Origin of the sequence: Enterobacter sp. R-25 (genome assembly GCF_049913205.1) — a bacterium.
In the GTDB taxonomy this organism is placed as follows: domain Bacteria; phylum Pseudomonadota; class Gammaproteobacteria; order Enterobacterales; family Enterobacteriaceae; genus Enterobacter; species Enterobacter ludwigii.
This window is the reverse complement of sequence record NZ_CP183982.1, coordinates 4,070,858-4,184,501: the sequence shown is the minus strand read 5'-3', so window position 1 is coordinate 4,184,501 and position 113,644 is coordinate 4,070,858. Positions and strand designations below refer to the sequence as shown.

Sequence of the window (113,644 nt, the reverse complement as noted above, 5' to 3'; positions counted from 1 at the left end):
TTTTGTTGTGAAGGTGTTTCAGGGCGAAGGTTTCGAGGAGTATCTTAAGGAAATTCGCTCCCTGTTTGCGAAGGTTAAAGTTCGTAAGCCGGACTCTTCCCGGGCCCGTTCCCGAGAAGTGTATATTGTAGCGACCGGGCGAAAATGATAACCCGCGTCTTTCAGACGAAAGTTTGAATGACACGGGATATAGAGTATCCTGACGCTGTTTTTAACACAGTTGTAATATGAGGTTAATCCCTTGAGTGACATGGCGAAAAACCTAATACTCTGGCTGGTCATTGCCGTTGTGCTGATGTCAGTATTCCAGAGCTTTGGGCCCAGCGAGTCGAATGGCCGCAAGGTGGATTATTCTACCTTCCTGCAGGAGGTCAATCAGGACCAGGTTCGCGAAGCGCGTATCAACGGACGTGAGATCAACGTTACCAAGAAAGATAGTAACCGTTACACGACTTACATCCCGGTGAACGATCCTAAGCTGCTTGATAACCTTCTGACCAAAAACGTCAAGGTGGTAGGCGAGCCGCCAGAAGAACCAAGCCTGCTGGCTTCTATCTTCATCTCCTGGTTCCCGATGCTGCTTCTTATTGGCGTCTGGATCTTCTTTATGCGCCAGATGCAGGGCGGCGGTGGCAAAGGTGCCATGTCGTTCGGTAAGAGCAAGGCGCGTATGCTAACGGAAGATCAGATCAAGACCACGTTTGCCGACGTTGCAGGTTGCGACGAAGCAAAAGAAGAAGTGGGCGAACTGGTTGAATACCTGCGCGAACCGAGCCGTTTCCAGAAACTGGGCGGTAAGATCCCGAAAGGCGTTCTGATGGTAGGGCCCCCGGGTACCGGTAAAACCCTGCTGGCGAAAGCCATCGCGGGTGAAGCGAAGGTGCCGTTCTTTACTATTTCAGGTTCTGACTTCGTTGAAATGTTCGTGGGTGTTGGTGCATCTCGTGTGCGTGACATGTTCGAGCAGGCCAAAAAGGCAGCACCGTGCATTATCTTCATCGATGAAATCGACGCCGTAGGCCGCCAGCGTGGCGCAGGCCTGGGCGGTGGTCACGATGAACGTGAACAGACGCTGAACCAGATGCTGGTTGAGATGGATGGCTTCGAAGGTAACGAAGGTATTATCGTTATCGCGGCGACTAACCGTCCGGACGTTCTTGACCCTGCGCTGCTGCGTCCAGGCCGTTTCGACCGTCAGGTTGTGGTTGGTCTGCCGGATGTACGCGGTCGTGAACAGATTCTGAAAGTTCACATGCGTCGCGTACCGCTGGCACCGGATGTCGACGCGGCAATCATCGCGCGTGGTACGCCGGGCTTCTCCGGTGCTGACCTGGCAAACCTGGTCAACGAAGCTGCACTGTTCGCTGCTCGCGGTAACAAACGCGTTGTGTCGATGGTGGAGTTCGAGAAAGCGAAAGACAAAATCATGATGGGTGCGGAACGTCGCTCCATGGTGATGACGGAAGCGCAAAAAGAGTCCACGGCTTACCACGAAGCCGGTCACGCGATTATCGGTCGCCTGGTGCCGGAACACGATCCGGTGCATAAAGTGACGATTATTCCGCGCGGTCGTGCGCTGGGTGTGACGTTCTTCCTGCCGGAAGGCGATGCCATCAGCGCCAGTCGTCAGAAGCTGGAAAGTCAGATTTCAACCCTTTACGGCGGTCGTCTGGCAGAAGAGATTATTTACGGTGCGGAACATGTTTCGACCGGTGCGTCCAACGACATTAAAGTCGCGACCAACCTGGCGCGTAACATGGTGACCCAATGGGGCTTCTCCGAGAAGCTGGGTCCCCTGCTGTATGCGGAAGAAGAAGGCGAAGTGTTCCTGGGCCGCTCCGTGGCGAAAGCGAAACACATGTCCGATGAAACCGCACGTATTATTGACCAGGAAGTGAAGCTGCTGATCGAGCGTAACTACAATCGCGCCCGTCAGATCCTGAACGATAACCTGGACATTCTGCATTCGATGAAAGATGCGCTCATGAAATATGAGACCATCGATGCTCCGCAGATTGACGACTTGATGGCTCGCCGCGAAGTGCGTCCGCCAGCGGGTTGGGAAGACCCAGGCGCTTCCAACAATTCTGACAACAATGGCACACCGCGTGCGCCGCGTCCGGTCGATGAACCGCGTACGCCGAACCCGGGCAACACCATGTCAGAACAGTTGGGCGACAAGTAAGTCACTGCTGTTGAAATCTATGTTTGCACCTCAAACCCTGGAGCTTGCTCCGGGGTTTTTCTTTTCTGTAAAACCATATTGATACCAGGGATTTGACCATGAAACTATTCGCCCAGGACTCGCATCTCGATCTCTCACATCCGCATGTGATGGGTATCCTGAATGTCACGCCTGACTCCTTCTCTGACGGCGGCACGCATAACACGCTTATCGAGGCTGTGAAGCACGCAAATTTGATGATTAACGCGGGCGCCACCATCATTGACGTAGGCGGGGAATCGACGCGCCCTGGGGCGGCAGACGTTTCGGTGGAAGAAGAACTGGCGCGCGTGGTGCCTGTGGTTGAAGCTATCGCACAGCGGTTCGAGGTGTGGATCTCCGTCGATACGTCTAAACCTGAAGTGATCCGTGAAGTCGCGAGAGTGGGTGCTCACATCATCAATGATATTCGCTCGCTGACGGAGCCTGGCGCACTGGAGGCGGCCGCGGAGACCGGGCTACCGGTTTGCCTGATGCACATGCAAGGACAGCCGAAAACCATGCAGGAAGCGCCAAAGTATGACGATGTTTATGCCGACGTAAATCGCTTCTTTATTGAGCATATTGCACGTTGTGAACGTGCGGGTATCGCAAAAGAGAAATTGCTGCTCGACCCGGGGTTCGGTTTCGGTAAAAATCTCTCTCACAATTATGAGCTGCTTGCGCGCTTATCGGAATTCCATCATTTCGACCTGCCATTGCTGGTTGGTATGTCGAGAAAGTCGATGATTGGTCAGTTACTGAATGTAGGGCCGAGCGAACGTCTGAGCGGAAGTCTGGCCTGCGCTGTAATTGCGGCGATGCAGGGCGCGCACATTATTCGTGTCCATGACGTTAAAGAAACAGTAGAAGCCATGCGTGTAGTGGAAGCTACACTGGCAGCGAAGGAAAACAAACGCTATGAGTAATCGTAAATATTTTGGTACCGATGGTATTCGTGGGCGCGTGGGTGATGCGCCAATCACCCCTGATTTTGTACTGAAACTGGGCTGGGCGGCGGGTAAAGTCCTTGCGCGTCATGGCTCCCGTAAAATCATCATTGGTAAAGATACCCGTATCTCCGGGTATATGCTGGAGTCAGCGCTGGAGGCCGGTCTGGCTGCCGCGGGGCTTTCCGCTTCCTTCACTGGCCCAATGCCAACGCCTGCTGTGGCATATCTGACGCGTACTTTCCGTGCTGAAGCAGGGATTGTGATTTCGGCCTCGCATAACCCGTTTTATGACAACGGCATTAAATTCTTCTCCATCGACGGCACTAAGCTGCCGGATGAAGTGGAAGAGGCGATCGAAGCGGAGATGGAAAAAGAGATTACCTGTGTCGACTCCGCCGAGCTGGGTAAAGCGAATCGCATTGTCGATGCTGCGGGTCGTTACATCGAATTCTGCAAAGGTACTTTCCCGAACGAACTGAGCCTGGCCCATCTTAAAATTGTGGTGGACTGCGCCAACGGTGCGACCTATCACATTGCGCCGAATGTTTTCCGCGAACTGGGTGCGAACGTGATTACCATCGGCTGTGAGCCCGATGGACTGAATATTAACGAACAGGTGGGGGCGACTGACGTTCGTGCTCTGCAGGCGCGCGTTCTGGCGGAAAAAGCCGATCTGGGCATCGCACTGGATGGCGACGGCGATCGCGTGATCATGGTCGATCACGAAGGTAATAAGGTCGACGGCGACCAGATCCTCTATATCATTGCGCGTGAAGGTCTGCGTCAGGGCCAGCTGCGCGGCGGTGCAGTAGGCACGCTGATGAGCAACATGGGTCTGGAGCTGGCGCTGAAACAGCTGGGTATTCCGTTTGTCCGTGCAAAAGTGGGCGACCGCTATGTGCTGGAAAAACTGCAGGAAAAAGGCTGGCGCATCGGGGCTGAAAACTCAGGCCACGTGATCCTGCTTGATAAAACCACCACCGGAGACGGTATCGTCGCTGCGCTGCAGGTTGTTGCCGCCATGGCGCGCAACCATATGAGCCTGCACGATCTCTGCAGCGGCATGAAAATGTTCCCGCAGATCCTGGTGAATGTGCGTTTCACCGCCGGTAAAGGCGACCCGCTGGAAAATGAAAATGTGAAAGCGGTGATGGCTGACGTTGAAGCCGCGCTGGGCAACCGTGGGCGTGTTCTGCTGCGTAAGTCTGGAACCGAACCGCTGATCCGCGTAATGGTGGAAGGCGAAGACGAGGCGCAGGTGAATGAATTTGCGCACCGTATTGCGGATGCCGTAAAAGCTGCATAGTTTTTCACGTTAAGTGATTAAAAAGGCGGCGCTTGCCGCCTTTGTTTTGAGCAATTGATGGCTTTTTGCTGTTTTTTTCCGCAGTTGATACAATGCGTCAAAATTGCCCTTGCGAAGCACATTCGCTTTGGTTAGTATTCACACCCGCTTCAGTGGGAAACAAAAATCCTGCTAATTGGTCGAAGCATTGGTATGCGGCAAATCCGCAAGGAACAGGTTGATTATGTACGAAGCTCTTTTAGTTATTTTCCTTATTGTAGCCATCGCTCTCGTAGCGCTGATCATGCTGCAGCAAGGTAAAGGCGCTGATATGGGAGCCTCCTTCGGAGCAGGCGCTTCCGGTACGCTGTTCGGTTCAAGTGGTTCTGCGAACTTCATGACCCGCACAACGGCGATTCTGGCTACGCTGTTCTTCATCATCAGTCTGGCGCTTGGCAATATCAACAGCAACAAGACCAGCAAAGGAAGCGAGTGGGAAAATCTGAGCGCGCCAGCGAAAACTGAGCAGACTCAGCCAGCTGCACCGGCTAAGCCGACCAGCGATATCCCGCACTAAGTATTCAGTACCGAGGTGGTGGAATTGGTAGACACGCTACCTTGAGGTGGTAGTGCCCTAACGGGCTTGTGGGTTCGAGTCCCATCCTCGGTACCAATATTCCAGAAGAAAGACGTCGAAAGACGTCTTTTTTTTCGTCTGTAGATTTCGTCTGTAGAAGGAGCGTTTTCGTCGGCAGGTACGTTCGTGCCAGCGGGACCGGTTCTGCAGCGATCGTAAAAAAGGCGCCCACTGGGCGCCTTTTGCATTTCTGCGTAAGCCTTACTTCTTAACGCTGTGCTCCAGGTTTTCAACCTGCGGCAGGCCATTACCGGCGCTTGCGGAGAGCAGGCCATTCTCAACGTAGTTGAACAGCTTCTCACGGGTATCGGTGATGTCCAGGTTACGCATGGTCAGCTGGCCAATACGATCGTCCGGAGAGAACACGGATTCACCTTTCTCCATGGTCAGACGTTCTGCTTTATAAGTCAGGTTGTCGGACATGGTGTTCAGAATAGAGTAGTCATTCCCGCGACGCAGCTCCAGCGTCACTTCACCGGTGATCGCGCTTGCCACCCAACGTTGCAGTGCATCACGCAGCATTAGGGCCTGTGGGTCGAACCAACGGCCCTGGTACAGCAGTTTACCCAGCTGACGACCATGAGAGTGATACTGCTCGATGGTGTCTTCGTTGTGAATACCGGTCAGCAGACGCTCATAAGCGATGTGCAGCAGCGCCATCCCAGGGGCTTCATAGATGCCACGGCTTTTTGCTTCGATAATACGGTTTTCAATTTGATCGCTCATGCCCAGACCGTGACGGCCACCGATACGGTTAGCTTCCAGCATCAGTTCCACATCGTCAGAGAAGGTCTTGCCGTTCAGGGCAACCGGATGGCCGCGCTCGAAACGCACGGTAACTTCTTCCGCCTGGATTTTGACGTTTTCGTCCCAGAACTTCACACCCATGATCGGGTTAACGATCTTCACGCTGGAGTTCAGGAATTCCAGGTCCTTCGCTTCGTGCGTCGCACCCAGCATATTGGAATCGGTAGAGTAGGCTTTCTCAACGGACATCTTATAGTCGAAGCCACAGGCGATCATAAACTCGGACATTTCATGACGGCCGCCCAGCTCGTCGATAAAGTCGGTATCGAGCCACGGTTTATAAATCTGCAGCTCGGCGTTGGTCAGCAGGCCATAACGATAGAAACGTTCGATATCGTTTCCTTTATACGTACTGCCATCACCCCAGATGTTTACGCCATCTTCTTTCATGGCGGCAACCAGCATGGTACCGGTCACTGCACGGCCCAGCGGGGTGGTATTGAAATAGGTCAGGCCGCCGGTGGTATTATGGAAAGCACCACACTGAATAGCAGCAATACCTTCAGCGACCAGTTGCTTACGGCAGTCAATCAGGCGCGCGTTCTCTGCGCCATACTCTTTAGCGCGACGAGGGATTGCATCATAATCGTCCTCATCCGGCTGACCCAGGTTCGCAGTATATGCATACGGAACCGCTCCCTTCTGGCGCATCCACAGCAGTGCAGCGCTGGTATCCAGGCCGCCTGAAAAAGCGATGCCAATACGTTGTCCTACCGGAAGATGCTTGAGAATCGTCGTCATAAAATAAAACCCTGCTTGATTGACTGATTAAGAGACCGCTTTCGCTCTCGATGCATGTTTATGCAAAATAAGTGAGTATTCATTTAATCATCTTTTGTCGATGACCGGAAGAGACTCGTGCGTTTTTTGTAAAATTTTCCCTTTGTTTGACCTGGCGGAAACTGGCTTGACAGGTGGGGTTCACTATCAATATACTAAACGCCGATTTTACGTCCCGTCTTCGGTACCAAATCCCAGCATTATTTGCAAATTCTCTCCAAAACGCGTAGAATTTGCCACGTTTCAGGCGCGGGGTGGAGCAGCCTGGTAGCTCGTCGGGCTCATAACCCGAAGGTCGTCGGTTCAAATCCGGCCCCCGCAACCACTTTCCCATAAAGTTCTTTTTCAAATATACTGTGAAGACTTAGAGCCTTCGTAGCTGGATTTGAAAAAATTCTTTCGGAGAGTGCTCCAGGCCGCAGTTGCGGCTATAGGGTTCAGTTATCTAAAGCCCCGATTTATCGGGGTTTTTTGTTATCTGACTACAGAATAACTGGGCTTTACGCCCTTTTTTTATGTCTTGGGGGTGGGCTTGTCCACATTAGAGCAAAAATTAACAGAGATGATTACTGCACCGGTCGAAGCACTGGGCTACGAACTGGTCGGCATCGAATTCGTTCGCGGCCGTACATCGACGCTGCGCATCTATATTGATAGTGAAGATGGCATCAATGTTGATGATTGTGCTGATGTTAGCCACCAGGTGAGTGCGGTTCTTGATGTTGAAGACCCGATTACCGTTGCGTACAACCTGGAAGTTTCCTCACCCGGCCTCGATCGCCCGATGTTCACGGCCGAGCACTATGTGCGCTTTACCGGTGAAGAAGTGGCTCTCGTTCTGCGTATGGCCGTACAGAACCGCCGTAAATGGCAGGGAATTATCAAAGCCGTTGATGGTGAAATGATCACGGTTACAGTCGAAGGCAAAGATGAAGTGTTCGCGCTGAGTAATATCCAGAAGGCGAACCTGGTTCCCCACTTTTAACAGTCTGGATTGAGGTGAAAAGCCCGCGATGAACAAAGAAATTTTGGCTGTTGTTGAAGCCGTCTCCAACGAGAAATCACTGCCGCGTGAGAAGATTTTCGAAGCGCTGGAAAGTGCACTGGCTACAGCAACCAAGAAAAAATACGAACAAGAGATCGATGTTCGCGTAGAAATCGATCGTAAAAGCGGTGACTTCGATACATTCCGTCGTTGGGTAATCGTTGAAGAGGTGACCCAGCCGACGAAAGAGATCACCCTGGAAGCGGCGCGTTTTGAAGACGAAAGCCTGAACGTGGGTGACTATGTTGAAGATCAGATTGAATCTGTCACCTTCGACCGTATCACCACGCAAACCGCAAAACAGGTTATCGTCCAGAAAGTCCGTGAAGCTGAGCGTGCGCTGGTTGTCGATCAGTTCCGCGATCAGGAAGGTGAGATCATTACCGGCGTGGTGAAGAAAGTAAACCGCGACAACATCTCTCTGGAAATCAAATCTGAAGGGCTGCCAGGTAACGCTGAAGCCGTTATCCTGCGTGAAGACATGCTGCCGCGTGAAAACTTCCGCCCGGGTGACCGTATTCGTGGCGTTCTGTATGCCGTACGCCCTGAAGCGCGTGGTGCACAGCTGTTTGTGACCCGTTCCAAGCCAGAGATGCTGATTGAACTGTTCCGTATCGAAGTACCGGAAATCGGCGAAGAAGTTATCGAGATTAAAGCGGCTGCCCGCGATCCGGGTTCACGCGCGAAAATCGCGGTGAAAACCAACGACAAGCGTATCGACCCGGTCGGTGCTTGCGTAGGTATGCGCGGTGCGCGTGTTCAGGCGGTTTCTACCGAACTGGGCGGCGAGCGTATCGATATCGTCCTGTGGGACGACAACCCGGCGCAATTCGTGATTAACGCAATGGCTCCGGCAGATGTGGCGTCTATCGTTGTTGACGAAGACAAACACACCATGGATATCGCTGTTGAAGCGGGCAACCTGGCGCAGGCAATCGGCCGTAACGGTCAGAACGTACGCCTGGCGTCACAGCTGAGCGGCTGGGAACTCAACGTGATGACCGTTGATGACCTGCAGGCTAAGCATCAGGCTGAAGCCCATGCGGCGATCGATACCTTCACGAAATACCTGGATATTGACGAAGATTTCGCCACTGTTCTGGTTGAAGAAGGTTTCTCTACCCTTGAAGAACTGGCCTATGTGCCAATGAAAGAGCTGCTGGAAATCGACGGTCTTGATGAAGCCACCGTTGAAGCCCTGCGTGAACGCGCTAAAAACGCACTGACCACCCTGGCACTGGCTCAGGAAGAAAGCCTTGGCGATAAGAAGCCGGCTGATGACCTGCTGAATCTGGAAGGTCTTGATCGTGCGATTGCGTTCAAGCTGGCTGCCCGTGGTGTTTGTACGCTGGAAGATCTCGCTGAGCAAGGCGTTGATGACCTGGCTGATATCGAAGGTTTAACCGACGAGAAAGCCGGCGAACTCATCATGGCCGCACGTAATATTTGCTGGTTCGGCGACGAAGCGTAATAAACTGTAGCAGGAAGGAACAGCATGACTGATGTAACTGTAAAATCGCTGGCTGCCGAGATTCAGACCTCCGTGGACCGCCTGGTACAGCAATTTGCTGATGCAGGGATCCCGAAGTCCGCTGATGACTCGGTGAACGCGCAAGAAAAACAAACCTTGTTAGCGCACCTGAACCGTGAACACGGTTCGACGCCTGACAAGCTGACGCTGCAGCGCAAAACGCGTAGCACGTTGAATATCCCTGGTACCGGTGGTAAAAGCAAATCGGTACAAATTGAAGTCCGCAAGACACGCACCTTTGTAAAACGTGATCCGCAAGAGGCAGAACGCCTTGCTGCGGAAGAGCAGGCACAGCGTGAAGCGGAAGAACAAGCTCAGCGTGAGGCAGAAGCGACTGCCAAGCGTGAAGCAGAATTAAAAGCTGAACGTGAGGCCGCAGAAAAAGCGAAACGCGACGCAAGTGATAAAGTGAAGCGTGAAGCTGCGGAAAAAGACAAAGTGAGCAATCAACAGACCGACGAAATGACAAAAACCGCCCAGGCTGAAAAAGCCCGCCGTGAAAATGAAGCTGCCGAGCTGAAGCGTAAAGCGGAAGAAGAAGCCCGCCGCAAGCTTGAAGAAGAAGCTCGCCGTGTAGCTGAAGAAGCGCGCCGTATGGCTGAAGAAAACGAGAAGAACGGTGTGAACCCTGCTGAAGCGTCTGAAGACACCAGCGATTATCACGTCACCACTTCTCAGCATGCGCGCCAGGCAGAAGACGATAACGACCGTGAAGTTGAAGGTGGTCGTGGCCGTACTCGCAGCACCAAAGCTGCTCGCCCAGCCAAAAAAGGCAACAAGCACGCTGAATCTAAAGCTGACCGTGAAGAAGCACGTGCAGCGATCCGCGGTGGTAAAGGCGGCAAGCGTAAAGGTTCCGCACTGCAGCAGGGCTTCCAGAAGCCAGCTCAGGCTGTTAACCGTGACGTAGTGATTGGTGAAACCATCACCGTTGGCGATCTGGCCAACAAAATGGCGGTTAAAGGCTCTCAGGTCATCAAAGCGATGATGAAACTGGGCGCAATGGCCACCATCAACCAGGTTATCGACCAGGAAACTGCGCAACTGGTAGCCGAAGAGATGGGCCACAAAGTTATCCTGCGTCGTGAAAACGAGCTGGAAGAAGCAGTAATGAGCGACCGTGACACCGGCGCAGCGGCAGAACCGCGCGCGCCTGTAGTGACCATCATGGGTCACGTTGACCACGGTAAAACCTCTCTGCTCGACTACATTCGTTCGACGAAAGTGGCCTCCGGTGAAGCGGGTGGTATTACCCAGCACATCGGTGCGTACCACGTAGAAACCGACAACGGCATGATCACCTTCCTGGATACCCCGGGCCACGCAGCGTTTACCTCTATGCGTGCTCGTGGTGCTCAGGCAACGGATATCGTTGTACTGGTTGTTGCTGCAGACGACGGCGTGATGCCACAGACCATTGAAGCTATCCAGCACGCGAAAGCGGCACAGGTGCCTCTGGTGGTTGCAGTGAACAAGATCGATAAGCCAGAAGCTGACATGGATCGCGTTAAAAACGAACTCTCCCAGTACGGTGTTATGCCGGAAGAGTGGGGCGGTGAAGCGCAGTTCATCCCAGTATCTGCGAAAGCCGGTACCGGTATCGACGACCTGCTGAACGCTATCCTGCTGCAGGCTGAAGTTCTGGAGCTGAAAGCGGTTCGTAAAGGTATGGCGAGCGGCGCGGTTATCGAATCCTTCCTGGATAAAGGTCGTGGTCCGGTTGCAACCGTTCTGGTTCGTGAAGGTACGCTGCATAAAGGCGATATCGTTCTGTGTGGTTTCGAATACGGTCGTGTTCGTGCGATGCGTAACGAACTGGGTCAGGAAGTTCTGGAAGCAGGTCCGTCCATTCCAGTGGAAATCCTGGGCCTGTCCGGTGTGCCGGCTGCGGGCGATGAAGTGACCGTCGTACGTGACGAGAAGAAAGCGCGTGAAGTTGCACTGTATCGTCAGGGCAAATTCCGTGAAGTTAAACTGGCTCGTCAGCAGAAATCTAAACTCGAGAACATGTTTGCGAACATGACCGAAGGCGAAGTTCACGAAGTGAACATCGTTCTGAAAGCCGACGTTCAGGGTTCTGTGGAAGCGATCTCCGACTCCTTGCTGAAACTGTCTACTGACGAAGTTAAAGTGAAGATCATCGGTTCTGGCGTAGGGGGTATCACCGAAACCGACGCCACCCTGGCTGCTGCATCCAATGCAATCCTGGTCGGCTTCAACGTACGTGCTGACGCGTCTGCACGTAAAGTGATTGATGCTGAAAGCCTGGATCTGCGTTACTACTCCGTCATCTATAACCTGATCGACGAAGTGAAAGCAGCGATGAGCGGCATGCTGTCTCCAGAGCTGAAACAGCAGATCATCGGTCTGGCTGAAGTGCGTGACGTGTTCAAATCACCGAAATTTGGTGCCATCGCGGGCTGTATGGTTACCGAAGGTATCATCAAACGTCACAACCCGATCCGCGTACTGCGTGACAACGTGGTTATCTACGAAGGCGAGCTGGAATCCCTGCGCCGCTTCAAAGATGACGTTAACGAAGTCCGTAACGGCATGGAATGTGGTATCGGCGTGAAGAACTACAACGACGTTCGCGTTGGCGACATGATCGAAGTGTTCGAGATCATCGAAATTCAGCGTACGATTGCTTAATCATCGATGCAGGCCGGGTAAGCAAAGCGCCACCCGGTAATAATTTTAAAAGGGGCTTTTTGCCCCTTTTTTGTCTGGAGAATTTATTATGGCGAAAGAATTTGGTCGCCCGCAGCGCGTAGCGCAAGAAATGCAGAAAGAGATCGCCCTCATCCTGCAACGTGAAATTAAAGATCCACGCGTGGGTGTGATGACCACCGTGTCCGGCGTGGAAATGTCCCGCGACCTGGCGTATGCCAAAGTGTTCGTGACCTTCCTGAACGATCAGGACGAAGCCGCGGTTAAAAACGGCATTAAAGCGCTGCAGGAAGCCTCTGGTTACATCCGCTCCCTGCTCGGCAAAGCGATGCGTCTGCGTATCGTGCCTGAGCTGACCTTCTTCTACGACAACTCTCTGGTCGAAGGTATGCGCATGTCTAACCTGGTGACCAGCGTGGTGAAACATGACGACGAACGTCGTGTTAACCCAACGGACGACAGCAAGGAGGACTAATGAGTCGTCCTCGTCGTCGCGGTCGCGACGTGCATGGTGTGCTGCTGCTGGATAAACCCCAGGGCGCTTCCAGCAACGACGTGCTGCAAAAAGTTAAGCGTATTTTTAACGCCAACCGTGCGGGCCACACGGGCGCGCTCGATCCGCTGGCGACCGGCATGCTGCCGATCTGCCTGGGGGAAGCGACAAAGTTTTCCCAGTACCTGCTGGACTCCGATAAGCGCTATCGGGTCATTGCCCGATTAGGCCAGCGCACGGACACCTCCGATGCCGATGGTCAGGTGGTAGAAGAGCGTCCGGTGACCTTCAGCGCGGAGCAACTTGATGCCGCGCTGGAAAGTTTCCGTGGCGACACGCTGCAGGTACCGTCAATGTATTCGGCGCTGAAGTACCAGGGTAAAAAACTGTACGAATATGCACGCCAGGGCATTGACGTTCCTCGCGAACCCCGTCCGATTACCGTGTACGAACTGCTCTTTATTCGTCACGAAGGCGATGAGCTGGAGCTGGAAGTTCACTGTTCGAAAGGCACCTATATTCGTACCATCATTGACGACCTGGGTGAAAAGCTGGGTTGCGGTGCGCACGTGATTTACCTGCGTCGCCTGGCTGTCAGCACGTACCCGGTTGAGCGAATGGTGACCCTTGAACATCTGCGCGATTTGGTTGAGCAGGCGGAAGCGCAGGAGATTGCGCCGGCCGATTTGCTCGATCCGCTGCTGATGCCAATGGACAGCCCGGCGGCCGATTTCCCGGTTGTTAATCTTCCTTTAACATCCTCCGTTTACTTTAAGAACGGAAACCCGGTTCGTACCACCAGTGCTCCTTCTGAAGGTCTGGTACGCGTGACCGAGGGGGATGAAGGTAAGTTTATCGGCATGGGTGAAATGGATGGCGAAGGCCGCGTCGCGCCGCGTCGCCTGGTCGTTGAGTATCCGGTTGAAGCCTGATAGCGATAACGGCTCGCCTTGCGATAAGCAGGGGAGACGAGTAGAATATCGCGGCTTAACGTTCGGCAAATTGTTTAACATATTGCGGGACGTATACTGGGATTGCTGAATTAGAGATCGGCATCCTTACATTCTTTATATTGTGGAGTTTGAAAATGTCTCTAAGCGTTGAAGCTAAAGCTAAAATCGTTTCTGAGTTTGGTCGTGGTACTAACGACAGCGGTTCTACCGAAGTTCAGGTTGCACTGCTGACTGCACAGATTAACCACCTGCAGGGTCACTTTGCAGAGCACAAAAAAGATCACCACAGCCGTCGTGGTCTGCTGCGTATGGTTTCTCAGCGTCGTAAACTGCTCGACTACCTGAAACGTAAAGATGTTGCACGTTACTCCGCGCTGATCGAGCGTCTGGGTCTGCGTCGCTAAGTCTTGCGAGTTTCAGAAAAGGGGGCCTGATGGCCCCTTTTTTCAACCAGACGGCAGCAATTCACTGGAAACTATTGTATTGTTGCTATAAATGATCTTCATTGCAGAGGTTCGCGCGGCTAATGAGAGGCTTCACCCATGGGGGTGTTGGTTGTCATTAGTCGCGAGGATGCGAAGAAGGTCGGGTTAAATCGTCAGCACACCGGTGGTGTGCTGTCATACATTTAAGAAAGGACAGAACTTTGCTGAATCCGATCGTTCGTAAATTCCAGTATGGTCAACACACCGTCACGCTGGAAACCGGCATGATGGCACGTCAGGCTACTGCTGCCGTTATGGTAAGCATGGATGACACTGCGGTATTCGTAACCGTAGTTGGCCAGAAAAAAGCAAAACCAGGTCAGGACTTCTTCCCACTGACCGTTAACTACCAGGAGCGTACCTACGCTGCCGGTAAAATTCCGGGTGGCTTCTTCCGTCGTGAAGGCCGTCCAAGCGAAGGCGAAACCCTGATTGCGCGTCTGATTGACCGCCCGGTTCGTCCGCTGTTCCCGGAAGGCTTCGTGAACGAAGTGCAGGTTATCGCGACCGTTGTTTCCGTTAACCCACAGGTTAACCCGGATATCGTTGCGATGATCGGTGCTTCTGCAGCCCTGTCACTGTCTGGTATTCCATTCAATGGCCCAATCGGTGCTGCACGCGTTGGTTACATCAACGACCAGTACGTGCTGAACCCAACGCAGGAAGAACTGAAAGAAAGTAAGCTGGACCTGGTTGTTGCTGGTACTGAAGCGGCTGTGCTGATGGTTGAATCCGAAGCGGAACTGCTGAGCGAAGACCAGATGCTGGGCGCGGTGGTCTTTGGCCACGATCAGCAGCAGATCGTTATTCAGAACATCAACGATCTGGTTAAAGAAGCGGGCAAACCACGTTGGGACTGGCAGCCTGAAGCCGTCAACGACGCGCTGAATGCACGCGTTGCTGCGCTGGCTGAATCTCGTCTGAGCGATGCTTATCGCATCACCGACAAACAGGAGCGTTATGCTCAGGTTGACGTGATCAAAGACGAAACTATCGCAACGCTGATTGCTGAAGACGAAACGCTGGATGCTAACGAGCTGAGCGAAATTCTGCATGCTATCGAGAAAAACGTGGTTCGTAGCCGCGTCCTGGCGGGTGAGCCGCGTATCGATGGCCGCGAAAAAGACATGATCCGTGGTCTGGACGTGCGTACTGGCGTTCTGCCACGTACTCACGGTTCTGCACTGTTCACCCGTGGCGAAACGCAGGCGCTGGTTACCGCGACCCTGGGTACAGCACGTGACGCGCAGAACATCGACGAACTGATGGGCGAGCGTACTGACAGCTTCCTGTTCCACTACAACTTCCCTCCATACTCCGTAGGTGAAACCGGTATGGTGGGTTCGCCTAAGCGTCGTGAAATTGGTCACGGTCGTCTGGCAAAGCGTGGTGTGCTGGCAGTGATGCCGGATGCTGACAAATTCCCGTACACCGTTCGTGTGGTTTCTGAAATCACCGAATCTAACGGTTCTTCTTCCATGGCTTCCGTGTGTGGCGCATCTCTGGCGCTGATGGATGCAGGCGTGCCAATCAAAGCCGCCGTTGCGGGTATCGCAATGGGCCTGGTGAAAGAGGGCGAGAACTTTGTTGTTCTGTCTGACATTCTGGGCGACGAAGACCACCTGGGCGATATGGACTTCAAAGTTGCGGGTTCCCGCGACGGTATCTCTGCGCTGCAGATGGATATCAAAATTGAAGGTATCACCAAAGAGATCATGCAGGTTGCGCTGAACCAGGCTAAAGGTGCTCGTCTGCACATCCTGGGCGTGATGGAACAGGCGATCAACGCACCACGCGGTGACATTTCTCAGTTCGCTCCGCGTATCCACACCATCAAGATCAATCCAGACAAGATCAAAGATGTTATCGGTAAGGGCGGTTCCGTTATCCGTGCTCTGACCGAAGAGACTGGCACCACTATCGAAATCGAAGATGACGGTACGGTGAAAATTGCAGCGACCGACGGCGAGAAAGCGAAATTCGCTATTCGTCGCATCGAAGAAATTACTGCAGAAATCGAAGTGGGCCGTATCTACAATGGTAAAGTGACCCGTATCGTTGACTTTGGCGCGTTCGTTGCCATCGGTGGCGGTAAAGAAGGTCTGGTTCACATCTCTCAAATCGCTGACAAGCGCGTTGAGAAAGTGACCGATTACCTGCAGATGGGTCAGGAAGTCCCGGTTAAAGTTCTGGAAGTTGACCGCCAGGGCCGTATCCGTCTGAGCATTAAAGAAGCAACCGAGCAGTCTCAGCCGGCTGCTGCGCCAGAAGCATCGGCAGCAGAACAGCAAGGCGAGTAAGTTGCATTTGCCCTCCGCTTTGGCGGAGGGCCTATTATCAGGCAGGACGCCTTGTTAAGCCGCCGGGGGACAGGACGTTCATCCAATAGTTGTCTTCGGGAGTGGGAAATGAAGCCTTTTTTGCGCTGGTGTTTCGTTGCGACAGCTTTAACGCTGGCAGGATGCAGCAACTCTGCCTGGCGTAAGAGCGAAGTCCTCGCAGTGCCATTGCAACCGACTTTGCAGCAGGAAGTGATTCTGGCACGCATGGAACAAATTCTTGCCAGTCGGGCTTTAACCGATGACGAACGCGCACAGCTTTTATATGAGCGCGGAGTGTTGTATGATAGTCTCGGTCTGAGGGCATTAGCGCGGAATGATTTCTCACAAGCGCTGGCAATCCGACCTGATATGCCTGAAGTATTCAATTACTTAGGCATTTATTTAACGCAGGCAGGCAATTTTGATGCTGCCTATGAAGCGTTTGATTCTGTACTTGAGCTTGATCCAACTTACAACTACGCGCACTTGAATCGCGGTATCGCCCTGTATTACGGCGGTCGTGATAAGTTAGCGCAAGATGATCTGCTGGCGTTTTATCAAGACGATCCTAATGATCCTTTCCGCAGTCTGTGGTTATACATCGTTGAGCAGAAGCTCGATGAGAAGCAGGCAAAAGAAGCACTGAAACAGCGCTTCGATAAATCGGACAAGGAACAGTGGGGATGGAACATTGTCGAGTTCTACCTGGGCAACATTAGCGAAGCAACGCTGATGGAACGCCTCAAGGCGGACGCAACGGATAACACCTCGCTCGCTGAGCATCTCAGTGAAACCAACTTCTATTTAGGTAAGTACTACCTAAGTCTGGGGGATAAGGACAGCGCTACGGCACTGTTCAAATTAGCGGTTGCTAACAACGTACACAACTTCGTTGAGCACCGTTATGCATTGTTGGAATTATCGCTCTTGGGCCAGGAGCAAGACGACCTGGCAGAATCGGACCAGCAATAGCTGACGACATAAACATCAGCCCGTAATCTTTTGATTGCCATCACCTTAACTGGTGAGGGCGTTGTTGTTCGTCAATACATCTACTTTGAGCCGGTTCACACTTTTCAATGAAAATTGCTAATCATTTTCACGATGAGCTAAGTAGACTGGCCGCCATTGACATTGAGGCACTCGTACTACATGGCTGAATTCGAAACCACTTTTGCAGATCTGGGCCTGAAGGCTCCTATCCTTGAAGCCCTTACCGATCTGGGTTACGAAAAACCATCTCCGATCCAGGCAGAATGTATCCCACATCTGTTGTCTGGTCGTGACGTGCTGGGCATGGCCCAGACTGGTAGCGGCAAAACCGCAGCGTTCTCGCTGCCGCTGCTGCACAACATCGATCCGGAACTGCGCGCACCGCAGATCCTCGTCCTGGCTCCAACCCGTGAACTGGCTGTTCAGGTTGCAGAAGCTATGACTGATTTCTCTAAACATATGCGCGGCGTAAACGTGGTGGCCCTTTACGGTGGCCAGCGTTATGACGTGCAGTTACGTGCCCTGCGCCAGGGTCCACAGATTGTTGTCGGTACGCCGGGCCGTCTGCTGGATCACCTGAAGCGCGGTACTCTTGACCTCTCTAAACTGAGCGGTCTGGTACTGGATGAAGCAGATGAAATGCTGCGTATGGGCTTCATCGAAGACGTAGAAACGATTATGGCGCAGATCCCGGAAGGTCATCAGACCGCTCTGTTCTCTGCAACCATGCCAGAAGCGATTCGTCGCATTACCCGCCGCTTCATGAAAGAGCCGCAGGAAGTGCGCATTCAGTCCAGCGTGACCACTCGCCCGGACATCAGCCAGAGCTACTGGTCTGTATACGGTATGCGTAAAAACGAAGCGCTGGTTCGTTTCCTGGAAGCGGAAGATTTTGATGCGGCGATTATCTTCGTTCGTACCAAAAACGCGACCCTGGAAGTGGCTGAAGCGCTGGAGCGTAGCGGCTACAACAGCGCAGCGCTGAACGGTGACATGAACCAGGCTCTGCGTGAGCAGACGCTGGAGCGCCTGAAAGACGGTCGTCTGGATATCCTGATTGCAACCGACGTGGCAGCACGTGGTCTGGACGTTGAGCGTATCAGCCTGGTTGTGAACTACGATATTCCAATGGACTCCGAGTCCTACGTTCACCGTATCGGTCGTACCGGTCGTGCGGGTCGTGCAGGTCGTGCTCTGCTGTTTGTTGAGAACCGCGAGCGTCGTCTGCTGCGTAACATTGAACGCACCATGAAGCTGACCATTCCAGAAGCGGATCTGCCAAATGCAGAACTGCTGGGCAAACGCCGTCTGGAAAAATTCGCCGCGAAAGTCCAGCAGCAGCTGGAAAGCAGCGACCTGGACCAGTATCGTGCGCTGCTGGCACAGATTCAGCCTACCGCTGAAGGCGAAGAGCTGGATATGGAAACGCTGGCCGCAGCACTGCTGAAAATGGCACAGGGCGAACGTACCCTGATCGTGCCACCAGATGCACCGATGCGTCCTAAGCGTGAGTTCCGTGATCGTGACGAGCGTTTCGAACGTCGTGGCGACCGTAACGATCGTGGTCCACGTGCTGACCGTCCAGAGCGCAGTGGCGAAGAGCGTCCACGTCGTGAGCGTCGTGACGCTGGCGAAATGGAACTGTACCGCATTGAAGTGGGCCGTGATGATGGTGTTGAAGTTCGTCATATCGTTGGCGCGATCGCTAACGAAGGCGACATCAGCAGCCGTTACATCGGTAACATCAAGCTGTTCGCATCTCACTCTACTATCGAGCTGCCAAAAGGCATGCCGGGCGAAGTACTGCAGCACTTTACTCGCACCCGCATCCTGAACAAGCCGATGAACATGCAGCTGATGGGCGATGCCCAGCCACGTACTGACCGTGGTGGCGAACGTCGTGGCGGTGGTCGTGGTTTCGGTGGCGAACGTCGTGAAGGCGGTCGTAGCGAAGGCAACCGCGCTGGCGCAGGCGAAGGTCGTCGTTTCTCTGGCGAGCGTCGCGAAAGCCGTGGCCCACGTCGTGAAGAAGGTACCGCTCGTCGTCGTTTCGGTGACGCGTAAGTCTTTCGTTTCTGACGTAAAGTAATCTATACAGCCCCGATAAACACTGTCGGGGCTTTTTTTATTCCTTTTGTACTCTTGTACTGGTACAGTGCTGCACATTAACATGCATAACCGCATTATTGACTGGAGAAAAGGCTGTATGGCGACACTTACCACCACCCAAACATCACCTTCGCTGCTTGGCGGCGTGGTGATCATCGGCGGAACCATCATTGGTGCCGGGATGTTCTCCCTGCCTGTGGTTATGTCCGGTGCGTGGTTCTTCTGGTCGCTGGCGGCACTGGTGTTTACCTGGTTCTGTATGCTTCATTCCGGGCTGATGATCCTCGAAGCCAACCTGAACTACCGCATTGGCTCCAGCTTCGACACCATCACTAAAGACCTGTTAGGCAAAGGCTGGAACCTGGTTAATGGCCTCTCCATTGCCTTTGTGCTCTACATCCTGACTTACGCGTACATCTCAGCGAGCGGCTCCATTCTGCATCACACATTCTCGGAGTTGTCGCTGAACGTGCCGGCAAGAGTGGCGGGCTTGTGCTTCGCGCTGGGCGTCGCGTTTATCGTCTGGATGAGTACCAAAGCGGTGAGCCGCATGACGGCGATTGTGCTGGGCGCGAAGGTGATCACCTTCTTCCTGACCTTCGGCAGCCTGCTTGGGCACGTTACGCCGGCCACGCTGTTCAACGTGGCGGAGGCGAATACCGCTTACACGCCGTACCTGCTGATGACCCTGCCGTTCTGTCTGGCATCATTTGGTTACCACGGTAATGTGCCGAGCCTGATGAAGTATTACGGTAAAGATCCACGCACGATTGTGAAGTGCCTGATCTACGGCACGCTGCTGGCGCTGGCGCTGTACGTGATTTGGCTGCTGGGGACGATGGGCAATATCCCGCGTCCTGAATTTATCGGCATTGCGCAGAAGGGCGGTAACATTGATGTACTGGTACAGGCGCTAAGCGGCGTACTGAACAGCCGCAGTCTGGATCTGTTGCTGGTGGTATTCTCTAACTTTGCCGTTGCGAGCTCTTTCCTCGGCGTGACGCTGGGCCTGTTTGACTACCTGGCCGATCTGTTTGGTTTTGATGATTCTGCCATGGGGCGCTTTAAAACCGCGCTGCTGACTTTCCTGCCACCGATTGTTGGCGGTCTGCTGTGGCCGAATGGTTTCCTCTATGCCATCGGCTATGCCGGGCTGGCGGCGACCATCTGGGCGGCGATTGTGCCTGCGCTGCTGGCACGCAAATCACGTAAACGCTTCGGTAGCCCGAAATTCCGCGTCTGGGGCGGAAAGCCGATGATTGCGCTGATTCTGGTGTTCGGTATTGGCAACGCGCTGGTGCATGTCCTGTCGAGTTTTAACCTGCTTCCGGTGTATCAGTAACACCACCTGTCACCCTCTCCCGACGGGAGAGGGGAACAAACCGCGCTAACCTGACACTTCCTCTTTCACCTGCATCGCCAGGTCAAACGAATGCAAGCGTGCCTGATGATCGAAAATCTGGCCGTTAACCATAATTTCATCCGCCTGTGTCTCACGCAGCACCGCCTCCAGCCCGTGACGCACTTTTGCCTTATCCCCCACCAGCGACATGCTCAGCGCCTGCTGAACGCCATACTGTTCGGATGCCGACCACAGCTGATGCATATTCTCCACCGGCGGCGGTAGCTGGCCGGTCTCACCGCGACGCAGCTTCACAAAAGCCTGTTGCATGGAGGTGAACAGGAATTCCGCATCGCGATTGCTGTCGGCGGCAACGATGTTGATGCACACCATCGCATACGGTTTTTCCAGACGCTCTGAAGGTTTGAAGTTTGTGCGATAGAGGTGAAGCGCCTGGTGGAGCATATCTGGCGCGAAGTGTGAGGCAAAGGCGAACGGCAGCCCCAGCTGAGCGGCAAGCTGCGCGCTGTACAGGCTTGAGCCCAGCAGCCACACTGGGATCTTCTCACCGTAGCCTGGCACCGGGCGCACGTGCGGGTTAGGGTCACGCGCGTCAAACCAGTCCACCAGTTCAGCCACATCGCGCGGGAAGTTATCGATGTCGCCGCTCATATGGCGACGCAGGGCGCGCATGGTCGGCTGGTCGCTGCCCGGTGCACGGCCAAGACCCAGGTCGATACGGCCAGGATAGAGGGTATTCAGCGTACCAAACTGCTCGGCAATCACCAGCGGGGCGTGGTTCGGCAGCATCACGCCACCGGAGCCAAGGTGCAGCGTGGTGGTGTTCGCCGCCAGGTAACCAATCAGCACGGAGGTCGCCGCACTGGCGATACCAACCATATTGTGGTGCTCAGCCAGCCAGTAACGGTGATAACCGCGTTTTTCTGCCAGGCGAGCGAGATCGAGAGAGTGGGTAAAGGCTTCTCGTGCTGAGGAGCCTTGAGGGATCGGCGCCAGATCCAGCACCGAAAACGGAATGGTTTGATCAGTCATAACAGCTCACTTTGTCGACGGTGAATCTTTTAATAGTGCATTAAAATTTAATAACCGTTGTTAACAAAGTGAGCTTTTACATTTCTTCTTCAGCCCTGTAGCACCAGCCCGGGGAGGCGTTTCCAGTAGCCGTTACAGTCGCTGTTAGCGGTTAACGGCAGCGGGGCATCACCGTTTTCATTGGCGCGGAAGGCATCCAGCATGGCGAATACGCCCGTATCCACCGGTGACAGGCGCACCATGTCGACCAGACCGTTCATCGACGCCAGTTCATTGCCGAGGTTATACACATAGCCGCTCATGGTCTGGATACCGTTCAGGACGAACACCTGCTGATTTTCCTGCGACAGCATGCTGCGCCCGTTCGGGTACTTGATGCAGCAGGTTTCACACTCGTCTTTCGGACGGTCTTCAGAGCGGGCGGTGAAGCAGCGGGCAGAATAGGCCAGCGGCAGATGACCATAGCTCAGCACTTCCACCTCAAACTGATTGCGAATGCCCAGCGTTTCGCACTGGTTGAGCAGGTTAGCCAGCCAGTCGCGCGAGAGTTCGACCGGCATGCACCAGCGCGTCATTCCCTGTTTAAGCAGCAGGCGCAGCGTCACGGCGTTATAGCAGTTCAGCGCATGGCCTGCGACAAACGGCAGCCTGCGTTCGGCGCACATGTTCACTACGCCCAGATCGCTGGCTTCCAGCAGGAATTCACCGTTCTCTACGTAGCGTTTGAGTTCACCCAGTTCGGAGGAGGCCTGGACGAGGGCGAGCGTTGAGAGCACCACCTGTTTACCGCTTCCGGCGAGGCTTTTCGCCATATCCAGCCAGTCGCCCACTTTGGTGGCGCGGCGCTTGCTGCATACCGCTTCCCCGAGGTAAATCACATCTGCGCTGCTGGTCGCGGCCTGGTGGTAAAAATCTTCCAGCGTCTCTTTTGGCCAGTAGTAGAGCACCGGCCCTAATGAATATTTCATGATTATCTCACTGCCATTTACGGTGATACGCGCCAAGCGTGGTTTGTGTACCCTCGGACATCGCACCGAGTGTCTCCATCCACGCCGGTTGCGGTGCGTAGTTCTGCGGGTCTGCCATGCAGCGATCGATAGCCTGGCGCCAGACTTTCGCCACCTGGCTTACGTACGCCGGGCTGCGCTGGCGGCCCTCAATTTTCACCGAGGCGATATTGGCGGCCAGCAGTTCTGGCAGCAGTTCCAGCGTATTAAGGCTGGTTGGCTCTTCCAGCGCGTGGTAACGCTCACCGTCTACCAGATAGCGGCCTTTGCACAGCGTCGGGTAACCGGCATTTTCGCCGTCCTGATAGCGGTCAATCAGCACGTCGTTCAGGCGCGATTCCAGCCCCTGCGACGTCTGTTGCCAGCGGACAAAGCGGGCGGGTGAGCAGGCCCCAACGGTATTGGGGGATTCGCCGGTTAAATAGGAGGAGAGATAGCAACGGCCTTCGGCCATGATACACAGGCTGCCAAAGGCAAAAACTTCCAGTGGTACTGGCGTGACGCGCGCGAGTTGCTTAACCTGATGAATAGAGAGCACGCGTGGCAGCACCACGCGGGCAACATCAAAGTGACGATGATAAAAACGCACCGCCTCTTCGTTAGTGGCAGATGCCTGAACGGAGACGTGACGCTCAATATGGGGATAGCGTTCTGCCGCATACTCAAGCATAGCGAGGTCGGCGAGGATCAGCGCATCGGCACCCAGCTGTGCTGCCATATCCACCGCGCGTTGCCAGCGGGCGTAGCCATCAGGATGGGCGAAGGTATTGATGGCGATATGCAGTTTGCGGCGGTGCTGGTGGACGAAGGTAACGGCTTCCTGAAGCTTTTTCTCCGTAAAGTTGAGGCCAGCAAAATGGCGGGCGTTGGTATCATCTTTCAGCCCGATATAGACCGCATCGGCCCCATTTTCGATGGCCGCCTTAAGCGCCGGAAGATTTCCGGCTGGGCAGAGCAGCTCCATAATTTATCCTGATGTAGTCGATCGCAAATTTGTTAACGAGCTGGGATTTTAATTAACCCATACGCGACAATTTTTGATTTAAGGCAGCTAATGGCGTATTGATGGCACCAATAATGAGGTACACCTGACGACAGTTTGTTGATTTACGCCGCTATGTTGTGCTTCGGATATGGCAAAATAGCAGGACTATAGCTATCAGGGAGTAAAGCTCGTGCTGGATAAACTGCGTTCACGTCTCGTACAATTTGGTCCATCAATGCTGAGCGTGCCGGTAAAACTGGCCCCGTTCGCGCTTAAACGCCAGGTGCTGGAGCAGGTGCTGAGCTGGCAATTCCGCCAGGCACTGCAGGACGGTGAGCTGGCGTTCCTGGAAGGGCGCTGGTTAAGCATTGACGTCCACGATATCGGGCTGCGCTGGTTTACCTCTGTTGAGAATGACCAACTGATCGTCCGTGAGTCCGCCGACGCGGATGTGAGCTTTAGCGCCAGCGCCAGCGATCTGCTGATGATCGCCGCGCGTAAGCAGGATCCGGACACACTCTTCTTCCAGCGCCGCCTGGTTATCGAAGGCGATACGGAACTTGGTCTGTACGTGAAGAATTTAATGGATGCCATTGAGCTGGAGCAGATGCCGAAAGCGCTGCGTGTGATGTTGATGCAAATGGCAGATTTCGTTGAGGCGGGGCTGAAAACCCCGCCGGAAAGTAAACACACTTCAGTAGGTGAGCCATGCTGATTCGAGTCGAAATTGGGATTGATGCACCGGGAATCGATGCGTTGTTACGCCGCTCTTTTGCGCGGGATGACGAAGCGCAACTGGTCCACGATCTCCGCGAAGACGGCCTGATTACGCTGGGGCTGGTTGCCACCGATGACGAAGGTCAGGTGGTGGGCTATGTTGCCTTCAGCCCGGTTACCGTTCAGGGCGAAGAGTTACAGTGGGTAGGAATGGCACCGCTGGCGGTTGATGAACACTACCGCGGCCAGGGGCTGGCGCGCCAGCTGGTTTACGAAGGGCTGGACTCGCTCAACGAATTTGGCTATGCCGCCGTGGTGACGCTGGGAGATGCTACGTTCTATGGCCGTTTAGGCTTCGAACCGGCAGCGCATTACGATCTCCGCTGCCGCTGGCCGGGAACGGAATCCGCCTTCCAGGTGCACCGTCTGGCAGATGACGCGCTTAATGGCGTGAACGGTCTGGTTGAGTACCACGACCATTTCAATCGCTTTTAATCAGGCTCTCGCGAAGCGCCTCAAAGGAGCCGTCTCCGGTGACGAGGCGCTCTTTCTGACGCTTCGTCAGTTGCTTAATGCGGTATTCCATTCTGAGCGCCAGCGATCTGTCGCCAACGGGCGCTGAAAAGGCGAGCTGTAATTCCCCTTTCCCCCGCAGCGCTTTGGCACCTTTCCCCGTTTGATGTTGCAGAAAACGCCGCGCCACATCGGTAGTGATCCCGGTGTACAGGGCGTTATCGGCGGTACGAACAAGATAGAGAAACCAGCACACGGTAAACAGATTCAGTATGTTAAGGTGAACGCACCTTAGCATGAGAGAGAGCGAAAATGGAAACTCTGACCACCATTAACCGCTGGCTGGCAAAACAGCATGTCGTCACCTGGTGCGTGTATGACGAAGGTGAAATGTGGTGTGCAAACGCGTTTTATTACTACGATCCCGAGCGTGTCGCCTTTTATGTCCTGAGCGAGGATAAAACCCGTCATGCGCAAATGTCGGGTTCACAGGCGAAGGTGGCGGGCACGGTGAACGGCCAGCCTAAAACGGTCGCGCTGATTCGTGGCCTGCAGTTTAAAGGGGAGATCCGCCGCCTGGACGGAGAAGAGAGCGACGCGCAGCGAAAACGCTACACGCGCCGCTTTCCGGTTGCCATTGCGCTAAAAGCTCCGGTGTGGGAAATCAGCCTTGATGAGCTGAAATTTACCGACAACACCCTGGGCTTTGGCACAAAGCTTCACTGGCTACGCGCCGAGCAGGCGTAGCGCTTCACGGTTAAACGCGGGCAGATCGTCCGGGGTCCTGCTGGTGATCAGCTGATCTTTGTCGTTCACAACTTCCTGATCGTAAAACTCAGCCCCCGCATTTTTCAAATCGATAACGATCGGTTTTACGGCCGTGAGTTTACGCCCGCGCACGACATCTGCGCTGATGAGCAGCTGCGGACCGTGGCAGATGGCAAAGACCGGTTTGCCCGTCGAGACAAAGTCTCGCGTGAAGGTCACGAACCGTTCATCCCCACGCAGGGAATCCGGTGAATGACCGCCGGGTAACAGCAGGGCATCGAAATCTGACGGGCTGACGTTATCGATGGTTTCATCGATGGTCACGCTGGCTTCGCCCTTATGGCCTTTCACCGTTTTACCCGCCTCTTTCTCAATGGTGATGACCTCATGTCCTGCCTTGCGAAATGCCTCGGCTGGCGAGGTGAATTCTGAATCTTCAAACTCGTCGGTGATCAAGACTGCGATTTTCTTGCCCATGCTTCCTCCGTTGTTTTGGCTTCAGACAGATTTTTCTCCGCTTGTGGTAAATACTTACCTGTAACAGACTTCTAAGTGTGGTCGACGACGCTGAGTTCGCAAACGGACAATTCTGTAAAGGGGAGATGAGATGAGTCAGGTACTGATTACCGGCGCGACCGGGCTGGTGGGCGGACATCTGCTGCGGCTGCTGCTTCAGGAGCATCGGGTTAACTATATTGCCGCCCCGACGCGTCGGCCTCTCGCGGATATCTCCGGCGTCTTTAACCCCCACGACCCGCAGCTTACCGATGCACTGGCGCAGGTACAGGATCCTGTTGATATCGCCTTTTGCTGCCTCGGTACAACGCTGCGTGAAGCGGGCAGTAAAGAGGCGTTTGTGCATGCGGACTACACGCTGGTGGTCGATACGGCGCTGACGGCTAAAAAGCTGGGGGCAACACATTTTGTGGTGATCAGTTCGCTCGGTGCCAATGCCGGGTCACCTTTTTTCTACAACAAGGTGAAGGGCAAAATGGAAGAGGCGCTGATTGCCCAGAAGTGGGAGCAACTGACCATTGTTCGCCCCTCCATGCTGCTCGGGCATCGGGATGAACGCCGTTTTAACGAATCGTTTTTCGCGCCTCTGTTCCGCATCCTGCCGGGTAACTGGAAATCCATTGAGGCAGCGGACGTGGCGCGTGCGATGCTAAAAGAAGGGCTCTCGCCATCGCAGGAGGGCGTGAATATCATCCCGTCGGCAAAACTGCGTGAAATCGCACAGGGCGAGGCGTAAACTCCCCCGGCTAATAACCTACTACTCTCCGGGGAATGCTATGACTGGTCAGTCTTCATCTCAGGCGGCTTCACCTGTTCAATGGTGGAAGCCCGCGCTCTTCTTTCTCGTGGTCATCATCGGCCTCTGGTATGTGAAATGGCAGCCGTACTACGGTAAAGCCTTCACGGCCGCCGAAACGCACAGTATCGGAAAATCTATTCTCGCTCAGGCTGATTCCAGCCCGCTTCAGGCGGCGTGGGATTACGCCATGGTCTATTTCCTTGCCGTCTGGAAAGCCGCGGTACTGGGCGTCCTGCTGGGCTCGCTGATTCAGGTGCTTATCCCGCGTCACTGGCTGGTGAAAACCCTCGGTCAGCCCCGCTTTCAGGGTACGCTGCTGGGGACGATTTTCTCCCTGCCGGGCATGATGTGCTCGTGCTGTGCAGCGCCTGTGGCCGCCGGGATGCGTCGTCAGCGCGTCTCAATGGGCGGTGCGCTTGCTTTCTGGATGGGGAACCCGTTGTTAAACCCGGCGACGCTGGTGTTTATGGGCTTTGTGCTGGGCTGGCATTTCGCCTTTATTCGTCTGGTGGCCGGGCTGCTGACGGTGCTGGTCGTGGCGACCCTGGTGCAATATCTGGTGAAAGACAAAACCGTAGCGCCTGCGCCAGTTGACGTGGATATCAGCGAACCGCAGGGCGGCTTCTTCGCGCGCTGGGGCAGGGCGCTGTGGCAACTTTTCTGGAGCACCATCCCGGTCTATATCCTGGCGGTTCTGGTGCTGGGCGCGGCGCGCGTCTGGCTGTTCCCGCATGCGGACGGGGCTATCGACAACACGCTGCTGTGGGTCGTTGCAATGGCGGTTGCCGGTTGCCTGTTCGTGATCCCAACGGCCGCTGAAATTCCCATTGTTCAGACCATGATGCTGGCCGGGATGGGCACCGCGCCTGCACTGGCGCTGCTCATTACCCTGCCTGCAATCAGCCTGCCGTCGCTTGTCATGTTGCGTAAGTCATTCCCGGCGAAAGCGCTGTGGCTGACCGCGGGGCTGGTGGCACTGAGCGGAGTGATGGTAGGAAGTATTGCACTGGTATAAAAAAAGCCCGGTAGCGTTACTGCTTACCGGGCTTTCTGTCAGACGTTCTGGTTACTTGATGTAGGTGAAGGCGGTGGTGACGTGTTTCACGCCGCTCACCCGGCTGGCGATATCGGCCGCCGCTTTCCCTTCACGGTCGGTGACCAGACCCAGCAGGAACACTTCGCCGTTTTCCGTTGTCACTTTCACGTTTGAGGATTTCACCTGGTCCGAGCCCAGCAGCTGGGAGCGTACTTTGGTGGTGATCCAGGTATCAGACGACGCGGTACCCAGGCTGATTGGCTGCCCCTGACGGATTTCATTGAAGACTTCCGTGGTGCCCTCAACGCCCATTGCGATCTGTTTTGCGCGGCTGGAGAGTTCGGTATTCGGCGACTGGCCCGTCAGCAACACTTTGCCCTGATAGGCCGTGACGTTGATACGCGCTTCTTTCTTGATTTGTTCGTCTTTCGACAGCGCACTGTTGACGCGCAACTCCAGCGTACCGTCATCGACCTGTGTCCCTACGGAACGCGGGTCGGTTGCCGCTTTAGTACCAACCGCGGCGGTACCCACGACAGCCGCAGCGATACATCCCTGAAGCAGTAATGCAGACATAAGGACTGCGAGGGTCGATAAAGCCTTCATAAGAACTCCTTAATCATCCTGGTGAGGGAAAAGCGTGTTATCGATCAAATCGCATAAGCAGTTCACCGTGAGCATATGCATCTCCTGAATGCGCGCGCTACGGTGAGAGGGAATGCGGATTTCCACATCCTGCGGCCCAAGCAAACCCGCCAGCTCACCACCGTCATAGCCTGTTAAGGCAACGATAGTCATATCGCGGGTGACGGCGGCTTCAACGGCTTTGACAATGTCCCGGCTGTTGCCGCGCGTGGAGATTGCCAGCAGAACATCTCCGGCATGACCCAGGGCTCGCACCTGCTTTGCGTAAATCTCATCATGCAGACGATCGTTAGCAATCGCTGTTAAGACCACATTATCGGTATTAAGTGCAATGGCGGGTAAACTCGGTCGTTCTGTTTCAAAACGATTGATCATGCTGGCAGCAAAATGCTGTGCGTTGGCGGCTGAAGTGCCATTGCCACAACAGAGGATTTTGTTGCCGTTGAGCAGGGATTGCACCAGCGTCATGGCGGCACGAGAGATAGCGTCCGGAAGGGCTTCCGCCGCTGCAATCTGAGTCTGGATGCTTTCAGTGAAGCACACTTTAATTCTTTCGAGCACGTTATCCCTTTTAAATCTTAATTATGCGTCTTCGCCAAAAGCGTTTTTCAGCCATTCGATCGCATTGCCGGTGAAGGCTACCACATCGAACCGGCAATCCACAGTATCAAAACTCCCATTATGGCGGGCAAGCCACAAGTGGGCAGTCTGTAATAATTTATGTTGTTTGGCGAACGTCACGCTGGCGGCAGCGCCGCCAAAACGGGAAGACTGTCGGTAGCGAACTTCTACAAACACGATGACCTCACCGTCTTTCATGATGAGGTCGATTTCGCCGCCACGTCCGCGAACGTTAGCGGCGATAAAGTGCAGTCCTTTGCCTTCAAGCCAGCGACGCGCTTTTAATTCCCACGCGTCACCGGTCTCTTTACGGCTTAACTGGCCGGGACGATTTGCCCCTGCTGGTATTTGAGCCATGATAACTTCCTGTTAATCACACAATCCTGAGTGGCCGTCAGATCGCCGGTATTGCCGTTAAGCTCAAAGCCCGGCACCTGACGCATCTGGGTAAAGTGGTTCGCCAGCGCCCAGGCATCGACACCCATGGCATACAGACGTGCCAGAGAGTAGTCGTTGCGGACGGTGCTCAGCGCCTGCTGCATCAGTGCCGGGTTGCTGCCTGCGAGCATGGGAATCTCGCTGTACTGCAGGCCGTCCATCTCCAGACGGAAATCCGGGCCGGCGGTACCTTGCGCGCTGCGTGAACTGGCGTACAGCGTTGCGCCGCTCTGGCTGCCGTTACGCATTGCAATCATCGGTTTGATGAAGGCGATTTCCTGCGGGGTGGCAACGATATACGCTGCATCCACTTTACCGCCACCGCTGATCTGCGCGTCGGTAGGTGGCGCAGGGATCGACAGACCGCCAATGGTCACACTCTGCTGCTGCGGCAGGCTTGCGCTGACCGGGCTGCCGTTGAGGGCAATGCCCGCTCCGCCATTGACGCCCGCGCGCAGTTCAGACGCGGAGCCGAATTTCTGCTGTAGCACAATGCCGCCGCCCAACTTCTGCCACTCATCGGCAAAAGCATTAGCAACGCGATCCCCCAGCGTACTGCGTGGGATGAGCAACAGCGGAGCCTGTTTACCCTGCTCGTGAATATGACGCGCCGCATCGCGGGCTTCATCTTCCGGCGACAGCGCGAAGTAGCAAATATTGGCCCGGTTCTGAACCTGCTCTGGCTGGTTGAGTGCCAGCACGTTCAGCGTGGTATTGCTCTTCATCAACTCTTCGACATTGTTTTTCAGCAGCGGGCCGACAACGATGCTCGCACCATCCTGTTGAACCTGCGCCAGTACCTGGTCAAGCGGCTTCGAACTGGTGTCGTAGATTTTCAGCTCAGCCCCCGGGTTCGCGCTGGTGGTGGCCACCGACGGTGTTTGCGCGGCAGGTTGTGCCGTTTGTTCTGCGAGCTGGGCAGGCTGAACGTTCTGCGGTTGAGGTTGTTCAGACGCGGTGTCAGCCGCCGGGGCTGCTTGAGTCTCAGCCGGCGTGGCGGGCGGTGCAGGCTGAACGTTCTGCGGTTGAGGTTGTTCAGACGCGGTGTCAGTCGCCGGAGCTGCTTGCGTTTCAGCCGGCGCTGGCGTTGCCGTCGTAGGGGCCGTTACCGGGTTCTGCATCGTCCCCTGCGCCGGCGTCTGCGCGGTGGTCAGGTCACTGGTTTCAGCGGCGGAAGGGCTAACCACGTCATTCACGTTTGCCGCCTGTGCCGCCTGGGTCGGCACTGCGCTGCCCGTCACTGGCGTCGTGCCGTTTTTCGCGGCTTCAAAACCTTGTTGAATAGTGCGACCGAATACCGCCGCCTGACCGTTTAAGGGCAGAAGGAGTGCAATCTTGCTGGTCGAGGCCGGCTTAAAGTTCTGCACGTTTACCAGCTGCGTCGGCAGCATTTTCGCGCCCGGATTCTGCGGGTAGCGGGTCTGCCAGTCAGTGATACCGGCTTTCAGCATCTTCGGATCGTTGCGGTTGTTAAACCACATCTGCTGCAGATCCAGCCAGCCCTGCAGGACGTTTTCATCTGCATTGATCACCAGTGCACGCGCCTGTTCCTGCGTCATAGAGGCCAGCGCCTGCCACGTGGCATCGATATTTTTCTGCTTATCAGCACCGCCGAGCAGAGGCTCCTGGGCGATCAGCGCACGGAGCAGCGTCAGGGAAGGGCGGCCCTGTTCAGCGGTAATGCCCGCCTGCCAGAAGCGAGCCTGCTGATTTTTGTCCAGCGCGCTCACGTCGATATCCCCAAGGATCTTTTTCGCGGCATCGTAATCTTTCAGCGCGACTTTCAGCTCGGCAGAGAGCAGGCTCTGCTCACGACGCTGAACATCATTCAGATCTTTTGGCAACTGGTTGAACAATTCGGCAGCCTGCTGGGTTTTACCCTCTTTCAGCAGTGCACGAATGGCGAGTAATTGCCAGTTGGTCTTGGTATCATTTGAGCTCTGCGACATTTGTTGCAGATAAAAGCCAGAGTCAGCCTGAGCAGAACCCTGCAAATGGGCGGTGCTCTGGTCGGGTGCCTGGGTGCCACAGCCTGCAAAGATCAGGGCTGCCAGCAGGAGCGGCACGCTGCGCGTGGCTTTTTTTCGAAGAAACGTTAACGGTACCATACTGTATCCAGTGATTTTTTTTACGCAATGCTCAATATTAAATCGGCAATACGGACGAAACAATGAAACAACACGAAACGGCAGATAATTCTCAAGGCCAGCTCTATATTGTACCTACTCCTATCGGGAATTTATCTGATATTACCCAACGTGCGCTTACCGTATTGCAGGCTGTTGATTTAATTGCCGCTGAAGATACCCGACACACAGGCTTACTGCTCCAGCACTTCGCCATTAGCGCGCGTTTGTTCGCGTTACACGATCACAATGAGCAACAAAAAGCCGAAACGCTGGTGGCGAAGCTGAAAGAGGGGCAGAACATTGCCCTGGTCTCCGATGCGGGTACGCCGCTGATTAACGACCCCGGCTACCATCTGGTGCGTACCTGCCGTGAAGCCGGGATCCGCGTGGTGCCGTTGCCTGGCCCATGTGCGGCTATCGCGGCGCTGAGCGCTGCGGGTCTGCCTTCCGACCGCTTCTGCTATGAAGGTTTCCTGCCTGCCAAATCCAAAGGCCGCCGCGACGTGTTAAAAGCGCTGGAAGCTGAACCGCGCACCCTGATTTTCTACGAATCTACGCATCGCCTGCTGGAAAGCCTGGAAGATATGGTGACCGTCTGGGGGGAAGCCCGCTACGTGGTGCTGGCACGCGAGCTGACCAAAACCTGGGAAACCATTCACGGCGCACCGGTAGGAGAACTGCTGGCGTGGGTGAAGGAAGACGAAAACCGCCGCAAGGGCGAGATGGTGCTGATTGTCGAAGGACATAAGGCGCAGGAGGACGCATTGCCTGCCGATGCGCTTCGTACACTTACTCTGCTGCAGGCTGAACTGCCGCTCAAGAAAGCGGCTGCGCTGGCGGCAGAGATCCACGGCGTGAAGAAAAACGCACTGTATAAATATGCGCTGGAGCAGCAGGGGTAATTTATCGGCCCGGCAATCACGCCGGGCCAGTTTATTTTACTTCGCGGGAATGGCCTCGTACACCAGCGTTTCCAGCGGCTGCAGCGTAATCACCACGGCCTTTTGATACTCTCCTGGTACGCTTGTGTTACTGCCGTACACGGCGTTCAGACTGAACTGCGCCATGCCCCCTGTCGGGATTTCAAAGTCTTTTGCCAAATCCAGATAATAGCTTTGCGGCTTATCTGACGGGTTTCGCAAGCCCAGAATGGCTTTGTCTTTGCTCCAGGAGGCCCAGCCGTAAACCTCAAGCGCCGTCGGGTCGCCACCGATCCAATGCGTATCCACCAGCACGCTGGCGTTATTTCGCGCCCATTTTGCTGCCTGCGCCAGGGTGTCCCATTTCGCCTTATTCAGCATTGATGGCGTGATATATAACTCCTGCAGTTGCGTCCCTGTGGCGAAGTAGCTCCAGACCTGATCGGCAAAATCGCTGTCCGTTTGCACCTTCTCCAGTCCGTAATAGGCATTTTCCGCGCTGACTATCCCGTGGTACATCAGCGAGTTCAGCGGGAACAGTGGGCCTTTACGCACAATAGAGCGGTATGTTTCAGCATCGCGGTAGGTCATCCATTGCTGTACCGGCGTGCCGGGGCCGTAAAGGTTGATGTCATCCCCCTGACGCCAGATGGAGTCGGCATAGAACAGCCAGGACGGGCTGGCGTCGGTACCCGTTGTCAGGTTGATAAACAGATTGGGGTTTGCGCTGCGCATGTTATGCAGCAGGGCGATAGACGCATCAAAATCGGACGCGAACTGGCTGCCAGTAATATGCGAGTTGGCGTTGCCCATCCCGTCGAGCTTAAACGAGGTGATATGTTCGTTTTTAATCAGCTTGATGATCTGCTCATTGAAGTTTTTGAAGTAGCGCGGGCCCGAGAGAGCCAGCTTCCCGTCTACCGTTTCGAAGCCGTATTCTTTGGCGTGGGAGACGCGAATATCGCGCGGCTTATTATAACCTCCCCAAGGTGAGAGCCACAGCCCGACGGAGCTGTGCAGACTGTCCGCTTTTTCCCTGACCTTACCAAAGCCGTGGCTGAAGGCCGGGCCAAACAGCCAGCGTCCGGTACGATCGTCCCAGCCATCGTCCAGCAGGAATGCATCCAGCGCCACGCCGCGTCCGGTGATAAATTCTTTATTCCACTCATCCATCCGCCCCAGCACATCCTGTTCGGTGTAGGGGTTAAAGAAGCCGATATCCATCCAGCTGTTGTAGTGCAGATAGGGTTTGTACGCCCGTGGACGCACGGCGTCGATAAACTGGTTTACGCTACGGCGCAGCTGGCTGGTTTCCGGGAACGTGCCAAAGTAGGTGGTAAAGCTGACCGGCGCGTCAGGCTGAACCGGCGTTTTCAGCTCCACGTTCAGATTGGTCGTCGCTTCATAGGCATACGTATTAACGATTGGCTTATCCGGCAGGATAAAGAACGAATCAGCAATAATGGGCGAGCTGTTGATGGCGCCATCAACGTACGGCGCCTGAGACTGCTTTTTCGTCGGGAAGAAGGTGATTTTCGCCACCTCTCGCGGCTGGCCGACGGCCGCAATGGTGTAATCAATACTGGCATATTTTCCCTTCACCAGATTCAGCTTCACCGTCACGTTAAAATCCGGACGGGTGAAATCAATGACAATCGCGTTGTCCTGTTTTTCTACATGCTTAATTGTAAAATCTGCGGTGTGAATTTTGGTTTCATCCGGCAGGGTCAGAAAGAACAGCTCCTGCGGCGTAAGCGGATGGTTAGCCGTTTTGTCTTTCACTACCACCGTTGAACTGGCGTCATCAAACGAGAGGGCAATGGAGTCATTATCGAGCGCGTATTGCGCTGCCGCCGCGCCATGAGAAACACACAAGGCAAGCATCGAGAGTGTGAGCACTTTTTTCATCAGGGTAAGATCCTTATTAGTAATGCTTCAGCATTCGGGTGATGGACTGCTCCAGCCAGTAGCGCTGGGTGCCGAAATTAATGCGCAGGTAGTGTTCGCCGTTTTGGACGTAGTGGCTGCCATCTTCGAGGACGACGCCAGCCTGATGGGCGAAATGTCGGGTCAATTCAGTGGCGCTACGTTCATCTGCGCTGACGTCAACCCAGGCCAGATACGATGATTCCGGGTTCATCATTTTCCAGGCCGGGAAGTGGGTCTGGATGGCCTCTGCCAGATAGCCAGCGTTACGGCGCAGATAACTGTTCAGCGCGTCGAGCCACGGCAAACCATGCTGGTAGGCAAGAATAATTCCCCATATCCCGAATATATTGGGTGAGGTGATGGCGTTCTTCTCAAGCTGGTGGCGAAAGCGCTGGCGCAGGGTGGCATCCGGAATGATGGCGTAGGAGGTTTTCAGCCCGCCAAGGTTGAACGCTTTATTCGGGGAGGTCAGCAGGATCAGATTGTCCTGCGCCGCGCAGCCGGATGCCAGACAGCTGACGAAATGACCGTCCAGAATATGTTCGGCGTGGACCTCATCAACCACCAGAAGGGTGCCGTAGCGTTGACAGAGGTCTGAAACCTGGCGTATCTCATCGGCGTGCCAGATCCTGCCGGAAGGGTTATGCGGCGAGCAGAAGAACCACAGTTTTGGACGGTACGTTCTGAGCTGTTCTTCCACCAGACTAAAATCAAGCTGGTAGCGATTTTCCCTCACGCACAGTGGGTTTGCCAGTATCGTTACCCCCTGACGCTGGGCGGCCATGGCAAACGGATCGTACACCGGTGTGTTCATCATCACCGTGTCGCCAGGTTTACAAAACGCCTGAACCGTATAATGCAGCGTGGAGACAGTACCGTACGTCAGCGTGATCCACGATTTATCGACGTCAACATGATGTCGTTCGCGCTGGAAGGCGATAACCGCATCGTAAAATTCGTCAAAGCACCAGGTGTAGCCGAAGGTGCCATGCTCCACGATGCGCTGGAAACCTTCTGTCACGGCAGGTGGGGAGGTGAAATCCATATCGGCAATCCACAGCGGGATAAAACCTTCAGGCACATCACCAAAGCGCGAGCGGACAAAGGCGTGATCCCATTTTCGACACCGGTCGCTTTTACGCTCAATGATTTCGTCAAAATTAAACACCACAACCCCCTGTTAAATTAAGGCTTCAATGCCGGTTTTTACGCTTTGCACCTGCGGGCCGATGATCACCTGGACGCTGTGCGCATCCAGCACCACGACGGACAATGCACCGGCCTCTTTTAACGCCTGCTGGTCGATGAGACTCATATCTTTCACCACCAGACGCAGCCGGGTAATGCAATTATCAAGCGACTCGATGTTCTCTTTACCGCCGAGCGCACGCAGGATAAGCCCATGATCGTATTTCGATTTTCCGCGTGCCCGGGTATTGGCCTCGACGGCCTGCTGTGCACCCTGGGTGTCCACTTCACGGCCCGGCGTTTTAATATCGTGTTTGAGGATGTACCAGCGGAAGACGAAGAAGTAGAGGGCAAACCAGGCAATGCCTACCGGGAATACCAGATACCATTTGGTCGACATCCCTTGCATGACCCCGAAGATAAGCAGATCCAGAATGCCGCCGTCGGTGTTGCCGATGGTCACCCCCAGCAGAGCCATGACCATCAGGGCCAGGCCCGACATCACAATATGGAAGGCGTAAAGGGCAGGAGCGATAAACAGGAACAGGAATTCAATTGGCTCGGAGATCCCGGTGACGACGGAGACCAGCACACCGGAGAGCAGCAGGCCTTTAATCACCGGGCGGTTTTCCGGGCGGGCCGTGCGATAGATGGCGTATGCCACTGCCGGTAAGCCGAAGATAAAGGTCGGCATAAAGCCCTGCGACAGGAACGCGGTAACGTGCGGGCTGAACGGCAGACCCGCTTTCAGTTCGGCGTAGAAAATGTTCAGCGCCCCGGCGACTTCATGACCATTGACCATTTCAATACCGCCCGCGGGCGTGAAGCGCACCATCGCCAGCAAAATATGGTGCAGGCCAAAGGGTTTGAGCAGTAGTACCCCCACGCCGTAGAGGAACGGGCCGAACACGCTGGTGCTCTGGATAATATGGCCAATCCCGGTAATGCCCAGCGCAACATACTCCCACAGCAGGGGAATAAACAGCCCCACCAGTGAGAGGGTGAGGGCGGTGATAATCGGCACAAAACGAATGCCGCTAAAGAAGGCGAACGCGTCGTGTAAAACGGTGTCCTGAAAACGCTCGTGCAGGAAAAAGGTAATGACCCCAACCACGATACCGCCCAGCACACCCATCTCCAGGGTTTGAATGCCCAGTACCATCGATTGCCCGACTTGTCTCATGGAGGCGGCATCGGCAAGCTGGTGGGTCGCAATCAGGTAATAATTGATGCTCATGTTCATCAGCATATAGCCAACAAACCCGGCAAAAGCGCCCACTGCTTTGTTGCGTCTGGCCAGCCCCATTGGGATCGCCATGGCAAACATGAGGGGAAGATAGGTAAAGGCGAAGCCGCCAACCATGGCAATAAAGCCAAAGGTGAGCTGAGTTAATTCGCCGCCCAAAAAGGGGAAACTTTTGAGGGTGGAGGGGCTGGTAACAGAACTACCGATACCCAGCAATAACCCCATAAAGGCCAGAAGGGAGACCGGGAACATAAAGGTCTTTCCCAGGCTCTGAAAAAACTCCCACGCTTTCGATTTAAACGACTTTTCCTGTGTCATGTAGGGACTCCTCGGAATTATTTATCGTAATGGAAGGCGCTGTCTGGCTTAAGGACGCGCCTTCATATTTGCGAGGCTTATAGTTATTTTTGAGTTACTGATGTTCTATGCGATGAGATCAGGCTTCCGCCGGGAGCAGCAATCGGTTCGCCGAGCCGCACACGGTGATTTTGCTTCTGACCACGTCTTTCATGGCATCCATGCCAACCCGCATGTAGAAACGCGGATCGTTGCCCTGCGGGTTCTCGGCAAACCAGGCCTTAACGGCGCCAGAGAACGCAATTTTTAGCTCGGTTGCCACGTTCACTTTGCAGACGCCCAACTCTATGGTGCGGCGAACATCGTCGTCCGGCACATCACTCGCCCCGTGCAGCACCAGCGGTACGCTCACCACGTCGCGGATTTCAGCCAGCCGTCGGAAGTCGATTTTTGGCCGTTTGGTATAGAGACCGTGGGCGGTTCCGATGGCCACGGCCAGGCTGTCGACGCCGGTCAGCGCAACGAAGCGTTTTGCTTCCTGCGGGTCGGTCAGGAACGCGCTTTCAGCGTCCACGCTCATGTCATCTTCCACGCCGCCCAGGCGGCCCAGTTCGGCTTCAACGCTGCAATCGTTGAGGTGGCAGAAGTCGACCACTGATTTCACCAGCTTTACGTTTTGCTCAAACGGATAGTGGCTGCCGTCGATCATCGCGCTGCGCACACCCGCGTTAACTTTGCGACGAATGTCGTCGAGCGATTCGTGATGATCGAGGTGCAGCGCCAGCGGCATGTCGTAAGTGGTGGAGTACGCGCTGCACAGGGCGTAGATCTCTTCCAGGGCAATGTGCTTAAAGGTGCCCGGCGTGCCCGCGAGGATCACCGGCGATCGCATTTCACTACACACTTCGAGGATCGCCTGGATCGTCTCCGCGTTATGGATATTGAACGCCGGTACGGCGTAGCCTTTCGCCTGGGCGTCCAGCAGAAGATATTTTGTCGAAATAATACTCATGATCGGATCCTCTCAAGCCTGCCACGGATGAATAACGACGCCCTGCACGACACGGTTAACCGTGCCGCTGGCGGACGGTGTATCCGGGGTATTGCCCACACGAAGTGACTGGGACAGGGCAAAGACCTGGGCGTACATCAGGAAGCAGAAAGCCTGCTCCATATCGATAAACGTGCGGGCAGGGGGCAGCAGGATATGCGGGCCAGCCTCAACGACCGGATCGGTTTCGGCGGCAATGGCCACCACGCGCATGGCCTGACGATCGCGGCGCAGCTCAGCAAGCAGATCCAGATCGTACTGCCGCGTATAGGGGTGGCTGGAGACAAACACCACCACCAGTGTTTCGCGATCCACCAGCGATTTAGGGCCATGACGGAAACCGGTTGGGGAATCGTAGAACGCCGCCAGCTTGCCTGCCGTCAGCTCCAGCACCTTCAGCGCCGATTCACGAGCGGCCCCCTGCAGCCCCCCGCTTCCCAGATAGACGATCCTTTTCCACGGATCGTTGCCAAAGACGCTCTGGCTGAAATCGCCCAGTGACGTGAGGATCGTCTGGCAGCGTTCGGCCACATCGCGGAAGGTATGGCTGTTGATCGTCTCCGGGGCGAAGACTGCCAGGCAGCTTGCCATCATGGTGGTAATGCTGCTGGTCATCGCGAACCCGCGATCGTGTGTTTCGGCAGGCATCAGCAGCGCATATGCGTTATCGCTGTTTACCGCGGTCTGATAAAGGCTTCCCGCCTCATTACAGGTGATCGACAGGTGGTAGCACTCCGGCACACACTGGTTTGCCAGTTCAACGGCGGCTACGCTTTCCGGACTATTGCCGGAACGGGCAAACGACACCAGCAGCAGCGGGTGTGCGGCGCTCAGGTAGTCCATCGGATTCGTGACCAGATCGGTCGTCGGTACGGCGGTAATGTTTTTCCCGGTGTGGCTGGCGAGCCAGGGCGAAATGATGTCGCCGATAAAGGCCGAGGTGCCTGCCCCCGTCAACACGATCCGCAGCTCGCGCTTGCGCAGCAGCGGCGTCAGGAAGTTATCGATCGACGCGCGCAGGTTATCGATATTGTTGAGTGAGCGGATCCAGCTGGCGGGTTGCTGGCGGATCTCTTCTTCGGTCCATGTGCCGGTGGTGGCGGTAGTGTTGGTTTCTGACATAACTCAGTCCTTAGTCGTGTGAATTCCACATCAGACGCTGGCAAACGTGTCGCTATCTTTCGTTTCGTTTCACTTGTTCACTTAAGTAGTTAAATAAAATCTATAGAAAAGAAATCGAAAGTTCAATGAAAGAAAAGAAATAAAACGAAAAGTGTGATCGGCAAAGAAAAGGCAATGATTAAGGAAAGGAAAAGAAAGACCTTGCGATCGCTTGCCGCAAGGCCCAATAACGGGACAATGAAAGGTCTAAAGGGGGAGAACCAAACCCTGGATCCAGATCTGCTGAAGGTGGAAACCTTCATCCAGCGCAATCATATTGGCACGCTTGCCCGGTTTTAATGAACCGAGCTGGCGATCAATACCCAGCAATCGGGCAGGGTGCAGCGAGGCCATATGGATCGCATCCGCTGGCGTTATTCCCGCCTGCGCCACCATATTGCGCACGGCGGCATCGAGAGACAGCGTACTGCCTGCAAGCCCACCGGAAGCGGTGCGTACCACCCCACCGTGCATGTTGACCTCGTCGCCACACAGCCTGTAACGTCCGTCGGGCATCCCTGCGGCCTGCATGGCATCGGTAATCAGAACGATTCGCTCTTTGGCGCAGCAGGCGCACAGCCGCAAAGCGCCCGGGTGAACGTGATGCCCGTCGGCAATCAGTTCCAGCCATGCCCGCGGGTCCGTCAAACCTGCACCGACCATACCGGGTTCACGATGATGGAGCCCGGTCATGCCGTTATAACAGTGCACCAGCCCATCAGCGCCCGCCTCGAAAGCGGCAAGCGTTTGATCGTACGTCGCGGCGCTGTGGCCGAGCATGACCCGTATCCCACGCTGCTTAAGGTGGCGAATGGCCTGCAACGCACCGGGTTTCTCCGGTGCCAGAGCGACAACCCTGAGGGTGTGTTGCGATACTTCAATCAGCGAGTCCAGTTCGCTGACATCCAGCTCACGAAACAGCGCAGGGGGATGTGCCCCTTTGTTCTGTGGCGTAAAATAGGGACCTTCAAGATAGCTGCCCAGTATCTGCGCGCCGGGCCCCCCGGACATACAGCGCCGGGCGATGCGTGCGAGCGCCCGGTGGACAGTCTCCAGCGGTGCGGTGACGGTCGTCGGTAAAAAAGCCCCTGTGCCTTCACGCGCTTTATGCATCGCCAGCGTGTCCAGCACCTCTGGGGCATCATCCATCACGTCCACACCCGCGCCACCGTGAACGTGGGTATCGATATACGCCGGGCAAAGCTGGTCGGCATCCCGGGCATGCACGCCAGCTGGGATCGGCTCGATGGCGGTGATAATTCCGCTCTCCATGCGTAGCTGGTGATCCTCCAGCCAGCCCTGCTCGGTCAGCAGACGACGCGCGCGCAGCACCTGACTCATATCCCTTCCTCAGCGGGGGCTTCCTCACGACAGCGCCCCAGCTCATCCACCAGGCTGGTCAGGCCGCGATGCCCGCATTCCAGGGCCTGCAGACGAAAGGCTTCGCTGCTTAACCCGTCGCGCTCCAGCACCATCTCAAGTAACAGTTGCAGGTTCGTACCGGTAATCACTTCGCTGCCGGGTCTTTTCATGGCGAGTGTTGATGCCACCCGGAACGGCGTCCCCCCGAGCAGATCGGTGAGAAACACAATATCGTGCTGCCCGTCCAGTTCACTGACTGCCTGTTCAAGCTGCGCGGTCAGCCGCGCGGTGGTGGAGCTTTCAGGAAAATCGATGGCGATAAACTGCGGCTGCTCGCCGAGGATTTGTTTCATCGCCTGTTCAAGCCCGCTGGCAAACCCGCCGTGACCCGTCAAAATAATGCCTAACATTGCGACCTCTTTGCTTTACAGGAAGTGACAGAACTTACCGACAACCCCCAGCACCACGGTGATACCGATCAGGCGCAGTGGGGTCCAGCCGCGACGAACCAGCCAGAACATGGTCAGGGTATAGACCAGCGGCAGGAAAGCGGGCATCAGTTTGTCGATAACATCGGCTTGCAGCTTGACCACCGCATCCCCGGCCTTGATTTCAAGCGTGGTGTTGAGACGTACGTAGGTTGCCACCAGCGCGCCAATGACCGTCATCCCCACGATGGAAGCCGCGTGGCCGACCTTTTTGGTATTGGCTTTAATCAGCGGGATGGCTGCCACACCCATCCGGTAGGCGTAATGTGCCAGGCCAAAACGCAGGCCAAGATGCACTACGTTAAACAGCACAATAAAGACCACCGCACCCAGTATGGAGCCTTGCAGGGCAAGGCTTGCGCCGATCCCGCCGCAAATTGGCAATAGCGTAAGCCAGAACATGGCATCGCCAATGCCGCCAAGCGGTGCCCCCACGGCAATCTTGGTGCTCTGGATACTGTTGACATCCTGCTTGGAGCGTTCCATCGCCAGGATGATGCCAATGACAAATGTCACCAGAAATGGATGCGTATTGAAGAAGCCCATATGGCCTTTCATGGCGCGGGCCAGATCCCGCTTGTTGGTATGGATCTTTTTCAGCGCGGGCAGGAGGCCATACAGCCAGCCGGAAGCCTGCATACGTTCGTAGTTAAACGAGGCCTGCAGCAGCATCGAACGCCAGGCGACACGGTTAATATCCTTTTTCGTCAGCTCGGCACCAATATGTTGATCTTCATAGACGTTTTCATTCACGCCCGTGAGCAGCGTCTCTTCGTGGTCAGAAACGCCAGGCAGCGTAGTTTGATTAGATGCCATCTTCGAATTCCTCTTTCTGGGCTGCAGGTGTCGCCGGTTCAGGCGATTTACGCATCAGGTCAATCAGCGCCATTGCCAGCGCGGCCGCGGCAATCGCCAGCACCGGCAGTTTCAACCAGGCTGCGGCAACAAAGCCGATGATAAAGTAAGGGATATAGACGTTTTTCATCATGATTTTCAGCAATACGGCGAAGCCAATTGCGGGCATGATGCCGCCGGCGACGCCGAGGCCGTCAATCAGACGTTCCGGCAGCACGTCAATGGCGGTTTTCGCGTGTTCAGCGCCAAAGTAGATCGGCAGGAAGGCACACAGAAAATAGAAGATACCGAGCGCCAGCAGTGCCAGATAGTTGACCCTTTCGATGCCGTTCGTGTCCGCATTGGCTGCCATGCGGTCACAGCGGGACATCACCCCGGACATGACGGAGAACAGGAAAGTGATCCCCATCTGTACCGCAACCGCAAACGGGACTGCGACCCCAACGGCGACATCCGGCTTCACACCGGTGCTGATCGCGAACGTGGTGCCGACAATCGTGCCAATAATGACGTTTGGCGGTTGCGCGCCGGCCAGCGGAGCCAGCCCCATCCAGACCAGCTCCAGCGTACCGCCCGTTAAAATACCGGTGTGCAGATCGCCCAGAATGAGGCCAACCAGCGGCCCGAGCACCACCGGGCGGTGCATGTGTGTTAACCCGTTAAACATATCCAGGCCCGCGATAAAGGCGAGAATGCCCAGCGCGAATGCCTGCAAGAGACTAATTTCCATTGTGAATCCCTCAGAGCAGTTTAAAGAGATCCAAAGCAGTCTCAGTCGGAACACCCTGAACGAAGCATTCCACTCCGGCGGCTTTCAGGCCGTTAAATGCGGCGATATCGTTCGCATCGACAGAGACCGTTTTGGCAATTTGTTTTTTGCCACTGGCGTAATGCAGGTTTCCTACGTTGATACGGGTGATGGGCACGCCGCCTTCGACCAGCGTCAGAAAATCCGCGGGTGATTTGCAGACCAGCAGAATTTTCTGGCGCTCGGCAGCGCGATGAATGTTGTCGATCACTTTTTGCAGCGACCAGAAACGCACGGCGATCCCTTCTGCGAGCACCATCTCCATCAGGTTTTGTTGAACCGGATCCTCAGCGACTTCATCATTAGCGACCAGCACCAGGTTGGCCCCCGCAAACCCAACCCATTGCACACCTACCTGACCGTGGATCAGGCGTTCATCGATGCGGCATAAGACAATGTTTGGCATAGCGCTTTCCTCTTTTTAATTATGCGTTTTGAGTCGTTACGCCTTCGCAGGCGGCATGGTACTGCTGGAGTATGTCCTGAATGTGGTCGAGGATGAGGTCCCGTGGTGTCGACTTGAGAGCACCCTCGCGAACTTTGCTGTACTGCAACGGCAGGTACTGGCTGATCAGCGGCAGCGGGATCGGTTCGTCTGCCAGGTTGCGTACCAGTCGCGCAAAGGCTTCGTCAATCTGGCTGTCCGGCCAGTAATAGCGCACCCGATCGGAGTAGCTATACCCGCGTGCCAGGCGTCGCGCATTGCCATCACCGTGATAATGGCTTTGCCAGTATTCGGGGCGATCGAGCATCACGTTTTCCAGGACATGACGCAGGCCCGAACAGGCTTTTGCAGGCAGCAACTCTTCTTCAATGGCGGCCAGCGAGAACAACGCTTCACGCAGGGCAAAGGTCAGTGCCGGGCCAACTTTGAGGATGGCGAAGTGATCTTTCACCAGCTGGCGCAGCGCCTGCGGTGTCTGGTAGTCGGTAGAGTGCGCTTCAAATATCAGCGTGTCGTAAGCTTCAACCATATGACTCAGGGCGACGGCGTTTTGGGATTGATAGTCACACACATGTGCGTGGTCAAACTCAACGCCAGGCTGAACCACCAGGCCAATAATGCGTGGCCAGATGTCGCTTAACCCTTCTTTCTCGAACGCGTGGCGGTGAGCTTCAAGGGTGGCACGCGCGGCTTCTGGGGTCGTGACGGCAAGCTCGGTGAGCGTTTCATGCGCGCCGCCCGGAACCGGCACTTCCGTACCGATGACATAGACCAGGTCAGCGACATCAGCGTGCGCCAGGCTGGTTTTCTCCGCAATTTTCGCCAGGCGCGCCGCGCGCTCGGCAACGATGGCGTCGGTTAACGGTACTGGATCGTCTTCGCAGGACATGCTGCAGTCGAGGTGGATCTTTTTAAACCCGGCAGCGACATAGCTTCTGATCAGATCTTCGGCATTCGCCATCGCCTGCCGGGCAGGCAGGTTTTGCCAGCGGTTTGGCCCTAAATGATCGCCACCGAGGATCAGTTGCGATGTCGGGAAACCAAGGGATTCCGCCAGCTTACAGACGAACCCGTGAAAATCGGCGGGCGTCATACCGGTGTAACCGCCAAATTGATCCACCTGATTAGAGGTGGCTTCAATCAGCAGCGGCGTGTGATGCAGTTGGGCGTAACGAATTGCGGCTTCAAGTACCAGTGGATGTGCGGAACAAACGGCATAAATCCCGTTCGCATTCCCCCGTTTATGTTGTTCCACCATTTCTGTCAGATGTTTCACTTTCCTCTCCATTTCGGATGGTGATGGTTTTCATCTTTCGTTTTGTTTCATTTAATCCTGCATCATGGTGGTATAAAAATAAAACGAAAGATAATAGTTTTCCGATCTGTTTCACAAAAGAAACATAATGAAAGGTTTCAGCGACGGGAGAGTGCGCTGACTGGAAGCAGGCAGGGCTTGCATTCCCATAAAAGAAAGGCGTTAATAGACAAAACGAAATGAAACGAAAGACCAATTATTAAGGAGCTCGCATGAGCAGCACCGATTCACCCGCGGAGAAGCGCGTCACCGGCACCAGTGAAAGGCGAGAGCAGATCATTCAGCGGTTGCGGGCACAGGGAAGCGTGCAGGTTAACGATCTTTCTCATTTATATGGCGTTTCCACGGTGACGATCCGTAACGACCTGGCGTTTCTTGAGAAGCAGGGCATTGCCGTTCGTGCTTATGGCGGAGCGCTGATTTGTGAAGGCAATGCGCCTGGCACTGAACCCTCCGTGGAGGACAAAAGTTCGCTCAATACTGCAGTTAAGCGCAGTATCGCGCAGGCCGCCGCCGCGCTGGTGAAGCCGGGTCATCGCATCATTCTGGATTCCGGAACCACAACGTTTGAAATCGCCCGTATGCTGCGTCAGCACACGGATGTGATTGCCATGACCAACGGAATGAACGTGGCGAATGCATTACTGGAAGCGGAAGGGGTGGAGCTGCTGATGACCGGTGGGCACTTGCGCCGCCAGTCACAATCTTTTTACGGCGATCAGGCTGAGCAGTCCTTACAGAATTACCACTTTGATCTGCTTTTTCTGGGGGTCGACGCCATCGACCTCGATCGCGGCGTCAGTACCCACAATGAAGATGAAGCCCGACTGAACCGGCGGATGTGCGAGGTGGCAGAGCGTATTATCGTGGTCACTGACTCCAGCAAATTCAACCGTTCGAGCCTGCATAAAATCATCGATACCCAGAGAATCGATATGATTATCGTCGATGAAGGGATTCCGCCTGAGAGCCTGGAAGGGCTGCGTAAGAGCGGAATAGATGTGGTGTTGGTGAAGGGATAAGTTGCCCCCTCTCTTCGGGAGAGGGGGAGAACGGTCACGTCACCGGTGCCGGGTTAAACACCGCCAGCTGGTTATGTAATCCCCATTGATCGGAGAACGTCTTCTTACGGCCGCTTGCCACGTCCAGAATGAAGTGGAACAGCTTCCAGCCGACATCCTCAATACTCTCTTCGCCAGTGGCAATGGTGCCCGCGTTGATGTCCATTAGATCATACCAGCGGTTTGCCAGCTCGGTACGGGTGGCCATTTTAATCACCGGTACCGCCATCAGCCCGTACGGCGTGCCGCGCCCGGTGGTAAATACCTGCACCGTTATGCCGGATGCCACCTGCTGTGTGCCACAGACGAAGTCGCTGGCAGGGGTTGCGGCGTAAATCAGGCCGCGTCTGGTGGGGCGCTGGCCCGGGGAGAGCACTTCAACAATGGCGCTCTGGCCGGATTTGGCAATCGAGCCGAGGGCTTTTTCCACCACGTTCGCCAGACCGCCTTTTTTATTGCCCGGAGAGGGGTTGGCGCTGCGATCGGTTTGTCCCATGTCGAGATAGTTATCGTACCAGGCCATCTCCTCAAGCAGGCGTTTGCCCACCTCTTCATTGATGGCGCGTGGGGTGAGCAGATGGATGGCATCACGCACTTCGGTCACTTCGGAGAACATCACCGTGGCGCCACAACGGACAAACAGATCCGAGGCATAGCCCACCGCCGGGTTCGCCGTGACGCCTGAAAACGCATCGCTGCCGCCGCACTGAGTGCCTATCACCAGCTCTGACGCCGGGCAGGTCTCGCGCTGGCGCTGGTTCAGTTTTTCCAGATGGCGCTCCGCCACCTGAAGGATATCGTCAACCATTGAACGGAATCCGACGTGATGCGCATCCTGTAAACGAACAATGCTGGCCTCGTCGACCGGAATGGCATTCACATCTTCGGTGCCCTGCAACAGACGCTCTGGCTGCAGCTTTTCGCAACCGAGACCAATGACCATCACTTCACCACCGAAATTCGGGTTCAGGGCGATGTTATGGATGGTACGAATCGGTACCACGGCCGCCGGAGCATTGATGGCCACGCCGCAGCCGTACAAATGGTTCAGACCTACCACGCCGTCGACATTCGGGTATTTCGGCAGCAGGTCGCGCTCAATGATTTTCACCACGTAATCCACCACGCCTGCCACACAGTGCACGCTGGTGGTGATACCGAGCAGATTCTTGGTGCCTACGCTGCCATCCGCATTCCTGTACCCTTCGAATGTGTACCCTTCCAGCGGGGTCAGTGGCTCAGGAACCCGGGTGGCCAGGGGGAGCGTGTTCAGCGGCGGCGCTTCGGGTAGCTCAACCAGCGACTCCTCAATCCAGCTCCCCTGAGGAATAGCGCGAACCGCATACCCGATAACTTCGCCATACCGCACGATTTCACCGTGGGCCGGGATATCCACCAGAGCGACTTTATGCCCCTGCGGAATATGTTCAGTCAGCTCCAGCCCATCCGGGAAACGGGTGCCCGCTTTTAGACCGTTGTCGTTAACAATTATCGCCACATTATCCGTGTCGTGAACTTTGATATAGAACGCCGTCGGCGACGCTTGTCGAATTTCAATGTCGGCCATTGTTCAATATTCTCCAGCAAAATGTCTGATAGTAAATGCAGCCAGGGGATGTTTATTTTCTTATCGCAGAAATAAAGACGCGGCTTGAGTCAATAAAGAATGTCAGGAGACGAGATATCAAAATGTGATCCCGATCGCTCCTTAAAACCGGCGCAGATGCCACCCGGCCAGCAATGCCTGATTCTGTGCATCAGCGCCCATCACGTTGTGCATATGCTCAAAATATTATCAAAACACGCCGCAATGCTTGAGCATTAAAACAATGTGCTGTCATGACGTGAGGATTATACTGAATGACGATTTTATAACGCCTAAATTAAGTCAGGAAATAAATATAACGCTGACGCTGCGTCTGAAAATATAAATATGAACCTGAATAAGACTGCGGAATTAAAAAGGTAAACGTGATGAATAATGATATCTTCCCGAATAAGTTTAAAGCGGCCCTCGCGGCGCACCAGATCCAGATTGGCTGCTGGTCCGCGCTGGCAAGCCCCATCAGCACCGAAGTCCTGGGCCTGGCCGGTTTCGACTGGCTGGTGCTGGACGGCGAACATGCGCCGAACGATATCAGCACCTTTATTCCGCAGTTAATGGCGCTCAAAGGGAGCCATAGCGCGCCAGTGGTTCGCGTCCCGACCAACGAGCCGGTAATCATCAAACGTCTGCTGGATATTGGGTTCTACAACTTCCTGATCCCGTTTGTGGAAACGGAAGAGGAGGCGGTGCAGGCCGTGGCGTCAACACGTTATCCGCCGGAAGGGATCCGCGGGGTCTCCGTTTCCCATCGCGCCAACATGTTTGGCACCGTCCCGGACTACTTCACACAGTCCAACAGCAACATCACCATCCTGGTACAGATTGAGAGCCAGCAGGGGGTCGATAACGTCGACGCTATCGCTGCCACCGACGGTGTGGATGGCATCTTCGTTGGTCCAAGCGATCTTGCTGCGGCATTCGGCCATCTGGGCAATGCGGGTCATTCTGAGGTGCAGCGCGCTATTCAGCACATCTTTGCCCGTGCCAACGCGCACGGCAAACCGTGCGGCATTCTGGCGCCGGTTGAGGCGGATGCCCGCCGCTATCTGGAGTGGGGCGCGACCTTCGTTGCCGTCGGTAGCGACCTCGGCGTATTCCGCTCGGCCACGCAGAAGTTAGCGGACGCCTTTAAAAAATAACCATCATTGAGGAAACGAATTATGACGCTGAAAGTGGGTTTTATTGGCCTTGGGATCATGGGTAAACCCATGAGTAAAAACCTCATCAAAGCAGGTTACTCCCTGGTGGTTGCAGACCATAATCCGCAAGCCGTGGCCGAGGTGATTGCCGCAGGCGCAGAAACCGCAGCAAACGCCAAAGCGATTGCTGAGCAGTGCGATGTCATTATCACCATGCTGCCAAACTCCCCGCATGTGAAAGAGGTGGCCCTGGGGGAGAACGGCATCATTGACGGTGCCAAACCTGGCCTGGTGGTGATTGACATGAGTTCTATCGCGCCGCTGGCAAGCCGTGAAATCAGTGAGGCGCTAAATGCGAAGGGCGTCGATATGCTGGATGCCCCGGTCAGCGGCGGAGAGCCCAAAGCCATCGACGGCACCCTGTCGGTGATGGTTGGCGGCGACAAAGCTGTTTTCGACAAATACTACGACCTGATGAAAGCCATGGCGGGATCCGTGGTGCATACCGGCGATATCGGGGCGGGTAACGTCACCAAGCTGGCAAACCAGGTGATTGTGGCGCTGAACATTGCCGCAATGTCGGAAGCGCTGACGCTGGCCACCAAAGCGGGCGTTAACCCTGATCTGGTGTATCAGGCGATCCGTGGCGGCCTGGCGGGCAGCACCGTGCTGGATGCCAAAGCGCCCATGGTGATGGATCGTAACTTCAAGCCCGGTTTTAGAATCGACCTGCACATTAAAGATCTGGCGAATGCCCTGGATACCTCCCACGGCGTGGGCGCGCAGCTGCCGCTGACCGCCGCCGTCATGGAGATGATGCAGGCCCTGCGCGCGGATGGTCTGGGCACTGCCGACCACAGCGCGATTGCGTGCTACTACGAAAAACTGGCGAAGGTGGAAGTCTCTCGCTAATAAAAACGGACGCGGGAACGCGTCCGCTATTTTTGCCGAGTGCGGTAACAGGCGACAACTATGAAAATCGTAATCGCGCCAGATTCCTGGAAAGAAAGCCTTTCTGCCTCCGGGGTTGCTCAGGCGATTGAAAAAGGATTTCGGGAAATTTTCCCCGATGCACTTTATGTTTCGGTGCCGGTTGCTGACGGCGGGGAAGGTACGGTTGACGCGATGATCGCCGCCACCCAGGGCACAGAACAGCATGCCAGGGTCACGGGCCCGTTGGGTGAACAGGTTAACGCCCGCTGGGGCATGTCCGGCGATGGCAGCACGGCATTTATTGAGATGGCCGCCGCCAGCGGCCTGGCACTGGTCCCGGCCACCCAACGTAACCCGCTCGTCACCACGTCCCGGGGTACCGGGGAGCTTATTCTCAGCGCGCTGGATAAAGGTGCCCGACATATCATTATCGGCATTGGCGGCAGTGCCACCAACGACGGCGGCGCCGGAATGATGCAGGCGCTGGGGGCCACGCTCCGCGATGCCAACGGTACTGAAATGGGTTATGGCGGCGGCAGCCTGATGGCGCTCAACAGCGTCGATCTCTCCGGCCTCGACGCCAGGCTAAAAGATTGCACAATCCACGTCGCGTGCGACGTCACGAATCCGCTGGTTGGCGAGAGAGGCGCTTCCCGTATCTTTGGCCCGCAAAAAGGGGCGACAGAGGAGATGATCCTCACTCTCGACGCTAACCTCAGCCACTATGCCGATGTGATAAAAAAATCTCTGCGAATTGACGTGAAACAGGTTCCCGGTGCGGGTGCCGCGGGGGGCATGGGGGCGGCCCTGATGGCCTTCCTCGGCGCGGAACTGAAGAGCGGTATTGAGATTGTCAGCCAGGCACTTAACCTCGAAGAACATATTCACGACTGCACGCTGGTACTGACGGGCGAAGGGCGCATTGACAGCCAGAGCATTCAGGGCAAAGTGCCCGTCGGTATCGCCCGTATCGCCAAAAAATACCATAAGCCGGTGATCGGCATTGCCGGCAGTCTGACCCGGGATGTGGGGGTTGTGCATCAGTATGGCATCGACGCGGTATTCAGCGTGCTGAGCCGCGTCGAGTCGCTGGAAGAGGCTTACCGTGGGGCGTTTGACAATATTTACCGCGCCTCGCGCAATATCGCCGCCACTTTGCAGATAGGGATGCACGCCCAAGGGTGACAGCGGGGCACAAACCCTCTATACTGCGCGCCGAAGCTGACCAGACAGTCGCCGCTTCGTCGTCGTCCCCTTTCGGGGGGAGACGGGCGGAGGGGAGGAAAGTCCGGGCTCCATAGGGCAGGGTGCCAGGTAACGCCTGGGGGGGAAACCCACGACCAGTGCAACAGAGAGCAAACCGCCGATGGCCCGCGCAAGCGGGATCAGGTAAGGGTGAAAGGGTGCGGTAAGAGCGCACCGCGCGGCTGGCAACAGTCCGTGGCACGGTAAACTCCACCCGGAGCAAGGCCAAATAGGGGTTCACATGGTACGGCCCGTACTGAACCCGGGTAGGCTGCTTGAGCCAGTGAGCGATTGCTGGCCTAGATGAATGACTGTCCACGACAGAACCCGGCTTATCGGTCAGCTTCAACTTCTTATAAAACCCCGCTTCGGCGGGGTTTTTGCTGTCTGCGCTAAACGAGATGAATGACTGTCCACTCCGCTTTCTATGAAAGAACGCGGCTTATCGGCCAGCTTCAACTTTTTACAAAACCCCGCTTCGGCGGGGTTTTTGCTATCTGCGCTAAACGAGATGAATGACTGTCCACTCCGCTTTCTATGAAAGAACGCGGCTTATCGGCCAGCTTCAACTTTTTACACAACCCCGCTTCGGCGGGGTTTTTGCTACTGCTCTAAACGAGATGAATGACTGTCCACTCCGCTTTCTATGAAAGAACGCGGCTTATCGGTCAGCTTCAACTTTTTACAAAACCCTGCTTCGGCGGGGTTTTTGCTGTCTGCGCTAAATGAGATGAATGACTGTCCACTCCGTTTTCTATGAAAGAACGCGGCTTATCGGCCAGCTTCAACTTTTTACAAAACCCTGCTTCGGCGGGGTTTTTGCTATCTGCGCAAAACGAGATGAATGACTGTCCACTCCGCTTTCTATAAAAGAACGCGGCTTATCGGCCAGCTTCAACTTTTTATAAACCCCGCTTCGGCGGGGTTTTTGCTATCTGCGCAAAACGAGATGAATGACTGTCCACTCCGCTTTCTATGAAAGAACGCGGCTTATCGGCCAGCTTCAGCTTTTTACAAAACCCCGCTTCGGCGGGGTTTTTCTTTTATCGTCCTTAAAAATTGCAAGCAAGTGCCACCCGATGCATCGCTCAAACGACATCAATTATCACATTTGCGACATTAAGCACATTTCACTGCTTTCACCCCTTCAGTCTCTTTTTCGCATCTGCTGGCGATCGCAATCACAAAATTTCGCGCTAAATAATCCTGATTCTGCAGTATTGTTAATTTGTTATGAATGTTGCTTTTATGATCGTGAATGTTTTCTTATTTGATATATGTATATTGAATTCAAAAACATTTAGCTCATGAATGTGTGATGCATTCCACTGTTTCCCGAAAGTCAGCAAAATCACCCCAGACAAATTTGATAAATTGAAAGAATGTTTTAAACGAATTACGGTTATTTATTAATCTTTAATTGCCTGAAAGATAGTCTTTATCGATTTTTTTAACGCCGAAAAATTTACCTGTGTTATCGCCATAAAATAAATTTATTACTGCTCTTTTTGTTGATCAATATCAGCGTTATGGCGTATTTATTTTAATGTAACTTATTGATAGTAAAGTGTTTTAAAGGGTTGTTGTTATGCTGATTAAGGGTGTGAAAAAGCAAATTGTGAGTAACAGCACATACCCCCGTCAGCCATATTGAGTAGAATCCACCCCGTCATAGGGAAATAAGCGCAGAATATTATGAACACTATTATTCTACCGAAAACACAGCACCTCGTGGTATTTCAGGAAGTCATTAAAAGTGGCTCCATTGGTTCTGCAGCAAGACAACTGGGCCTGACGCAACCTGCCGTCAGCAAAATTATCAGCGATATCGAATCTTACTTTGGCGTTGAAGTCATGGTGCGCAAAAACACCGGCGTTAAACTGACTGCGGCAGGCCAGGTATTACTCTCGTACTCTGAGTCGATCACCCGTGAGATGAAAAACATGGTGAGCGAGATTAACAGCCTCAGTTTCAGTACCGTCATGGATGTCTCCTTTGGTTACCCGTCGCTCATTGGCTTCACCTTCCTGTCCGAAATGATCAAAAAATTCAAGGAAGTGTTCCCGAAAGCGCGCGTCTCGATGTACGAAGCTCAGCTGTCCTCTTTCCTGCCGGCCATTCGCGACGGTCGGCTGGATTTTGCCATCGGCACCTTAAGTGATGAAATGCTGCTGCAGGATCTTCATGTCGAGCCGCTGTTTGAGTCTGAGTTTGTCCTGGTGGCCAACAAATCACGAACGTGCACCGGCTCGACTACACTGGCATCACTCACGGATGAACAGTGGGTGATGCCGCAAACCGATATGGGCTACTACAAAGAACTTCTGACCACTCTGCAAGACAATCACATCAGCATTGAAAACATCGTCCAGACCGATTCCGTCGTGACCATTTATAACCTTGTCCTGAATGCCGATTACCTGACGGTTATTCCCCGCGACATGATTGCGCCATTCGGTTCCGACCAGTTTATTGTACTGCCGGTGGAAGATGAATTACCCATAGCGCGTTATGCCGCCGTGTGGTCAAAAAATTACAGAATTAAGAAATCGGCGTCAGTATTAGTCGAACTGGCAAAACAATACGCGTCACTGACCAGTGAAAGACGACGATGATTAAATAACCCTCTGATAACGCGTTAACCTGTTTAAAAACACCCAGAGCTTATTTTATCCGTGCTCTGATACCCTGACTTTGCCTGAAGAAAATGAATTATTATAACGAGGATATTATGCATATTACCTACGATCTCCCGGTGACCATTGAAGATATTCAGGACGCCAGAAAACGACTGGCAGGCAAAATATATAAAACCGGCATGCCGCGCTCAAATTATCTCAGCGAACGCTGTAAAGGTGAGATATTCCTGAAGTTTGAAAATATGCAGCGTACTGGCTCCTTCAAGATCCGCGGTGCGTTTAATAAATTAAGTTCGCTGACCGAAGCTGAAAAACGTAAAGGTGTCGTTGCCTGTTCTGCAGGCAACCACGCGCAGGGCGTGTCGCTCTCCTGTGCAATGCTCGGTATCGACGGCAAAGTGGTCATGCCGATGGGCGCGCCGAAATCTAAAGTCGCCGCCACCCGTGACTACTCGGCTGAAGTGGTGCTGCACGGCGAAAACTTCAACGACACCATCGCCAAAGTCAGCGAAATCGTGGAGCTGGAAGGGCGCATTTTTATCCCGCCGTATGACGATCCGAAAGTGATTGCCGGCCAGGGCACCATTGGCCTGGAAATTCTCGAAGATTTGTATGATGTGGATAACGTGATTGTACCCATCGGCGGTGGCGGTTTAATTGCCGGAATTGCAACGGCCATTAAATCCATCAACCCGACCATTAATATTATCGGCGTGCAGTCTGAAAACGTACATGGAATGGCCGCATCGTATCAGGCAGGAGAAATCATTAACCACCGCGTTACCGGTACATTAGCCGACGGATGTGATGTGTCTCGCCCGGGTAAATTAACCTTCGAGATTGTTCGTGAATTAGTCGATGACATTGTGCTGGTCAGCGAAGAAGAAATTCGTAACAGCATGATTGCCCTCATTCAGCGAAATAAAGTGGTTACAGAAGGTGCTGGCGCACTGGCCTGTGCGGCGTTATTAAGCGGCAAGCTTGATCACTATATTCAGGGTCGTAAAACCGTCTGCATTATTTCCGGCGGCAATATCGATCTCTCCCGCGTATCCCAAATTACCGGCTTCGTTGACGCATAAAGGATGACCTATGAGCAACACAGAAAGCATTATCGTTGGCCAGACAAAAACGTCCTCCTGGCGTAAGTCTGATACCACCTGGACGCTTGGCCTGTTTGGAACCGCCATTGGCGCAGGTGTGCTGTTCTTCCCGATTCGCGCAGGATTCGGCGGCTTGATTCCTATCCTGCTGATGCTGGTTCTCGCTTTCCCGATTGCGTTTTATTGCCACCGGGCGCTGGCACGCCTGTGTCTGTCCGGCAGTAACGTGTCTGGCAACATCACCGAAACGGTGGAAGAGCATTTTGGTAAGACCGGTGGGGTGGTGATTACGTTCCTCTACTTCTTCGCCATTTGCCCGCTGCTGTGGATTTACGGCGTCACCATTACGAACACCTTTATGACCTTCTGGGAAAACCAGCTCCAGCTGCCCGCGCTTAACCGCGGCGTGGTGGCGCTGTTCCTGCTGCTGCTGATGGCCTTTGTTATCTGGTTTGGTAAAGACCTGATGGTGAAGGTGATGAGCTTCCTGGTGTTCCCGTTTATCGCCAGCCTGGTGCTGATTTCCCTGTCGCTGATCCCTTACTGGAACTCGTCGGTGATTGACCAGGTCAATCTGAGTGATATTGCGTTTACCGGGCATGACGGCATTCTGGTGACGGTCTGGCTGGGGATCTCCATCATGGTCTTCTCCTTCAACTTCTCGCCCATCGTCTCCTCGTTTGTGGTCTCGAAACGTGAAGAGTATGAACCCGAGTTCGGTAAAGCGTTTACCGAGCAGAAATGTTCCAAAATCATCGGTCGCGCCAGCTTGCTGATGGTCGCGGTGGTGATGTTCTTCGCCTTTAGCTGCCTGTTCACGCTCTCGCCGCAGAACATGGCCGATGCCAAAGCGCAGAATATTCCCGTGCTCTCTTACCTGGCGAACCACTTTGCGACCATGTCAGGCACTAAATCAACGTTTGCCACGGTGCTGGAATACGGTGCCTCCATCATTGCTCTGGTCGCTATCTTCAAATCCTTCTTCGGCCACTATCTGGGCACGCTGGAAGGGCTGAACGGCCTGATCCTGAAGTTCGGTTATAAGGGCGATAAGAAGAAAGTCTCCGTAGGCAAACTGAACACCATCAGCATGGTATTCATCATGGGGTCGACCTGGGTCGTTGCCTATGCCAACCCGAACATTCTCGACCTTATCGAAGCCATGGGGGCGCCAATCATCGCCTCTCTGCTGTGCCTGTTGCCGATGTATGCCATTCGTAAAGCGCCGGCAATGGCGAAATATAAGGGCAGACCCGAGAACATCTTCGTCACGGTTGTGGGCCTGCTGACCATCCTGAACATCGTCTACAAACTGTTCTAAACCCTGGCTCAGGAAGAGCGGAGTAACACCATGATTGAGTTTCCGGTTGTATTGGTTATTAACTGCGGATCGTCCTCTGTTAAGTTTTCAGTACTCGATGCCAGCAGCTGTGATGCCCTGATGACGGGCATTGCAGACGGGATTAACACTGAAAAAGCCTTTATTTCCGTGAACGGGGGTGAGCCAGCCAGACTGGCTCACCATGACTACGAAGGGGCGCTGGCAGCCATCGCCCTGGAGCTGGAGAAGCGTGAACTGATGAGCAGCGTGGCCCTGATTGGCCATCGTATTGCGCACGGCGGCGACCTCTTCAGCGAGTCGACCCTTATCACGGAACAGGTTATTGAGCAGATCCGTCAGGTTTCCTCGCTGGCGCCGCTGCATAATTACGCCAACTTAAGCGGCGTCGAGGCAGCCGAACGCCTGTTTCCGGGCATACAGCAGGTGGCGGTGTTTGACACCAGCTTCCACCAGACGCTGGCCCCGCAGGCCTATCTGTACGGGCTGCCGTACCGCTATTTTGAAGAGCTTGGCGTGCGGCGCTATGGCTTCCACGGGACGTCCCACCGCTACGTTGCCGGGCAGGCGCATGCCTTGCTCGGGATTTCGCCTGAGGACAGCGGGCTGGTGATTGCCCATCTCGGCAACGGGGCATCCATCTGCGCGGTACGCAATGGTGAGAGCGTGGATACCTCCATGGGCATGACGCCGCTGGAAGGGCTGATCATGGGGACCCGCTGTGGCGACGTTGATTTCGGTGCCATGGCCTGGATAGCCCAACAGACCGGACAGTCATTTGAGGATCTGGAACGCGTCGTCAATAAAGAGTCCGGCCTGCTGGGGATCTCGGGAATATCCTCCGATCTGCGAGCCCTCGAAAAGGCCTGGCATGAGGGACATCAGCGGGCACAGCTGGCGATCCAGACCTTTGTTCACCGTATCGCACGGCATATTGCCGGGCACGCGGCGTCGTTACACCGCCTGGACGGTGTGGTGTTCACAGGCGGGATTGGTGAGAACTCCAGACTGATCCGCACGCTGGTGGCGGAACACCTGGCCGTCTTTGGCATCACCCTCGATGAAGCCAAAAATGCCCTGCCGGGCAGCGCAGGTGAGCGTGTGATCACCACCGATTCGTCCCGCGTGGCCTGCGCGGTGATCCCAACCAACGAAGAAAAAATGATCGCGCTGGATGCCCTCCGTCTTGGGAAGGTCACTCCGGCTGCGGCTTATGCCTGACAGAGCGAGAAATTCATGAAAGTAGCAATCGATACGCGCGTTGCCCCTTACAGCGACGCATGGGCCGGGTTTCGCGGTGAAGAATGGAAAGACACCGTCAACGTGCGCGATTTTATTCAGCATAACTATACCCCTTATGAAGGCGACGAAACTTTCCTCGCGCAGGCGACGCCAGCAACGACGGCGCTCTGGGAGAAGGTAATGGTGGGCATTCGTCAGGAGAATGCCACCCATGCGCCGGTGGATTTTGACACCAACATTGCCACCACCATCACGGCCCACGGACCGGGCTATATTGACCAGCAGCTGGAGACGATCGTCGGCCTGCAAACCGATAAGCCGCTCAAACGCGCGCTGCATCCGTACGGCGGGATCAATATGATCCGCAGTTCATTCGAAGCCTATGGCCGCGAGATGGATCCGCAGTTCGAATATCTCTTTACCGAACTGCGCAAAACCCATAATCAGGGTGTCTTTGACGTTTACTCCCCCGAGATGATGCGCTGTCGTAAATCAGGCGTGCTGACCGGGCTACCGGACGGCTACGGACGCGGGCGCATCATCGGCGATTACCGCCGCGTGGCGCTGTACGGCATCCGCTATCTGGTGCACGAGCGTGAGCGCCAGTTCGCGGATCTGCAGGGCAAACTCGAAAGGGGTGAAGATCTGGAGGCGACGATCCGCCTGCGTGAAGAGCTGGCGGAACACAAACGCGCACTGCTGCAGATCCAGCAGATGGCAGCGAACTATGGCTTCGATATTTCTCGCCCGGCGATGAATGCGCAGGAAGCGGTACAGTGGGTTTACTTTGCCTATCTGGCCGCGGTGAAATCCCAGAACGGCGGGGCGATGTCGCTGGGACGCACGGCCTCGTTCCTGGATATTTATCTCGAGCGCGATATGCAGGCGGGTCGCCTGAGTGAGATCCAGGCGCAGGAACTGATCGATCATTTCATCATGAAGATCCGCATGGTGCGCTTCCTGCGTACTCCGGAGTTCGACACGCTCTTCTCCGGCGATCCTGTCTGGGCCACCGAAGTGATTGGCGGAATGGGGCTGGATGGCCGCACGCTGGTCACCAAAAACAGCTTCCGTTACCTGCATACCCTGCACACGATGGGACCTGCACCGGAGCCAAACCTGACGATCCTGTGGTCCGAACAACTGCCCGTCGCATTCAAGAAGTACGCTGCACAGATGTCGATCGACACCTCGTCGCTGCAGTATGAGAACGACGACCTGATGCGCGTGGATTTCAACAGCGACGACTACGCCATTGCCTGCTGCGTCAGCCCGATGGTGATCGGCAAGCAAATGCAGTTCTTTGGCGCCCGCGCTAACCTGGCGAAAACGCTGCTGTATGCGATCAACGGCGGGGTGGATGAGAAGCTGAAGATCCAGGTCGGGCCGAAAACCGCGCCGCTGCTGGATGAGGTGCTGGATTACGACACCGTGATGGCGAGTCTGGATCACTTTATGGACTGGCTGGCGGTGCAGTACATTAGCGCGCTGAATCTCATCCATTACATGCACGATAAGTACAGCTACGAAGCCTCGCTGATGGCGCTGCACGACCGGGACGTTTACCGCACCATGGCCTGCGGTATCGCCGGGCTGTCGGTGGCGGCGGACTCGCTGTCCGCCATCAAATATGCCACGGTAAAACCCGTACGCGACCATACCGGCCTGGCGGTCGATTTTGTGATTGAAGGGGACTACCCGCAGTACGGTAACAATGATGACCGCGTGGACAGCATTGCCTGTGACCTGGTGGAACGCTTTATGAAGAAAATTCAGGCGCTGCCGACCTACCGCAACGCGGTGCCGACCCAGTCGATCCTGACCATTACGTCGAATGTGGTCTACGGTCAGAAGACCGGCAATACGCCGGACGGACGCCGCGGCGGTACGCCATTCGCACCGGGCGCGAACCCGATGCACGGACGAGACAGGAAAGGGGCGGTGGCCTCGTTAACCTCCGTCGCTAAGCTGCCCTTTACCTATGCGAAAGACGGGATCTCTTACACCTTCTCCATCGTGCCTCAGGCGCTGGGCAAGGATGAGAGAGTGCGCAAAACCAACCTTGTCGGGCTGCTGGACGGGTATTTCCACCACGAAGCGGCCATCGAGGGGGGACAGCACCTCAACGTTAACGTCATGAACCGGGAGATGCTGATGGAGGCGATTGAGCACCCGGAGAACTATCCCAACCTGACCATTCGCGTCTCAGGGTATGCGGTGCGCTTTAATGCGCTGACGCGCGAGCAGCAGCAGGACGTGATCTCAAGGACGTTTACCCAGGCACTGTGATCGTCGTCTGAAACAGGCCCCCTTTGGTTAAGGGGGCTTTTTTGTCCGCGGAACATACAAAAATGTTTATATAATTACTCACACATCTTCATCCGCTTCTGAAAAACAATGCGCCTGCTTTTTCCCTGAAACAGTATGTAAGGACAGTAAGATGATGAAAATGACCCGTATCACCCTGGTTGCTGCCTCGCTGGTGGCGTGCAGTTTTGCCGCACAGGCCGCTGACGTTGAAGCTGCCCCCTCTCCGGCGCAGGATCCGCTGGTGCAACACCTCAAGCTGAGCAACGATCAGATTAAGAAGATCGACGCGCTGCATCAGACGCTGGAACAAAATGTCAGCAAGATCCCGATGACCGGCGTGAAAGACGGTGCGCTGATCGAGATGTTCCAGACCGGGAAATGGGATGAAAGCACGGTGAAAAACCAGCTTGCCGCATTCAGCAAAATTGAAGAGCAGACCCGCTATTACCGCGTCAAATACTACTTTGATGTCAGCCAGGTTCTGACAGCGGAGCAGCGTAAACAGGTGAAAACCGATATGGCGAACGCGCTGGCTAACTGATGACACACCCGCGCATGTCGCGGGGTTTTTTATTTCTTGATCGGCATCACTTTTAGAAAAACCCATCGATTATTCATCATATCAGAGTATTTATTTCTCTCGCTTGCGAAAAGCCTTATAAATATTGTGACTTTTTTCTCCCGCTCTCCACGTATGATTTGTCCATTCCAATAACACACACCTGCAGCAGTCTGGCTCATTATCGCTGGTGGTCAGAATCCCATAAAAACAACTGGTTACCCTACAAAATAAGCGAGTGCCTTATGGATACGGCAACAAACAGCAGTGTGATTGTGAACGATTCACCCGCGGCAAAGCGGGCAGGGATGAGTGAAAGCGAGTGGCAGGAGGCCATTAAATTCGACAGCACCGATACGGGCTGGGTCATCATGAGTATCGGAATGGCCATCGGCGCGGGGATTGTTTTTCTCCCGGTACAGGTGGGGCTGATGGGACTGTGGGTGTTTCTGCTTTCGTCAGTGATTGGCTATCCGGCCATGTACCTGTTTCAGCGGCTGTTTATTAACACGCTGGCAGAATCGCCGGAGTGCAAAGATTATCCAAGCGTCATCAGCGGCTACCTCGGTAAGAACTGGGGCATTTTATTAGGTGCGCTCTATTTCGTGATGCTGGTTATCTGGATGTTCGTCTACTCCACCGCCATCACCAACGACAGCGCCTCCTATTTACACACCTTCGGCGTGACGGAGGGGCTGCTCTCTGAAAATCCGTTCTACGGTCTGTTCCTGATCTGCATCCTGGTGGCGATCTCCTCCCGTGGCGAGAAACTGCTGTTTAAAGTCTCCAGCCTGATGGTGCTGACCAAGTTATTTGTGGTGGCGGCGCTCGGGTTGTCGATGATTGGCCTCTGGCATTTAGCCAACGTGGGCATGCTGCCACCCGTGGGGCTACTCATTAAAAACGCGATTATCACGTTGCCGTTTACCTTAACGTCGATTCTGTTTATTCAGACATTAAGCCCGATGGTGATCTCCTATCGTTCACGCGAAAAATCGGTTGAAGTGGCGCGCCATAAAGCGCTGCGGGCGATGAACATCGCCTTCGCGATCCTCTTCGTGACGGTCTTTTTCTACGCGGTCTCGTTCACCCTGGCAATGGGGCATGATGAGGCGGTCAAAGCCTACGAACAGAATATTTCCGCACTGGCAATTGCCGCGCAGTTTATCAGTGGCGACGGTGCCGGCTGGGTCAAAATTGTCAGCGTTATCCTGAATATTTTTGCCGTCATGACCGCGTTCTTCGGCGTGTACCTGGGCTTTCGTGAAGCGACGCAGGGCATTGTGATGAACATTCTGCGCCGCAAAATGCCGGCAGAGAAAATCAACGAAAACACCGTACAGCGCGGCATCATGCTGTTTGCCATTCTGCTGGCATGGAGCGCGATTGTGTTAAACGCGCCGGTACTGAGCTTCACCTCTATTTGCAGCCCCATCTTCGGCATGGTGGGGTGTTTGATTCCGGCGTGGCTGGTCTACAAAGTGCCGGCGCTGCACAAATATAAAGGCGTGTCGCTGGTGATCATTATCATCACCGGTCTGCTGCTGTGTGTTTCTCCTTTCCTCGCGTTTTCTTAAGGGCAAACAAGGTCGTAACGATGTCAGAGCAAACTCAATCTTTATGGAATCAATTTATTCGGGCGGTGCAGGAGGAAGTTAAACCTGCACTGGGGTGTACCGAGCCGATCTCTCTGGCGCTGGCTTGTGCGATGGCCGCGGAGCTTCTGCCGGGTGATGTCACACAGATTGAGGCGTGGGTTTCACCGAATCTGATGAAAAATGGCCTTGGCGTGACGGTACCTGGCACCGGGATGGTCGGGTTGCCGATTGCGGCGGCACTGGGGGCCACTGGCGGTAACGCGCACGCCGGGCTGGAGGTACTGAAAGATGCCACTGCCGATGCGCTGGTGCGTGCCAAAGCGCTGCTGGACGCCGGCCAGGTGCAGGTCAAGCTGCAGGAGCCGTGCGATGACATCCTCTACTCCCGCGCCTGCGTTCACGCCGGACAGGCCTCGGCGATGGTGACCATCGCCGGTGGGCATACGCGGGTGGTGGAGATTGTCTGTCAGGGCGAAACCCGCTTTACGCTTGATTCTCAACCCGACGAGAGGAACGACGATCCGCTGGCGGTACTTTCAAACGCCACGCTATCGCAGATCCTTGAGTTTGTGGAGCAGGTGCCGTTTGACGCGATCCGCTTTATCCTGGCTGCCGGACAATTAAATGATGCGCTCTCCCGTGAAGGTTTAAGCGGAAAATGGGGCCTGCACATTGGCGCGACGCTCAATAAGCAGCGCGCTCGCGGATGGATAGCGCAGGACCTGGGCTCGGATATTGTCATTCGCACCAGCGCGGCCTCGGACGCCCGAATGGGCGGGGCGACGCTGCCGGCAATGAGCAATTCCGGATCGGGCAACCAGGGGATCACGGCCACCATGCCGGTTGTGGTGGTGGCGGAACATGTCCAGGCGGATGATGAACGCCTTGCCCGGGCGCTGATGCTTTCACACCTTTCGGCTATTTATATCCACGCCCAGCTTCCGCGCCTGTCGGCGCTGTGTGCGGCTACCACGGCGGCGATGGGGGCGGCGGCAGGCATGGCCTGGCTGATGGGCGGAAGCTATCAGACGCTCTCAATGGCAATCAGCAGCATGATTGGCGATGTCAGCGGGATGATCTGCGATGGCGCGTCCAACAGTTGTGCCATGAAGGTCTCAACCAGCGTCGGCAGTGCCTGGAAAGCGGTGATGATGGCGCTGGATGATTCGGCGGTAACGGGCAATGAAGGGATTGTGGCGCACGATGTGGAGCAGTCGATCGCGAACCTGTGTTCGCTGGCGTGCCGCTCCATGCAGGCGACGGACCGGCAGATTATTGAGATTATGGCACGTAAAGTGTAACGGTTTCCTCTCTCCCCGCCGGGGAGAGAGGATTATCGGGTGTTAAACCGGTAAATCAATTAACAGCGCGCGCAGCGGCGAATCAGCAACCAGCGTGATATTCGCTTCGTCGCGAATAAACGCCCCGTCACCGCAGGTGAGCGCTTCTTTCTCTTCCGTATGCGTCACCGCATGCACCGTCCCGTGAATCGATTGCAGATAGGCGCGCGGACCATGAAGCTGGAAGCTCGCCTGTTCCCCTTTCTTCAGTTCGATATGGTGCAGCCACACCTGCTGGCGCAACTGCAGGCTGCCTTGACTGCCGTCCGGGGAGGCTATCAGCTGCTGCCTGTCGCCCGTCAACTCTAACTTCTGTACCAGCGGGTTTTCCCGCTCAGGGCAGGCATCCAGCCACAGCTGCATACGGGTCAGCGTTTTATCTTTGCTGAGGTTATGCTCGCTGTAACTGATGCCCGGCTGCGTGGAGATTAATAATGCTTCGCCGGCCTTCGCCTGGACATGATTGCCCTCGCTGTCGCGGTATTCTGCTTCGCCTTCCAGGATCAGGTTCAGGATATCGACTTTCGGGTACGTACGCGGCTGGAAGGACGCGCCTGGGGCGAGCACTTCCTGATTCAATACGCGCAGTGAAGCGTAACCGAGCAGTTTAGGGTCAAAGTAGTGTCCAAAGGAAAAGGTGTAGCGGGCCTGCAGCCAACCGAAATCGGCTTGTCCGCACTGTTTAGCTGTTCTTGTCGTAATCATAAACTTGACCTCTCTTTACACTAAACAATGGTAAAGGTATGGACGCTTCATTGTTAGCCAGATATTCTGCCCGGTATGTTCAAATTTCCTGAATGAGAACGAGATGGCTAAAGAGAGAGCATTGACGCTTGAGGCGCTTCGCGTCATGGACGCAATTGACCGGCGTGGCAGTTTTGCCGCGGCGGCAGATGAACTGGGGCGCGTTCCGTCTGCGCTCAGCTATACCATGCAGAAGCTGGAGGAAGAGCTGGACGTGGTGCTCTTTGACCGCTCCGGTCATCGAACAAAATTCACTAACGTCGGACGGATGCTGCTGGAGCGTGGTCGCGTCCTGCTGGAAGCGGCGGACAAGCTGACGACGGACGCCGAAGCGCTGGCGCGCGGCTGGGAAACCCATCTGACGCTGGTGACGGAAGCGCTGGTGCCCACCGAGGCGCTGTTCCCGCTGGTGAACCGGCTGGCCGACAAAGCAAACACCCAGTTATCGATCATCACCGAGGTGCTGGCCGGGGCCTGGGAGCGACTGGAGACGGGCAGGGCGGATATCGTCATTGCCCCGGATATGCACTTCCGTTCCTCATCTGAAATCAACTCCCGCAAGCTCTACAGCGTGATGAACGTCTATGTCGCCGCACCCGATCACCCGATTCACCAGGAGCCGGAGCCGCTCTCGGAAGTGACGCGGGTGAAATACCGCGGGGTCGCGGTCGCAGACACCGCACGCGAGCGTCCGGTGTTAACGGTGCAGTTGCTGGATAAACAACCGCGTCTGACCGTCACATCGCTTGAAGACAAACGTCAGGCGTTGCTGGCGGGCCTGGGCGTGGCAACAATGCCGTATCCGTTTGTCGAAAAAGATATTGCAGAAGGGCGGCTACGCGTGGTCAGCCCGGAGTATACCAGCGAAGTGGACATCATTATGGCGTGGCGGCGCGACAGCATGGGTGAGGCCAAATCGTGGTGCCTGCGCGAAATACCCAAGCTCTTTGCCCATCACAACAAATAAAAAATCGAGCCCGGTACGCGAAACGCCACCGGGCTTTGTTTTATGCGTTGAGTTTTGGATCGGGCCCGAAGCGGTTTTCGCCCGGCGTGCCGGCCTGACAGTTGAAGACCAGAATGACCAGCCAGCCCACAATCGGGATCAGCAGCAGCAGTAACCACCAGGCTGAACGATCGGTATCGTGTAGCCGTCGGAACAGTACGGCCCATGAGGGAAGCAGGACCAGCAGGCCGTAAATCGTGGTGAGAACACCTTCACCGCCGGCTCGTTCCCAGCCGAGAATTTTATCGATAATACCCAGCACCATGATGAGGATGAAGTTCACCAGAACGAACATCCAGTACTCTTTACGGCGAGCGCGGCCACCAAATCCAATGTAGTTGCGCAGTACTTTTAAATACCAGTCCATTTTCCTTGCCTCATTAGTCAGTCAATCACTTGTTTTTTAAGCGATCGAGGTAAGGATAGATGGAGATTGTGAATTAAAAAAGGGCACCAATTGATGCCCTTGATATTTATCCGAAACGCACGTCGCGACCGTGCGGTTCATCCAGGTCCTGCCACGGACCCACAGAGATAATACCCGTCGGGTTGATAGTCTTATGGCTGCGGAAATAGTGGGTGCGGATATGGTTGAAATCGACCGTTTCAGCAATGCCCGGCATCTGATAAATATCGCGCAGGAAACCGTACAGGTTCAGGTAATCGCTGATGCGGTGTTTATCACACTTGAAGTGGGTGACATACACTGGATCAAAGCGAACCAGCGTTGTCCACAGACGAATGTCTGCTTCCGTCAGGCGGTCGCCCGTCAGGTAGCGATGCTGGCCGAGGATCTGCTCAAGACGCTCCAGCGATTCAAACACTTTTCCCACCGCGTCGTCATACGCTTCCTGGCTGGTGGCAAAGCCGGCCTTGTAGACCCCGTTATTCACGTTGTCGTAAATCCAGCTGTTCAACTCATCAATCTTATCGCGCAGCTCAACCGGATAGTAATCCCCGGCGCGGGCCCCGTGGGCATCAAACGCGGTGTTGAACATGCGGATGATCTCTGCGGACTCATTGCTGACAATGGTCTGGTTTTTCTTGTCCCACAGCACGGGTACGGTCACGCGTCCGGTGTAGTGCGGATCTGCGCGCAGATAGAGCTGATAGAGAAAATCGTGGTGGTAGAGGTCATCACCGGTGGCGGCCGGGAAATCACTGTCAAACGTCCAGCCGTTTTCCAGCATCAGGGGGTTGACCACCGAAACCGGAATTAAGGATTCGAGTCCTTTCAGCTTGCGCACAATCAGCGTGCGGTGCGCCCACGGGCAGGCCAGAGAAACATAGAGATGATAACGGTCTTTCTCAGCCGCAAAGCCGCCTTCGCCGCTTGGGCCCGGTGCGCCATCGGCGGTTAGCCAGTTACGGAAGGCCGAAACAGAGCGCTTGAAGCGTCCCCCGGTGGATTTGGTGTCATACCAGACATCCTGCCAGACGCCGTCTACGAGTTGTCCCATTTTTTACTCCTCCGTCAATAAGCAAAAGCGAGGAGATATCTCCTCGCTTTGTGTTCATTCAGTATAGCGTGCTTACCACTTCTTATTCAGAACGCGGTCGATGCTGTATGCGCCTGGGCCAGTGATGGCCAGCAGCAGGAAGCCACCCGCGATGGTCAGGTTTTTCATGAACATCAGAGAGTTCACGCCTTCCGCAAAGTTACTGTGGAAGATGAACGCCGTCAGCAGGGTGAAGCCTGCGGTAAACAGTGCCGTGGTGCGGGTCAGGAAGCCGAACAGTACCGCCAGGCCGCCGCCGAACTCAAGGAGAATAGTCAGTGGCAGCAGGAACCCGGGAACACCCATGGCTTCCATGTATTGCTGCGTGCCCGCATAACCGGTGATTTTGCCCCAGCCTGCGGTGATAAACAGAACCGGCATCAGAATACGCGCTACCAGAACACCAACATCTTCTAATTTTTTCATTTTACTCTCCAGGAAACCACATCAGCGGCTGAACTTTATTTGTGTGCAAATTCGGGTAGATACCGCGTCTTTGCTGTCGATGGAGAGGAGTGTAAACGGGGCAGATGGGAATTGTTAGCAAGGAAAACTGTCAATCTTCTTCAAAGATATTGAGTAACGGGGAAGGGGGAAAGTGTGCCGGGTAAGCGAAACACTACCCGGCATAAGAACTAACGCAGCTGTTGTTGACGAATCGTCGCTTTCACCAGACGCCAGGCGCTCCAGGCACCAAAGCCGCGGCGGGCCCAGCGGATCAGCATATTTGGATGACGAACCGTCCAGATAGCCATCACGCTGCTTCCGACCAGCGCCCATGAGCGCAGGCTCAGGAAGGTATTCCAGCCCCGGTCAAAACGACGCGTCGCGTCAACCCAGTCGCGACGACTGGCAGACAAATCCAGCCGTTGCTGCTGGATCTGACTGAGCAGGAATGCTTTTCGCTTCTGACGTTCGGCTTTATCGCTCACGGCTTGTCATCCTCCAGCAGGGCGCGATCGTTGGCCAGTTCCTGGCGCGTATGGCGCAGGAAAGTGGATTTGCGCGCTTTACGCATCGTCCATATGCCGCCAATCAATGCCGCAACCAGCAGAACAACGGTGGTGGCAATCATCGCGTTGAGTCGATATTGCGGGTCAATGGCCCAGATGATTAACACCATCAGGCTCATCAGACCAAACGCGGCGAAGAGCATGGTAAGCCCGAGCATCAGCAGCATCTGGAAAAGGTTCGCTTTCTCCTCTTCCAGTTCAACCACTGCCAGTCGGACGCGCGTTTCGGCAATCCCGACCAGCGTCGTCAGAATACGCTGGCCGATGCCGAGGACGTTGTTAGCAGGCCCTTGTGCGTGACGAGGATCTTCCATATTAACGACGCGTCAGCAGGACACCCAGTACCACACCTACCGCGGCACCAATCCCTACACCCGTCCACGGATTATCGCGAACATATTCGTCCGCGCGAGCTGCCGCTTCGCGGGTCTGTTTCGCCAGTGCATCACCGGTTTCACCCAGGCGATAACGGCTCTCTTTCAGCGCCTGCTCAGCTTTGCTGCGCAGTTTGCTGACCTCTTCTTTTGACTTATCTGCAGAGGAGTTCAGCACCTCTTCCAGGGTATCGGCCAGGGATTTCAGTTCAGCGCGCAGATTTTCAGACGTCGTATCTTTTGACATGATTCTCTCCTGTTGAGATTTCCGTTAACTCAATAATCGCGAGCTTCCAGCGCTTTCAGGTCGTCCTGCGCTTCTTTCAACTTCTTCTCGCGCTTAGCAATTTTTTCCGCATCCCCTTTCTCTTTCGCTTCCTGCAGGTCGTGACGGCGCTCGGCTATCTCGTCCTTCTGTTCAGCGATTTTTTTCTGGTGATCGGCACGTAGCTTGCTGTCAGAACAGTTCGCTTTCACTTCGCTCAGCGCTTTTTTGAGACCCTCAACACGATGCTGATTGTTATGCTTTTCGGCATAACTGATCTCACGCTGAATATCCTGTTCTTTCTCCTGACAGAGAGAGTTGGCGAAGGACGCTGTGCTTAAAGAAAAAAGGGCCAGAGCCAGAGTAATGCGGAATTTCATTATCGAAACCTTCCATTGTGTTGCGGCGTGAGCCGCTATCCAGAGTCAAGCGGAGTACATTCATGGGGTGCTCCGCGTACTTAAGCATAGTAAGTAAACGGGGGATTCACCAAAGTGAGTGAAAAGATTCGGAATCCTGGTAATTATCCAAATCTATGCGACGAATCGCGAATCAGTGACAGCCAGGCTGCAGGCTGGTTGTCATCTTCCTGCTGGGCAATGATATAACCGTGCGGCAGCGTACGGTCGAGCACCACTTTCGCGGCGGCACTTTGCGCACGGGAATCAAACTTAATCAGTAAAACATCGTCCTGCGGGGTGATGCTCTTAAAGCGGATGCCGTTGGCATCAAGATGATGCCACACCGAAAAACCGTCAGGCACGCTGACACCCTGACTCACCGGACGAATGGCCAGCGTCGATTCCTGATGCGAAAGCGTCGTCCAGGCCAGGAACATGAGGCTGAGCAACCCCAGGGCAATCATGGCCACGGCAAAACGGCGCACGGCAAGCGGTGAGATAACCATCGTTAACCTCTGGCCCCGTATTTCTTCTTCCACAGCACCACCAGCGAACCGACCAGACCAAAGACCAGCAGAACCACCGGTAACAGCATCAGGCAGGACATGAGCTGATCTTCATATTTCATGAAGACCGGCGTTTTGCCCAGCGCATAGCCCAGCGTGGTCAGGATCAGAACCCACAGCAGGCCGCTCATCCAGTTGAAGAACTGGAAGCGGGTGCTGCTTAATCCGGAAAGACCCGCAATGGTAGGCAGCAGGGTGCGTACAAAGGCGATAAAGCGGCCGATCAGGAGCGCGGAAAGCCCGTGCTTATGGAAAAGATGGTGCGCCCGCTGGTGATAATGCGCAGGAAGGTGGGAGAGCCAGTTCTGCACCAGACGCGTATTGCCCAGCCATCGTCCCTGGATATAGCTCACCCAGCAGCCAAGGCTGGCGGCGATGGTCAGTAATAAAATGGTTTGCGGGAAGGCCATTGCCCCTTTGGCACACAGCACGCCGACGAGCACCAGTAAGCTGTCGCCAGGTAAAAAGGCGGCAGGCAGTAAACCGTTCTCAAGGAACAGAATCATAAATAAGACGAAGTAGAGCATGCCAATCATGGAAGGGTTGGCCAGCGTTTCAAAATCCTGCGCCCAGAGGGCATGCAGTAGTTGGGTCAAAAGTTCCATTCAGTGTTCCTGGAAATCGGTTAACGTCACGCCTGTTATCCGGGACAAACAGCACGGCGACATTGTTGTGATTTCATTATGGTCGCTCGCGGACACATTGAGGTGTGGCCAACACTGTTCCCTGTTAATTGGCTGGTTAGCAAGCACTAACTTACAAAATAACGAATTGAATCCAATTGTAACAAAGCCCAAGGTTCTGCGTCACAGAATTTGCAGGGGTGTGATGATTTTGGCGTAAGCCATGGAGGGGAGCGAGGGGATTTACAAAGGCTGACACTATATATGTTTTGCTTACCCACCTCTGCCAGAAGGCGCAGCGAAGCGCCTGCCAGCGAAAAGGTAAACTATTTTGCCGCACTGGCTGCCGTATCGAGATGAACGACAGGATTATCGGCAAAAAGATAGCGGTCAGCGTTAAATTCGAAGTCATCGCTGGTTTCATTGAACAGCATCTGCTTGGTGTTTTCCAGGTGCTGCCACATCGCCAGTTTTGCCGCATGGGGATCTTTGCGAATCAGCGCTTTAAGGATCTGATCGTGATCGTCGCACCAGTTATCCACGGTGCGGGAATCGATGTGATCGTGCAGTTTTTTCCAGTACGGGTTGTGAACGCGCTGAGTCCACATTTTTTCCACGATTGCCGCCAGCGCCGTGTTTTGCGTTGCCAGCGCGACCTGAACGTGGAACTGCAGATCCCACTCTGAATCACGGAAACATTTTTCCTTGCGCGCGTTTTCCTGGATTTCCATCAGCTTCATGATGTCCTGCTTGGTCACCTGGGTCGCTGCAAATTCCGCAATATTGCTTTCGATAAGCTGGCGCGCCTGGAGCAGTTCAAACGGACCGTAGCTGGCGAATTCGAGACTTTCGTCGGCGACCGGGGAGTGTTTCGGCTGATTAGAAATCACGTGAATGCCGGAGCCTTTGCGAACTTCAACGTAGCCTTCCACTTCCAGCATGATAATCGCTTCACGCACCACGGTGCGGCTTACGCTTTTTTCATCAGCGATAAAGCGCTCAGCGGGGAGTTTATCACCGACAAGGTAGACACCTTGCTCGATGCGATCTTTCAGCTCGGCAGCAAGTTGTTGATATAAACGACGTGGTTCGGTGATTTCCATATGCGCTCCAGGCAGGGTACGGCGGATTATTTGTTATACCACTTTTGCGTGCCAGTCTCCAGATTTTGCCATGAAAAAAGCCGCCCGGAGGCGGCTTCTGTGACATCAGGAAGGGCGCTAACTTTGCGTTGCCGGTCCCCCCAGGGACTCTTTTAGCACCTCTTCTGCCGACTTACTTTTCAGCACCGTCCAGATAACCACTGCACCCATCAGGTCGAAGATAGCCAGTACGGCAAACAGCGGGCTGAAGCCGATGGTGTCCGCCAGCGCACCCACCACCAGAGCAAACAGGGTGCTCGCCGTCCAGGCAGCCATACCGGTCAGGCCGTTAGCGGTAGCCACTTCGTTACGCCCGAAGACGTCAGAAGAGAGCGTAATCAGCGCACCGGACAGTGACTGGTGAGCAAAACCACCGACGCACAGCAGGGCGATTGCCACATACGGGCTGGTAAAGAGGCCGATCATGCCCGGGCCAATCATCAGCACTGCGCCCATCGTCACGACCATTTTACGGGAAACGATCAGGTTCACGCCAAACCAGCGCTGGAACAGCGGAGGCAGGTAACCGCCAACGATACAGCCCAGATCGGCAAACAGCATTGGCATCCACGCGAACATCGCAATCTCTTTCAGGTTAAAGCCGTAGACCTTAAACATGAACAGCGGGATCCAGGCGTTGAAGGTCCCCCAGGCGGGTTCGGCGAGGAAGCGCGGCAGGGCGATACCCCAGAACTGACGGGTACCCAGAATCTGCCAGACCGTCATTTTTTTGCCGTTGTTGGTCTGATGCTGAGCTTCCTGACCCCCAATGATGTATTCGCGTTCGTCTTCAGACAGTTTTTTCTGATCGCGCGGGTGTTTATAGAAAATCAGCCACGCCATGGCCCACGCAAAGCTCAGTACACCAGAGATAATGAACGCCATCTGCCAGCTGTGCATCACGATAGCCCACACCACCAGCGGTGGTGCAATCATCGCACCGATGGAAGAACCGACGTTGAAATAGCCGACGGCAATAGAACGCTCTTTCGCCGGGAACCACTCAGAGCTGGCTTTCAACCCGGCCGGGATCATTGCCGCTTCCGCCGCACCTACCGCACCACGTGCCAGCGCCAGACCACCCCAGCTGCCCGCCAGCGCCGTGGCGCCGCAGAAAATAGCCCAGGCGATGGCGAAGAAGGCGTAGCCGATTTTGGTTCCGAGAATATCCAGAACATAGCCTGCGACAGGCTGCATGATGGTGTAAGCCGCGGAATAAGCAGCAATGATGTAGGAATATTGCTGAGTGGAGATATGCAGCTCTTCCATCAACGTCGGGGCTGCGGCTGCCACGGTGTTACGTGTCAGGTAGCCCAGCACGGTGCCTAACGTCACCAGTGCGATCATATACCAACGTAACCCTTTAATTTTACGCATCTAAAACCTCATCGTTATGTTAATTCCGTGCCTCGCACGGCAACCTCTCGACCGTGTCCGGGAGCGGTTGTGTAACGGGAGGGGCATAACCGGGAGATGTCCCGGAACGGCCCGAACCTTGCCATAAGTAAGCGTGCATAAGTCGGTATCCGTACCGTTAAAACCGGTGTTTTCACACCGGGAATGCATTCCGTCGGCTTAGTGTTTGCGACGGCGAAAAGATAACTTGTCATACAACTTTAAAAGGTGAGTGACATCACAAATGCATGATTATTTGTAGGGACATTATGTGTTACGGATAAAGCCAGTTCTGGCGCGGCCTGGCGAAGGGTTTACCTCATTTGAGGTAATTAATTTGTCTGCGTTTATTGATCTAACTCACGAAAAAATGTTCTGTCTCTGGAAATTGGTGTGATAACTTTGCAGCATCTGAGCATAAGCTTTCTGACGCTCTCGTTACGAGGAAGACGATAATGACACCGTTTATGACCGAAGATTTTCTGTTAGATACCGAATTTGCTCGCCGCCTGTACCACGACTACGCCAAAGACCAGCCAATTTTCGACTACCACTGCCATTTACCGCCGCAGCAGGTTGCCGAAAATTACCGTTTCAAAAACCTGTATGACATCTGGCTGAAAGGTGACCACTACAAATGGCGTGCGATGCGCACCAACGGCGTGGCGGAGCGCCTGTGTACCGGTGATGCAAGCGACCGCGAGAAGTTTGACGCCTGGGCGGCGACCGTTCCGCACACCATCGGCAACCCGTTATATCACTGGACGCACCTTGAGTTGCGCCGTCCGTTCGGCATCACCGGAAAGCTGCTCTCCCCGGCTACCGCCGATGAAATCTGGGAGCAGTGCAATGAATTACTGGCGCAGGATACCTTCTCCGCCCGCGGCATCATGAAGCAGATGAACGTGAAGATGGTGGGGACCACTGACGATCCGATTGACTCCCTGGAACATCACGCGGTGGTCGCCCGCGATACCTCGTTTGATATTAAAGTGCTGCCAAGCTGGCGTCCGGATAAAGCCTTTAACATCGAACAGGCGACGTTCAATGATTACATGGCGAAGCTCGCGGAAGTGTCTGACACCGACATTCGTCGTTTTGCAGACCTGCAGAGCGCGCTGACCAAACGTCTGGACCACTTCGCGGCACACGGCTGTAAAGTCTCTGACCACGCGCTGGATGTGGTGATGTTTGCGGAATCAAATGAAGCTGAGCTTGATAGCATTCTGGCACGTCGCCTGTCCGGTGAATCCCTGAGCGAGCACGAAGTGGCACAGTTCAAAACGGCGGTGCTGGTCTTCCTCGGTGCGGAATATGCTCGCCGCGGTTGGGTGCAGCAATACCACATTGGTGCCCTGCGCAATAACAACCAGCGTCAGTTTAAACTGCTGGGCGCGGACGTGGGCTTCGACTCCATCAACGATCGCCCGCTTGCTGAAGAACTCTCTAAGCTGCTGAGCAAACAGAACGAGCAAAATCTGCTGCCAAAAACCATCCTCTACTGCCTGAACCCGCGCGATAACGAAGTGCTGGGTACCATGATCGGTAACTTCCAGGGTGAAGGTATGCCAGGCAAGATGCAGTTCGGTTCCGGCTGGTGGTTCAATGACCAGAAAGACGGGATGGAGCGTCAAATGACGCAGCTGGCGCAGCTGGGTCTGTTAAGCCGCTTTGTGGGCATGCTGACCGACAGCCGTAGCTTCCTTTCTTACACGCGCCACGAATATTTCCGCCGCATTCTGTGCCAGATGATTGGCCGCTGGGTAACCGCGGGTGAGGCCCCTGCCGATATTCAGCTGCTGGGCGAAATGGTGAGAAACATCTGCTTTAACAATGCGCGCGACTACTTCGCCATTGAACTGAACTAAGGCCGTTTGAGGTTGATATGCAATACATCAAAATCCATTCGCTGGATAACGTTGCCGTCGCGCTGGCGGATCTGGCCGAAGGTGAAGTTGTCACCGTTGATAACCAGACGGTAACCCTGCGTCAGGCGGTGACTCGCGGGCATAAGTTTGCCGTGAAGCCGATCGCCCAAGGAGACAACGTTGTTAAATACGGTCTCCCGATTGGTCATGCGCTGGCGGATATTGCGCCGGGTGAGCATATTCATTCCCACAACACCCGCACCAATCTGAGCGATCTGGACGAGTACAGCTATCAACCTGATTTAGCGGCGGAAGAAGCGCAGGCGGCGGATCGCGAGGTACAGATCTACCGCCGGGCGAACGGTGAAGTGGGGATCCGCAACGAGCTGTGGATCCTTCCCACCGTCGGCTGCGTGAATGGGATCGCGCGTCAAATCCAGACGCGTTTCCTGAAAGAGACCCACGACGCCGAAGGTACGGACGGTGTGCACCTGTTCAGCCACACCTACGGCTGTTCTCAGCTTGGCGACGACCACATCAACACCCGCACCATGCTGCAAAACATGGTCCGCCACCCGAACGCGGGCGCGGTGCTGGTGATTGGCCTGGGCTGCGAGAACAATCAGGTGGATGCGTTTCGCGACACGCTGGGTGAGTTTGACCCCGAGCGCGTGCACTTTATGGTGTGTCAGCACCAGGATGATGAAGTGGAAGCGGGCATTGAGCACCTTCACCAGCTGTATGAGGTGATGCGTCACGACAGGCGTGAGCCGGGCAAGCTGAGCGAGCTGAAGTTCGGCCTGGAGTGCGGCGGGTCTGATGGCCTGTCCGGGATCACCGCGAACCCGATGCTGGGCCGCTTTTCAGATTATGTGATCGCCAACGGCGGTACGACGGTGCTGACAGAAGTGCCGGAAATGTTCGGTGCTGAACGTATTCTGATGAGCCACTGTCGCGACGAAGAGACGTTTGAGAAGACCGTCACCATGGTGAACGACTTCAAACAGTACTTTATCGCCCACAACCAGCCGATTTATGAAAACCCGTCTCCGGGTAACAAAGCGGGCGGGATCACCACGCTTGAAGAGAAGTCTCTCGGCTGCACGCAAAAAGCGGGTGCCAGCCCGGTAGTTGATGTTCTGCGCTACGGTGAACGTCTGAAAACGCACGGTCTGAATTTGCTCAGCGCACCGGGTAACGATGCGGTTGCGACCAGCGCGCTGGCCGGCGCCGGCTGTCACATGGTGCTGTTCAGCACCGGGCGCGGGACACCGTACGGTGGCTTTGTGCCGACGGTCAAAATCGCGACCAACAGCGAGCTGGCAGCGAAGAAAAAACACTGGATCGACTTTGATGCAGGCCAGTTGATCCACGGTAAAGGGATGCCGCAGTTGCTGACGGAATTCGTGGATACCATTGTGGAGTTTGCCAACGGCAGACAGACCTGTAACGAGAAGAATGACTTCCGCGAACTGGCGATCTTCAAGAGTGGCGTGACGCTGTAAGTGTAGTGCGGTTGATGCCCTCACCGCTGTGGAGAGGGTCAAATACTAAAACGGCAACCTTCGGTTGCCGTTTTGCTTTACGTTTTGTCACCGGGGTTTTGTTTACCCGCGTAACGCGTTCTTCGCTAAACGCGCGTCTTCCGCCTGGCATGCCGCTGCGGTGAACAGCACGTCCGTTGAGGAGTTCAGCGCGGTTTCGCAGGAGTCCTGCAATACACCGATGATAAAGCCGACGGCCACTACCTGCATGGCAATCTCATTCGGGATACCGAACATATTGCACGCCAGTGGGATCAGCAGCAGCGAACCACCCGCCACACCCGATGCACCACACGCACACAGCGACGCCACCACGCTCAACAACAGCGCCGTGGGCAGATCGACCGGAATGCCCAGCGTATGCACAGCCGCCAGCGTCAGCACGGTAATGGTAATTGCCGCACCCGCCATATTCACGGTCGCACCCAGCGGGATGGAAACCGAGTAGGTGTCGCGATCCAGATTCAGCTTCTCCGCCAGCGCCATGTTAACCGGAATGTTTGCCGCAGAGCTGCGGGTGAAGAATGCATACACACCGCTCTCGCGCAGGCAGGTTAACACCAGCGGATACGGGTTACGGCGGATCTGCCAGAACACCAGCAGCGGGTTAATCACCAGCGCAACCAGCAGCATGCAACCAATCAGTACCACCAGCAACTGCGCATAGCCCAGCAGTGCGCCAAAGCCGGTGGTCGCCAGTGTGGAAGAGACCAGACCGAAGATGCCGATTGGCGCAAAGCGAATCACAATTTTGACCATAAAGGTCACGGCGTTCGACACGTCGTTGACCAGGTTTTTCGTTGTTTCGTTGCCGTGACGCAGGGCAAAACCAAGACCGATCGCCCAGACCAGGATGCCGATGTAGTTAGCGTTCATCAGTGCCGTAATCGGGTTAGAGACCATGCTCATCAGCAGGCCGCGCAGCACTTCCACAATACCGGATGGCGGGGTGATATCACCCGCAGCGCTGGTCAGGTGCAGCGAGGACGGGAACAGGAAGCTGAAAACGACGGCTGTTAAGGCTGCAGAGAAGGTGCCCAGCAGATACAGGAACAAGATAGGGCGAATGTTGGTTTTTTGTCCGTGTTGATGATTGGCAATTGACGCCATGACCAGCATCAGCACCAGCACCGGTGCGACGGCTTTCAGTGCGCCAACGAAAATGGTGCCAAGCAGCCCCGTCGCTTCCGCAGCCGGTTTTGACACCATTGCCAGCAGAATCCCCAGTACCAGCCCTACCAGAATTTGTTTAACGAGACTGCCTTGCGCCAGGCGCGCAAAGAGACCAGTTGATTGTGTGCTCATAAAAATTCCTAAGTGAAATTGCGTTCCATCCTTTATGTGCTCTAAGTCACATTTATGTCCGGATGTAAGAAAATGTTTGCCTGGTTGAGTATAGGGAAACCGGATGCGGAGGGAAGCGTAAAATGCTGCATTTTACGTGTTGCGTCATAGTTTTTAACTATTCATTTACAAAAGTGTGCTGGCCCTCTCCTTGGGGGGAAGAGGGCCAGCGTAAAGGCAGCAGGAAGGACCGTAATTACTCCACCTGTTGCTTCTTATCGTGCTGACGATTAACCCAGGTATTGATAAGCAACGTCACGATCAGAATGCCAAACACCACACCGAGCGAGATAGCGATAGGGATGTGGTAGAAATCGACAATCAGCATCTTGATACCGATAAACACCAGGATCACCGACAGACCATATTTCAGCATTGAGAAGCGCTCAGCCGCGCCTGCCAGCAGGAAGTACATGGCACGCAGACCGAGGATGGCGAACAGGTTAGATGTCAGCACAATGAACGGGTCAGTGGTGACCGCGAAGATAGCCGGAATGCTGTCTACCGCGAAAATCACATCGCTCAGCTCAACCAAAATCAGCACCAGCAGCAGCGGCGTGGCAAAAAGCAGGCCGTTCTTACGCACGAAGAAGTGCTCGCTCTCGATCTTGTCGGTCATGCGCAGATGACCACGGATCCACTTCACCAGCGGACGGTCGCCAATGGCGGAGCCATCTTCTTTTGCCAGCGCCATTTTGATCCCGGTGAACAGCAGGAATGCGCCGAAGATATACAGCAGCCATTCGAACTGCGTAATCAGCCAGCTTCCGGCGAAGATCATAATCGTACGCAGGATAATCGCACCCAGCACGCCGTACACCAGCACGCGACGCTGCAGGGCCGCAGGCACGGCAAAGTAGCTGAACAGCATCAGCCAGACGAAGACGTTATCGACCGCCAGGGCTTTTTCAATCAGATAGCCGGTGAGGAACGCGAGCGCCTGAGGATCGGCAACCGCGCGGCCTTCCGTTGAGGCCAGGTACCACCAGAAGGCAGCACAGAAGAGCAGGGAGAGGGTGACCCACACCAGTGACCAGGCCGCAGCCTGTTTCATCGTCATGCCATGTGCGCCGCGACGCCCCTGCAAAAAGAGGTCGATCGCCAGCATGATGAGCACGACAACCGCGAATCCGCCCCACAACATGGGAGTGCCGACAGAATGCATACTATTTTCCTTACACATAAAAAACAAAAACGGCCATGGTCAGAAGACGATAGCCGTTAGCTTTTTATGCATAGACCTCGCCTTCCGGCAAGGTCTCACTTACAACCAAAAAGACGGGCTTTTTGATTGCCCGGCGACCGGATGCGGTTTTGCACGCATCGTAATGACGATCCACCGGCAAGGAAGTTACTCCCCTTTGCAGGTAACAAAATATGTCAGACCAGTGATTTCGTCAATGGTCTGCACCGTTTCATTACACAGCTTTACGCGATAGCTTCTGCGCCCACGCCATCTGCAGGGAAGACTACGCCGGTTTGACGGCGGATCTCGGTTTGCAGTTTCGCCGTGGTGCGGCTGACCGCCAGCCCAGGGTGATTCACTTCGTTGTCTTCCACCAGACGGGCGAAGACCTCTGCCTCATAGAGCATAGTGTTAATATGCTGAGGCTGCGTCAGCTCCTGCGCTTTGCCGCCGCGTGGGACAATGCTCAGCTTCTGACACTCGGAAATCTTCTCGATAACCAGTGAGCCCGCTTCGCCCTGAATTTCGCTGGGCAGAACGGAATCACTCACCTTGGAGTGCTGCAGCGTAACGCTGAAATCACCGTAATCCAGCACCACGATGCCGTGCGCATCCACACCGCTTTCCAGCAGGCTGGCCGTGGCGGTGACGCCGTGCGGCTCGCCCCACAGCGCCACGGCAGAGGCCAGACAGTAAAAACCGATGTCCATAATCGAGCCGTTAGAGAAGGCCGGGTTAAAGGTGTTCGGGTTTTCACCGTCCAGATAACGCTGATAGCGCGACGAGTACTGGCAGTAATTAATAAACGCTTTACGCACTTTGCCAATCTTCGGCAGAGACTGCTGTAACAGCAGGAAGTTTGGCAGGCTGGCGGTTTTGAACGCTTCGAACAGCACCACCTGATTGTCGCGGGCAAGCTGAATCGCGGCTTCCACTTCCTGAATGTTCGAGGCCAGCGGCTTCTCGCAAATCACATGTTTTTTATGGCTAAGAAACAGCGACGTTTGCGGAAAGTGCAGGGAGTTTGGGCTGGCGATGTAGACCGCGTCAATGGCGTCACTTTGCGCCATCTCATCGAGCGACGTGAACAGATGTTCAACCAGATAGTCGTTCGCGAAACTCTGCGCCTGCTCCAGGCTGCGGGAATAGACTGCGGTGAGCTTAAATTTGCCGGTTTCATGGGCGGCGTCGACGAACTGGCGGGTGATCCAGTTCGTGCCAATAACTGCGAAACGTATCATAAACGTTTACGTACTCCGTAGCAGGGAACCTTTAGCCACTGTAGCACGTGATTATTGCAAAACCAGTGCGCTACTGCGCATTACTCTTTAACGATAAATGCGTAAGCCATAAACGGGTATCGAACTCCAGCTGGTGGTACTGCGGCTCCATATGGCAGCACAGGGAGTAGAAGGCCTTGTCGTGCTCTTTTTCCTTCAGGTGTGCCAGCTCATGCACCACGATCATCCGCAAGAACGCTTCCGGCGCGTGACGAAACACGGTAGCAACGCGGATCTCCGCTTTCGCTTTGAGCTTGCCGCCCTGAACACGGGAAACGGCAGTGTGCAGGCCGAGCGCGTTTTTCAGCACATGGATCTTGTTGTCGTACATCACCTTATTGATGGGTGGCGCGCTCTTCAGATAGGTGTTTTTCAGATCCTGGGTATACTGCCAGAGCGCCTTATCGGTCGCGAAGTCATGCGTACCCGGATATCGTTTTTCCAGCACCGCGCCCAGCTTTTGCTCGGCAATTAAGCTGCGAACCTGAGAAAGTAAGTTCTCCGGGTAGCCCTGGAGATAAGTTAGTTGGTTCATCAACGCCCCAATTTGACAATAAAACGGGTATACTCACGCACCCTTTTCAGGGATAACGCCGAAATTTTACCATTCAGGAGGGCCGATGAGCCACTTAGACAACGGTTTCCGTTCACTCAACCTTAAACGTTTCCCGGAAACGGACGACGTTAACCCGCTTCAGGCGTGGGAAGCGGCGGATGAATATCTGCTGCAACAGTTGGATGACACTGAAATCAGCGGCCCGGTTTTGATCCTGAATGACGCGTTTGGCGCGCTGGGCTGTGCTCTGGCAGCACACACGCCTTACAGCATCGGTGATTCCTACTTGAGCGAGCTGGCGACGCGGGAAAACCTGCGCCACAACGACATCGACGAATCCAGCGTTAAGTTCCTCGACAGCACCGCGGACTACCCGCAGGCGCCGGGCGTGGTGCTGATCAAAGTGCCAAAAACAATGGCGCTGCTGGAACAACAATTGCGCGCACTGCGCAACGTCGTTACCCCACAAACGCGTATTATCGCGGGGGCCAAGGCGCGTGATATTCATACCTCAACGCTGGAATTGTTCGAGAAAGTGCTCGGCCCAACCACCACGACGCTGGCCTGGAAAAAAGCGCGTCTCATTAACTGTACTTTCAGTGCCCCGGAACTGGCCGACGCGCCAGAAACCCTGAGCTGGACGCTGGAAGGCACTGACTGGACAATCCACAACCACGCGAACGTCTTCTCCCGCACCGGCCTTGATATCGGGGCGCGTTTCTTTATTGAAAATCTGCCGGATAACCTGGAAGGCGAAATCGTCGATCTGGGCTGTGGTAACGGTGTGATTGGCCTGACGCTGCTGGCGAAGAACCCTGACGCGAGCGTTGTATTTAGTGATGAGTCGCCGATGGCGGTGGCCTCCAGTCGTCTGAACGTTGAAACCAACATGCCGGACGCGCTGGATCGCTGCGAGTTTATGATTAATAACGCGCTGTCGGGCGTTGAGCCGTTCCGCTTTAATGCCGTGTTCTGTAATCCCCCGTTCCACCAGAAACACGCCCTGACGGATAACGTCGCCTGGGAGATGTTCCACCATGCACGCCGCTGCCTGAAAATTAACGGCGAGCTGTATATCGTGGCGAACCGTCACCTGGACTACTTCCACAAGCTGAAGAAGATCTTCGGTAACTGCACCACGGTTGCCACCAACAACAAGTTCGTGGTGCTGAAATCCGTCAAGCTGGGTCGCCGCCGCTAACGCGGGGCGCTGAGTTTACACCGGCCTGCCTCGCGTGCAGGCCCGGTGAGCGTTGCGTCACTCAGAGACTCAATGCCAGCGTTGTGCCCTGCGCAATGGCGCGTCGCGCATCCAGCTCCATCGCCACGTCGCATCCGCCGATCAGGTGCACCGTTTTTCCCGCCTCACGCAGCGGATCCACCAGATCGCGCTTCGGCTCCTGACCCGCACATAAAATCACATGATCCACCTGCAGCAGCTGCGGCTCACCGCCGATCAGCACGTGCAGCCCCGCGTCATCGATCTTCTGATAGCTCACCGACGGTATCATCTTCACCCCGCGAGAGAGCAGGGTTGCGCGATGGATCCAGCCCGTGGTTTTGCCCAGGCCTTCACCGGGTTTGCTGGCTTTACGCTGCAGCATGACGATCTGACGCGGGCTTTTCGGCAGCTGGGGTCCTTCCGGTCGCAAGCCGCCGGACTGGTTAAGGCTGGTGTCGATACCCCATTCCACGCAGAAGTCGGCAATGTTCTGGCTGGTGGGTTCGCCCGGCTGACTTAAGTACATCGCGGTATCGAACCCGATCCCGCCGCAGCCGATGATCGCCACTTTTGCCCCCACCGGCGCTTTGTCACGCAAAACGTCCAGATAGCTCAGGACTTTCGGATGATCGATGCCCTCGATCGCAGGCCTGCGTGGTGCGATCCCGCTTGCCAGGATCACCTCATCGTACTCCATTACATCCACCGGGTTTACAAACTGGTTGAGGCGCAGATCCACGCCCGTCAGGTCGATCATTCGGCGGTAATAGCGCAGGGTTTCGTAAAATTCTTCTTTGCCCGGGATCTGTTTGGCGATATTGAACTGCCCGCCAATCTCAGCGGCGGCATCGAACAACGTCACGCTGTGGCCGCGCGAGGCGGCATTCACCGCAAACGCCAGACCCGCCGGGCCGGCACCGACCACGGCCAGGCGTTTTTTATGCACCGCCGGGAAAATCGGCATTTTGGTTTCGTGGCAGGCGCGGGGGTTGACCAGACACGAAGTGACCTTGCCAACAAAAATCTGATCCAGACAGGCCTGATTACAGCCGATGCAGGTGTTAATCTCATCTGCACGCCCGCTCTGCGCTTTGGAAAGCAGCTCGGCATCTGCAAGGAACGGACGCGCCATGGAGACCATGTCGGCATCACCGGCGGCGATCACATTTTCCGCCACCTGAGGGTCGTTAATGCGGTTAGTGGTCACCAGCGGGACAGACACTTTCCCTTTCAGCTTGCGCGTGACCCAGCTGAACGCCGCGCGTGGCACCGGCGTGGCGATGGTCGGAATACGCGCCTCGTGCCAGCCGATGCCGGTATTGATGATGGTCGCGCCGGCGGCTTCAATCGCCTGCGCCAGCTGCACGGTTTCGTCGAACGTCCCGCCGCCTTCCACCAGGTCGAGCATCGACAGGCGGTAGATAATAATAAAATCCGCCCCGGCACGTTCACGCACGGCGCGCACCACTTCCACTGCAAAGCGCATGCGGCGCGCGTAGTCGCCACCCCACTCATCGTCGCGCTGGTTAGTGCGGGCCGCGAGGAATTCGTTGATCAGGTAGCCTTCCGAGCCCATCACCTCAACACCGTCATAGCCCGCTTCACGCGCCAGTGCCGCACAGCGGGAGAAGTCGTCAATCAGCGTCAGGATCTCATCGTGGCTGAGGGCATGGGGCGTAAAGCGGTTAATCGGGGCCTGAATGGCCGACGGTGCGACCAGATTCGGTTGATAGCTGTAACGCCCGGTGTGCAGGATCTGCAGGGCAATTTTCCCGCCCTCCCGGTGAACGGCGTCAGTGACCACGCGATGATGCGGCAGCTGGCTGGCGTCGTTCAGCACCGCACCGCCTTCCATCCCCACGCCAGAAGGCGCAGGGGCCACCCCGCCGGTAACAATCAGCGCCACCCCGTGACGTGCACGCTCGGCATAGAAGGCCGCCAGACGTTCGGCCCCGTCCGGATGTTCTTCAAGCCCGGTATGCATTGAGCCCATCAGCACGCGGTTTTTAAGGGTGGTGAACCCCAGATCGAGGGGGGCAAATAACGACGGGTAGTGGCTCATAGTCTCTTCCAGTGTAAAATTATTGTTATGTGGTCGGATGAGTTACTAATTTAGCCAGCGATGAGTAAAAGGGAAAAGGGGAATGCGGCGATTGTGATGGGATTCAAATATTGGTGTGGTCTGATGCCCTCTCCCTGAGGGAGAGGGGGCGTTATAGCTCTCAGGGAGAGGGGGCACGCACTAAACCCGGTGCCTGCCACATCGATGTCGTCAGTCCGCTGTCCACCAGCCCAAGCTGGTCGGCATAAACGGCCTGCCACTTCTGCATCATACCGTCGTACAACTCCCGGTGCGCCGGGTTTGGCGTGAACTCGCGGCTCCATTTCACCAGCCGTTCGCCTGTCGCCGCCATATCCGAAAACAGCCCGGCTCCCGTTCCGGCAGCAATCGCGCAGCCCAGCGCTGTCGCCTCTTTCACTTGCGGGACACGCACCGGCAAACCGGTCACGTCGCTTAAAATCTGGCTCCACAACGTGCCTTTCGAGCCACCGCCTGCAAACACCAGACCGTCGAACGTTACCCCTGAGAACCGTGAAATCTGCGTCAGGTTACACGCCGAGACAATCGCCGCGTTCTCTTCCAGCGCACGGAACAGCGTGGCTTTGTTGCATTTTTCCGGGTCGATGGAGAGGTTAATAAACGACGGCGCGGCGTGATACCACTGCTTGAAGTGCATAGCATCTGAGAAGATCGGCATAACACCGTGTGAACCGGCAGGCACGCGGCTGGCCATCTCCTCAAGCAGGGAGTAAGTGTCCATTCCCATCCGCTCCGCGATGAGTTTCTCTTCCGCGCAGAAGGCGTCACGGAACCAGCGCATGGTCAGGCCGGTAAAGAAGCTGATCGACTCCGCCTGCGCCATGCCGGGGATCACATGCGGATTCACGCGGATGTTCATCTCCGGGTCGGTGCGTACCTGCGGCAGGTTGACCACCTGCTGCCAGAAGGTACCACCCAGCACGGCCGTTTGCCCGGCCCGCACGACGCCTAACCCAAGACAGCCAAGCTGCACGTCGCCACCGCCCATCACCACCGGCGTGCCTTCGCGCAGGCCGCTCTGCTGTGCGGCATCTTTGGTGATCGCACCGAGCACGGTGCCGGTCTCCTTCACCGGAGAGAGGATATCGGCACGCAGCCCGGCCATGTCGAGCAGCGCCGGACGCCAGTCACGGGAGAAGAGATCCAGCATACCGGTAGTCCCGGCATTGGACGGATCAACGGCCAGCTCGCCGGACAGTTTTGCCGCCAGCCAGTCGCTTATCATGGTGATCGTGGCGGCTTTGCGATAGATGTCCGGACGATGGTGCGCCAGCCACAGCAGGCGCGGCATGGCGCTCAGGGCCAGGGTCTGGCCGGAGACGTCATACACTTCGGATTCAAAACGGTAGTCGTGGATCTCTTTGAGTTCGGCTACCTCGCGGCTGGCGCGGGCATCGACGTTGGCGCACGCCCAGATGGCGTCGCCGTTGCGGTCATACAGCACGATCCCCTCGCGCATTGAGCAGCAGGCCACGGACTGGATATCCGCTGCGCTCAGGCGGGCGCGCTCCAGCGCCTGATGAATACACTGGCAGGTGAGTCGCCAGTTAATGTCGAGATCAAACTCCATCGAGCCCGGCACATTCTCCACGCTCAGGTGTTTCCACTCGGCCTGGCCAACGGCAACCTGGTTGCCCTGCAAATCGAAAATTACGGCGCGAACGCTGCCTGTCCCTGCATCTAACGCTAAAAGGTAACTCATGAGCATGCCTCGTGTCAGGCGCAGGACAGGCTCTTAGCTCGCCAGAGCCAGCACCGCGCGGGCTGTCGTCTCCTCCGTCACCAGGCCATTAATACGGCGGCCTTTGAGTGCGGCATAAATCGCATCGGCTTTCTCTTCACCTCCGGCCACGCCAACGATGGTGGGCAACTGCGCCAGTTCATCGAGCGTGACGCCCAGCAATTCCCGGTGGATCTCCAGCTCGTGCACGCATTCCCCTTCGGCGTTCAGGAAATAGCCGAGGATATCGCCCACCGCCCCTTTGCGGGCGTACATCAGCTGTTCACCTTCGCTGATATAGCCGGAGCGCAATATGGTGGCGTCCCGGCGCTGGTTCACCGAACCAATGCCTACCACCGCCACATCGGCCGCGGCGGCGGCGAGGATCACGTCCCGCACGCTGGATTCACGTTTTAGGATCCCGGCCACTTCGGCGGAGGAAACGCGAAGCGGGGCGGGGATCATGCTGACGCTGCAGGCGGCATCAAGCTGACCGATGCCCGTCATATACGGCCCAACGCCGCCGGAGAGCGTCACCAGGCGGATCTGCTGCGAGCTGATAAAACCGCTTAAGTGCTGCAGGCTGCTCATGGTGGTTTCACCAAATCCCACCGCCAGCAGCTGGCCGGGCTCCAGCACACCCATCAGCGATTGCGCTGCGCCAATGCCCAGCCGGACATTCATGGGCGGGGTATTCAGGGCCGGCAACACGCGAACCAGCTTGAGCCCGAAGCGTTGCTGCAGCTCGGTTTCCAGCGCCAGACACCCCTCATAGCGGGAGTTGATCTGCACGCGGATCACCCCGGACTGGCGTCCTTTCTCCAGCAGACGCGAGATCTTCAGGCGCGGCAGTCCGAGCCGCTCGCCGATGTCGTTCTGGGTTAATCCGTCGTGGTAGTAGCACCAGGCGACGCGGGCAACCAGCTCTTCTTCCGCCAGCGCCAGCCCGGCAAAACGACCTTCTTCCGCAGTGCGTTTATCGCTCATAATTGAACTCTTATAAAAATTTAGATCATATGTTCGTGATCGCGCAGAAAGAAAGTGTGAACCACGCGACAAAACAGATCTTTTAGATTGATTTGTGTCTGTGTGGATCTTAATCGATAAATTTGTGATCCCTGCACGGTTCTAAATATAGTTCACCGTCTACGCTTTTGAACATTATTAAATCTAAAAATCATTTGTTCAATAGCGGAGCGATAATGACGCCACTTATCGAAGCACGTGATATCAGCAAGCAGTTCTCCGGCGTACCGGTCCTGAAAGGTATTCATTTCACGCTGCTTGCGGGTCAGGTGCATGCGCTGATGGGCGGTAACGGCGCGGGAAAATCAACGCTGATGAAAATCATCGCCGGGGTGGAAACGCCGGACAGCGGTGAACTTTCGGTTGACGGCCACGCGTTTGCGCGGCTTTCGCCCGCGCAGGCCCACAGGCTGGGGATTTATCTGGTGCCGCAGGAACCCCTGCTTTTCCCCAACCTGACGGTGCGGGAAAACATCCTTTTCCGCCTGCCGCGTGAGGCCGGTATGGGGGAACGGCTGGCGGAGAAACTCCAGCAGCTGCAGTGTCAGCTCAATCTTGATGCCACCGCCAGCACCCTTGAAGTGGCGGATCAACAGATGGTGGAGATCCTGCGCGGCCTGATGCGTAACGCGAAGATCCTGATCCTTGATGAACCCACGGCGTCGCTCACCCCGGGGGAAACCGAACGGCTGTTCCGCCAGATCCGTGCGTTGCAGGCGCTGGGCGTCGGCATTGTTTTTATCTCGCACAAATTACCGGAGATCCGCCAGCTGGCGAGCCACGTCTCGGTAATGCGCGACGGCGCGATTGTGCTCAGCGGTGAAACTGCACAGTTCGACGATAACGCCCTGATTGCCGCCATGACGCCGGTGAGCCGCGAAAAAGGATTAAGTGATGCACAAAAACTGTGGCTGGCGCTGCCGGGCAATCGCCGCACGCAGCCGCAGGATTTCCCGGTGCTGCGGGTGGAAGAGCTTACCGGTGAGGGGTTTATCGATCTCAGCATGGAAATCTTTGCCGGGGAAATAGTTGGCCTCGCCGGGCTGGTCGGCTCCGGGCGCACCGAGTTTGCGGAAACGCTGTATGGGCTGCGACCGGTGCGCGGTGGGCGAGTCTGGCTGGAAAATCAGGAAATAACCGGCGAACCCGTGGCGGCACGGCTGGAGAAAGGGCTGGTCTACCTGCCAGAGGACCGACAGGTTTCCGGCTTGTTCCTGGATGCGCCGATTCGCTGGAACACCGTGGCGCTGAATGAGCCCTCGGTCTGGCAGCAGCGCAAACGGGAGTCGGCGGTGGTGGAGCGCTATCACCGGGCGCTGGGGATCAAGCTTAACCATGCGGATCAAACCGTGCGCACGCTCTCCGGCGGCAACCAGCAGAAGGTGTTGCTGGCTCGCTGTCTGGAGGCGAACCCGCTGCTGTTGATCGTCGATGAACCGACACGCGGAGTGGATGTGTCGGCGCGGGCCGATATCTATCAGCTCATCAAAAGCGTGGCGGCGCAGAACGTGGCGGTGCTGATGATCTCAAGCGATCTGGATGAGTTCCCCGGGCTTGCCGATCGCGTGCTGGTGATGCACCAGGGCGTGCTCAGCGGCGAGCTGTCCCGGCACGCGGTCAGTCTCGACAGAATGATGGCGCTGGCATTCGGAGGGCAGTCATGAAGACCTTACTGAAAAATCGCGAACTGAGTGCGTTCATCGCCATTCTGGCGTTGTTCGCGGTGCTGGTGGGGCTCAATCCGGCCTATTTCAGCCTGCAAACGCTGGGGATGATCTTCGCCAGTTCGCAAATCCTGATCCTGCTGGCGCTCGGCGCCGCGCTGGTGATGTTGACCCGCAATATTGATGTTTCCGTCGGCTCTACCGTCGGGCTGTCTGCCATTGCCGTGGGGGTGGCCCTGAACAGCGGCTACACCCTGCCGGTATCGATCCTCTTTGCGCTGTCGATTGGCGCACTGGCGGGAGCATTTAACGGTTTTCTGGTGGTGGGGCTGCGTATTCCGGCAATTGTGGCCACCCTCGGCACGCTGGGCCTCTATCGCGGGGCGATGCTGCTGTGGACGGGAGGAAAGTGGATTGAAGGGCTACCGCCGAGCCTGAAATCGCTCTCTGAACCTGCCGCTATGGGTATTTCACCGCTCGGAATGGGCGTGGTGTTTTTAGCCGCGGTCGGCGCATGGACGTTGTCGCGCACCGCCTTCGGACGCGATTTCTACGCCGTGGGCGATAACCTTACCGCCGCACGCCAGCTGGGCGTGGCGGTGAACCGGACGCGAATGATCGCTTTTACGCTGAACGGCATGCTGGCCGCGTGTGCGGGGATTGTCTTCGCTTCGCAGATTGGCTTTGTACCAAACCAGACCGGCAGCGGGCTGGAGATGAAAGCCATTGCCGCCTGCGTACTCGGGGGGATCTCTCTGCTGGGCGGTACCGGGACGCTTATTGGCGCCTTACTGGGGGCTTTTTTCCTGACTCAAATCGACACCGTGCTGGTGCTGTTCAGGCTGCCCGCGTGGTGGAATGACTTTATCGCCGGGTTGGTGTTGCTCGGTGTGCTGGTGCTCGACGGGCGCTTGCGCCAGGCGCTGGCCCGGCATCAGCGGGCACTCAAGTACAGCCGCTTCCAGCCCGGTAACAAAGGGGGGAAGCATGTCACCCCGTTTACGAAACACAAAAAAGAGGTGGCGTAAATGAAGCTTAACTGGGAAAGCGCGCTGCTGATATTACTGGTGCTGGAAATCCTGCTCTTTGGGGCCATCAATCCGCGCATGCTCGATATCAACATGCTGCTGTTCAGCACCAGTGATTTTATCTGCATTGGCATTGTGGCGCTGCCGCTCACCCTGGTGATCATCAGCGGCGGCATTGATATTTCTCTCGGTTCGACCATCGGCCTGTGTGCCATCGCGCTGGGAGTGATGATGCAGGCGGGCTGGCCGATGGCGCTGGCCATACCGTTGACGCTGCTGCTCGGCCTGCTGTGCGGTCTGGTCAACGCTGCGCTGATCCACTACACCGGCATCAGCCCACTGGTTATCACCCTCGGCACGCTCTATCTCTACGGCGGTGGCGCACTGCTGCTCTCCGGCATGGCGGGGGCGACCGGTTACGAAGGCATCGGTGGCTTCCCCGACAGCTTTACCGCGTTCGCTAACCTCACATTCCTGGGGTTGCCAATCCCGCTGGTGCTGTTCGCCGTGATTACCGTCTTCTTCTGGCTGATTACCCATCGCGGACGCTTTGGCCGCCATCTGTTTTTGATTGGGCAGAACCCGCGCGCGGCGCGCTATGCGGCGCTCTCGGTCAACGGGATGCCCTACGCCCTGTATGGCCTGGTGGGCGTTGCTTCGGCCATTGCTGCGCTGGTGATGGTCTCCTATTTCGGTTCGGCGCGTTCGGATTTGGGACGCGATTTACTGATGCCTGCACTGACCGCAGCGGTCCTCGGCGGCGCTAATATCTATGGCGGTTCGGGGTCGGTAATCGGTACGGCCCTGGCGGCGCTGCTGGTGGGGTATCTGCAGCAGGGTTTACAGATGGTCGGCATCCCCAACCAGGTGTCGAGCGCGCTGTCAGGGGCGCTGTTGGTTGTGGTGGTGATGGGACGTTCACTGAGTTTGCACCGTGAATGGGTGCACTCTCTCCTCACAAAACATACCCGGAGCGTAAGATGAAAACAAAACTGATAGTCCTGGCGATGGCACTCAGCTTCGCGTCGGCACAGGCCGCGGACCGCATCGCCTTTATCCCCAAGCTGGTGGGCGTTGGCTTCTTTACCAGCGGCGGCAATGGCGCGAAAGAGGCGGGTAAAGATCTCGGCGTGGACGTCACCTACGACGGCCCGACCGAGCCCAGCGTCTCAGGCCAGGTGCAGCTTATCAACAACTTCGTTAACCAGGGCTATAACGCCATTATCGTTTCGGCGGTGTCGCCGGATGGCCTCTGCCCGGCGCTGAAGCGCGCGATGCAGCGTGGCGTCAAAGTACTGACCTGGGACTCCGACACCAAACCGGAATGCCGCAGCATCTACATCAACCAGGGCACCCCGGCGCAGCTTGGCGGCCTGCTGGTCGACATGGCCGGTAAACAGGTCACCAAACCGAATGCCAAAGTGGCGTTCTTTTACTCCAGCCCGACCGTTACCGACCAGAACCAGTGGGTGAAAGAGGCGAAGGCCAAAATCGAGAAAGATCATCCGCAGTGGCAGGTCGTGACCACGCAGTTTGGCTATAACGATGCCACCAAATCGCTACAAACCGCCGAGGGGATCTTAAAAGCGTATCCGGATCTGGATGCGATCATCGCCCCGGATGCCAACGCCCTGCCGGCGGCGGCGCAGGCGGCGGAAAACCTGAAGCGAGAAGGGGTGGCAATTGTCGGCTTCAGCACGCCTAACGTGATGCGTCCGTACGTAGAGCGCGGCACGGTGAAAGCCTTCGGCCTGTGGGATGTGGTGCAACAGGGCAAAATTGCGGTCAATGTCGCCGATCGGTTGTTGAAAAAAGGCGATCTTAACGTTGGCGACAGCGTGGACGTGAAAGATATCGGTACGCTGAAGGTCGAGCCGAACAGCGTGCAGGGCTACCAGTATGAAGCGAAGGGCAACGGCATTGTGCTGCTGCCGGAGCGGGTGGTGTTTACCAAAGAGAACATCAACAAATACGATTTCTGACGGGGGAGCAAATGGCTGATTTAGACGACATCAAAGACGGCAAAGATTTTGGCATCGGCACACCGCAGCAGAACGTGCCGTTTACCCTGAAGGGATGCGGCTCGCTGGACTGGGGAATGCAGTCCAGGCTGGCGCGCATCTTCAACCCAAAAAGCAACCGCACGGTGATGCTGGCCTTTGATCACGGCTATTTCCAGGGACCGACGACCGGCCTTGAGCGTATCGATCTCTCTATCGCCCCGCTGTTTGGGGAAACCGACGTGCTGATGTGCACCCGCGGTATTTTGCGCAGCCAGGTGCCTGTCGCCACCAATAAACCCGTCGTGTTGCGCGCCTCTGGCGGCAATTCGATTTTAGGAGAACTTTCCAACGAGTGCGTGGCGGTGGCGATGGAAGATGCGCTGCGCCTGAACGTCTGCGCGGTGGCGGCGCAGGTGTACATCGGCAGTGAGTTTGAACATCAGTCGATCAACAACATCATCAAACTGGTGGATGCCGGTGCGCGCTATGGCATGCCGACCCTGGCGGTAACGGGCGTTGGCAAAGAGATGGCGCGCGACGCGCGGTATTTCTCGCTTGCCAGTCGTATCGCGGCCGAGATGGGGGCGCAGTTCGTCAAAACCTATTATGTCGACGAAGGGTTTGAAAAAGTAACCGCCAGCTGCCCGGTGCCGATCGTGATTGCCGGAGGCAAAAAGCTGCCGGAGCACGACGCGCTGGAGATGTGCTGGCGGGCGATTGACCAGGGGGCGTCCGGGGTGGACATGGGCCGCAATATCTTCCAGTCCAGTGCCCCGCTGGCCATGCTGAAAGCGGTGAAAAAAGTGGTACATGAGAACATGAGCGCGCGGGACGCGTTCCAGTTCTGGCAGGAAGAGAAACAGGGAGAAGCAAAATGAACGTGACATTAGTGGAAATCAACATCAAACCCGAGCGTGTCGATGAGTTTCTGGAGGTGTTTCGCGCTAACCACGAAGGGGCGATTCAGGAGCCGGGCAATCTGCGCTTTGATGTTTTACAGGATCCGCGCGTGAAAACCCGGTTCTTTATCTACGAGGCCTACAAGGATGAAGAGGCGGTGCTGGCGCACAAGAAAACCCCGCACTATCTGGCCTGCGTGGATAAGCTTGAGGACCTGATGTCAGAGCCGCGCAAAAAACGCAGTTTTGTCGGGTTGTTGCCGGAGTAACAGACCGCCGGGTAGCGCTTACGCTAGCCCGGCGATGCTCAGGCGAGGGCCAGTTCCGCCAGGATCGCCGCCAGCGTTTCGCGCGGTTTCCCGCTCAGCGACGCAAGCGGGAACGGCAGTGCAGGCGCGGCCACTTTCCCTGACATTTCTGCTGCTGCGGCCATCACCCGCAAACTGCCGTACTGGCGGAACAGCGCCCACAGCGGTGCCAGCCGGTCAGAGGCTGCGGTGTCTTTGGCTCGTGCAATCGCCAGTGCCGTCTGCGGATACAGCCCTGCGATAACCGAATACCAGACATCAAACCCGGCCTGCAGGGCTGACGCCGCCCGCCAGTCGCCGCTGATGCCCAGGGTGACGTTTTCAGGAAGACGGGCGCGCATGTGGGCGATATCGTCCGGTATGCGCCCGAGCTTGACGGATTTGACGTTCGGTAGCGCCGCCACGGCATACAGCAAATCGTCGTTAAACTCGAACCCGGTGGTGGCCGGGTTGTCGTAAATGCACAGCGGAACAGAGATCCGGTGGGTCACCGTCTCATACAGGGTAAACACTTCCTCTGCCGTCAGGCGCTGGTACGACACGGGGGCCAGTAACACCCCGCGGGCGCCAGCGCTTTGCGCCTCATCCGCCAGACGGAGAATATCGTCGAGGCGAAGCGCGCCAATACTTACGCTCACCGGGATGTTGTCGGCATGCGCCACGGCACAGCGGGTGATATGCGTGCGCTCTTCAGGCGTCAGATACGCGTAACTGCCCGTCGAACCGAGGATCCCCAGCGAATCGACACCGGCATCCACCAGCGGGCGCAGCAACTGCACAAACGCCTGCTCATCAAATTTCCCCTCTCGCAATGGCGTCAGAGGGAATGCGCTTAACCCGTGAAACATCCGCTTATCCTTTTAGAGTTCAATCAGTTGAAGGTGAGCAGTGGAGCCCGGCATCAGCCGCTGCAGGTTGCTGACTAACTCATCGCCAGCCTCCTGCAACGCCGATAACGGCATCGACGGCAGACTTTCGAGAATAAACCACATGTGTTGCGCCTGGCTATCGAGACGTGTACGCACGCCCTGGCGCCAGTTCCAGCGACGGCAGGTGACGCCGATATCATCGCGCCAGATAACTTCGCCCGCATCCGGGTATTCGATAACCGGCTGGCCCTCTTTCAGGGTATCAAACGGTTCATTACCTTCGGCAAGCGTCAGACGCGGTGCGCCTGCATAAGCGGCAAGGTTCTCACCCCCGACGGGAATGGCGTAACGAATGCTGATGGCATTGTAAATATCGACCACTGGATCGAGCGGGGGCAGTGCGCCCTCTTTCAGCACTCGCTTACGCAGGGCCGATGCCGAGCAGGGCGTGCGTTTCGGTTTCGCACCAAACGCTCTGAACACGTCATCCCAGGCGCTGAGGTGCGCTTCCGCCCAGGCGACATCATCAGTGAGGACCTGCTGGCAGGCCTGTGCCAGCGCGGCAGAGGCCACATCCGGCTGGGTTATCGGAGTGGCTTTAACCAGAATGCTCAGCGCCCGAAAGCCGGGGGCAATCCCGGCAAGACGCGGGTCTATTGACGGCGTAACGAGAGACATAAATAATCCTGTATTGACTGTTTTATACTATGGTAGTGACCAATGACTGATAAAGTCAATATAATGACCGATTCGGGTGCCGATATCGCCCAGGTAAGCCTGGCCGTCGCCACCCGCATTCGCAACTGGCGCAAAGAGAAAAAACTGTCGCTGGATGAGCTTTCACGCCGCGCCAGCGTCAGCAAAGGCATGCTGGTGGAGATTGAAAAAGGGGCGGCGAATCCCAGCATTGCCATTCTCTGCAAGCTGGCTGCCGCGCTGGGCGTTTCGGTGGCGGATATCGTTAACGTCTCCAGCGAGCCGCGGGTGCACGTCATAGAAGAAGCGGCGATCCCGGTTTTGTGGCAGGGCCCACAGGGCGGATATGCCCGGCTGCTCGCGGGCACGTCTGGCCCGGATATGATTGAACTCTGGCAGTGGGTGATGCATCCGGGGGAGCGTTTTACCTCGCCGGGGCATCCGGCGGGAACGTTTGAGCTGCTGCATGTTACTGAGGGAGGATTGACCCTGACGGTGGAAGAGACGGTGACGCAGGTGGCGGCAGGCGCTTCGGCGGTGGCGAAAACGGAAGCGGCACACGGCTACGCGAATGAGGGCGAAAATGTGTTGCGGTTTACCATGACGGTGGCGGAGTTTCACCGCTAAAAATACCCCCTCCGTCAGGAGGGGGAGGGGATATCACGCTTCTTCCACGCTTACCCGCAGGGCTGCCAGCGCTTTACGCGCCGCTTTCAGCACCTGCTCACACTGTTCAACCGTCAGCGTCAGCGGCGGTTCAATGCGAATGGTCTTCGAGTTGTTGAGCGTTCCGGCAACCAGGACCCGCTGGCGGAACATCTCGCTCGCGAAGCTGTAGCCGATTTCGTTGTCGACAAACTCAATGGCCATCAGCAACCCTTTACCCCGCGCATCCTGCACCAGATCCGGATATTCCCGGCCCAGCTGGCGGAAACCGTCCAGCAGCATATCGCCTTTCTGTTCCGCCTGTGCAGGCAGGTTTTGATCCAGCAGCACGTTGATGGTCGCCAGCGCGGCCGCGCAGGCCAGCGGGTTACCGCCAAACGTCGTGGTGTGCAGGAACGGGTTGTCGAACAGCACCGAGAAGACCTCTTCGGTCGCCACCGTCGCGCCAATCGGCATCACGCCGCCGCCCAGCGCTTTTGCCAGACAGAGAATGTCCGGCTGGACGTTCTCATGCTCGCAGGCAAACATCTTGCCCGTACGCCCCATCCCGGTTTGGACTTCGTCGAGGATCAGCAGTGCGCCAAACTCATCGCACAACTGACGCACGGCAGGCAGATAGCCCTGCGGGGGCAGGATCACGCCGCCCTCACCCTGAATAGGCTCCAGGATCACCGCAGCCACGTCGTCGCCGGTTTTACGGCATTCGCTCAGCATGGTGCGCATAGCGCTAATGTCACCAAACGGCACGTGGCGGAAGCCCGGCAGCAGCGGCATAAACGGTTTGCGGAAGGTAGATTTGGCGGTAGCCGACAGTGCGCCCAGGGATTTTCCGTGGAACGCGCCGCTGGTGGCGATAAACGTGAATTTGCCGCGCGGCGACTGGTACGCTTTGGCGAGTTTAATCGCCGCTTCGACCGATTCCGTGCCGCTGTTGCTAAAGAAGCTGTACTTCAGTTTGCCGGGCGTTAAGGCCGCGAGCGTTTTCGCGAGCATAGCGCGAAGTGGATCGAGCAGTTCCTGGCTATGGAGAGGTTGTTTCGCAAGTTGATTCTGTACGGCGGAAACCACAACTGGATTACGGTGCCCCACGTTGAAAATTCCAAAACCACCCAGGCAATCTATAAACTCCTGTCCCTGGGTGTCGACAAGCGTATTAAGACTTCCCGCTTGCCACTCTACGGCTCCGTAATCCCCGCCGGCGGTAACAGATTTGCGATACTCCAAAAACCCTGGATTGACATGCTCTTTAAAGTAATCGATGACCTCTCGGTTAAGTTGTTTCATCTCCTCATGATCAAGCGTTCGCTTCTCAATGAGATTCAGTGCGTGCGCGGTACAGGCAAGAGCCGAGGCGCTGGAAGGTAACCTGTTCAAAATGTGCTCCCGGGGATCGCGTATCACATGATACTGGATTAAGTATTGCAGGGATTACGCCACTTCAGATGCCTTAACGAAAATCAGGATAAACACCAGGTTAACATTATGTTGCGCAAAATTTAATCATGCCGATATAACCGATACGGGATTTAGCGGTACGGCGGAAAAGGCCTGGGGAGGTGCGAACAAGAGGCCATTGCACTTAAAGAGTGCAGACGCTGCGACTTAAGTGGGCGTTAACGCGTCATACTCTGCAGGTAATTTCTCTACGAAAGTATTTGAAATCAATGAATTATAAAATCTCACAAAAAGTGCGGTTTAAGTGAAATCTGCGATCTCTATCAACTTTAACAACTAAAGATAAATTCTATACCGCCGAAAAAACATTAATCCACAAAATTAACATTCAAATAACCTGCAAGGGATGCTCACGATGTCCGCTCCAACCTTTGTCACCCAGAATGAATATCCTCTGGACGATGACACCACCTTAATGTCGACCACCGATATCCACAGTTACCTGACCCACGCCAACGACACCTTTGTGCAGGTGAGTGGCTATCAGCTTGATGAGCTGATGGGCCAGCCGCACAATCTGGTACGCCACCCCGATATGCCAAAAGCGGCGTTTGCCGATATGTGGTACACCCTGCAAAAGGGCGAGCCGTGGAGCGGCATTGTCAAAAACCGACGTAAAAATGGCGACCACTACTGGGTGCGCGCCAATGCGGTGCCGATGGTGCGTCACGGGCAGGTGACGGGCTATATGTCGATTCGCACCAAAGCCACGGCAGAAGAGATTGCTGGCGTGGAGCCGCTCTATCGGGATCTGAATGACGGGCGCTGCAAGAAACGTATTCATAAAGGACTGGTGGTAAGGAAAGGCTGGCTGGGGAAACTTCCGGCAATGCCGCTGCGCTGGCGTGTGCGCAGCGTGATGGCGGGGCTGTTTGCGGTGCTGGCTGCCACGCTGGTGGCCACCTCCGCGGGTGCGTACCCGCTGGCTGCCGCCGCGGTAGTCATGCTGCTGGGCACGCTGCTGTTTGAGCAGCAGATTGTTCGTCCGATCGAAAACGTGGCGCGTCAGGCGCTGAAAGTCGCCACCGGCGAGCGCAACAGCGTGCAGCACCTGAACCGCAGCGACGAGCTGGGGTTGACCCTGCGTGCGGTAGGGCAGCTGGGGCTGATGTGCCGCTGGTTGATTAACGATGTGTCAAGCCAGGTGGTGAGCGTGCGTGATGGCAGCGACAGGCTGGCAAAGGGGAATGAAGATCTGAACGATCGGACGCGTCAGACCGTGGCCAATGTGCAGCAGACCGTGGCGACAATGAACCAGATGGCCGCCTCCGTGCAGAGTAATTCAGAAACCGCCGCCGAAGTGGACAAGCTGTCAGTGGCCGCCAGCAGCGCGGCGACCAAAGGCGGAAACGCGATGCAGACGGTGGTGAAAACCATGGATGACATCGCGGATAGCACGCAGCGGATTGGCTCGATTACCTCCCTTATTAACGACATCGCGTTTCAGACCAATATTCTGGCGCTGAATGCGGCGGTGGAGGCGGCAAGAGCCGGTGAGCAGGGGAAAGGCTTTGCGGTTGTCGCCGGCGAAGTGCGCCATCTCGCCAGCCGTAGCGCCAGTGCAGCCAACGATATTCGCAAGCTGATTGATGCCAGCGCCAGCAAGGTGCAGTCCGGCTCTGATCAGGTTCATACCGCCGGTCGTACAATGGATGATATCGTCGAGCAGGTGAAAAACGTGACGCAGCTTATCGCGCAGATCAGCCACTCCACCTCTGAACAGGCTACCGGCTTGTCAGAGCTCACCCGTGCGGTGGCCGAGCTGGACAGCATTACGCAGAAAAATGCCGATCTGGTTGAGGAAAGTGCCCACATATCCGCAATGGTGAAGCATCGCGCCGGGCGTCTTAAGGATGCGGTAACCGTGCTCCATTGAGCCAGTAAGGTTCCAGAAAGCCGTTTATTTCATCAGGAATAAGCGGCTTTATTTTTTCTGAATGTAATTATTAATGTCTTTTATTGTTAACTTTATATTAAGTAACTAAAGAAAGCACATCAGATATTTACCCCAGCCTAAGTCCGTTTTCCCCGATGCTATTTTGAAAATGCCTCATCAGAGGGTGACGTAACGATCGATTTACGAATATTAATAGTCTAGACCTATCCATTGTCGTGGTTGTGAAATAAAAAAACGATCAAAGTCATAAAGTTAGAGGTTTCGTTACCGATAACGGTGATCGTCTGAGAAATAATCACATCGATGGAGAAAATATGTTCTTACATGACGTAAAGATCGGCACGAAATTATTTCTGGCGTTTGGATTCTTTATTGTCCTGATGGTGGTCAGTGCGAGTTTATCCTTGCTAAGCCTGAACCGGGCGAACAACGGAATGCAATCCATCATTACCCGTGATTATCCGACCACGGTAAAAGCGAACCAGTTAATCGACAACTTCCAGGAATTTATTGGCACTCAGCAGCTGATGTTACTGGATGAACAGGGAACGTATACAGCGCAGTCACAGCAGCGTCTAAAAGCGATCAGCGAACAGATTACGGTGATCCTCGGCGAGCTGAATACTGCGCTGCAGGATCCAGAATCACAGCGGGTTCTTGCTGAGATACGCGGCGTGCGTCAGCAGTATCTGGACTCGCGTTATCGCATTTTGCAGGCGGTGCAGAATAACGATCGGGCGGGCGCTATTCAGGAGATGATGACCAACACCCTGAAGCTACAGCAGGCCTATAAAGCCAACGTGCAGGCGCTGATCGCGATTCAGAACCAGGAAATGCAAAGCGCAGGAGTGCAGGTCGAGGGCGATTTCAAATCGAACCGCCTGCTGCTGATCCTGATCACGCTCTTTAGCGTCGCGACCGGCAGCCTGATTGGCTGGTTTATCGTGCGCTCAATCACGCGTCCGCTGGGCCAGGCGGTGGATTTTGCAAAAGCCATTGCTGAAGGCGATCTGACCGGCAGCATCACGCCGCACGGTAAAGACGAAACCGGCCTGCTGCTGCATGCGCTGATGGAGATGAAAACGCGTCTGCTGGGCATTGTGCAGCAGGTCCAGACCGGTTCGGAGAATATCTCGAGTGCCGCCGCGCAGATTGTCGCGGGGAACCAGGATCTTGCCGCGCGCACCGAAGAGCAGGCCAGCTCTGTTGAACAGACCGCCGCCTCGATGGAGCAGATCACGGCGACGGTAAAAAACACCGCCTCACACACCGGAGAAGCAACTCACCTCTCGGCGGACGCCGCCATGGTGGTCAAAAACAACGGCGAGATGATGAAGCAGGTCACCAGCAAAATGCGCCTGATTAACGAGACCTCTAACCGGATGTCCGACATCATCGACCTGATCGATGCCATCGCTTTCCAGACCAACATTCTGGCGCTGAACGCGGCGGTGGAAGCGGCACGTGCGGGCGAGCACGGTCGTGGTTTTGCGGTGGTGGCGGGCGAAGTGCGTCAGCTTGCGCAGAAGAGTGCGTCATCCGCCAGTGAAATTCGTCAGCTGATCGAAAGTTCTACCAGCCAGACGCAGGACGGGATGAACCTGGTCGAGAAAGCGAGCGAGTTGATTAACGGTATGGTCGGCAACGTGGAAGAGATGGATGTCATTCTGCGTGAGATCCGCCAGGCCAGCCATGAGCAGACGGAAGGGATCTCGCAGATTAACAGCGCGATCGGCCTGATTGATGCCACCACGCAGCAGAACTCCGCCCTGGTGGAGGAGTCTGTCGCGGCAGCAGCGTCCCTGAACGAACAGGCGATGCACCTAAAAGACCTTGTCCGCGTCTTCCGCGTGAGCGATCGCGTACTGGCTTAATCCAGCTGGGAGATCTCCAGCGCTGCGCGGTCGATCACGCCGATGATCTGCTTAAGCTGCGCATCGCTGAGTTCGCCCTGGTTCACCTTCAGGTCTAACACCGCTTTGAAGTTATCCAGAGCCCGCTTCATTTGCGGGTTTTTTCTCAGCTGGAAGCCGACAGAGCGCGCTTTGATACGCGCCTGAATTTGCGCCAGCTGCTCCTGATTTTCATCCAGCCACTGCTGACCGGCCACGGTAATCGCAATTCTCTTGCGGCCATTCTCTTCTTCGGTGATGGTGATATAGGTCTGATCCTGAAGGTAATCGAGGGTCGGGTAGATAACGCCAGGGCTTGGGGTGTAATTCCCCTGCGTCATGTTCTCGATCGCCTTGATCAACTCGTAGCCATGGCTCGCGTTGTGGGTCAGGATATCCAGTATCACCAGACGCAGATCGCCGTGACCAAAAAAGCGTGGTCGGCGTCCGCCGCCGTCGTGTTCGTTTCGCATACTCATCCCTTCAAATTGATATATCTAAACTATATCTTAGATATATTCAGATGCAATCTAAAAGATCTTGCATTCTTGCTGATTAGCAATCATTATCATTTAAAATTGATTTAGATATATCGTATTCACCTGAGAAGGGTCTCACCATGACATCCACCCGTTACCCACAACGTGTTCGTAATGATCTCCGTTTTCGCAAGCTGGACGTGCTTCGCGTTGAGCGTGTCAGCGCAGGTTTCCAGCGCATTGTTTTAGGAGGCGAAGCGCTGGAGGGCTTTAGCTCTCGCGGTTTCGACGACCATACAAAAGTGTTTTTCCCGGCCCCGGGGGCGACCTTTGTACCACCGGTTGTTACCGATGAAGGTATCGACTGGGGCGACGGTGTGCGTCCGCAGGCGCGAGACTATACACCTCTGTACGATGCCGAACGGCATGAGCTGGTGCTCGATTTCTTCATACATGATGGCGGCGTTGCCAGCTACTGGGCGACAGAGGCAAAAGTGGGTGACACGCTCACGATTGGCGGCCCGCGCGGTTCGCTGGTTGTGCCGGAAGATTATGCCTGGCAACTGTACGTGTGTGATGAATCCGGCATGCCCGCGCTGCGCCGTCGCCTGGAAAGCATCGCAACACTGCCGGTTCGCCCGGACATTCATGCGGTGGTGACGGTCGGTGATGCGTCGTATCAGGACTATCTGGCCCATCTGAGCGCGTTCAACATCACCTGGGTTGTCGGCCACAGCGAACAGGCGGTGGCCGAGCGTCTGGCGGCGTTGACGGTGCCTGCGGAAGATTATTTTATCTGGCTGACCGGGGAAGGAAAGGTGGTGAAAAACCTGAGCCGTCAGTTTGAAACCGACGCAATCGACCAGCAGCTGGTGCGTGCCAGTGCATACTGGCACGCTAAATAATCAGGCTGCGGACTCCAGCTGCGCTTCGCTCACCTGATGTTCGAGCGAGGCGCGAACGTCGTGCAGCGCCTTCTCCTGCTGGGCAAAGTAGGCTTCCATATTGCTTAGCGACGAGACCAGCAGCCAGGACTCCTCTTTCTCCAGCTCCGCCAGCTCGTTCACTAACGTGTCAATCTGCTCGCGAACCTGCGCCATTTTTTTGCGGATACGTTCCAGATCGTTCAGCCTGTCGCTGGCCATCAGCGGCTCAAAGCCCTGCTGCAGACGTGCCACCAGCGAACGAATGGCTTTAACGTCACCACGCTGTTTGGCCTGGTTGAGTTGCACCATCATCGCGTTGGCTTCTTCTTTCAGATCGTCAGCGACCAGGTCCGGATGGCAGAGCTTGCTCGCCTGACGCCAGAGACGCTTCAGTTCGTTCTGATCTTCCTCGGAGAGGTTCTTGCCTTTACGCAGACGCATTTCGGCATCGTGATGCTGCTCGCGATATTTCTCGTACTCTTCATTGGCCTCGTCGCGCGCCTGACGTGCAGGCTCTTCTTCGCGCGTTAAGCCACTCTCCAGCTCCAGCGCTTCGGCCAGCAGGTTAGCAATCAGATTGCTTTGCTGCTGCAGTTGCTTACGCGCCTCGGCGGCCTGTACGGAATCCGCAGGCAGATCGCGCCAGCGCTGGGTCAGCATCGCCAGCACCTCCACCGCCTGCGCCATATAGCGCTGGCAGCGACGGTAGTCTTCCTCACGTCGACGCGCCTCCGCCTGCTGACGTCGCAGGTTCAGCTCCGCCAGCGTTTTACGCAGGGCGAGGATCTGCTGCATCAGAGGTCCGAGGCGTGAGAAATAGAGATCGTTGAATTCATCGAGCTGTTGCACGCGGGCATTGCGACGGTCAATCAAATCCCTGAGGCGCTCTTCCAGCGCTTTCAGCTCCATCTTGCTGGCCGCCACCTGCGGGTCACGCCATTGCGTCATGGCGCGCTGGCCCTGTAGCCAGGCAGCGATCGCCGCCATGGCAACGGTATAGTTTTTCTGCTCAAGCGCCGCGACGATTGCCTGTAGCTCATCGTCAAACGCTTCATTTTTCAGCCGTGTCAGCTGGCTCTGGATGATGTCGTCGTCTTCCAGCTCAATCGCATTTTTTATGATTTCTAGCCGTTTGATCGGTGTGCTCATGATGCCTTTCGCTTTGGCGCTTAAGTATTTGAGTTAAGGTTAATTGTTGTAAACGCTACAGGAAATAATACACACGGATGATGATCGGCGCGATGGGGGATTTCTTTAGTTTTTAGGGTTTGTGAAGAAGAGTGGCACGAACAGGAAGCCGAAAGGCTGGCGGGGGAGCGTTGGCCCCGGTTCTTGTTCTGCCAGTCCTGAAGGAATACCTAAGGCTGAATGCCCTGCATAGCGAAATCGAATGATGCTATACGTACCATACGACCCGCCATCAGTTCACCTCGCTGTAGATGCCCACCACACGGCCCAGTGTTTTTATCTCATCGATACCGCATTCAAAGGGGACTTTGCCGCCCGCGACGTGGAGTTTTTTCCCCGGCAGCAGGGTTAAATCACGAAGACTGATAGTGCCTTCAATCTCAACCAGCCATAGCCCGTCGGTTAATGGCGCCCCTTTTTCAACAAAGTGGAGCTTTGCCTCAGACCGGACTGCGATACCGCGAGTGAGCGGTTTGCTAAAGAGATGTGAATCGATACTCAAAGTGGAATTTTCTTCCAGCTGACCATCACTGAGAGTGAATGTAACAACAGCAACGGGATCGCCAGGTGCAGGGTTACCTTCAAACTGGGCACCTTGTCCGGTCATCAACCAGCGCAGGCTGGCCCCTGTGTCCAGTGCACATTGTACCGCGAAGTCGTAGGAGATGGTGCCGCGCGCGTAGCGGTTCTGAAGGGAACTGGCGGCAATATTGAAGTGCCGGGCCAGCTGGATTTTTTGGGTAAAACCATATACCTGACAGATTCTATCGAGTAACTCTTCATTATTCACTTGAGAATCTAAAATCAAAATATATTCCTTTGGGTATTTACTAATGCTCAATTGAGTATTAGTATCAATGCGAATTCGGGCAATCAGCGGCAGACGTTGGCAAACAGAGGCTAATGATTGCAGACATTATCAAAATGGGAATCATGCAACATGGCTTCTGAAATCGCAATCATCAAAGTGCCAGCCCTGTCGTTAGGCTGGCGCAGTTCGCTGCGCTGGAAAGCGGCGTAACGCGTAGGCCAATCCCGTTTTCAACCCGTTACGGGTGAGTAATTCACACAGTGTGAATCAACGCGAGGGACGTTATGGCAATAGAAGCGACACGTGCAACGGTCCCACTCAAGGTGGGGGCACGTCTTTCCGGGCTTAATCACGTGGCCGAACTGCGTGCCAGGTACTGGGGCGATAACGAGAAAGCGCTGGCGTGGTTTTTGGCCGAGATGCGCGATAAGCGCGATCCCTGTTTTGAAGAGAATAACAGGGCGCTGGCGGCCATCTTTTTCCTGGCTAAATTACCCGCCGCCCGTCACGAATGCGGTATCAATGAGCTGACGACTGAGGAGAAAAGAGCGCTTATCGGAGCCATGAATCATTTCCGTGCAGTCGTGAGTTTATTTCCTGAACGGCTGACCATGCCGCTTTAATCCACCCCAAAACGTAATGGCGTAAACCCGCCGGGCATTTTATTGCCTGAATTAAGGAGAATGAGTGATGCGAAATAGCGAAAACCGCACTTTTCTGAACGGGCGCGAGGAACTCCAGCACCTGCTGGTGCAGGCGAAGATGGAGGAGCGCAGGGCACTCGCACTCGCCGTCTCCCTGCGGCTGGAGGCTTTAGCCAGTCACATCTATAAAACCGGAATGTGTGGCGAAGACGCAGCGGAACTGCTGTGTCACGAGGCTGCCCGTTACGAACGCGAATCCCAGGAGCTGCACTGATGGCCGATTTTATCGATCTGGCGCAGGAGCGTGAGCTTGAAGATCGCGAACGTCATATTAATAGCGCCCGCCAGCGATGCGCATCGCCCTCGCGTTTTACCTGCGAGGAGTGCGACATCCCCATCCCCGAGGCGCGGCGAAAGGCGTTACCTGGAGTGGCCTTATGCGTCACTTGCCAGGAGATAACGGAGCTGAAAAACAAACATTTCCGGGGAGGATAAATTGGTGATGTCATTTGCTTATCCGTGGAATGAACCCCGATCGGCTATTGCCAGCCCCTACCTGACTCACCCCCAATTACAGCGTCGCGACCGTCTGTTCGCGGCGCTGCTGCAAGCCAGAAAAGCGCTCGCTCTGCAGCCTGACTGCGTGCGTTTTGACGTCTGGCGCACGGTTGATGCTCTTGAACTCCATCAGGGCAGCCTGCGAGCCAATGCCTTTTTGATTCGGTTCTGCAACAGGGTATTACCACGTCTGCAGCAGGTCTCTGCACGGTATGCCTGTTCAGGTGTTGACCGTAACGTCTCCACCGCCGTTTTTGGTGGGCACTTCGACACGCCGCTTTCGCAATATCTTGCATCGCGGATGGTTACGCTGATTGCCCGCTTCAACCGTCTCCCGGATATGTCCCGCGCCGATATTGATTTGCTGGCCGCTGACATCGCTGGCTTTATTCGTTCCGAGCTGGCGAATATCAATGACGCTGGCCTCGGCGAATTTCAAACCCTTCATGTCTGGTATCAGCGCGCTGGATTAATCACCCGCCAGTTCAATGTACTGCCTCCTCACTGGGAGCGCGTGTCGAAGATACTCTTTAACAAAGAGGACATTGCGCCAGCGGTGATCCGCATGTTTTCCGAAGACTGGTGGCGTGGACGACTGCGTCGCATGGCGGCCGCCTGGCGTGAGCATGTGCAGATTGCACTTGGAAACGTCAGCAAAAAGAAGTCTGCCTATGCGAGTAAACGCTGCATCACTGACTGGCGTGAACAGAAGCGGCGCACGCGTGAATTTCTTAAAGGTCTGGAACTGGAGGATGAAGAGGGCAACCGTATAAGCCTGATTGCCAGGCACGATGGCTCGGTGGCCAATCCCGCGATACGTCGCTGCGAACTGATGACCCGCATCCGCGGGTTTGAAAATATCTGCCATGAGCTTGGCTATGTGGGCGAGTTTTATACCTTAACCGCGCCGTCGAAATATCACGCCACCCTGAACACCGGCTATCGTAACGGCAAATGGAACGGGGCGAGCCCTGCGGATACACAAAGCTACCTGACAAAACTGTGGGCGCGGATCCGGGCAAAACTCCACCGGCAGGCGATTCGTCTGTTTGGCATCCGCGTTGCTGAACCCCACCATGACGGTACGCCTCACTGGCACATGCTGATGTTCATGCTGCCCGAAAACGTTGAGCGCGTTCGCCGCATTATGGAGGAATACACACAGGAGGAAGACGCTTTTGAACTGCAAAGCGATAACGCCAGAAAAGCTCGCTTTCACGCTGAAGCTATAGACCCGCAGAAGGGCAGCGCCACCGGTTATATCGCTAAATACATCTCCAAGAATATCGACGGCTATGCCCTTGATGGCGAGACTGATAACGAAAGCGGCGAATTGCTTAAAGTGACTGCATCTGCTGTTTCGGCCTGGGCGGCGCGCTGGCATATCCGTCAGTTTCAGTTTATCGGCGGTGCACCGGTGACCGTCTACCGTGAGCTGCGCCGTTTGACTGATATGCAGGCCGCGCACGGTCTGAGCGTAGAATTTGCGGCAGCGCATGACGCCGCGGACGCCGGAGACTGGGCAGGATACGTCAATGCACAGGGAGGACCGTTTGTCCGTCGGGATGCGTTGCAGGTGCGCACGCTGTATGAGCCCCGTGCCGAATACAATCAGTACGGCGAAGAACGAGTCTGTATTCGCGGCGTTTACGACGCCGCACTCGGCCCGGGCTCGCCGATTTTGACCCGGCTCACGCAGTGGAAAATTGTGCCGAAGCGTGCCGTTGATTTGGCCGTTGACCTTAACGGCACCGCTGCGCGCTCTTGGAGTTCTGTCAATAACTGTACGGTGAGCGACGTCTCTCAACCCCTCAGCCGGCGTGCGAGACGCGCGTTAGCCGCACGCATAACCCTCCCCAGACCGGTTGCAAAGACTCCCTTTGTCTATGACAAGGATCCGCAGAACGGAGTGGCAGAGAGAGTGATTGATGAGATACGGCTCGCCACCGGAATAACGATCAGCCGGGGGGAAGCCCTGCATCTTATGGCGGGGGGCATTAGCCGTTTTAACGACAAATGGTGCCGGGGATCTGCTGACGGATCGCTATTTCCTGCGGCACCGTCTTATCAGCAAAAGGCCCGGAAAATCCTTGAACGTATGAGGTATTTAACGCATCTGATAAGCAAAGGGATTCGCTAATCTTCATCGATATCATGTACATACCTCGCATGGTTCTGATTTTTTGCTTCACTCTTTTTATGAATACATGCTACTGTATGTTTATACAGTGTCTCGTGGTGGAGGTTGTGTGGACAGAGAGTTGAACGAGCAAGTCATGATTGAACGCGTCGAGATGATTGCGCGGCTGACGACAGAAGGAACGTGTCAGGAAAGAGATCGTGAAATTGCCCTGAATTTGATCGCTGAGATTGCGAGAGGAAATTTAATCAGGAACAACGCGTTTACCGTGGTTTTCTCGGCATCACCCGTTCCGGACAGAATCAAAAAAGAGGCCAGCGTGCGGGTGAACATTACCCTGGATAAGGATCAGCTTATTGGTCCGTCCGTCGTGGAGGCGTTTCAGGACGAATTAACCCGCAGGATAAGATCCGTGTTTCCGTCAACGCTGGTTACCGTCAAAAAAGGATCCATGACCGGCGTGGAGTTGCAGGGGATTGAAAGAGAGGCCGATCGCGAAGCGCTGGACAATATCCTCCGGGAAGTCTGGGAAGACGAGAGCTGGCGCTAGGCCCTCTGCCATCTCGCGGGCAGTCTGTTGTGTCCGCGATTGTCCATCCTGTAGCGATAGCAAAAAGGGCGCCAGCGCTGGAAACTCAACGGTACCTGGAAATCCGGATGTTGGGAGCGTCTGATGAAAATCTATGCAATGCAGGGGGACACGCTTGATGCCATCTGTGCCCGTTATTATGGGCGCACGGCAGGGGTGGTCGAAACCGTTCTGAACGCCAATTCTGGCCTCGCGGAGTTGGGGGTCATCTTACCTCATGGCACGCCGATAGACATGCCAGAGGTTGATAGCGCACCGACTAAAGAATCAGTGAACCTATGGGACTGAGTCTTGAGAAAATCACCACGTTTATCGCCTACTGGCTGGCCGTAGCGCTGGCCTGGTTCGGGGCGATGTCTCCTGAAAAAGTCGCGCTATACGTGGGAAGCCTCTGCGCCATTTTTACCGCGCTGACGAATTACTGGTTTAAGCGGAAAACCTATCGCTATCTGACCTCTCTTGGACTCGATAAGAAGAGTATTCGTGAACTCAATCATTAAGCGTTGCAGCGCCGCGGGCGTACTCGCCCTGGCGGTGCTGATGCCTGACTTCCGGTTACTGATCACCTCACCGGAGGGGTTGGCGCTCATTGCTGATCTCGAAGGGTGTCGCCTGTCGCCTTATCGTTGCAGTGCGGGCGTATGGACATCAGGCATTGGCCATACGTCAGGCGTCCTGCCGGGACGGGAAATTACAGAGCGTGAGGCGGCAGCGAACCTTGTTGCCGACGTGATGAACGTTGAAAGACGGCTGGCGGTATGCGCACCGGTGGAGATGCCGCCCCGTGTCTATGATGCGCTGGTGAGTTTTGCCTTTAACGTTGGAACAGGGGCTGCCTGCCGTTCCACGCTGGTGTCATTCATTAAGCGTAAACAGTGGCCGCAGGCGTGCAATCAGCTTACCCGCTGGGTGTACGTCAATGGGGTCAAAAATGCTGGACTGGAAAACCGTCGAGCTCGTGAGAAGGCCTGGTGCCTGAAGGGGAAGCCATGAAACCTCTTCTGCTGGTACTGGCCGTTCTGCTGGCCATCACGCTGTGGTTTCGTCATGACAACGTGAACCTGTCCCGCTCTCTTGCTAAAGCCAACCAGATCGCCCGCGATCAAAAAAACACAATCAACACGCTGCTTCAGCAGTTATCCGAAGCACAGCGGATTGCCAGGTCGAACGAAGATGCGCAAGTCAGGCTCCGCGAGGATCTTGCTGCCGTCGGCGAGGAGATGGCACGACGCGAAGCGGCTATCGGGAAATGGGTAAATGAAAATGAAGAGTTACGCCGCTGGTATAACGCTCAGCTGCCTGATGCTGTGCGCAGGTTGCACACCCGCGCCGCCTGCGCCTCCGCAGCACATTGTTTACAACGCCTGCCCGAAGGTGAGCGCCTGTCCGATGCCGGGAAGTGAGCCCATCACCAACGGCGATCTCAGTGCTGATATTCGTCGGCTTGAGCATGCCCTTATCGCCTGCGCGCTGCAGGTCGAAACCATAAAAGACTGTCAGGATAAACTCGATGCACAAACTCAACAGCCTGCGTCAGGCATTAATTGACGCCGTTCCTCAACTGAACGCTCACCCTGATCATCTGCAGATGTCGGTGGGGAGCGGAAATATTGACGCCCGCCTCGCATCCTCGCTCTCCTTTGAAAAAAAGTATGAACTGAAAGCGAATATCAGTAGCTTCGCCGGCGACAGCGAGGGGGTCTTCGTCCCGGTACTCGACTGGCTGCGTGAAAACCAGCCAGATATTTTTACCCTCGATGACGGGCGAAAAAACGGGTTTCTCTTTGGCGTCACCTTCAACGACGATGGTACGGTGAATATCAGCTTTAGCCTGCAGCTCACCGAGCGCATTCTTGTTTCGCAGGAGCAGGGAACGTTGCATGCCACCTATTCCCCGGAGCCGCCGTTGCCAGAGCCCGTCACACGTCCGCTGGAGCTGTACATCAACGGTGAACTGGTCAGTCAGTGGAAAGCGTAAGTTCACCGCGCTGATGGCTGTCCAGCCATCAGCGTGAACGATTGTTGTTTCATCCCGCATAAAACCCCGTCTCGTTGCTGCCGATCCCCCTGAAGGGCATTCTCTTCTCATGAATACACTCACTTCCATGCACGGTATCGCTCGCGCGATCCGTAACCTGATTCGTATCGGTGTTGTCACCGATGTTGACCTCAACAGAGGGCTCTGCCGCGTCCAGTCCGGAGGGATGAAAACCACCTGGCTGAACTGGCTGACCTGTCGCGCCGGCCGTTCGCGCGTGTGGTGGGCACCGTCCGAGGGAGAACAAGTGCTGCTGCTGGCCATCGGCGGTGAGCTTGATACCGCCTTCGTGCTGCCAGGTATCTTTTCCGATGACCACCCGGCGCCCTCAGGTTCCCCTGACGCACTCCACGTCTCGTTCCCTGATGGGGCGGTTATCGAGTACGAGCCCGGGAGCGGAGCACTCATGGCCGCAGGCATTAAAACGGCTGACATCACAGCCTCTGAATCACTCACCGCCACCGTACCGGTGGTCCTGGTGAAGTCTGAGACGCGCATCACCCTGGATACACCTGAGGTGGTGTGTACCAACAAGCTAATTACCGCCTCTCTTGAAGTGCAGAAGGGCGGGGTAATGGCCGGCAATATTGAGCATTCCGGCGGTAAATTCACCTCCAATGGGGTGCAGGTGGACAACCATGCTCACGGCAGTGTGCAAAGCGGCGGAAGCTGGACTAAGGGGACGCAATGACGGTGCGCTACAGGGGAATGAACAGTCAGACCGGGCTCAGCATTTCAGAGGCTGAACATATCAGACAAAGCGTGCGGGACATTCTGGTCACGCCGATTGGCTCGCGGGTGATGCGCCGCGAGTACGGTTCACTGCTGGCGGCAATGATCGACAGGCCGCAGAGTCCGGCGCTGCGCCTGCAAATCATGGCCGCATGTTACTCCGCTATCCAGAAATGGGAGCCGCGGATCAGCCTGACGGCCATCACTTTCGAACGTTCGGAGAATGACGGGACGCTGTATGTCGATCTCACCGGCACCCGCCAGACCTCCGGACATTCCTTTTCTATCACTATTTCATTGAGTTAAACGCTATGGCTATTGTTGATCTGAGCCAGCTCGCCGCGCCGGATGTCGTGGAGGAGGTGGATTACGAAACGCTGCTGGCAGAACGAAAGGCCACTTTTGTCTCGCTCTATCCCGAAGAAGAGCAGGAGGCAATTGCACGAACGCTGACGCTTGAGTCAGAACCGATTGTGAAACTGCTGCAGGAAAATGCGTATCGGGAAGTTATCTGGCGCCAGCGCGTTAACGAGGCCGCGCGTGCGGTCATGCTGGCCTACGCCACCGGTAGCGATCTCGACCAGCTTGGTGCTAACGCTAACCTTGCGCGTCTGGTGATAACGCCTGCCGACGACACGACGTTTCCGCCCACGCCGGCTGTGATGGAGTCTGACACCGACTTTCGTTTGCGCATCCAGCAAGCCCCGGAAGGGCTGAGCGTGGCGGGATCGACGGGGGCTTATCAGTTCCATGGCCGCAGCGCGGATGGCCGGGTGGCGGACATCTCTGTCATCAGTCCTCAGCCTGCGAACGTTACCGTCTCCGTGCTGTCTCGGGAGAATAACGGCGTGGCGTCTGAAGAGCTGCTGGCCATTGTGCGCAACGCGCTGAACGATGAGGACGTCAGGCCCGTTGCCGATCGTGTGACCGTCCAGTCCGCCAGCATTGTCGACTACAACATTGCGGCTTCTCTTTTTCTCTTCCCAGGTCCCGAAAGCGAGCCAGTGCTCAATGCGGCAAGGGCCCGGCTGCAGGCCTATATAACGGCACAGCACCGGCTCGGGCGGGATATTCGTAAGTCCGCCATTTACGCTGCACTGCATGTTGAGGGTGTACAACGCGTCGAACTGACCGCGCCTGCGGCCGATATTGTGCTTGATGAAACCCAGGCCTCATGGTGCAGCCAGTACAGCGTAACCGTTGGGGGAAACGATGAGTAATGCCCGATTGTTACCGGTGGGGTCGTCGCCGCTTGAGGTCGCGGCGGCGCGCGCCTGTGCCGACATTGAGAATACCCCCGTCCCGCTTCGTCACCTCTGGAATGCCGACAGCTGTCCGGCAAATCTGTTGCCCTGGCTGGCGTGGGCGTTTTCGGTTGATCGCTGGGATGAAAACTGGCCTGAGGCCACCAAGCGCGATGTTATCCGCAATGCATGGTTTATCCATGCACACAAAGGAACGATCGGCGCAGTACGCCGCGTGGTGGAGCCACTTGGCTATCTGATCAACGTGACGGAGTGGTGGCAAACCAACGACCCGGCAGGCACGTTTCGCCTGGACATTGGCGTGCTGGAAACCGGCATCACAGAAGAAATGTATTACGAAATGGAGCGGCTTATTGCTGATGCAAAGCCTGCCAGCCGACATCTTATCGGCCTCAATATCATTCAGGATGTTCCGGGCTATCTCTATACCGGTGCCCTGAGCTATGACGGCGACATCATCACGGTTTACCCCGGATAAGTGAGAGCACAATGACAGTGAAGTATAAAACGGTTATCACCAAAGCCGGCGCCGAAAAACTGGCTGCCGCAACCGTCCCGAACGGGAAGAAAGTGAATTTTACGGCGATGGCGGTGGGTGATGGCGGCGGGCAACTCCCGACGCCAAATGCCAGCCAGACGAAACTCATCAATGAGGTCTGGCGTCATGCGCTGAACAAAATCAGCCAGGACAAAAAGAATAAAAATTATGTCGTGGCGGAGCTGCTGATCCCTCCGGAGATCGGCGGGTTCTGGATGCGTGAAATGGGGCTCTATGATGATACCGGGACGCTGATTGCTGTCGGCAATATGGCTGAAAGTTACAAACCTGCACTCGCTGAAGGATCTGGACGTGCGCAGACTGTGCGTATGGTCATCATGGTGAGTGATATCGCCTCCGTCGAGTTGACGATTGACACCTCAACGGTGATGGCGACGCAGGATTACGTCGACGACAAACTTACCGAGCACGAGCAGTCCCGACGCCATCCTGATGCCTCTCTGACGGCAAAAGGTTTTACTCAGCTCAATAGTGCGATCGACAGTGTCTCTGAAGTCGTTGCCGCGACGCCAAAAGCGGTGAAGGTCGCGTATGACCTGGCTAAAGGGAAATATACAGCTCAGGATGCCAGCACGGCACAAAAGGGTATCGTCCAGCTCAGTAGTGCGATCGACAGCGTGTCTGAGGTGCTGGCCGCAACGCCTAAAGCGGTAAAGGCCACCTATGACCTGGCCAAAGGGAAATATACGGCTCAGGATGCCAGCACGGCACAAAAAGGTATCGTCCAGCTCAGCAGCGCCATTGACAATGTATCTGAGACACTGGCCGCGACACCGAAAGCGGTGAAGGCTGCGTATGACAATGCTAATGGACGCGTGCCGTCAGGGCGTAAAGTAAATGGGCGGGCATTGACTAGCGATATCAATATTACGGCACAGGATATTTTTAACGGTCAGGCAGTGGGGATTGGCAATGCTGAAGATTTGAATGCCTACACCATGCCGGGACTATATTATCAGCCAGCGAATGCACAGGCCCAAACGGGTAAGAATTACCCAGAGTCGAATGCCGGTTCACTTGAGGTTTATAAACACGCGGGTATTACGCAGGTTTATCGGATATACAACAACTCTCGCGCTTACATCCGCACGCTCTACAGTGGAACGTGGTCAGCCTGGACTAAACAGTATGATGCTGTAAATAAACCAACCGCTGGTGAAGTTGATGCTGTTTCAGCATCACAAGGCGGAGCATTTCAGAGAACTGTAAATTTTAATGGCGGTCTGAACGTGCGAAGTGCTACCGGGATTTTTTCTGGGGGCGATGCAGCAAGTTTTTCTGATAACAATATGCTATTGAAATCGTGGTATGGGATTGGATTTTATTGCACCTTAACCTCAGCAGGTGGTCCAGAAGCGGGTATTACAGGGTACATCAATACCCGCAACGGTCGCCTTGAGATGAAGGAGCGAATCATTCCAGGCGATTATGCCAACTTCGATGAACGATATCTCAAGTTAGCTGGGGGGAGGCTTAGCGGGAATCTGGAGATTAATAATAACGCGCCCATCATTACTTTTTCTGAATCCGATACTGGGAAAAAGTATTTTATAGTTGCTGATGGGAGTGGGTTTCGTATTAATGAAGATTCAACTGGCGGTAATTTTGTTATTTCTTATGCCGGGGCAAGCAAGCAACTAAGAACAATTGGTCAATTTGTGCCTGGTGATTATGCCAATTTTGACGCCCGCTATTACACGAAAGCGCAGTCAGATGCCGGTTATATGCCTAAAACCAGTGCGTATACAAAAACCGAAAGTGATGGACGTTTTCAGGCGAAAGGCAGCTACACACCTGCTGGCCAGGCTTATACCAAAGCTGAATCGGATGCTCGTTATGGAACGGGAAGAACCACGACGGGTAACAATAGCGCTTATTACACCCATGGCAATGGCACTGTTTTTATGCAGGCAGTTAGAAGTATTGCAGTCGGCAATAACACTGCTGTGACTGTCACCCTGCCAACGTCATTCCCTAATGGTATTTTAGGTACTGGCGTCAGTTATTTTGGAAGCGGTGGTAATAATTCCGATTCATTTTATCTTTGCACACCTGTTGGGAAAAATCAGGTCAAAATAGAAACGCATAACTGTAACGGTACATTTTCATTAATTGTGGCAGGCTATTGAGATGAAAAAATATTTTAGTAACTCAGATAGCAGCTTTTATCTTGAAGACACTATTCAGGTTTACGAAGCTCAAGGTATTGCTGTTCCTCCAGATTTGAAGGAGATCTCAGAACAGGAATACGAATCTTTCATGGTATCACCTGACAGGATGACTCCTCATTACAATGTTAATAAAAGTTGCATGGAATGGGTTGAAATTGCCCCGCCATCACATGAAGAGTATATTTATAATGCCCAGTCAATGAAGTCGAGGTTATTGTCTCTGGCGACACAAGCTATCTCACCTCTTCAGGATGCCGTTGATTTATCTATGGCGACTG

At 55.5% G+C, this 113,644-nt stretch carries 112 protein-coding genes, 2 tRNA genes and 1 other RNA gene (2 of these 115 cut by a window edge); 68 read left to right on the top strand and 47 right to left on the bottom strand.

Translation table 11 applies throughout. The features are described from left to right. The 6 genes from rlmE to ACN9MQ_RS19915 form a co-directional block, all read left to right on the top strand. On the top strand, positions 1–148 hold the final stretch of the coding sequence (rlmE, locus tag ACN9MQ_RS19940) for a 23S rRNA (uridine(2552)-2'-O)-methyltransferase RlmE (protein WP_014171792.1). The gene continues 479 nt to the left of window position 1, outside the view; the window shows 148 of its 627 coding nt (coding positions 480–627); its start codon lies off the left edge, out of view; the stop codon is at positions 146–148. A 102-nt stretch (positions 149–250) separates the two neighbouring features. After that, a complete protein-coding gene (ftsH, locus tag ACN9MQ_RS19935) occupies positions 251–2,185 on the top strand; it encodes an ATP-dependent zinc metalloprotease FtsH (RefSeq protein ID WP_025202925.1) in 1,935 nt (644 codons plus the stop codon). Between the two features lie 98 nt (positions 2,186–2,283). Continuing rightward, positions 2,284–3,132 carry a dihydropteroate synthase gene (gene folP / locus ACN9MQ_RS19930; RefSeq protein WP_020883535.1) on the top strand — a complete coding sequence of 283 codons (849 nt, stop codon included), beginning with the start codon at positions 2,284–2,286 and terminating at the stop codon, positions 3,130–3,132. After that, on the top strand, positions 3,125–4,462 hold the full coding sequence (gene glmM, locus ACN9MQ_RS19925; protein ID WP_014171789.1) for a phosphoglucosamine mutase: 1,338 nt from the start codon (positions 3,125–3,127) through the stop codon (positions 4,460–4,462). The genes folP and glmM overlap by 8 nt, the downstream gene beginning before the upstream one ends. Before the next feature lie 223 nt (positions 4,463–4,685). Further along, a complete protein-coding gene (gene secG / locus ACN9MQ_RS19920; protein ID WP_020883537.1) occupies positions 4,686–5,018 on the top strand; it encodes a preprotein translocase subunit SecG in 333 nt (110 codons plus the stop codon). Positions 5,019–5,027: 9 nt separating this feature from the next. Beyond that, a tRNA-Leu gene (locus tag ACN9MQ_RS19915) sits at positions 5,028–5,114 on the top strand. 165 nt (positions 5,115–5,279) lie between these two features. On the opposite strand, the gene argG is transcribed toward ACN9MQ_RS19915, so the two are convergent. Continuing rightward, a complete protein-coding gene (gene argG, locus ACN9MQ_RS19910) occupies positions 5,280–6,626 on the bottom strand; it encodes an argininosuccinate synthase (RefSeq protein ID WP_047743771.1) in 1,347 nt (448 codons plus the stop codon). A 287-nt stretch (positions 6,627–6,913) separates the two neighbouring features. Between argG and ACN9MQ_RS19905 the strand changes: the two genes are divergently transcribed. The 12 genes from ACN9MQ_RS19905 to mtr all read left to right on the top strand — a co-directional run bounded on the left by ACN9MQ_RS19905 (position 6,914) and on the right by mtr (position 20,607). Beyond that, a tRNA-Met gene (locus ACN9MQ_RS19905) sits at positions 6,914–6,990 on the top strand. 207 nt (positions 6,991–7,197) lie between these two features. Next, complete coding sequence (gene rimP, locus ACN9MQ_RS19900; RefSeq protein ID WP_014833432.1) at positions 7,198–7,650, top strand: ribosome maturation factor RimP; 453 nt, start codon at positions 7,198–7,200, stop codon at positions 7,648–7,650. Positions 7,651–7,678: 28 nt separating this feature from the next. Further along, positions 7,679–9,181, top strand: a complete 1,503-nt coding sequence (gene nusA / locus ACN9MQ_RS19895) for a transcription termination factor NusA (RefSeq protein WP_014171785.1) — start codon at positions 7,679–7,681, stop codon at positions 9,179–9,181. A gap of 24 nt (positions 9,182–9,205) precedes the next feature. Further along, positions 9,206–11,893 carry a translation initiation factor IF-2 gene (infB, locus tag ACN9MQ_RS19890; protein WP_014171784.1) on the top strand — a complete coding sequence of 896 codons (2,688 nt, stop codon included), beginning with the start codon at positions 9,206–9,208 and terminating at the stop codon, positions 11,891–11,893. Between the two features lie 88 nt (positions 11,894–11,981). Beyond that, positions 11,982–12,386 (top strand): 30S ribosome-binding factor RbfA, encoded by a 405-nt coding sequence (gene rbfA / locus ACN9MQ_RS19885; protein ID WP_014171783.1) that lies wholly within the window; start codon positions 11,982–11,984, stop codon positions 12,384–12,386. Then, entirely contained in the window at positions 12,386–13,336 is a 951-nt protein-coding gene (gene truB, locus ACN9MQ_RS19880; RefSeq protein WP_410386923.1) for a tRNA pseudouridine(55) synthase TruB, read from the top strand. The genes rbfA and truB overlap by 1 nt, the downstream gene beginning before the upstream one ends. 155 nt (positions 13,337–13,491) lie before the next feature. Then, positions 13,492–13,761, top strand: coding sequence for a 30S ribosomal protein S15 (rpsO, locus tag ACN9MQ_RS19875; RefSeq protein ID WP_013098914.1), 270 nt, complete (start codon positions 13,492–13,494; stop codon positions 13,759–13,761). 242 nt (positions 13,762–14,003) lie between these two features. Further along, positions 14,004–16,142, top strand: coding sequence for a polyribonucleotide nucleotidyltransferase (gene pnp, locus ACN9MQ_RS19870; RefSeq protein ID WP_014171780.1), 2,139 nt, complete (start codon positions 14,004–14,006; stop codon positions 16,140–16,142). Positions 16,143–16,250: 108 nt separating this feature from the next. After that, positions 16,251–17,135: a lipoprotein NlpI gene (gene nlpI / locus ACN9MQ_RS19865; protein WP_013098912.1), complete on the top strand. Its 885-nt coding sequence runs from the start codon at positions 16,251–16,253 to the stop codon at positions 17,133–17,135. A 107-nt stretch (positions 17,136–17,242) separates the two neighbouring features. Then, on the top strand, positions 17,243–17,323 hold the full coding sequence (gene yrbN / locus ACN9MQ_RS19860; RefSeq protein ID WP_100122156.1) for a protein YrbN: 81 nt from the start codon (positions 17,243–17,245) through the stop codon (positions 17,321–17,323). After that, positions 17,316–19,220 carry a DEAD/DEAH family ATP-dependent RNA helicase gene (locus ACN9MQ_RS19855; protein ID WP_426021134.1) on the top strand — a complete coding sequence of 635 codons (1,905 nt, stop codon included), beginning with the start codon at positions 17,316–17,318 and terminating at the stop codon, positions 19,218–19,220. The genes yrbN and ACN9MQ_RS19855 overlap by 8 nt, the downstream gene beginning before the upstream one ends. 142 nt (positions 19,221–19,362) lie before the next feature. Then, the gene (mtr, locus tag ACN9MQ_RS19850; RefSeq protein ID WP_426021135.1) at positions 19,363–20,607 is read left to right on the top strand and encodes a tryptophan permease; all 1,245 of its coding nucleotides are present in this window, start codon (positions 19,363–19,365) and stop codon (positions 20,605–20,607) included. A gap of 45 nt (positions 20,608–20,652) precedes the next feature. On the opposite strand, the gene ACN9MQ_RS19845 is transcribed toward mtr, so the two are convergent. The 3 genes from ACN9MQ_RS19845 to ubiU form a co-directional block, all read right to left on the bottom strand. After that, a complete protein-coding gene (locus ACN9MQ_RS19845; RefSeq protein ID WP_150343667.1) occupies positions 20,653–21,660 on the bottom strand; it encodes a luciferase-like monooxygenase in 1,008 nt (335 codons plus the stop codon). A gap of 89 nt (positions 21,661–21,749) precedes the next feature. Beyond that, positions 21,750–22,628: a U32 family peptidase gene (locus ACN9MQ_RS19840; protein ID WP_020883542.1), complete on the bottom strand. Its 879-nt coding sequence runs from the start codon at positions 22,626–22,628 to the stop codon at positions 21,750–21,752. A gap of 7 nt (positions 22,629–22,635) precedes the next feature. Further along, the gene (gene ubiU, locus ACN9MQ_RS19835) at positions 22,636–23,631 is read right to left on the bottom strand and encodes a ubiquinone anaerobic biosynthesis protein UbiU (RefSeq protein ID WP_063156894.1); all 996 of its coding nucleotides are present in this window, start codon (positions 23,629–23,631) and stop codon (positions 22,636–22,638) included. A 211-nt stretch (positions 23,632–23,842) separates the two neighbouring features. On the opposite strand from ubiU, the gene ubiT reads away from it, so the two are divergent. Together ubiT and ACN9MQ_RS19825 are read left to right on the top strand one after the other, a co-directional pair. Next, the gene (gene ubiT / locus ACN9MQ_RS19830) at positions 23,843–24,367 is read left to right on the top strand and encodes a ubiquinone anaerobic biosynthesis accessory factor UbiT (RefSeq protein ID WP_020883544.1); all 525 of its coding nucleotides are present in this window, start codon (positions 23,843–23,845) and stop codon (positions 24,365–24,367) included. Next, positions 24,361–24,864 carry a GNAT family N-acetyltransferase gene (locus tag ACN9MQ_RS19825; RefSeq protein ID WP_020883545.1) on the top strand — a complete coding sequence of 168 codons (504 nt, stop codon included), beginning with the start codon at positions 24,361–24,363 and terminating at the stop codon, positions 24,862–24,864. The genes ubiT and ACN9MQ_RS19825 overlap by 7 nt, the downstream gene beginning before the upstream one ends. Here the strand turns inward: ACN9MQ_RS19825 and ACN9MQ_RS19820 are convergent. Further along, positions 24,851–25,180, bottom strand: coding sequence for a GIY-YIG nuclease family protein (locus ACN9MQ_RS19820; RefSeq protein ID WP_014171769.1), 330 nt, complete (start codon positions 25,178–25,180; stop codon positions 24,851–24,853). The genes ACN9MQ_RS19825 and ACN9MQ_RS19820 overlap by 14 nt on opposite strands. Before the next feature lie 14 nt (positions 25,181–25,194). On the opposite strand from ACN9MQ_RS19820, the gene ACN9MQ_RS19815 reads away from it, so the two are divergent. Continuing rightward, a complete protein-coding gene (locus ACN9MQ_RS19815) occupies positions 25,195–25,629 on the top strand; it encodes a YhbP family protein (RefSeq protein ID WP_252069765.1) in 435 nt (144 codons plus the stop codon). Here the strand turns inward: ACN9MQ_RS19815 and ACN9MQ_RS19810 are convergent. Next, on the bottom strand, positions 25,609–26,127 hold the full coding sequence (locus ACN9MQ_RS19810) for a type 1 glutamine amidotransferase domain-containing protein (protein WP_014171767.1): 519 nt from the start codon (positions 26,125–26,127) through the stop codon (positions 25,609–25,611). The two genes, ACN9MQ_RS19815 and ACN9MQ_RS19810, sit on opposite strands and share 21 nt — an antisense overlap. A 130-nt stretch (positions 26,128–26,257) precedes the next feature. Here ACN9MQ_RS19810 and ACN9MQ_RS19805 point away from each other — a divergent pair, with 130 nt between their 5' ends. Then, on the top strand, positions 26,258–26,902 hold the full coding sequence (locus ACN9MQ_RS19805; RefSeq protein WP_020883547.1) for an NAD(P)H-binding protein: 645 nt from the start codon (positions 26,258–26,260) through the stop codon (positions 26,900–26,902). 40 nt (positions 26,903–26,942) lie between these two features. Next, on the top strand, positions 26,943–27,980 hold the full coding sequence (locus ACN9MQ_RS19800; RefSeq protein ID WP_395017502.1) for a permease: 1,038 nt from the start codon (positions 26,943–26,945) through the stop codon (positions 27,978–27,980). Positions 27,981–28,031: 51 nt separating this feature from the next. Here the strand turns inward: ACN9MQ_RS19800 and dolP are convergent, their stop codons facing one another. From dolP to ACN9MQ_RS19780, 4 genes are read right to left on the bottom strand one after another with little or no spacing between them, the layout of a single operon-like run. Continuing rightward, positions 28,032–28,607, bottom strand: coding sequence for a division/outer membrane stress-associated lipid-binding lipoprotein (gene dolP, locus ACN9MQ_RS19795; RefSeq protein ID WP_014171764.1), 576 nt, complete (start codon positions 28,605–28,607; stop codon positions 28,032–28,034). Positions 28,608–28,616: 9 nt separating this feature from the next. Next, the gene (gene diaA, locus ACN9MQ_RS19790) at positions 28,617–29,207 is read right to left on the bottom strand and encodes a DnaA initiator-associating protein DiaA (protein WP_003861754.1); all 591 of its coding nucleotides are present in this window, start codon (positions 29,205–29,207) and stop codon (positions 28,617–28,619) included. A 21-nt stretch (positions 29,208–29,228) separates the two neighbouring features. Next, entirely contained in the window at positions 29,229–29,624 is a 396-nt protein-coding gene (locus tag ACN9MQ_RS19785; protein ID WP_020883549.1) for a YraN family protein, read from the bottom strand. Beyond that, on the bottom strand, positions 29,582–31,813 hold the full coding sequence (locus tag ACN9MQ_RS19780) for a penicillin-binding protein activator (RefSeq protein ID WP_426021136.1): 2,232 nt from the start codon (positions 31,811–31,813) through the stop codon (positions 29,582–29,584). The genes ACN9MQ_RS19785 and ACN9MQ_RS19780 overlap by 43 nt, the downstream gene beginning before the upstream one ends. A gap of 62 nt (positions 31,814–31,875) precedes the next feature. On the opposite strand from ACN9MQ_RS19780, the gene rsmI reads away from it, so the two are divergent. After that, positions 31,876–32,736: a 16S rRNA (cytidine(1402)-2'-O)-methyltransferase gene (gene rsmI, locus ACN9MQ_RS19775; RefSeq protein WP_047956154.1), complete on the top strand. Its 861-nt coding sequence runs from the start codon at positions 31,876–31,878 to the stop codon at positions 32,734–32,736. 36 nt (positions 32,737–32,772) lie between these two features. Here rsmI and ACN9MQ_RS19770 read toward each other — a convergent pair whose 3' ends face one another. The 11 genes from ACN9MQ_RS19770 to kbaZ form a co-directional block, all read right to left on the bottom strand. Next, complete coding sequence (locus ACN9MQ_RS19770) at positions 32,773–34,662, bottom strand: enterotoxin (RefSeq protein ID WP_426021137.1); 1,890 nt, start codon at positions 34,660–34,662, stop codon at positions 32,773–32,775. 16 nt (positions 34,663–34,678) lie between these two features. Further along, a complete protein-coding gene (locus ACN9MQ_RS19765; protein WP_426021138.1) occupies positions 34,679–35,851 on the bottom strand; it encodes a MalY/PatB family protein in 1,173 nt (390 codons plus the stop codon). Positions 35,852–35,863: 12 nt separating this feature from the next. Continuing rightward, positions 35,864–37,435: a maltose/glucose-specific PTS transporter subunit IIBC gene (gene malX, locus ACN9MQ_RS19760; protein ID WP_020883553.1), complete on the bottom strand. Its 1,572-nt coding sequence runs from the start codon at positions 37,433–37,435 to the stop codon at positions 35,864–35,866. A 118-nt stretch (positions 37,436–37,553) separates the two neighbouring features. Continuing rightward, the gene (gene kbaY / locus ACN9MQ_RS19755; RefSeq protein WP_014171757.1) at positions 37,554–38,426 is read right to left on the bottom strand and encodes a tagatose-bisphosphate aldolase subunit KbaY; all 873 of its coding nucleotides are present in this window, start codon (positions 38,424–38,426) and stop codon (positions 37,554–37,556) included. A gap of 12 nt (positions 38,427–38,438) precedes the next feature. Next, positions 38,439–39,587: an SIS domain-containing protein gene (locus ACN9MQ_RS19750; protein WP_138014184.1), complete on the bottom strand. Its 1,149-nt coding sequence runs from the start codon at positions 39,585–39,587 to the stop codon at positions 38,439–38,441. A gap of 246 nt (positions 39,588–39,833) precedes the next feature. Continuing rightward, the gene (gene nagA, locus ACN9MQ_RS19745) at positions 39,834–40,967 is read right to left on the bottom strand and encodes an N-acetylglucosamine-6-phosphate deacetylase (RefSeq protein WP_348571304.1); all 1,134 of its coding nucleotides are present in this window, start codon (positions 40,965–40,967) and stop codon (positions 39,834–39,836) included. Beyond that, positions 40,964–41,398, bottom strand: a complete 435-nt coding sequence (gene agaF / locus ACN9MQ_RS19740; RefSeq protein WP_020883557.1) for a PTS galactosamine/N-acetylgalactosamine transporter subunit IIA — start codon at positions 41,396–41,398, stop codon at positions 40,964–40,966. Before agaF ends, nagA begins: the two co-directional genes overlap by 4 nt. A 15-nt stretch (positions 41,399–41,413) precedes the next feature. Next, positions 41,414–42,292 carry a PTS N-acetylgalactosamine transporter subunit IID gene (gene agaE, locus ACN9MQ_RS19735; protein ID WP_025202940.1) on the bottom strand — a complete coding sequence of 293 codons (879 nt, stop codon included), beginning with the start codon at positions 42,290–42,292 and terminating at the stop codon, positions 41,414–41,416. After that, entirely contained in the window at positions 42,282–43,061 is a 780-nt protein-coding gene (agaW, locus tag ACN9MQ_RS19730; protein WP_020883559.1) for a PTS N-acetylgalactosamine transporter subunit IIC, read from the bottom strand. Before agaW ends, agaE begins: the two co-directional genes overlap by 11 nt. A 10-nt stretch (positions 43,062–43,071) precedes the next feature. Next, the gene (gene agaV / locus ACN9MQ_RS19725) at positions 43,072–43,545 is read right to left on the bottom strand and encodes a PTS N-acetylgalactosamine transporter subunit IIB (protein ID WP_014171751.1); all 474 of its coding nucleotides are present in this window, start codon (positions 43,543–43,545) and stop codon (positions 43,072–43,074) included. 19 nt (positions 43,546–43,564) lie between these two features. Then, a complete protein-coding gene (kbaZ, locus tag ACN9MQ_RS19720) occupies positions 43,565–44,860 on the bottom strand; it encodes a tagatose-bisphosphate aldolase subunit KbaZ (protein ID WP_279261717.1) in 1,296 nt (431 codons plus the stop codon). 251 nt (positions 44,861–45,111) lie between these two features. On the opposite strand from kbaZ, the gene ACN9MQ_RS19715 reads away from it, so the two are divergent. Continuing rightward, positions 45,112–45,921, top strand: coding sequence for a DeoR family transcriptional regulator (locus tag ACN9MQ_RS19715; protein WP_277492712.1), 810 nt, complete (start codon positions 45,112–45,114; stop codon positions 45,919–45,921). 34 nt (positions 45,922–45,955) lie between these two features. Here the strand turns inward: ACN9MQ_RS19715 and garD are convergent, their stop codons facing one another. Continuing rightward, complete coding sequence (gene garD / locus ACN9MQ_RS19710) at positions 45,956–47,527, bottom strand: galactarate dehydratase (protein ID WP_426021139.1); 1,572 nt, start codon at positions 47,525–47,527, stop codon at positions 45,956–45,958. Positions 47,528–47,934: 407 nt separating this feature from the next. Between garD and garL the strand changes: the two genes are divergently transcribed. The 12 genes from garL to ACN9MQ_RS19650 all read left to right on the top strand — a co-directional run bounded on the left by garL (position 47,935) and on the right by ACN9MQ_RS19650 (position 62,975). Beyond that, positions 47,935–48,705: a 2-dehydro-3-deoxyglucarate aldolase gene (gene garL, locus ACN9MQ_RS19705; RefSeq protein ID WP_047956146.1), complete on the top strand. Its 771-nt coding sequence runs from the start codon at positions 47,935–47,937 to the stop codon at positions 48,703–48,705. A 21-nt stretch (positions 48,706–48,726) separates the two neighbouring features. After that, positions 48,727–49,617: a 2-hydroxy-3-oxopropionate reductase gene (garR, locus tag ACN9MQ_RS19700; protein ID WP_020883565.1), complete on the top strand. Its 891-nt coding sequence runs from the start codon at positions 48,727–48,729 to the stop codon at positions 49,615–49,617. A 60-nt stretch (positions 49,618–49,677) separates the two neighbouring features. Further along, complete coding sequence (gene garK / locus ACN9MQ_RS19695; RefSeq protein ID WP_426021141.1) at positions 49,678–50,823, top strand: glycerate 2-kinase; 1,146 nt, start codon at positions 49,678–49,680, stop codon at positions 50,821–50,823. A 32-nt stretch (positions 50,824–50,855) separates the two neighbouring features. Continuing rightward, positions 50,856–51,234: RNase P RNA component class A (rnpB, locus tag ACN9MQ_RS19690), an RNA gene on the top strand. A 1,344-nt stretch (positions 51,235–52,578) separates the two neighbouring features. After that, positions 52,579–53,499, top strand: coding sequence for a transcriptional regulator TdcA (tdcA, locus tag ACN9MQ_RS19685; RefSeq protein WP_014171743.1), 921 nt, complete (start codon positions 52,579–52,581; stop codon positions 53,497–53,499). Positions 53,500–53,615: 116 nt separating this feature from the next. Further along, the gene (gene tdcB / locus ACN9MQ_RS19680) at positions 53,616–54,605 is read left to right on the top strand and encodes a bifunctional threonine ammonia-lyase/L-serine ammonia-lyase TdcB (RefSeq protein WP_426021142.1); all 990 of its coding nucleotides are present in this window, start codon (positions 53,616–53,618) and stop codon (positions 54,603–54,605) included. Between the two features lie 10 nt (positions 54,606–54,615). After that, a complete protein-coding gene (gene tdcC / locus ACN9MQ_RS19675) occupies positions 54,616–55,947 on the top strand; it encodes a threonine/serine transporter TdcC (RefSeq protein ID WP_014171741.1) in 1,332 nt (443 codons plus the stop codon). A gap of 30 nt (positions 55,948–55,977) precedes the next feature. Beyond that, positions 55,978–57,186: a propionate kinase gene (tdcD, locus tag ACN9MQ_RS19670; RefSeq protein WP_426262668.1), complete on the top strand. Its 1,209-nt coding sequence runs from the start codon at positions 55,978–55,980 to the stop codon at positions 57,184–57,186. Positions 57,187–57,201: 15 nt separating this feature from the next. Then, positions 57,202–59,496 (top strand): formate C-acetyltransferase, encoded by a 2,295-nt coding sequence (pflB, locus tag ACN9MQ_RS19665; RefSeq protein ID WP_032679026.1) that lies wholly within the window; start codon positions 57,202–57,204, stop codon positions 59,494–59,496. Positions 59,497–59,647: 151 nt separating this feature from the next. Beyond that, the gene (locus ACN9MQ_RS19660) at positions 59,648–60,058 is read left to right on the top strand and encodes a Spy/CpxP family protein refolding chaperone (protein WP_014171738.1); all 411 of its coding nucleotides are present in this window, start codon (positions 59,648–59,650) and stop codon (positions 60,056–60,058) included. A gap of 263 nt (positions 60,059–60,321) precedes the next feature. Further along, positions 60,322–61,653, top strand: coding sequence for an amino acid permease (locus ACN9MQ_RS19655; RefSeq protein WP_025202948.1), 1,332 nt, complete (start codon positions 60,322–60,324; stop codon positions 61,651–61,653). 20 nt (positions 61,654–61,673) lie between these two features. Continuing rightward, complete coding sequence (locus tag ACN9MQ_RS19650; protein WP_025202949.1) at positions 61,674–62,975, top strand: serine dehydratase subunit alpha family protein; 1,302 nt, start codon at positions 61,674–61,676, stop codon at positions 62,973–62,975. Between the two features lie 42 nt (positions 62,976–63,017). Here the strand turns inward: ACN9MQ_RS19650 and ACN9MQ_RS19645 are convergent, their stop codons facing one another. Further along, complete coding sequence (locus ACN9MQ_RS19645; protein ID WP_073396337.1) at positions 63,018–63,719, bottom strand: pirin family protein; 702 nt, start codon at positions 63,717–63,719, stop codon at positions 63,018–63,020. Positions 63,720–63,822: 103 nt separating this feature from the next. Here ACN9MQ_RS19645 and ACN9MQ_RS19640 point away from each other — a divergent pair, with 103 nt between their 5' ends. After that, positions 63,823–64,725, top strand: coding sequence for a LysR family transcriptional regulator (locus tag ACN9MQ_RS19640; RefSeq protein ID WP_014171734.1), 903 nt, complete (start codon positions 63,823–63,825; stop codon positions 64,723–64,725). A gap of 40 nt (positions 64,726–64,765) precedes the next feature. On the opposite strand, the gene ACN9MQ_RS19635 is transcribed toward ACN9MQ_RS19640, so the two are convergent. The 11 genes from ACN9MQ_RS19635 to ACN9MQ_RS19585 all read right to left on the bottom strand — a co-directional run bounded on the left by ACN9MQ_RS19635 (position 64,766) and on the right by ACN9MQ_RS19585 (position 72,024). Continuing rightward, complete coding sequence (locus ACN9MQ_RS19635; RefSeq protein WP_014171733.1) at positions 64,766–65,131, bottom strand: DUF805 domain-containing protein; 366 nt, start codon at positions 65,129–65,131, stop codon at positions 64,766–64,768. 106 nt (positions 65,132–65,237) lie between these two features. Beyond that, on the bottom strand, positions 65,238–66,224 hold the full coding sequence (locus ACN9MQ_RS19630) for a glutathione S-transferase family protein (RefSeq protein WP_020883573.1): 987 nt from the start codon (positions 66,222–66,224) through the stop codon (positions 65,238–65,240). 72 nt (positions 66,225–66,296) lie between these two features. Further along, complete coding sequence (locus tag ACN9MQ_RS19625) at positions 66,297–66,689, bottom strand: DoxX family protein (protein ID WP_006178691.1); 393 nt, start codon at positions 66,687–66,689, stop codon at positions 66,297–66,299. A gap of 209 nt (positions 66,690–66,898) precedes the next feature. Then, the gene (locus ACN9MQ_RS19620) at positions 66,899–67,195 is read right to left on the bottom strand and encodes a YqjK-like family protein (RefSeq protein WP_020883574.1); all 297 of its coding nucleotides are present in this window, start codon (positions 67,193–67,195) and stop codon (positions 66,899–66,901) included. Next, on the bottom strand, positions 67,192–67,590 hold the full coding sequence (locus tag ACN9MQ_RS19615; RefSeq protein WP_013098867.1) for a phage holin family protein: 399 nt from the start codon (positions 67,588–67,590) through the stop codon (positions 67,192–67,194). The genes ACN9MQ_RS19620 and ACN9MQ_RS19615 overlap by 4 nt, the downstream gene beginning before the upstream one ends. 1 nt (position 67,591) lies before the next feature. Further along, positions 67,592–67,897 carry a DUF883 family protein gene (locus ACN9MQ_RS19610; RefSeq protein ID WP_003862645.1) on the bottom strand — a complete coding sequence of 102 codons (306 nt, stop codon included), beginning with the start codon at positions 67,895–67,897 and terminating at the stop codon, positions 67,592–67,594. Between the two features lie 29 nt (positions 67,898–67,926). Beyond that, positions 67,927–68,295 (bottom strand): DUF1090 domain-containing protein, encoded by a 369-nt coding sequence (locus ACN9MQ_RS19605; protein WP_014171729.1) that lies wholly within the window; start codon positions 68,293–68,295, stop codon positions 67,927–67,929. 143 nt (positions 68,296–68,438) lie between these two features. After that, complete coding sequence (gene mzrA, locus ACN9MQ_RS19600; RefSeq protein WP_020883575.1) at positions 68,439–68,822, bottom strand: EnvZ/OmpR regulon moderator MzrA; 384 nt, start codon at positions 68,820–68,822, stop codon at positions 68,439–68,441. Between the two features lie 2 nt (positions 68,823–68,824). Continuing rightward, positions 68,825–69,487 carry a DedA family general envelope maintenance protein YqjA gene (gene yqjA, locus ACN9MQ_RS19595; RefSeq protein WP_014171727.1) on the bottom strand — a complete coding sequence of 221 codons (663 nt, stop codon included), beginning with the start codon at positions 69,485–69,487 and terminating at the stop codon, positions 68,825–68,827. A 344-nt stretch (positions 69,488–69,831) separates the two neighbouring features. Then, the gene (gene exuR / locus ACN9MQ_RS19590; protein ID WP_014171726.1) at positions 69,832–70,608 is read right to left on the bottom strand and encodes a transcriptional regulator ExuR; all 777 of its coding nucleotides are present in this window, start codon (positions 70,606–70,608) and stop codon (positions 69,832–69,834) included. 117 nt (positions 70,609–70,725) lie between these two features. Beyond that, the gene (locus ACN9MQ_RS19585) at positions 70,726–72,024 is read right to left on the bottom strand and encodes an MFS transporter (RefSeq protein ID WP_014171725.1); all 1,299 of its coding nucleotides are present in this window, start codon (positions 72,022–72,024) and stop codon (positions 70,726–70,728) included. 473 nt (positions 72,025–72,497) lie between these two features. Here ACN9MQ_RS19585 and uxaC point away from each other — a divergent pair, with 473 nt between their 5' ends. Beyond that, positions 72,498–73,910, top strand: a complete 1,413-nt coding sequence (gene uxaC / locus ACN9MQ_RS19580) for a glucuronate isomerase (protein ID WP_342864204.1) — start codon at positions 72,498–72,500, stop codon at positions 73,908–73,910. A 17-nt stretch (positions 73,911–73,927) separates the two neighbouring features. After that, positions 73,928–75,415: a UxaA family hydrolase gene (locus tag ACN9MQ_RS19575; RefSeq protein ID WP_014171723.1), complete on the top strand. Its 1,488-nt coding sequence runs from the start codon at positions 73,928–73,930 to the stop codon at positions 75,413–75,415. A 102-nt stretch (positions 75,416–75,517) separates the two neighbouring features. Here ACN9MQ_RS19575 and sstT read toward each other — a convergent pair whose 3' ends face one another. From sstT to ACN9MQ_RS19555, 4 genes are all read right to left on the bottom strand, one after another. Continuing rightward, entirely contained in the window at positions 75,518–76,759 is a 1,242-nt protein-coding gene (gene sstT / locus ACN9MQ_RS19570) for a serine/threonine transporter SstT (protein WP_014171722.1), read from the bottom strand. 235 nt (positions 76,760–76,994) lie between these two features. After that, positions 76,995–77,963, bottom strand: a complete 969-nt coding sequence (locus tag ACN9MQ_RS19565; RefSeq protein ID WP_426021144.1) for a TerC family protein — start codon at positions 77,961–77,963, stop codon at positions 76,995–76,997. 263 nt (positions 77,964–78,226) lie between these two features. After that, complete coding sequence (locus ACN9MQ_RS19560; protein ID WP_014171720.1) at positions 78,227–79,225, bottom strand: Gfo/Idh/MocA family protein; 999 nt, start codon at positions 79,223–79,225, stop codon at positions 78,227–78,229. A 70-nt stretch (positions 79,226–79,295) separates the two neighbouring features. After that, positions 79,296–79,799, bottom strand: a complete 504-nt coding sequence (locus ACN9MQ_RS19555) for a YgjP-like metallopeptidase domain-containing protein (RefSeq protein WP_025202954.1) — start codon at positions 79,797–79,799, stop codon at positions 79,296–79,298. Positions 79,800–79,884: 85 nt separating this feature from the next. Between ACN9MQ_RS19555 and rlmG the strand changes: the two genes are divergently transcribed. Next, positions 79,885–81,021, top strand: coding sequence for a 23S rRNA (guanine(1835)-N(2))-methyltransferase RlmG (gene rlmG, locus ACN9MQ_RS19550; protein WP_073396339.1), 1,137 nt, complete (start codon positions 79,885–79,887; stop codon positions 81,019–81,021). Positions 81,022–81,082: 61 nt separating this feature from the next. Here rlmG and ACN9MQ_RS19545 read toward each other — a convergent pair whose 3' ends face one another. From ACN9MQ_RS19545 to lsrR, 3 genes are all read right to left on the bottom strand, one after another. Beyond that, the gene (locus tag ACN9MQ_RS19545; protein ID WP_073396341.1) at positions 81,083–83,104 is read right to left on the bottom strand and encodes an NADPH-dependent 2,4-dienoyl-CoA reductase; all 2,022 of its coding nucleotides are present in this window, start codon (positions 83,102–83,104) and stop codon (positions 81,083–81,085) included. Positions 83,105–83,264: 160 nt separating this feature from the next. Further along, on the bottom strand, positions 83,265–84,845 hold the full coding sequence (lsrK, locus tag ACN9MQ_RS19540; protein WP_073396343.1) for an autoinducer-2 kinase: 1,581 nt from the start codon (positions 84,843–84,845) through the stop codon (positions 83,265–83,267). 33 nt (positions 84,846–84,878) lie between these two features. Continuing rightward, a complete protein-coding gene (gene lsrR, locus ACN9MQ_RS19535; RefSeq protein ID WP_020883581.1) occupies positions 84,879–85,850 on the bottom strand; it encodes a transcriptional regulator LsrR in 972 nt (323 codons plus the stop codon). 215 nt (positions 85,851–86,065) lie between these two features. Here lsrR and lsrA point away from each other — a divergent pair, with 215 nt between their 5' ends. The 6 genes from lsrA to lsrG are packed head-to-tail and all read left to right on the top strand — an operon-like array spanning position 86,066 to position 91,752. Continuing rightward, a complete protein-coding gene (lsrA, locus tag ACN9MQ_RS19530) occupies positions 86,066–87,553 on the top strand; it encodes an autoinducer 2 ABC transporter ATP-binding protein LsrA (protein WP_073396344.1) in 1,488 nt (495 codons plus the stop codon). Next, positions 87,550–88,581, top strand: a complete 1,032-nt coding sequence (gene lsrC / locus ACN9MQ_RS19525; protein WP_014171713.1) for an autoinducer 2 ABC transporter permease LsrC — start codon at positions 87,550–87,552, stop codon at positions 88,579–88,581. Before lsrA ends, lsrC begins: the two co-directional genes overlap by 4 nt. Further along, complete coding sequence (gene lsrD, locus ACN9MQ_RS19520) at positions 88,582–89,565, top strand: autoinducer 2 ABC transporter permease LsrD (RefSeq protein WP_073396346.1); 984 nt, start codon at positions 88,582–88,584, stop codon at positions 89,563–89,565. It abuts the gene before it with no gap. Continuing rightward, on the top strand, positions 89,562–90,563 hold the full coding sequence (lsrB, locus tag ACN9MQ_RS19515; protein ID WP_025202959.1) for an autoinducer 2 ABC transporter substrate-binding protein LsrB: 1,002 nt from the start codon (positions 89,562–89,564) through the stop codon (positions 90,561–90,563). Before lsrD ends, lsrB begins: the two co-directional genes overlap by 4 nt. Before the next feature lie 11 nt (positions 90,564–90,574). Then, the gene (gene lsrF, locus ACN9MQ_RS19510) at positions 90,575–91,462 is read left to right on the top strand and encodes a 3-hydroxy-5-phosphonooxypentane-2,4-dione thiolase (RefSeq protein WP_014171710.1); all 888 of its coding nucleotides are present in this window, start codon (positions 90,575–90,577) and stop codon (positions 91,460–91,462) included. Further along, positions 91,459–91,752: a (4S)-4-hydroxy-5-phosphonooxypentane-2,3-dione isomerase gene (gene lsrG / locus ACN9MQ_RS19505; protein ID WP_063214104.1), complete on the top strand. Its 294-nt coding sequence runs from the start codon at positions 91,459–91,461 to the stop codon at positions 91,750–91,752. Before lsrF ends, lsrG begins: the two co-directional genes overlap by 4 nt. Positions 91,753–91,790: 38 nt before the next feature. Here lsrG and ACN9MQ_RS19500 read toward each other — a convergent pair whose 3' ends face one another. Together ACN9MQ_RS19500 and ACN9MQ_RS19495 are read right to left on the bottom strand one after the other, a co-directional pair. After that, the gene (locus tag ACN9MQ_RS19500) at positions 91,791–92,639 is read right to left on the bottom strand and encodes a dihydrodipicolinate synthase family protein (RefSeq protein ID WP_040018788.1); all 849 of its coding nucleotides are present in this window, start codon (positions 92,637–92,639) and stop codon (positions 91,791–91,793) included. A gap of 12 nt (positions 92,640–92,651) precedes the next feature. After that, on the bottom strand, positions 92,652–93,338 hold the full coding sequence (locus ACN9MQ_RS19495) for a B3/B4 domain-containing protein (protein ID WP_073396347.1): 687 nt from the start codon (positions 93,336–93,338) through the stop codon (positions 92,652–92,654). 42 nt (positions 93,339–93,380) lie between these two features. Between ACN9MQ_RS19495 and ACN9MQ_RS19490 the strand changes: the two genes are divergently transcribed. Further along, positions 93,381–93,983, top strand: a complete 603-nt coding sequence (locus ACN9MQ_RS19490; protein ID WP_020883589.1) for a helix-turn-helix domain-containing protein — start codon at positions 93,381–93,383, stop codon at positions 93,981–93,983. 33 nt (positions 93,984–94,016) lie between these two features. Here the strand turns inward: ACN9MQ_RS19490 and ygjG are convergent, their stop codons facing one another. Further along, on the bottom strand, positions 94,017–95,396 hold the full coding sequence (gene ygjG / locus ACN9MQ_RS19485) for a putrescine aminotransferase (RefSeq protein WP_020883590.1): 1,380 nt from the start codon (positions 95,394–95,396) through the stop codon (positions 94,017–94,019). A 436-nt stretch (positions 95,397–95,832) separates the two neighbouring features. Between ygjG and ACN9MQ_RS19480 the strand changes: the two genes are divergently transcribed. Both ACN9MQ_RS19480 and ACN9MQ_RS19475 read left to right on the top strand, forming a co-directional pair. Next, complete coding sequence (locus tag ACN9MQ_RS19480; protein WP_426021145.1) at positions 95,833–97,353, top strand: methyl-accepting chemotaxis protein; 1,521 nt, start codon at positions 95,833–95,835, stop codon at positions 97,351–97,353. A 335-nt stretch (positions 97,354–97,688) separates the two neighbouring features. Continuing rightward, positions 97,689–99,248, top strand: a complete 1,560-nt coding sequence (locus tag ACN9MQ_RS19475; protein WP_063934251.1) for a methyl-accepting chemotaxis protein — start codon at positions 97,689–97,691, stop codon at positions 99,246–99,248. Here ACN9MQ_RS19475 and ACN9MQ_RS19470 read toward each other — a convergent pair. Further along, the gene (locus tag ACN9MQ_RS19470) at positions 99,245–99,739 is read right to left on the bottom strand and encodes a PadR family transcriptional regulator (protein WP_032679005.1); all 495 of its coding nucleotides are present in this window, start codon (positions 99,737–99,739) and stop codon (positions 99,245–99,247) included. The two genes, ACN9MQ_RS19475 and ACN9MQ_RS19470, sit on opposite strands and share 4 nt — an antisense overlap. A 146-nt stretch (positions 99,740–99,885) precedes the next feature. Here ACN9MQ_RS19470 and ACN9MQ_RS19465 point away from each other — a divergent pair, with 146 nt between their 5' ends. Beyond that, entirely contained in the window at positions 99,886–100,650 is a 765-nt protein-coding gene (locus ACN9MQ_RS19465) for a siderophore-interacting protein (RefSeq protein WP_059306146.1), read from the top strand. Here ACN9MQ_RS19465 and ACN9MQ_RS19460 read toward each other — a convergent pair whose 3' ends face one another. Then, a complete protein-coding gene (locus ACN9MQ_RS19460) occupies positions 100,651–101,820 on the bottom strand; it encodes a DNA repair protein (protein WP_047956131.1) in 1,170 nt (389 codons plus the stop codon). 271 nt (positions 101,821–102,091) lie between these two features. Next, positions 102,092–102,667 (bottom strand): phage repressor protein CI, encoded by a 576-nt coding sequence (locus ACN9MQ_RS19455; protein WP_047956130.1) that lies wholly within the window; start codon positions 102,665–102,667, stop codon positions 102,092–102,094. Positions 102,668–102,954: 287 nt separating this feature from the next. On the opposite strand from ACN9MQ_RS19455, the gene ACN9MQ_RS19450 reads away from it, so the two are divergent. From ACN9MQ_RS19450 to ACN9MQ_RS19370, 17 genes are all read left to right on the top strand, one after another. Beyond that, complete coding sequence (locus tag ACN9MQ_RS19450) at positions 102,955–103,293, top strand: DUF5347 domain-containing protein (RefSeq protein WP_044866162.1); 339 nt, start codon at positions 102,955–102,957, stop codon at positions 103,291–103,293. 67 nt (positions 103,294–103,360) lie between these two features. Continuing rightward, positions 103,361–103,588 carry a DUF2732 family protein gene (locus ACN9MQ_RS19445; RefSeq protein ID WP_040018794.1) on the top strand — a complete coding sequence of 76 codons (228 nt, stop codon included), beginning with the start codon at positions 103,361–103,363 and terminating at the stop codon, positions 103,586–103,588. Beyond that, entirely contained in the window at positions 103,588–103,809 is a 222-nt protein-coding gene (locus ACN9MQ_RS19440; protein WP_020883597.1) for a TraR/DksA family transcriptional regulator, read from the top strand. The genes ACN9MQ_RS19445 and ACN9MQ_RS19440 overlap by 1 nt, the downstream gene beginning before the upstream one ends. A gap of 7 nt (positions 103,810–103,816) precedes the next feature. Beyond that, positions 103,817–106,012: a replication endonuclease gene (locus tag ACN9MQ_RS19435; RefSeq protein WP_063214099.1), complete on the top strand. Its 2,196-nt coding sequence runs from the start codon at positions 103,817–103,819 to the stop codon at positions 106,010–106,012. A 109-nt stretch (positions 106,013–106,121) separates the two neighbouring features. Further along, entirely contained in the window at positions 106,122–106,562 is a 441-nt protein-coding gene (locus ACN9MQ_RS19430; RefSeq protein ID WP_020883599.1) for a DinI-like family protein, read from the top strand. A gap of 123 nt (positions 106,563–106,685) precedes the next feature. Continuing rightward, the gene (locus tag ACN9MQ_RS19425) at positions 106,686–106,889 is read left to right on the top strand and encodes a tail protein X (RefSeq protein WP_020883600.1); all 204 of its coding nucleotides are present in this window, start codon (positions 106,686–106,688) and stop codon (positions 106,887–106,889) included. Then, positions 106,880–107,101, top strand: coding sequence for an HP1 family phage holin (locus tag ACN9MQ_RS19420; protein ID WP_014171693.1), 222 nt, complete (start codon positions 106,880–106,882; stop codon positions 107,099–107,101). Before ACN9MQ_RS19425 ends, ACN9MQ_RS19420 begins: the two co-directional genes overlap by 10 nt. Continuing rightward, a complete protein-coding gene (locus ACN9MQ_RS19415) occupies positions 107,085–107,594 on the top strand; it encodes a lysozyme (RefSeq protein ID WP_196355889.1) in 510 nt (169 codons plus the stop codon). Before ACN9MQ_RS19420 ends, ACN9MQ_RS19415 begins: the two co-directional genes overlap by 17 nt. Then, a complete protein-coding gene (lysB, locus tag ACN9MQ_RS19410) occupies positions 107,591–108,004 on the top strand; it encodes an Rz-like lysis system protein LysB (protein ID WP_032670153.1) in 414 nt (137 codons plus the stop codon). Before ACN9MQ_RS19415 ends, lysB begins: the two co-directional genes overlap by 4 nt. After that, positions 107,904–108,149, top strand: a complete 246-nt coding sequence (gene lysC / locus ACN9MQ_RS19405) for an Rz1-like lysis system protein LysC (protein ID WP_072126476.1) — start codon at positions 107,904–107,906, stop codon at positions 108,147–108,149. The genes lysB and lysC overlap by 101 nt, the downstream gene beginning before the upstream one ends. Further along, positions 108,112–108,579, top strand: coding sequence for a phage tail protein (locus tag ACN9MQ_RS19400; protein ID WP_049023881.1), 468 nt, complete (start codon positions 108,112–108,114; stop codon positions 108,577–108,579). Before lysC ends, ACN9MQ_RS19400 begins: the two co-directional genes overlap by 38 nt. Positions 108,580–108,688: 109 nt before the next feature. After that, positions 108,689–109,330, top strand: a complete 642-nt coding sequence (locus ACN9MQ_RS19395; protein ID WP_032678996.1) for a phage baseplate assembly protein V — start codon at positions 108,689–108,691, stop codon at positions 109,328–109,330. Next, positions 109,327–109,677, top strand: a complete 351-nt coding sequence (locus tag ACN9MQ_RS19390; RefSeq protein WP_014171687.1) for a GPW/gp25 family protein — start codon at positions 109,327–109,329, stop codon at positions 109,675–109,677. The genes ACN9MQ_RS19395 and ACN9MQ_RS19390 overlap by 4 nt, the downstream gene beginning before the upstream one ends. 5 nt (positions 109,678–109,682) lie before the next feature. Further along, positions 109,683–110,591: a baseplate assembly protein gene (locus ACN9MQ_RS19385; RefSeq protein ID WP_025202974.1), complete on the top strand. Its 909-nt coding sequence runs from the start codon at positions 109,683–109,685 to the stop codon at positions 110,589–110,591. Further along, on the top strand, positions 110,584–111,114 hold the full coding sequence (locus ACN9MQ_RS19380; RefSeq protein WP_025202975.1) for a phage tail protein I: 531 nt from the start codon (positions 110,584–110,586) through the stop codon (positions 111,112–111,114). The genes ACN9MQ_RS19385 and ACN9MQ_RS19380 overlap by 8 nt, the downstream gene beginning before the upstream one ends. An 11-nt stretch (positions 111,115–111,125) precedes the next feature. Beyond that, positions 111,126–113,324: a phage tail protein gene (locus tag ACN9MQ_RS19375; protein WP_083599659.1), complete on the top strand. Its 2,199-nt coding sequence runs from the start codon at positions 111,126–111,128 to the stop codon at positions 113,322–113,324. Position 113,325: 1 nt separating this feature from the next. Then, a protein-coding gene (locus ACN9MQ_RS19370; protein ID WP_049023877.1) for a tail fiber assembly protein crosses the window boundary here: on the top strand, positions 113,326–113,644 show its 5' portion. It continues 113 nt past the right edge of the window; the window shows 319 of its 432 coding nt (coding positions 1–319); it begins with the start codon at positions 113,326–113,328; its stop codon lies beyond the right edge, outside the window.

Excerpts from the sequence above, each read along its gene's own strand:
- ftsH (WP_025202925.1), top strand. The coding sequence starts at position 251 with ATGGCGAAAAACCTAATACTCTGGCTGGTCATTGCCGTTGTGCTGATG.
- folP (WP_020883535.1), top strand. The coding sequence starts at position 2,284 with ATGAAACTATTCGCCCAGGACTCGCATCTCGATCTCTCACATCCGCAT.
- glmM (WP_014171789.1), top strand. The coding sequence starts at position 3,125 with ATGAGTAATCGTAAATATTTTGGTACCGATGGTATTCGTGGGCGCGTG.
- secG (WP_020883537.1), top strand. The coding sequence starts at position 4,686 with ATGTACGAAGCTCTTTTAGTTATTTTCCTTATTGTAGCCATCGCTCTC.
- argG (WP_047743771.1), bottom strand. The coding sequence starts at position 6,626 with ATGACGACGATTCTCAAGCATCTTCCGGTAGGACAACGTATTGGCATC.
- nusA (WP_014171785.1), top strand. The coding sequence starts at position 7,679 with ATGAACAAAGAAATTTTGGCTGTTGTTGAAGCCGTCTCCAACGAGAAA.
- infB (WP_014171784.1), top strand. The coding sequence starts at position 9,206 with ATGACTGATGTAACTGTAAAATCGCTGGCTGCCGAGATTCAGACCTCC.
- rbfA (WP_014171783.1), top strand. The coding sequence starts at position 11,982 with ATGGCGAAAGAATTTGGTCGCCCGCAGCGCGTAGCGCAAGAAATGCAG.
- truB (WP_410386923.1), top strand. The coding sequence starts at position 12,386 with ATGAGTCGTCCTCGTCGTCGCGGTCGCGACGTGCATGGTGTGCTGCTG.
- rpsO (WP_013098914.1), top strand. The coding sequence starts at position 13,492 with ATGTCTCTAAGCGTTGAAGCTAAAGCTAAAATCGTTTCTGAGTTTGGT.
- nlpI (WP_013098912.1), top strand. The coding sequence starts at position 16,251 with ATGAAGCCTTTTTTGCGCTGGTGTTTCGTTGCGACAGCTTTAACGCTG.
- yrbN (WP_100122156.1), top strand. The coding sequence starts at position 17,243 with ATGAAAATTGCTAATCATTTTCACGATGAGCTAAGTAGACTGGCCGCC.
- ACN9MQ_RS19855 (WP_426021134.1), top strand. The coding sequence starts at position 17,316 with ATGGCTGAATTCGAAACCACTTTTGCAGATCTGGGCCTGAAGGCTCCT.
- mtr (WP_426021135.1), top strand. The coding sequence starts at position 19,363 with ATGGCGACACTTACCACCACCCAAACATCACCTTCGCTGCTTGGCGGC.
- ACN9MQ_RS19845 (WP_150343667.1), bottom strand. The coding sequence starts at position 21,660 with ATGACTGATCAAACCATTCCGTTTTCGGTGCTGGATCTGGCGCCGATC.
- ACN9MQ_RS19840 (WP_020883542.1), bottom strand. The coding sequence starts at position 22,628 with ATGAAATATTCATTAGGGCCGGTGCTCTACTACTGGCCAAAAGAGACG.
- ubiU (WP_063156894.1), bottom strand. The coding sequence starts at position 23,631 with ATGGAGCTGCTCTGCCCAGCCGGAAATCTTCCGGCGCTTAAGGCGGCC.
- ACN9MQ_RS19825 (WP_020883545.1), top strand. The coding sequence starts at position 24,361 with ATGCTGATTCGAGTCGAAATTGGGATTGATGCACCGGGAATCGATGCG.
- ACN9MQ_RS19820 (WP_014171769.1), bottom strand. The coding sequence starts at position 25,180 with ATGCTAAGGTGCGTTCACCTTAACATACTGAATCTGTTTACCGTGTGC.
- ACN9MQ_RS19815 (WP_252069765.1), top strand. The coding sequence starts at position 25,195 with ATGGAAACTCTGACCACCATTAACCGCTGGCTGGCAAAACAGCATGTC.
- ACN9MQ_RS19810 (WP_014171767.1), bottom strand. The coding sequence starts at position 26,127 with ATGGGCAAGAAAATCGCAGTCTTGATCACCGACGAGTTTGAAGATTCA.
- ACN9MQ_RS19805 (WP_020883547.1), top strand. The coding sequence starts at position 26,258 with ATGAGTCAGGTACTGATTACCGGCGCGACCGGGCTGGTGGGCGGACAT.
- ACN9MQ_RS19800 (WP_395017502.1), top strand. The coding sequence starts at position 26,943 with ATGACTGGTCAGTCTTCATCTCAGGCGGCTTCACCTGTTCAATGGTGG.
- dolP (WP_014171764.1), bottom strand. The coding sequence starts at position 28,607 with ATGAAGGCTTTATCGACCCTCGCAGTCCTTATGTCTGCATTACTGCTT.
- ACN9MQ_RS19785 (WP_020883549.1), bottom strand. The coding sequence starts at position 29,624 with ATGGCTCAAATACCAGCAGGGGCAAATCGTCCCGGCCAGTTAAGCCGT.
- ACN9MQ_RS19780 (WP_426021136.1), bottom strand. The coding sequence starts at position 31,813 with ATGGTACCGTTAACGTTTCTTCGAAAAAAAGCCACGCGCAGCGTGCCG.
- rsmI (WP_047956154.1), top strand. The coding sequence starts at position 31,876 with ATGAAACAACACGAAACGGCAGATAATTCTCAAGGCCAGCTCTATATT.
- ACN9MQ_RS19770 (WP_426021137.1), bottom strand. The coding sequence starts at position 34,662 with ATGAAAAAAGTGCTCACACTCTCGATGCTTGCCTTGTGTGTTTCTCAT.
- malX (WP_020883553.1), bottom strand. The coding sequence starts at position 37,435 with ATGACACAGGAAAAGTCGTTTAAATCGAAAGCGTGGGAGTTTTTTCAG.
- kbaY (WP_014171757.1), bottom strand. The coding sequence starts at position 38,426 with ATGAGTATTATTTCGACAAAATATCTTCTGCTGGACGCCCAGGCGAAA.
- ACN9MQ_RS19750 (WP_138014184.1), bottom strand. The coding sequence starts at position 39,587 with ATGTCAGAAACCAACACTACCGCCACCACCGGCACATGGACCGAAGAA.
- nagA (WP_348571304.1), bottom strand. The coding sequence starts at position 40,967 with ATGAGTCAGGTGCTGCGCGCGCGTCGTCTGCTGACCGAGCAGGGCTGG.
- agaF (WP_020883557.1), bottom strand. The coding sequence starts at position 41,398 with ATGTTAGGCATTATTTTGACGGGTCACGGCGGGTTTGCCAGCGGGCTT.
- agaE (WP_025202940.1), bottom strand. The coding sequence starts at position 42,292 with ATGGCATCTAATCAAACTACGCTGCCTGGCGTTTCTGACCACGAAGAG.
- agaW (WP_020883559.1), bottom strand. The coding sequence starts at position 43,061 with ATGGAAATTAGTCTCTTGCAGGCATTCGCGCTGGGCATTCTCGCCTTT.
- agaV (WP_014171751.1), bottom strand. The coding sequence starts at position 43,545 with ATGCCAAACATTGTCTTATGCCGCATCGATGAACGCCTGATCCACGGT.
- ACN9MQ_RS19715 (WP_277492712.1), top strand. The coding sequence starts at position 45,112 with ATGAGCAGCACCGATTCACCCGCGGAGAAGCGCGTCACCGGCACCAGT.
- garD (WP_426021139.1), bottom strand. The coding sequence starts at position 47,527 with ATGGCCGACATTGAAATTCGACAAGCGTCGCCGACGGCGTTCTATATC.
- garL (WP_047956146.1), top strand. The coding sequence starts at position 47,935 with ATGAATAATGATATCTTCCCGAATAAGTTTAAAGCGGCCCTCGCGGCG.
- garR (WP_020883565.1), top strand. The coding sequence starts at position 48,727 with ATGACGCTGAAAGTGGGTTTTATTGGCCTTGGGATCATGGGTAAACCC.
- garK (WP_426021141.1), top strand. The coding sequence starts at position 49,678 with ATGAAAATCGTAATCGCGCCAGATTCCTGGAAAGAAAGCCTTTCTGCC.
- tdcA (WP_014171743.1), top strand. The coding sequence starts at position 52,579 with ATGAACACTATTATTCTACCGAAAACACAGCACCTCGTGGTATTTCAG.
- tdcB (WP_426021142.1), top strand. The coding sequence starts at position 53,616 with ATGCATATTACCTACGATCTCCCGGTGACCATTGAAGATATTCAGGAC.
- tdcC (WP_014171741.1), top strand. The coding sequence starts at position 54,616 with ATGAGCAACACAGAAAGCATTATCGTTGGCCAGACAAAAACGTCCTCC.
- tdcD (WP_426262668.1), top strand. The coding sequence starts at position 55,978 with ATGATTGAGTTTCCGGTTGTATTGGTTATTAACTGCGGATCGTCCTCT.
- pflB (WP_032679026.1), top strand. The coding sequence starts at position 57,202 with ATGAAAGTAGCAATCGATACGCGCGTTGCCCCTTACAGCGACGCATGG.
- ACN9MQ_RS19660 (WP_014171738.1), top strand. The coding sequence starts at position 59,648 with ATGATGAAAATGACCCGTATCACCCTGGTTGCTGCCTCGCTGGTGGCG.
- ACN9MQ_RS19655 (WP_025202948.1), top strand. The coding sequence starts at position 60,322 with ATGGATACGGCAACAAACAGCAGTGTGATTGTGAACGATTCACCCGCG.
- ACN9MQ_RS19650 (WP_025202949.1), top strand. The coding sequence starts at position 61,674 with ATGTCAGAGCAAACTCAATCTTTATGGAATCAATTTATTCGGGCGGTG.
- ACN9MQ_RS19645 (WP_073396337.1), bottom strand. The coding sequence starts at position 63,719 with ATGATTACGACAAGAACAGCTAAACAGTGCGGACAAGCCGATTTCGGT.
- ACN9MQ_RS19640 (WP_014171734.1), top strand. The coding sequence starts at position 63,823 with ATGGCTAAAGAGAGAGCATTGACGCTTGAGGCGCTTCGCGTCATGGAC.
- ACN9MQ_RS19635 (WP_014171733.1), bottom strand. The coding sequence starts at position 65,131 with ATGGACTGGTATTTAAAAGTACTGCGCAACTACATTGGATTTGGTGGC.
- ACN9MQ_RS19630 (WP_020883573.1), bottom strand. The coding sequence starts at position 66,224 with ATGGGACAACTCGTAGACGGCGTCTGGCAGGATGTCTGGTATGACACC.
- ACN9MQ_RS19625 (WP_006178691.1), bottom strand. The coding sequence starts at position 66,689 with ATGAAAAAATTAGAAGATGTTGGTGTTCTGGTAGCGCGTATTCTGATG.
- ACN9MQ_RS19615 (WP_013098867.1), bottom strand. The coding sequence starts at position 67,590 with ATGGAAGATCCTCGTCACGCACAAGGGCCTGCTAACAACGTCCTCGGC.
- ACN9MQ_RS19610 (WP_003862645.1), bottom strand. The coding sequence starts at position 67,897 with ATGTCAAAAGATACGACGTCTGAAAATCTGCGCGCTGAACTGAAATCC.
- ACN9MQ_RS19605 (WP_014171729.1), bottom strand. The coding sequence starts at position 68,295 with ATGAAATTCCGCATTACTCTGGCTCTGGCCCTTTTTTCTTTAAGCACA.
- mzrA (WP_020883575.1), bottom strand. The coding sequence starts at position 68,822 with ATGGTTATCTCACCGCTTGCCGTGCGCCGTTTTGCCGTGGCCATGATT.
- yqjA (WP_014171727.1), bottom strand. The coding sequence starts at position 69,487 with ATGGAACTTTTGACCCAACTACTGCATGCCCTCTGGGCGCAGGATTTT.
- exuR (WP_014171726.1), bottom strand. The coding sequence starts at position 70,608 with ATGGAAATCACCGAACCACGTCGTTTATATCAACAACTTGCTGCCGAG.
- ACN9MQ_RS19585 (WP_014171725.1), bottom strand. The coding sequence starts at position 72,024 with ATGCGTAAAATTAAAGGGTTACGTTGGTATATGATCGCACTGGTGACG.
- uxaC (WP_342864204.1), top strand. The coding sequence starts at position 72,498 with ATGACACCGTTTATGACCGAAGATTTTCTGTTAGATACCGAATTTGCT.
- ACN9MQ_RS19575 (WP_014171723.1), top strand. The coding sequence starts at position 73,928 with ATGCAATACATCAAAATCCATTCGCTGGATAACGTTGCCGTCGCGCTG.
- sstT (WP_014171722.1), bottom strand. The coding sequence starts at position 76,759 with ATGAGCACACAATCAACTGGTCTCTTTGCGCGCCTGGCGCAAGGCAGT.
- ACN9MQ_RS19565 (WP_426021144.1), bottom strand. The coding sequence starts at position 77,963 with ATGCATTCTGTCGGCACTCCCATGTTGTGGGGCGGATTCGCGGTTGTC.
- ACN9MQ_RS19560 (WP_014171720.1), bottom strand. The coding sequence starts at position 79,225 with ATGATACGTTTCGCAGTTATTGGCACGAACTGGATCACCCGCCAGTTC.
- ACN9MQ_RS19555 (WP_025202954.1), bottom strand. The coding sequence starts at position 79,799 with ATGAACCAACTAACTTATCTCCAGGGCTACCCGGAGAACTTACTTTCT.
- rlmG (WP_073396339.1), top strand. The coding sequence starts at position 79,885 with ATGAGCCACTTAGACAACGGTTTCCGTTCACTCAACCTTAAACGTTTC.
- ACN9MQ_RS19545 (WP_073396341.1), bottom strand. The coding sequence starts at position 83,104 with ATGAGCCACTACCCGTCGTTATTTGCCCCCCTCGATCTGGGGTTCACC.
- lsrK (WP_073396343.1), bottom strand. The coding sequence starts at position 84,845 with ATGAGTTACCTTTTAGCGTTAGATGCAGGGACAGGCAGCGTTCGCGCC.
- lsrR (WP_020883581.1), bottom strand. The coding sequence starts at position 85,850 with ATGAGCGATAAACGCACTGCGGAAGAAGGTCGTTTTGCCGGGCTGGCG.
- lsrA (WP_073396344.1), top strand. The coding sequence starts at position 86,066 with ATGACGCCACTTATCGAAGCACGTGATATCAGCAAGCAGTTCTCCGGC.
- lsrC (WP_014171713.1), top strand. The coding sequence starts at position 87,550 with ATGAAGACCTTACTGAAAAATCGCGAACTGAGTGCGTTCATCGCCATT.
- lsrD (WP_073396346.1), top strand. The coding sequence starts at position 88,582 with ATGAAGCTTAACTGGGAAAGCGCGCTGCTGATATTACTGGTGCTGGAA.
- lsrB (WP_025202959.1), top strand. The coding sequence starts at position 89,562 with ATGAAAACAAAACTGATAGTCCTGGCGATGGCACTCAGCTTCGCGTCG.
- lsrF (WP_014171710.1), top strand. The coding sequence starts at position 90,575 with ATGGCTGATTTAGACGACATCAAAGACGGCAAAGATTTTGGCATCGGC.
- lsrG (WP_063214104.1), top strand. The coding sequence starts at position 91,459 with ATGAACGTGACATTAGTGGAAATCAACATCAAACCCGAGCGTGTCGAT.
- ACN9MQ_RS19500 (WP_040018788.1), bottom strand. The coding sequence starts at position 92,639 with ATGTTTCACGGGTTAAGCGCATTCCCTCTGACGCCATTGCGAGAGGGG.
- ACN9MQ_RS19495 (WP_073396347.1), bottom strand. The coding sequence starts at position 93,338 with ATGTCTCTCGTTACGCCGTCAATAGACCCGCGTCTTGCCGGGATTGCC.
- ACN9MQ_RS19490 (WP_020883589.1), top strand. The coding sequence starts at position 93,381 with ATGACTGATAAAGTCAATATAATGACCGATTCGGGTGCCGATATCGCC.
- ACN9MQ_RS19480 (WP_426021145.1), top strand. The coding sequence starts at position 95,833 with ATGTCCGCTCCAACCTTTGTCACCCAGAATGAATATCCTCTGGACGAT.
- ACN9MQ_RS19475 (WP_063934251.1), top strand. The coding sequence starts at position 97,689 with ATGTTCTTACATGACGTAAAGATCGGCACGAAATTATTTCTGGCGTTT.
- ACN9MQ_RS19470 (WP_032679005.1), bottom strand. The coding sequence starts at position 99,739 with ATGCGAAACGAACACGACGGCGGCGGACGCCGACCACGCTTTTTTGGT.
- ACN9MQ_RS19465 (WP_059306146.1), top strand. The coding sequence starts at position 99,886 with ATGACATCCACCCGTTACCCACAACGTGTTCGTAATGATCTCCGTTTT.
- ACN9MQ_RS19460 (WP_047956131.1), bottom strand. The coding sequence starts at position 101,820 with ATGAGCACACCGATCAAACGGCTAGAAATCATAAAAAATGCGATTGAG.
- ACN9MQ_RS19450 (WP_044866162.1), top strand. The coding sequence starts at position 102,955 with ATGGCAATAGAAGCGACACGTGCAACGGTCCCACTCAAGGTGGGGGCA.
- ACN9MQ_RS19445 (WP_040018794.1), top strand. The coding sequence starts at position 103,361 with ATGCGAAATAGCGAAAACCGCACTTTTCTGAACGGGCGCGAGGAACTC.
- ACN9MQ_RS19440 (WP_020883597.1), top strand. The coding sequence starts at position 103,588 with ATGGCCGATTTTATCGATCTGGCGCAGGAGCGTGAGCTTGAAGATCGC.
- ACN9MQ_RS19435 (WP_063214099.1), top strand. The coding sequence starts at position 103,817 with ATGTCATTTGCTTATCCGTGGAATGAACCCCGATCGGCTATTGCCAGC.
- ACN9MQ_RS19425 (WP_020883600.1), top strand. The coding sequence starts at position 106,686 with ATGAAAATCTATGCAATGCAGGGGGACACGCTTGATGCCATCTGTGCC.
- ACN9MQ_RS19420 (WP_014171693.1), top strand. The coding sequence starts at position 106,880 with ATGGGACTGAGTCTTGAGAAAATCACCACGTTTATCGCCTACTGGCTG.
- lysB (WP_032670153.1), top strand. The coding sequence starts at position 107,591 with ATGAAACCTCTTCTGCTGGTACTGGCCGTTCTGCTGGCCATCACGCTG.
- lysC (WP_072126476.1), top strand. The coding sequence starts at position 107,904 with ATGCTGTGCGCAGGTTGCACACCCGCGCCGCCTGCGCCTCCGCAGCAC.
- ACN9MQ_RS19400 (WP_049023881.1), top strand. The coding sequence starts at position 108,112 with ATGCACAAACTCAACAGCCTGCGTCAGGCATTAATTGACGCCGTTCCT.
- ACN9MQ_RS19395 (WP_032678996.1), top strand. The coding sequence starts at position 108,689 with ATGAATACACTCACTTCCATGCACGGTATCGCTCGCGCGATCCGTAAC.
- ACN9MQ_RS19390 (WP_014171687.1), top strand. The coding sequence starts at position 109,327 with ATGACGGTGCGCTACAGGGGAATGAACAGTCAGACCGGGCTCAGCATT.
- ACN9MQ_RS19385 (WP_025202974.1), top strand. The coding sequence starts at position 109,683 with ATGGCTATTGTTGATCTGAGCCAGCTCGCCGCGCCGGATGTCGTGGAG.
- ACN9MQ_RS19380 (WP_025202975.1), top strand. The coding sequence starts at position 110,584 with ATGAGTAATGCCCGATTGTTACCGGTGGGGTCGTCGCCGCTTGAGGTC.
- ACN9MQ_RS19375 (WP_083599659.1), top strand. The coding sequence starts at position 111,126 with ATGACAGTGAAGTATAAAACGGTTATCACCAAAGCCGGCGCCGAAAAA.